Annotated in this window: 107 protein-coding genes and 4 tRNA genes (1 of these 111 running past the window's edge); 32 read left to right on the plus strand and 79 right to left on the minus strand. The window is 50.0% G+C overall.

What is annotated here, in order from left to right; all coding sequences use genetic code 11:
* From pheS to E4L36_RS12885, 6 genes are all read right to left on the minus strand, one after another.
* On the minus strand, positions 1–194 hold the start of the coding sequence (gene pheS / locus E4L36_RS12860; RefSeq protein ID WP_127692397.1) for a phenylalanine--tRNA ligase subunit alpha. 790 nt of this gene lie to the left of the window's left edge; 194 of the gene's 984 nt are visible here — the first part of the coding sequence; it begins with the start codon at positions 192–194; the stop codon falls past the left edge of the window.
* A 207-nt stretch (positions 195–401) separates the two neighbouring features.
* Positions 402–758, minus strand: a complete 357-nt coding sequence (gene rplT, locus E4L36_RS12865) for a 50S ribosomal protein L20 (RefSeq protein ID WP_136680941.1) — start codon at positions 756–758, stop codon at positions 402–404.
* A gap of 41 nt (positions 759–799) precedes the next feature.
* Positions 800–994 (minus strand): 50S ribosomal protein L35, encoded by a 195-nt coding sequence (gene rpmI / locus E4L36_RS12870; RefSeq protein ID WP_127692395.1) that lies wholly within the window; start codon positions 992–994, stop codon positions 800–802.
* 90 nt (positions 995–1,084) lie between these two features.
* The gene (gene infC, locus E4L36_RS12875) at positions 1,085–1,627 is read right to left on the minus strand and encodes a translation initiation factor IF-3 (RefSeq protein WP_240656911.1); all 543 of its coding nucleotides are present in this window, start codon (positions 1,625–1,627) and stop codon (positions 1,085–1,087) included.
* 18 nt (positions 1,628–1,645) lie between these two features.
* Entirely contained in the window at positions 1,646–3,562 is a 1,917-nt protein-coding gene (gene thrS / locus E4L36_RS12880) for a threonine--tRNA ligase (protein WP_136680942.1), read from the minus strand.
* A 162-nt stretch (positions 3,563–3,724) separates the two neighbouring features.
* Positions 3,725–4,420: an FCD domain-containing protein gene (locus tag E4L36_RS12885; RefSeq protein ID WP_136680943.1), complete on the minus strand. Its 696-nt coding sequence runs from the start codon at positions 4,418–4,420 to the stop codon at positions 3,725–3,727.
* Positions 4,421–4,557: 137 nt separating this feature from the next.
* On the opposite strand from E4L36_RS12885, the gene E4L36_RS12890 reads away from it, so the two are divergent.
* Genes E4L36_RS12890 through E4L36_RS12900 form a run of 3 tightly spaced genes read left to right on the plus strand, consistent with a single transcriptional unit; the run spans position 4,558 to position 7,438 of the window.
* On the plus strand, positions 4,558–5,346 hold the full coding sequence (locus E4L36_RS12890) for a (Fe-S)-binding protein (protein ID WP_136680944.1): 789 nt from the start codon (positions 4,558–4,560) through the stop codon (positions 5,344–5,346).
* A gap of 11 nt (positions 5,347–5,357) precedes the next feature.
* Complete coding sequence (locus E4L36_RS12895) at positions 5,358–6,761, plus strand: LutB/LldF family L-lactate oxidation iron-sulfur protein (RefSeq protein ID WP_136680945.1); 1,404 nt, start codon at positions 5,358–5,360, stop codon at positions 6,759–6,761.
* A gap of 5 nt (positions 6,762–6,766) precedes the next feature.
* Positions 6,767–7,438: a lactate utilization protein gene (locus tag E4L36_RS12900; RefSeq protein WP_136680946.1), complete on the plus strand. Its 672-nt coding sequence runs from the start codon at positions 6,767–6,769 to the stop codon at positions 7,436–7,438.
* Between the two features lie 66 nt (positions 7,439–7,504).
* Here E4L36_RS12900 and E4L36_RS12905 read toward each other — a convergent pair whose 3' ends face one another.
* Entirely contained in the window at positions 7,505–7,642 is a 138-nt protein-coding gene (locus E4L36_RS12905; protein ID WP_127692389.1) for an entericidin A/B family lipoprotein, read from the minus strand.
* 39 nt (positions 7,643–7,681) lie between these two features.
* Positions 7,682–7,915, minus strand: coding sequence for a DUF2789 domain-containing protein (locus tag E4L36_RS12910; RefSeq protein ID WP_136680947.1), 234 nt, complete (start codon positions 7,913–7,915; stop codon positions 7,682–7,684).
* A gap of 150 nt (positions 7,916–8,065) precedes the next feature.
* Here E4L36_RS12910 and E4L36_RS12915 point away from each other — a divergent pair, with 150 nt between their 5' ends.
* From E4L36_RS12915 to E4L36_RS12925, 4 genes are all read left to right on the plus strand, one after another.
* Positions 8,066–8,686 (plus strand): YigZ family protein, encoded by a 621-nt coding sequence (locus tag E4L36_RS12915; protein WP_136680948.1) that lies wholly within the window; start codon positions 8,066–8,068, stop codon positions 8,684–8,686.
* Between the two features lie 47 nt (positions 8,687–8,733).
* Entirely contained in the window at positions 8,734–8,907 is a 174-nt protein-coding gene (locus E4L36_RS17845) for a hypothetical protein (RefSeq protein ID WP_164846981.1), read from the plus strand.
* Positions 8,908–9,238: 331 nt separating this feature from the next.
* Complete coding sequence (locus E4L36_RS12920) at positions 9,239–9,523, plus strand: helix-turn-helix transcriptional regulator (RefSeq protein ID WP_240770723.1); 285 nt, start codon at positions 9,239–9,241, stop codon at positions 9,521–9,523.
* A gap of 105 nt (positions 9,524–9,628) precedes the next feature.
* Positions 9,629–10,510, plus strand: a complete 882-nt coding sequence (locus E4L36_RS12925; protein WP_136680949.1) for a DMT family transporter — start codon at positions 9,629–9,631, stop codon at positions 10,508–10,510.
* A gap of 10 nt (positions 10,511–10,520) precedes the next feature.
* Here the strand turns inward: E4L36_RS12925 and E4L36_RS12930 are convergent, their stop codons facing one another.
* The 6 genes from E4L36_RS12930 to E4L36_RS12955 form a co-directional block, all read right to left on the minus strand.
* A complete protein-coding gene (locus tag E4L36_RS12930; RefSeq protein ID WP_136680950.1) occupies positions 10,521–11,342 on the minus strand; it encodes a helix-turn-helix domain-containing protein in 822 nt (273 codons plus the stop codon).
* A 14-nt stretch (positions 11,343–11,356) separates the two neighbouring features.
* On the minus strand, positions 11,357–12,151 hold the full coding sequence (gene gloB / locus E4L36_RS12935) for a hydroxyacylglutathione hydrolase (RefSeq protein WP_136680951.1): 795 nt from the start codon (positions 12,149–12,151) through the stop codon (positions 11,357–11,359).
* A gap of 30 nt (positions 12,152–12,181) precedes the next feature.
* On the minus strand, positions 12,182–13,135 hold the full coding sequence (locus E4L36_RS12940) for a PDR/VanB family oxidoreductase (protein ID WP_136680952.1): 954 nt from the start codon (positions 13,133–13,135) through the stop codon (positions 12,182–12,184).
* Between the two features lie 100 nt (positions 13,136–13,235).
* Complete coding sequence (locus tag E4L36_RS12945; protein ID WP_127692378.1) at positions 13,236–13,622, minus strand: cupin domain-containing protein; 387 nt, start codon at positions 13,620–13,622, stop codon at positions 13,236–13,238.
* 49 nt (positions 13,623–13,671) lie between these two features.
* On the minus strand, positions 13,672–14,094 hold the full coding sequence (gene gloA / locus E4L36_RS12950; protein ID WP_136680953.1) for a lactoylglutathione lyase: 423 nt from the start codon (positions 14,092–14,094) through the stop codon (positions 13,672–13,674).
* Between the two features lie 106 nt (positions 14,095–14,200).
* Positions 14,201–15,325: an aromatic ring-hydroxylating dioxygenase subunit alpha gene (locus tag E4L36_RS12955; RefSeq protein WP_127692376.1), complete on the minus strand. Its 1,125-nt coding sequence runs from the start codon at positions 15,323–15,325 to the stop codon at positions 14,201–14,203.
* Positions 15,326–16,003: 678 nt separating this feature from the next.
* On the opposite strand from E4L36_RS12955, the gene E4L36_RS12960 reads away from it, so the two are divergent.
* Positions 16,004–17,623, plus strand: coding sequence for a BCCT family transporter (locus tag E4L36_RS12960; protein ID WP_206052582.1), 1,620 nt, complete (start codon positions 16,004–16,006; stop codon positions 17,621–17,623).
* Between the two features lie 236 nt (positions 17,624–17,859).
* On the opposite strand, the gene E4L36_RS12965 is transcribed toward E4L36_RS12960, so the two are convergent.
* Positions 17,860–18,717, minus strand: a complete 858-nt coding sequence (locus tag E4L36_RS12965; RefSeq protein WP_127692375.1) for a LysR family transcriptional regulator — start codon at positions 18,715–18,717, stop codon at positions 17,860–17,862.
* A 305-nt stretch (positions 18,718–19,022) separates the two neighbouring features.
* On the opposite strand from E4L36_RS12965, the gene E4L36_RS12970 reads away from it, so the two are divergent.
* The gene (locus E4L36_RS12970; protein WP_136680954.1) at positions 19,023–19,931 is read left to right on the plus strand and encodes a DMT family transporter; all 909 of its coding nucleotides are present in this window, start codon (positions 19,023–19,025) and stop codon (positions 19,929–19,931) included.
* A gap of 79 nt (positions 19,932–20,010) precedes the next feature.
* On the opposite strand, the gene gcvP is transcribed toward E4L36_RS12970, so the two are convergent.
* From gcvP to E4L36_RS12990, 4 genes are all read right to left on the minus strand, one after another.
* Positions 20,011–22,896, minus strand: a complete 2,886-nt coding sequence (gene gcvP / locus E4L36_RS12975) for an aminomethyl-transferring glycine dehydrogenase (protein WP_136680955.1) — start codon at positions 22,894–22,896, stop codon at positions 20,011–20,013.
* 14 nt (positions 22,897–22,910) lie between these two features.
* Positions 22,911–23,297 (minus strand): glycine cleavage system protein GcvH, encoded by a 387-nt coding sequence (gene gcvH, locus E4L36_RS12980; protein ID WP_127692372.1) that lies wholly within the window; start codon positions 23,295–23,297, stop codon positions 22,911–22,913.
* A gap of 80 nt (positions 23,298–23,377) precedes the next feature.
* On the minus strand, positions 23,378–24,679 hold the full coding sequence (gene glyA, locus E4L36_RS12985) for a serine hydroxymethyltransferase (RefSeq protein WP_127692371.1): 1,302 nt from the start codon (positions 24,677–24,679) through the stop codon (positions 23,378–23,380).
* Positions 24,680–24,700: 21 nt separating this feature from the next.
* Positions 24,701–26,086 (minus strand): L-serine ammonia-lyase, encoded by a 1,386-nt coding sequence (locus E4L36_RS12990; RefSeq protein ID WP_136680956.1) that lies wholly within the window; start codon positions 26,084–26,086, stop codon positions 24,701–24,703.
* 488 nt (positions 26,087–26,574) lie between these two features.
* On the opposite strand from E4L36_RS12990, the gene E4L36_RS12995 reads away from it, so the two are divergent.
* The 3 genes from E4L36_RS12995 to E4L36_RS13005 all read left to right on the plus strand — a co-directional run bounded on the left by E4L36_RS12995 (position 26,575) and on the right by E4L36_RS13005 (position 29,725).
* A complete protein-coding gene (locus E4L36_RS12995; protein ID WP_136680957.1) occupies positions 26,575–27,957 on the plus strand; it encodes a sodium:alanine symporter family protein in 1,383 nt (460 codons plus the stop codon).
* A 63-nt stretch (positions 27,958–28,020) separates the two neighbouring features.
* Positions 28,021–29,151: a glycine cleavage system aminomethyltransferase GcvT gene (gcvT, locus tag E4L36_RS13000; protein ID WP_136680958.1), complete on the plus strand. Its 1,131-nt coding sequence runs from the start codon at positions 28,021–28,023 to the stop codon at positions 29,149–29,151.
* A 19-nt stretch (positions 29,152–29,170) separates the two neighbouring features.
* Positions 29,171–29,725 (plus strand): hypothetical protein, encoded by a 555-nt coding sequence (locus E4L36_RS13005; RefSeq protein ID WP_136680959.1) that lies wholly within the window; start codon positions 29,171–29,173, stop codon positions 29,723–29,725.
* Positions 29,726–29,754: 29 nt separating this feature from the next.
* On the opposite strand, the gene E4L36_RS13010 is transcribed toward E4L36_RS13005, so the two are convergent.
* The 11 genes from E4L36_RS13010 to E4L36_RS13060 all read right to left on the minus strand — a co-directional run bounded on the left by E4L36_RS13010 (position 29,755) and on the right by E4L36_RS13060 (position 43,953).
* The gene (locus tag E4L36_RS13010; protein ID WP_136680960.1) at positions 29,755–32,136 is read right to left on the minus strand and encodes a DNA polymerase II; all 2,382 of its coding nucleotides are present in this window, start codon (positions 32,134–32,136) and stop codon (positions 29,755–29,757) included.
* A 14-nt stretch (positions 32,137–32,150) separates the two neighbouring features.
* On the minus strand, positions 32,151–33,149 hold the full coding sequence (mvaD, locus tag E4L36_RS13015; protein WP_346763629.1) for a diphosphomevalonate decarboxylase: 999 nt from the start codon (positions 33,147–33,149) through the stop codon (positions 32,151–32,153).
* Complete coding sequence (gene mvk, locus E4L36_RS13020) at positions 33,139–34,071, minus strand: mevalonate kinase (RefSeq protein WP_240770724.1); 933 nt, start codon at positions 34,069–34,071, stop codon at positions 33,139–33,141. The genes mvaD and mvk overlap by 11 nt, the downstream gene beginning before the upstream one ends.
* Positions 34,049–35,095: a GHMP kinase gene (locus tag E4L36_RS13025; protein WP_136680962.1), complete on the minus strand. Its 1,047-nt coding sequence runs from the start codon at positions 35,093–35,095 to the stop codon at positions 34,049–34,051. The genes mvk and E4L36_RS13025 overlap by 23 nt, the downstream gene beginning before the upstream one ends.
* A complete protein-coding gene (locus E4L36_RS13030; RefSeq protein ID WP_136680963.1) occupies positions 35,095–36,264 on the minus strand; it encodes a hydroxymethylglutaryl-CoA synthase in 1,170 nt (389 codons plus the stop codon). The genes E4L36_RS13025 and E4L36_RS13030 overlap by 1 nt, the downstream gene beginning before the upstream one ends.
* Positions 36,265–36,266: 2 nt before the next feature.
* Entirely contained in the window at positions 36,267–37,313 is a 1,047-nt protein-coding gene (gene fni / locus E4L36_RS13035) for a type 2 isopentenyl-diphosphate Delta-isomerase (protein ID WP_136680964.1), read from the minus strand.
* Positions 37,313–38,350: a hydroxymethylglutaryl-CoA reductase gene (locus E4L36_RS13040; protein ID WP_127692361.1), complete on the minus strand. Its 1,038-nt coding sequence runs from the start codon at positions 38,348–38,350 to the stop codon at positions 37,313–37,315. Before E4L36_RS13040 ends, fni begins: the two co-directional genes overlap by 1 nt.
* A gap of 118 nt (positions 38,351–38,468) precedes the next feature.
* Complete coding sequence (locus E4L36_RS13045) at positions 38,469–39,770, minus strand: TolC family outer membrane protein (RefSeq protein WP_240770725.1); 1,302 nt, start codon at positions 39,768–39,770, stop codon at positions 38,469–38,471.
* Between the two features lie 33 nt (positions 39,771–39,803).
* Positions 39,804–40,415, minus strand: a complete 612-nt coding sequence (locus E4L36_RS13050; RefSeq protein ID WP_136680966.1) for a response regulator transcription factor — start codon at positions 40,413–40,415, stop codon at positions 39,804–39,806.
* An 84-nt stretch (positions 40,416–40,499) separates the two neighbouring features.
* Positions 40,500–41,825, minus strand: coding sequence for an HlyD family type I secretion periplasmic adaptor subunit (locus E4L36_RS13055; protein WP_136680967.1), 1,326 nt, complete (start codon positions 41,823–41,825; stop codon positions 40,500–40,502).
* 7 nt (positions 41,826–41,832) lie between these two features.
* Positions 41,833–43,953, minus strand: coding sequence for a type I secretion system permease/ATPase (locus tag E4L36_RS13060; RefSeq protein ID WP_206064551.1), 2,121 nt, complete (start codon positions 43,951–43,953; stop codon positions 41,833–41,835).
* A 67-nt stretch (positions 43,954–44,020) separates the two neighbouring features.
* Between E4L36_RS13060 and E4L36_RS13065 the strand changes: the two genes are divergently transcribed.
* Complete coding sequence (locus E4L36_RS13065; protein ID WP_136680969.1) at positions 44,021–44,377, plus strand: hypothetical protein; 357 nt, start codon at positions 44,021–44,023, stop codon at positions 44,375–44,377.
* On the opposite strand, the gene E4L36_RS13070 is transcribed toward E4L36_RS13065, so the two are convergent.
* From E4L36_RS13070 to E4L36_RS13080, 3 genes are all read right to left on the minus strand, one after another.
* Positions 44,378–45,958 carry a tetratricopeptide repeat protein gene (locus E4L36_RS13070; protein WP_136680970.1) on the minus strand — a complete coding sequence of 527 codons (1,581 nt, stop codon included), beginning with the start codon at positions 45,956–45,958 and terminating at the stop codon, positions 44,378–44,380.
* Between the two features lie 108 nt (positions 45,959–46,066).
* The gene (locus tag E4L36_RS13075) at positions 46,067–47,293 is read right to left on the minus strand and encodes an argininosuccinate synthase (protein WP_127692355.1); all 1,227 of its coding nucleotides are present in this window, start codon (positions 47,291–47,293) and stop codon (positions 46,067–46,069) included.
* Between the two features lie 160 nt (positions 47,294–47,453).
* Positions 47,454–48,320, minus strand: coding sequence for an OmpA family protein (locus E4L36_RS13080; RefSeq protein ID WP_136680971.1), 867 nt, complete (start codon positions 48,318–48,320; stop codon positions 47,454–47,456).
* A gap of 163 nt (positions 48,321–48,483) precedes the next feature.
* On the opposite strand from E4L36_RS13080, the gene rnt reads away from it, so the two are divergent.
* Positions 48,484–49,113 (plus strand): ribonuclease T, encoded by a 630-nt coding sequence (gene rnt, locus E4L36_RS13085; RefSeq protein ID WP_127693121.1) that lies wholly within the window; start codon positions 48,484–48,486, stop codon positions 49,111–49,113.
* Positions 49,114–49,178: 65 nt separating this feature from the next.
* On the opposite strand, the gene E4L36_RS13090 is transcribed toward rnt, so the two are convergent.
* Complete coding sequence (locus tag E4L36_RS13090; protein WP_127692353.1) at positions 49,179–49,781, minus strand: peroxiredoxin C; 603 nt, start codon at positions 49,779–49,781, stop codon at positions 49,179–49,181.
* A 77-nt stretch (positions 49,782–49,858) separates the two neighbouring features.
* Positions 49,859–50,194 carry a Grx4 family monothiol glutaredoxin gene (gene grxD / locus E4L36_RS13095; RefSeq protein WP_127692352.1) on the minus strand — a complete coding sequence of 112 codons (336 nt, stop codon included), beginning with the start codon at positions 50,192–50,194 and terminating at the stop codon, positions 49,859–49,861.
* Between the two features lie 280 nt (positions 50,195–50,474).
* Here grxD and E4L36_RS13100 point away from each other — a divergent pair, with 280 nt between their 5' ends.
* The 3 genes from E4L36_RS13100 to E4L36_RS13110 all read left to right on the plus strand — a co-directional run bounded on the left by E4L36_RS13100 (position 50,475) and on the right by E4L36_RS13110 (position 53,631).
* Complete coding sequence (locus E4L36_RS13100) at positions 50,475–51,677, plus strand: aspartate aminotransferase family protein (RefSeq protein WP_127692351.1); 1,203 nt, start codon at positions 50,475–50,477, stop codon at positions 51,675–51,677.
* 48 nt (positions 51,678–51,725) lie between these two features.
* Entirely contained in the window at positions 51,726–52,628 is a 903-nt protein-coding gene (argF, locus tag E4L36_RS13105; RefSeq protein ID WP_127692350.1) for an ornithine carbamoyltransferase, read from the plus strand.
* Between the two features lie 88 nt (positions 52,629–52,716).
* Positions 52,717–53,631, plus strand: a complete 915-nt coding sequence (locus E4L36_RS13110) for a LysR family transcriptional regulator (RefSeq protein WP_127692349.1) — start codon at positions 52,717–52,719, stop codon at positions 53,629–53,631.
* Positions 53,632–53,644: 13 nt separating this feature from the next.
* Here the strand turns inward: E4L36_RS13110 and E4L36_RS13115 are convergent, their stop codons facing one another.
* Positions 53,645–54,034, minus strand: coding sequence for a carboxymuconolactone decarboxylase family protein (locus tag E4L36_RS13115; RefSeq protein ID WP_127692348.1), 390 nt, complete (start codon positions 54,032–54,034; stop codon positions 53,645–53,647).
* 123 nt (positions 54,035–54,157) lie between these two features.
* On the opposite strand from E4L36_RS13115, the gene E4L36_RS13120 reads away from it, so the two are divergent.
* Together E4L36_RS13120 and E4L36_RS13125 are read left to right on the plus strand one after the other, a co-directional pair.
* Positions 54,158–55,513, plus strand: a complete 1,356-nt coding sequence (locus E4L36_RS13120) for a 3-deoxy-7-phosphoheptulonate synthase class II (RefSeq protein WP_136680972.1) — start codon at positions 54,158–54,160, stop codon at positions 55,511–55,513.
* Positions 55,510–55,836, plus strand: coding sequence for a YqcC family protein (locus E4L36_RS13125; RefSeq protein WP_127692346.1), 327 nt, complete (start codon positions 55,510–55,512; stop codon positions 55,834–55,836). The genes E4L36_RS13120 and E4L36_RS13125 overlap by 4 nt, the downstream gene beginning before the upstream one ends.
* Before the next feature lie 55 nt (positions 55,837–55,891).
* Here the strand turns inward: E4L36_RS13125 and rarD are convergent, their stop codons facing one another.
* The 5 genes from rarD to E4L36_RS13150 form a co-directional block, all read right to left on the minus strand.
* Positions 55,892–56,827: an EamA family transporter RarD gene (gene rarD, locus E4L36_RS13130; protein ID WP_127692345.1), complete on the minus strand. Its 936-nt coding sequence runs from the start codon at positions 56,825–56,827 to the stop codon at positions 55,892–55,894.
* A 193-nt stretch (positions 56,828–57,020) separates the two neighbouring features.
* The gene (locus E4L36_RS13135; protein ID WP_136680973.1) at positions 57,021–57,419 is read right to left on the minus strand and encodes a CBS domain-containing protein; all 399 of its coding nucleotides are present in this window, start codon (positions 57,417–57,419) and stop codon (positions 57,021–57,023) included.
* Positions 57,416–57,766: a P-II family nitrogen regulator gene (locus tag E4L36_RS13140; RefSeq protein ID WP_127692343.1), complete on the minus strand. Its 351-nt coding sequence runs from the start codon at positions 57,764–57,766 to the stop codon at positions 57,416–57,418. Before E4L36_RS13140 ends, E4L36_RS13135 begins: the two co-directional genes overlap by 4 nt.
* Complete coding sequence (locus tag E4L36_RS13145; protein WP_136680974.1) at positions 57,756–58,580, minus strand: DUF1538 domain-containing protein; 825 nt, start codon at positions 58,578–58,580, stop codon at positions 57,756–57,758. Before E4L36_RS13145 ends, E4L36_RS13140 begins: the two co-directional genes overlap by 11 nt.
* Entirely contained in the window at positions 58,577–59,302 is a 726-nt protein-coding gene (locus E4L36_RS13150; RefSeq protein WP_127692341.1) for a DUF1538 domain-containing protein, read from the minus strand. Before E4L36_RS13150 ends, E4L36_RS13145 begins: the two co-directional genes overlap by 4 nt.
* 225 nt (positions 59,303–59,527) lie before the next feature.
* On the opposite strand from E4L36_RS13150, the gene E4L36_RS13155 reads away from it, so the two are divergent.
* The gene (locus E4L36_RS13155) at positions 59,528–60,571 is read left to right on the plus strand and encodes a DUF3549 family protein (RefSeq protein WP_136680975.1); all 1,044 of its coding nucleotides are present in this window, start codon (positions 59,528–59,530) and stop codon (positions 60,569–60,571) included.
* A gap of 56 nt (positions 60,572–60,627) precedes the next feature.
* On the opposite strand, the gene E4L36_RS13160 is transcribed toward E4L36_RS13155, so the two are convergent.
* From E4L36_RS13160 to purU, 4 genes are all read right to left on the minus strand, one after another.
* The gene (locus E4L36_RS13160) at positions 60,628–61,422 is read right to left on the minus strand and encodes a replication protein P (protein ID WP_240770726.1); all 795 of its coding nucleotides are present in this window, start codon (positions 61,420–61,422) and stop codon (positions 60,628–60,630) included.
* On the minus strand, positions 61,340–62,182 hold the full coding sequence (locus E4L36_RS13165) for a DnaT-like ssDNA-binding domain-containing protein (RefSeq protein WP_136680976.1): 843 nt from the start codon (positions 62,180–62,182) through the stop codon (positions 61,340–61,342). The genes E4L36_RS13160 and E4L36_RS13165 overlap by 83 nt, the downstream gene beginning before the upstream one ends.
* 56 nt (positions 62,183–62,238) lie before the next feature.
* Positions 62,239–62,646 carry a CBS domain-containing protein gene (locus tag E4L36_RS13170; RefSeq protein ID WP_136680977.1) on the minus strand — a complete coding sequence of 136 codons (408 nt, stop codon included), beginning with the start codon at positions 62,644–62,646 and terminating at the stop codon, positions 62,239–62,241.
* Positions 62,647–62,748: 102 nt separating this feature from the next.
* Positions 62,749–63,603, minus strand: coding sequence for a formyltetrahydrofolate deformylase (gene purU / locus E4L36_RS13175; protein ID WP_136680978.1), 855 nt, complete (start codon positions 63,601–63,603; stop codon positions 62,749–62,751).
* Positions 63,604–63,760: 157 nt separating this feature from the next.
* On the opposite strand from purU, the gene E4L36_RS13180 reads away from it, so the two are divergent.
* From E4L36_RS13180 to E4L36_RS13190, 3 genes are all read left to right on the plus strand, one after another.
* On the plus strand, positions 63,761–64,351 hold the full coding sequence (locus E4L36_RS13180) for an alpha-ketoglutarate-dependent dioxygenase AlkB (RefSeq protein ID WP_136680979.1): 591 nt from the start codon (positions 63,761–63,763) through the stop codon (positions 64,349–64,351).
* 10 nt (positions 64,352–64,361) lie between these two features.
* On the plus strand, positions 64,362–65,099 hold the full coding sequence (nfsA, locus tag E4L36_RS13185; RefSeq protein WP_127692334.1) for an oxygen-insensitive NADPH nitroreductase: 738 nt from the start codon (positions 64,362–64,364) through the stop codon (positions 65,097–65,099).
* 62 nt (positions 65,100–65,161) lie between these two features.
* Positions 65,162–67,813 carry an EAL domain-containing protein gene (locus E4L36_RS13190; RefSeq protein WP_136680980.1) on the plus strand — a complete coding sequence of 884 codons (2,652 nt, stop codon included), beginning with the start codon at positions 65,162–65,164 and terminating at the stop codon, positions 67,811–67,813.
* On the opposite strand, the gene E4L36_RS13195 is transcribed toward E4L36_RS13190, so the two are convergent.
* Entirely contained in the window at positions 67,808–68,254 is a 447-nt protein-coding gene (locus E4L36_RS13195) for a flavodoxin domain-containing protein (protein WP_136680981.1), read from the minus strand. The two genes, E4L36_RS13190 and E4L36_RS13195, sit on opposite strands and share 6 nt — an antisense overlap.
* Before the next feature lie 111 nt (positions 68,255–68,365).
* On the opposite strand from E4L36_RS13195, the gene E4L36_RS13200 reads away from it, so the two are divergent.
* From E4L36_RS13200 to E4L36_RS13210, 3 genes are all read left to right on the plus strand, one after another.
* Positions 68,366–68,680: a hypothetical protein gene (locus E4L36_RS13200; RefSeq protein WP_136680982.1), complete on the plus strand. Its 315-nt coding sequence runs from the start codon at positions 68,366–68,368 to the stop codon at positions 68,678–68,680.
* Positions 68,681–68,926: 246 nt separating this feature from the next.
* Positions 68,927–70,585: a FecR domain-containing protein gene (locus E4L36_RS13205; protein ID WP_136680983.1), complete on the plus strand. Its 1,659-nt coding sequence runs from the start codon at positions 68,927–68,929 to the stop codon at positions 70,583–70,585.
* 15 nt (positions 70,586–70,600) lie between these two features.
* A complete protein-coding gene (locus tag E4L36_RS13210) occupies positions 70,601–72,232 on the plus strand; it encodes a CHASE2 domain-containing protein (protein WP_136680984.1) in 1,632 nt (543 codons plus the stop codon).
* Positions 72,233–72,307: 75 nt separating this feature from the next.
* Here E4L36_RS13210 and E4L36_RS13215 read toward each other — a convergent pair whose 3' ends face one another.
* Together E4L36_RS13215 and E4L36_RS13220 are read right to left on the minus strand one after the other, a co-directional pair.
* A complete protein-coding gene (locus E4L36_RS13215; protein ID WP_127692328.1) occupies positions 72,308–73,816 on the minus strand; it encodes a fumarate hydratase in 1,509 nt (502 codons plus the stop codon).
* 154 nt (positions 73,817–73,970) lie between these two features.
* On the minus strand, positions 73,971–74,405 hold the full coding sequence (locus E4L36_RS13220) for a hypothetical protein (protein ID WP_136680985.1): 435 nt from the start codon (positions 74,403–74,405) through the stop codon (positions 73,971–73,973).
* A 155-nt stretch (positions 74,406–74,560) separates the two neighbouring features.
* On the opposite strand from E4L36_RS13220, the gene E4L36_RS13225 reads away from it, so the two are divergent.
* Complete coding sequence (locus E4L36_RS13225; RefSeq protein WP_136680986.1) at positions 74,561–74,896, plus strand: hypothetical protein; 336 nt, start codon at positions 74,561–74,563, stop codon at positions 74,894–74,896.
* Here E4L36_RS13225 and E4L36_RS13230 read toward each other — a convergent pair.
* The 17 genes from E4L36_RS13230 to E4L36_RS13310 form a co-directional block, all read right to left on the minus strand.
* The gene (locus tag E4L36_RS13230) at positions 74,867–75,718 is read right to left on the minus strand and encodes a prenyltransferase (protein ID WP_136680987.1); all 852 of its coding nucleotides are present in this window, start codon (positions 75,716–75,718) and stop codon (positions 74,867–74,869) included. The two genes, E4L36_RS13225 and E4L36_RS13230, sit on opposite strands and share 30 nt — an antisense overlap.
* A gap of 43 nt (positions 75,719–75,761) precedes the next feature.
* Entirely contained in the window at positions 75,762–77,108 is a 1,347-nt protein-coding gene (gene yegQ / locus E4L36_RS13235; protein ID WP_136680988.1) for a tRNA 5-hydroxyuridine modification protein YegQ, read from the minus strand.
* A gap of 28 nt (positions 77,109–77,136) precedes the next feature.
* Positions 77,137–77,697: an RNA 2',3'-cyclic phosphodiesterase gene (thpR, locus tag E4L36_RS13240; protein ID WP_136680989.1), complete on the minus strand. Its 561-nt coding sequence runs from the start codon at positions 77,695–77,697 to the stop codon at positions 77,137–77,139.
* 74 nt (positions 77,698–77,771) lie between these two features.
* Positions 77,772–78,383, minus strand: coding sequence for a glutathione S-transferase family protein (locus tag E4L36_RS13245; protein WP_136680990.1), 612 nt, complete (start codon positions 78,381–78,383; stop codon positions 77,772–77,774).
* A 12-nt stretch (positions 78,384–78,395) separates the two neighbouring features.
* Positions 78,396–79,424 carry a hypothetical protein gene (locus E4L36_RS13250; RefSeq protein ID WP_136680991.1) on the minus strand — a complete coding sequence of 343 codons (1,029 nt, stop codon included), beginning with the start codon at positions 79,422–79,424 and terminating at the stop codon, positions 78,396–78,398.
* A gap of 94 nt (positions 79,425–79,518) precedes the next feature.
* Positions 79,519–80,841: a Xaa-Pro dipeptidase gene (gene pepQ, locus E4L36_RS13255; RefSeq protein WP_136680992.1), complete on the minus strand. Its 1,323-nt coding sequence runs from the start codon at positions 80,839–80,841 to the stop codon at positions 79,519–79,521.
* Positions 80,842–80,859: 18 nt separating this feature from the next.
* Entirely contained in the window at positions 80,860–81,792 is a 933-nt protein-coding gene (locus E4L36_RS13260; RefSeq protein ID WP_136680993.1) for a LysR family transcriptional regulator, read from the minus strand.
* 36 nt (positions 81,793–81,828) lie between these two features.
* Positions 81,829–82,953, minus strand: coding sequence for a M14-type cytosolic carboxypeptidase (locus tag E4L36_RS13265; RefSeq protein WP_136680994.1), 1,125 nt, complete (start codon positions 82,951–82,953; stop codon positions 81,829–81,831).
* The gene (locus tag E4L36_RS13270) at positions 82,954–83,973 is read right to left on the minus strand and encodes an oligopeptide/dipeptide ABC transporter ATP-binding protein (protein ID WP_136680995.1); all 1,020 of its coding nucleotides are present in this window, start codon (positions 83,971–83,973) and stop codon (positions 82,954–82,956) included.
* Between the two features lie 2 nt (positions 83,974–83,975).
* On the minus strand, positions 83,976–84,968 hold the full coding sequence (locus E4L36_RS13275; protein WP_127692316.1) for an ABC transporter ATP-binding protein: 993 nt from the start codon (positions 84,966–84,968) through the stop codon (positions 83,976–83,978).
* A 6-nt stretch (positions 84,969–84,974) separates the two neighbouring features.
* Positions 84,975–85,904: an ABC transporter permease gene (locus E4L36_RS13280; RefSeq protein ID WP_136681022.1), complete on the minus strand. Its 930-nt coding sequence runs from the start codon at positions 85,902–85,904 to the stop codon at positions 84,975–84,977.
* A gap of 23 nt (positions 85,905–85,927) precedes the next feature.
* Positions 85,928–86,902: an ABC transporter permease gene (locus E4L36_RS13285; RefSeq protein ID WP_127692314.1), complete on the minus strand. Its 975-nt coding sequence runs from the start codon at positions 86,900–86,902 to the stop codon at positions 85,928–85,930.
* A gap of 171 nt (positions 86,903–87,073) precedes the next feature.
* Positions 87,074–88,627: an ABC transporter substrate-binding protein gene (locus E4L36_RS13290; RefSeq protein ID WP_136680996.1), complete on the minus strand. Its 1,554-nt coding sequence runs from the start codon at positions 88,625–88,627 to the stop codon at positions 87,074–87,076.
* A gap of 198 nt (positions 88,628–88,825) precedes the next feature.
* Positions 88,826–89,245, minus strand: a complete 420-nt coding sequence (locus E4L36_RS13295) for a GNAT family N-acetyltransferase (RefSeq protein WP_127692312.1) — start codon at positions 89,243–89,245, stop codon at positions 88,826–88,828.
* Positions 89,246–89,472: 227 nt separating this feature from the next.
* A complete protein-coding gene (gene groL, locus E4L36_RS13300) occupies positions 89,473–91,119 on the minus strand; it encodes a chaperonin GroEL (protein WP_127692311.1) in 1,647 nt (548 codons plus the stop codon).
* A 61-nt stretch (positions 91,120–91,180) separates the two neighbouring features.
* Positions 91,181–91,474: a co-chaperone GroES gene (locus E4L36_RS13305; RefSeq protein ID WP_127692310.1), complete on the minus strand. Its 294-nt coding sequence runs from the start codon at positions 91,472–91,474 to the stop codon at positions 91,181–91,183.
* Positions 91,475–91,612: 138 nt separating this feature from the next.
* Entirely contained in the window at positions 91,613–92,155 is a 543-nt protein-coding gene (locus tag E4L36_RS13310) for an FxsA family protein (protein WP_136680997.1), read from the minus strand.
* 291 nt (positions 92,156–92,446) lie between these two features.
* On the opposite strand from E4L36_RS13310, the gene E4L36_RS13315 reads away from it, so the two are divergent.
* From E4L36_RS13315 to ppa, 3 genes are all read left to right on the plus strand, one after another.
* Entirely contained in the window at positions 92,447–93,214 is a 768-nt protein-coding gene (locus E4L36_RS13315; RefSeq protein ID WP_127692308.1) for an SDR family oxidoreductase, read from the plus strand.
* Between the two features lie 184 nt (positions 93,215–93,398).
* Positions 93,399–94,388: a class 1 fructose-bisphosphatase gene (locus E4L36_RS13320; RefSeq protein ID WP_127692307.1), complete on the plus strand. Its 990-nt coding sequence runs from the start codon at positions 93,399–93,401 to the stop codon at positions 94,386–94,388.
* Positions 94,389–94,475: 87 nt separating this feature from the next.
* Entirely contained in the window at positions 94,476–95,009 is a 534-nt protein-coding gene (ppa, locus tag E4L36_RS13325; RefSeq protein ID WP_127692306.1) for an inorganic diphosphatase, read from the plus strand.
* Positions 95,010–95,804: 795 nt separating this feature from the next.
* On the opposite strand, the gene E4L36_RS13335 is transcribed toward ppa, so the two are convergent.
* Positions 95,805–97,685 carry a methyl-accepting chemotaxis protein gene (locus E4L36_RS13335; RefSeq protein ID WP_136680999.1) on the minus strand — a complete coding sequence of 627 codons (1,881 nt, stop codon included), beginning with the start codon at positions 97,683–97,685 and terminating at the stop codon, positions 95,805–95,807.
* 311 nt (positions 97,686–97,996) lie between these two features.
* Here E4L36_RS13335 and E4L36_RS13340 point away from each other — a divergent pair, with 311 nt between their 5' ends.
* Positions 97,997–98,554 carry a peptidylprolyl isomerase gene (locus E4L36_RS13340; protein ID WP_136681000.1) on the plus strand — a complete coding sequence of 186 codons (558 nt, stop codon included), beginning with the start codon at positions 97,997–97,999 and terminating at the stop codon, positions 98,552–98,554.
* Positions 98,555–98,563: 9 nt separating this feature from the next.
* Here the strand turns inward: E4L36_RS13340 and E4L36_RS13345 are convergent, their stop codons facing one another.
* Genes E4L36_RS13345 through E4L36_RS13365 form a run of 5 tightly spaced genes read right to left on the minus strand, consistent with a single transcriptional unit; the run spans position 98,564 to position 102,147 of the window.
* The gene (locus E4L36_RS13345; RefSeq protein WP_240770727.1) at positions 98,564–99,079 is read right to left on the minus strand and encodes a YiiD C-terminal domain-containing protein; all 516 of its coding nucleotides are present in this window, start codon (positions 99,077–99,079) and stop codon (positions 98,564–98,566) included.
* Positions 99,040–99,606, minus strand: coding sequence for a nitroreductase family protein (locus E4L36_RS13350; protein WP_136681002.1), 567 nt, complete (start codon positions 99,604–99,606; stop codon positions 99,040–99,042). Before E4L36_RS13350 ends, E4L36_RS13345 begins: the two co-directional genes overlap by 40 nt.
* Positions 99,607–99,614: 8 nt before the next feature.
* The gene (gene queF / locus E4L36_RS13355; protein WP_136681003.1) at positions 99,615–100,445 is read right to left on the minus strand and encodes an NADPH-dependent 7-cyano-7-deazaguanine reductase QueF; all 831 of its coding nucleotides are present in this window, start codon (positions 100,443–100,445) and stop codon (positions 99,615–99,617) included.
* Positions 100,445–101,218, minus strand: coding sequence for an ABC transporter permease (locus E4L36_RS13360; RefSeq protein WP_136681004.1), 774 nt, complete (start codon positions 101,216–101,218; stop codon positions 100,445–100,447). Before E4L36_RS13360 ends, queF begins: the two co-directional genes overlap by 1 nt.
* The gene (locus tag E4L36_RS13365) at positions 101,218–102,147 is read right to left on the minus strand and encodes an ABC transporter ATP-binding protein (protein WP_136681005.1); all 930 of its coding nucleotides are present in this window, start codon (positions 102,145–102,147) and stop codon (positions 101,218–101,220) included. Before E4L36_RS13365 ends, E4L36_RS13360 begins: the two co-directional genes overlap by 1 nt.
* A gap of 124 nt (positions 102,148–102,271) precedes the next feature.
* Between E4L36_RS13365 and E4L36_RS13370 the strand changes: the two genes are divergently transcribed.
* A complete protein-coding gene (locus E4L36_RS13370; protein WP_136681006.1) occupies positions 102,272–102,676 on the plus strand; it encodes a PA2817 family protein in 405 nt (134 codons plus the stop codon).
* A 34-nt stretch (positions 102,677–102,710) separates the two neighbouring features.
* Here E4L36_RS13370 and E4L36_RS13375 read toward each other — a convergent pair whose 3' ends face one another.
* The 8 genes from E4L36_RS13375 to E4L36_RS13410 form a co-directional block, all read right to left on the minus strand.
* Positions 102,711–104,720: a diguanylate cyclase gene (locus E4L36_RS13375; RefSeq protein ID WP_136681007.1), complete on the minus strand. Its 2,010-nt coding sequence runs from the start codon at positions 104,718–104,720 to the stop codon at positions 102,711–102,713.
* A 9-nt stretch (positions 104,721–104,729) separates the two neighbouring features.
* Complete coding sequence (locus tag E4L36_RS13380; protein WP_169051543.1) at positions 104,730–105,923, minus strand: porin; 1,194 nt, start codon at positions 105,921–105,923, stop codon at positions 104,730–104,732.
* Entirely contained in the window at positions 105,907–106,332 is a 426-nt protein-coding gene (locus E4L36_RS13385; protein ID WP_136681009.1) for a hypothetical protein, read from the minus strand. Before E4L36_RS13385 ends, E4L36_RS13380 begins: the two co-directional genes overlap by 17 nt.
* A gap of 90 nt (positions 106,333–106,422) precedes the next feature.
* Positions 106,423–106,498 (minus strand) — tRNA-Glu (locus tag E4L36_RS13390).
* A 10-nt stretch (positions 106,499–106,508) separates the two neighbouring features.
* Positions 106,509–106,584 (minus strand) — tRNA-Gly (locus E4L36_RS13395).
* Positions 106,585–106,601: 17 nt separating this feature from the next.
* Positions 106,602–106,677, minus strand: a tRNA-Glu gene (locus E4L36_RS13400).
* Positions 106,678–106,729: 52 nt separating this feature from the next.
* The gene (locus E4L36_RS13405; RefSeq protein WP_136681010.1) at positions 106,730–111,016 is read right to left on the minus strand and encodes a LamG domain-containing protein; all 4,287 of its coding nucleotides are present in this window, start codon (positions 111,014–111,016) and stop codon (positions 106,730–106,732) included.
* Between the two features lie 113 nt (positions 111,017–111,129).
* Positions 111,130–111,205, minus strand: a tRNA-Glu gene (locus E4L36_RS13410).
* Positions 111,206–111,249 lie beyond the last annotated feature (44 nt).

Genomic DNA, 111,249 nt, shown 5'->3' on the forward strand with positions numbered 1-111,249 from the left:
TGCTTCGCTTCATTAATCTTCGCACCCGCTTGCGGGCGTTCCTCTGGAGAAAGCGCTCCTAAACCTTTCAGTAACGCTGTTAAATGACCCTTTTTACCGAGGTAGTCTACGCGTACCTGATCGAGTTCCTGGACGGTGGTAGCTGCTGCAACCGCCTTCGCTGCCTCCTCCAGGAGACTTACCATATTTTCCATTTCCAACTCCACGTGATGGGGGAAAGACAAGATAAAAACATCTCGTGTTTAACTGATAACTTAGCTCAATTGACTGCCTTAAACGGGACAAACAACTCACCTAAGTCTCTACAAATTAGCTAACGACGAACGAAAAAATAGGGGAAGAGCTCACACCCTTCCCCTACTTCGACAATCTATGCTACCTCAATAAATGAGGTGGGTGCATTACGCCAGTGCAGCTTTAGCCTTCTCGACAACCGCCGCAAATGCAGCCTGCTCGTATACAGCTAGGTCAGCAAGAACCTTACGGTCGATTTCGATGTTAGCTTTTTTCAAGCCAGCGATGAAACGGCTGTAAGACAAACCGTTGATACGCGCAGCAGCGTTGATACGTGCGATCCACAGAGCGCGGAACTGACGCTTACGCTGACGACGGTCACGGTATGCATATTGACCAGCTTTGATAACAGCCTGTTTGGCAACTCGGAATACACGGCTACGAGCACCGTAGTAACCTTTTGCCTGCTTCAAGACTTTCTTATGACGACGACGCGCCTGAACACCACGTTTTACACGAGCCATTCTTTACCTTCCTATACTAAATTCTGTTAAAAAAATGCGACTTAAATGTAAGGCAGCATGCGACGGATCAGTGCTTTATCAGCAGCGTGAACCTGAAGCATTGGACGAAGCTGACGCTTACGCTTAGTGCTTTTCTTAGTCAGAATGTGGCTTTTGAAGGCTTGCTTGTGCTTGAAGCCATTAGCAGTTTTCTTGAAGCGCTTAGCCGCTCCACTGTTAGATTTAATCTTAGGCATTACAAATCTCCACGCATTCGTTAGTTTAGGTAACGGACAAACAAGAAACCCGCAGGTGCCAAGCAGCTACGGGTTAACTCGCTGATCACATTACTTTTTCTTCTTCGGAGCAATAACCATGATCATTTGACGACCTTCCATCTTTGGACGCTGCTCAACAGTTCCGATCTCGATCAGATCCTGCTCGATGCGTTGCATCAGTTGCATGCCCAAGTCTTGGTGAGCCATCTCACGACCGCGGTAACGAAGCGTTACCTTGGCTTTATCTCCTGCTTCAAGGAAACGTATCAGGTTGCGTAGTTTTACCTGATAATCCCCTTCATCCGTACCCGGACGGAATTTCATCTCTTTGATCTGAGTCTGATGCTGCTTCTTCTTAACTTCAGCCTGCTTCTTCTTCTGTTCGTACTGGAACTTACCATAGTCCATCAGCTTACAAACAATCGGATCAGAATCAGATATCTGGACCAGATCAAGTTCAGCCTCTTGGGCCATCCCAAGGGCCTCGTTAAGCGATACGATACCTACCTGCTCACCATCAGCACCGATTAGGCGTAGTTGTTGAGCTCTAATATTGTCGTTAATTGGCGCGCGATTCTCACGACGCGCGCCTCTTCTGTTATCGCGCTTAATGGTTATATCTCCCAATAATTATTCTTCGCGACTCTTGAGTTCCACGTCTTTTGATAGTAAATCAGTGAAAGCTTCGATTGGCATAGATCCTAGATCTTCACCGGAGCGGGTACGGACGGCAACACAGCCGTTTTCAACCTCTTTATCACCTACCACCAGAAGGTAAGGAACTTTCTGAAGAGTACGCTCGCGGATTTTAAAGCCGATCTTCTCGTTTCTCAAGTCCGAAGTCGCCCTAAACCCACAATTTTCCAATGTTTTTACTACATTATCGCAGTATTCAGCTTGTTTGTCGGTGATATTCATCACCACGGCTTGTACCGGCGCCAACCAAGTCGGTAATGCACCTGCAAAGTTCTCGATCAAAATACCGATAAAGCGCTCGAAAGATCCGAGGATCGCACGGTGCAACATAACCGGTGTTTCACGATCACCCTGTTCATTGATGAATTGCGCACCCAAGCGCCCAGGCATCGAGAAATCAACTTGAACGGTGCCGCACTGCCACACACGATCCAAGCAGTCTTTCAACGAAAACTCAATTTTCGGGCCGTAGAATGCACCTTCACCTGGTAGCTCTTCCCAATCCAGACCTGCAGAGTCTAGCGCATCCGCTAGTGCTTTCTCAGCTTTATCCCAGATCTCGTCTGAGCCAACACGCTGCTCTGGGCGTGTTGATAGCTTGTAGATCACCTCTTTAAAGCCGAAGTCTGCATACACTTCGTGGAGGAAGTCGATGAAAGAGGATACTTCACTCTGAATCGAGTTTTCAGCACAGAAGATGTGCGCATCGTCTTGCACGAATCCACGTACACGCATGATGCCGTGCAGGGCACCTGACGGTTCATTACGGTGGCAGCAACCAAACTCAGCTAAGCGCAATGGCAGATCACGATACGAACGCAAGCCTTGGTTAAATACCTGAACATGTCCTGGGCAGTTCATTGGCTTGATAGCGAAGTCACGGCTTTCAGAGTGTGTTGTGAACATCTCTTCGGAAAACTTATCCCAGTGACCGGACTTCTCCCAAAGGGTACGCTCAACAACCTGCGGAGTGCGGATCTCTTGATAACCATGCTGGCGCTGCTTAGCACGCATGTAACTCTCAATCTGCTGATACAGTGTCCAGCCGCTTGGGTGCCAGAACACCATTCCTGGTGCTTCTTCTTGCAAATGGAACAAGTTTAGCTGCTTACCAAGCTTACGGTGGTCACGCTTTTCCGCTTCTTCTAAGCGGTGTAGATACGCTTTAAGCTGCTTCTTATCACCCCACGCTGTGCCGTAAATACGTTGCAGCATCTCGTTATTGGAGTCACCACGCCAGTATGCACCCGCCACTTTCATCAATTTGAAGGCTTTCAGGTGGCCAGTTGATGGCACGTGTGGGCCACGGCATAAGTCGATAAAGTCGCCCTGCGAGTAGAAAGAAAGATCTTCTGAGTCAGGAACCGCCTGCAACAACTCAACCTTGTAGGTCTCACCCATCTCTTGGAACATCGCTGTCGCTTCATCACGGCTCATTAGAGAGCGCGATACCGGCAAGTTTTGCTTCGCCAGTTCAGCCATCTTTTTCTCGATCTTTTCAAGATCTTCGGGCGTGAATGGACGCTCGTAAGCGAAGTCGTAATAGAAGCCGTTTTCGATAACAGGACCAATAGTTACCTGTGCACCAGGGAACAACTCTTGCACCGCCATCGCCATCAAGTGAGCTGTCGAGTGGCGAATCACCTCTAAGCCATCTTCATCACGCGCGGTGATGATCGCAAGCTCAGCATCCTTATCAATTACGTAAGAGGTATCTACAGCAGCGCCGTCGACTTTACCAGCCAGAGCCGCTTTCGCGAGACCCGCACCGATATCAGCAGCGACATCAAAAACAGTAACAGGGTTAGCAAACTCACGTTTGCTACCATCAGGGAGTGTAATAACAGGCATGTTCAAATTCCTAAAATTTAGCGCGTCACATCTGACCCCTACCAAAGGCCCGATGTCTGCAATACGTTTAAAGTGACATTCGTACAAACCAAGTACTAAATGCTGGCGCGAAGTCTACCTGATTCGCTGCTATAAAACTATGAAACTTGCCTTACAGTGCCCCTATTCCGCTGTCTCCAGCAAGCGACGGGTGTAATGGATATGCTCGGTTGCAATCCGCTTTGCCTTATCGGCATCGCGCTGCATGAGGGCTTGATAAATCTGAAAATGCTGAGCGGCTATTCCATCCGGGTAACGGCCATAGCGCTTCAGTGTATGATCTAATACTCCGTAGATCGCGTTAAAATAGCGGCTGTAAAAGAGCTGGCTGAACGCTGTGATCAGCAGATGGTGGCTTGATTCAGCCACCAGCATATGGAACTTCAGATCGGCCTTAGCTTTTTCAAGTGTCGAAGCGCCGCGGCCACGACGCTGCATACGTTGGTACTCGTTCTCAATCGCCGTCATCTGTTGGTCCGTTGCGCGTAATGCACAGAAATACGCCGCTTCCCCTTCGATAAAAGCGCGCGCCTCTAGCACGGCAATTTGCCAAGGTAGGCTATCGATCTGCCCAACGGGTAGTTCAACACAGGGCGCCAGCAAATTAAGGCACTCGCTTCGTCCACCGGGCTTGGTCGCAATCATGCCCTCTAACTCAAGTTGCTGAACCACCTCACGCACAGTGGAGCGCGATAACTGCCGTTGCTCGGCTAACTGGCGCTGAGATGGCAAGCGCTCGCCCGGGATAAGCTCGCCCTGCGCCAATGCTTTAATAAGGTCATGATACAAAGCCCGTTTTTTCTGGCTCTCGTTACTCATTGCTCTCCCCGGCCTCTTGGTCAGACCAGTTTAGCGTTAAATATTTCTTTTGCGTAGTGCTTTACCTATTCTTGGTTCATAAAAAGAACAACGTACACACCGCTACTCAGACAAAGACAAGAAATCAGGTATCTCTCATGCAAACATCAGCCAAACGACATCAGGTGGGGCTTTTTGTCACCTGCTTAGTCGATATGTTTCGCCCTAGCATTGGATTTGCGACGATCAAACTGCTCGAAAGTGCGGGCTGCGACGTCAATGTACCGAGCACGCAAACCTGCTGCGGACAACCCGCTTTCAACTCGGGTGACAAAGCCACCTCTATCGATATTGCGAAGCAAACTATCGAGGCGTTCGATGGTTTTGAATACGTTGTAGGGCCCTCGGGTTCATGCATCAGTATGCTGCATCACTACCCTGAGCTGTTTGCAGAGAGTGACCCATGGCATGCACGCGCGACCGCTCTCAAAGGTCGCGCTTACGAGATTACATCGTTCCTAACCGACGTTCTGGACTTCGATGACATTCTTGCCAGTTACGAAGGTGTCGCAACCTATCACGATTCCTGTTCAGGCCTGCGCGAGCTAGGCGTTAAGCAACAGCCACGCACCTTATTGGCAAAAGTCGCGAATCTATCACTGAATGAGATGGAAGAGTCCGAGACCTGCTGCGGCTTCGGCGGCACGTTCTGCGTGAAATACCCTGATATCTCAAACCGTATGGTAGAAAACAAGTCTGCCAATATCGATGCTTCTGGCGCAAATACGCTGCTCGGTGGCGATCTTGGCTGTTTATTAAACATGGCAGGCAAGCTGAAACGCCAAGGCCATGCCATTGAGGTTCGCCATATTGTGGAAGTGCTAACGGGAATGACCGATGAGCCAGCTATTGGCGATGCAAACTACAACCTTGGCAAAACTGTTTAGAGGAGGTTGCTATGCAAATTGAAAGTCCAGCGTTCAAAGAGAACGCACGTATCGCACTGCATGATGTTGACCTGCAAAAAGCTCTTGGCAACCTCAAGGCAGGTTTCCCGACGAAGCGAGCCGCAGCTATCGAACGTATGCCCGAGTTCGACTCGCTCCGCGATGAAGCGATGCAGCTTAAAAACCATATTATTGAGAACCTAGATCTCTATCTCGAGCAGTTTGAAGAGAATGTCACCAAGCAAGGCGGACATGTTCATTGGGCGCGAACGTCAGATGATGCTTGCAAAACGATTCTTGATATCTGCCGCCAAGTTGGTGCCAAAACCGTCACTAAAGGCAAATCGATGGTATCGGAAGAGGTCAACCTCAACGAATACCTCGAAGCCAACGGCGTAACGCCAGTCGAAACAGACCTAGGTGAGTACATTCTGCAACTGCGTGGCGATCATCCAAGTCATATTATCGCACCAGCCATCCACCTGAACTTGGAAGACGTGACCGAGGCTTTTCATGAGCATCACGGCCGCCCACGTTCTAGCGACCCAGCTGTTCTCATGCAAGAAGCCCGCGAGATGCTACGTGAGAAGTTTGTTGCAGCGGACGTCGGCATCACCGGTGCCAATTTCTGCGTTGCCGAAACGGGGTCAACGATTATCGTGACTAACGAGGGTAACGGCGACCTGACCCAAACGCTCCCAAAAACTCATATTGTCATCACCTCGATCGAAAAAGTGGTCCCAACACTTGAGGATATGACGCTATTTCAGCGCCTGTTGGCGCGCTCCGCAACGGGCCAAGAGTTTACGGTTTACAACACACTCTCTACAGGCCCTCGTCGTGCCGATGATCAAGATGGTCCAGAAAACTTCCACGTTGTACTGGTTGATAATGGCCGCAGCGAAATGGTCGGTAGCGAGTTTCAAGATATGCTGCGCTGCATCCGTTGCTCCGCCTGTATGAACCACTGCCCGGTTTATGGATCTGTCGGTGGCCATAGCTATGGCTGGGTCTACCCAGGCCCAATGGGTTCAGTTTTAACGCCTAAAATGATTGGTATCGAAAAAGCAGGCCTACTGCCAAACGCCTCCACCTTTTGTGGTAAATGCGAGTCGGTTTGTCCTGTGCGCATCCCGCTACCTCAACTCATGCGCCATTGGCGTGAAGATGAGTTCAGCAAACACCTATCACCTAAGGCAGCGCGCTGGGGGCTTGGCGGTTGGGCGTTCTTCGCTAAGCGCCCTTCCCTGTACCGTTTACTGTCCAAGGGCGCAAACCGAGCACTGCGATTAATGGCAGGCAAGAAAGGGCGTGTGACTAAGCTGCCGCTTGCCGGCGGCTGGACAGACTGGCGTGACATGCCAGCACCAAGCGGCAAAACCTTTATGGAACAATACAAGCAACAGCAACGGTGATCACGATGAGTCGAGCAGAGATTTTTAGCAATATTCGCCGCGGCTTAGGGCGTGGCGAGGCCAGCGCAGCGCAGAAAGCCGCCGTAAAAGCGCGCCTTGATCAACACAAAGCCAACTTGATCCCGATGCGCGCTCAGCTGCCGCACCACGAGCAGGTAGCATTGTTTAAAGAGATGGCGCTTGAAGCCGCGGCCGAGATTATAGAGTTAACCGATATTCACGAGGTTCCGGCAGCCTGTGAGACATGGCTCGCTAACCGAGAGATCAACGAACTCATCGCAGCCTCTGACTCGCAGATTACTGCACTGGACTGGCAAAGCACATCACGTATCCAGCTAAACCACCGTGTTGGTAAGGTCGGCGATATTGCCAGCTTGACCACCAGCTTTGCGGGCATCGCTGAGACGGGTACGCTGATGCTTTACTCGCGCCAAGAGAGCCCCACCACACTGAACTTTCTACCCGATGTTCATATGGTGATTCTTCACGAAAAAGATATCGTCGGCCCCTACGAAGATGCGTGGCAGAAGCTGCGCAGCAGCACGGCGGGCACTATGCCACGTACTGTGAACATGATCACAGGACCATCGCGCAGCGCCGATATCGAACAGCGGTTGCAGATGGGAGCACATGGCCCTAAAGAGCTGGTTATCCTGCTTATTTCAGACAGCCAATAAAACAAAACCGCCCCTGACATCACTATCAGGGGCGGTCTCTTCGTACTGTAGCATCCGGCTACCGCACTAGCTGTTATCCTTCGCCGCCTTCTCAATCGCTTGACCGCCTTTGCGGATATCCTTACCCAAACCTTCTACGGTACTGCAGCCAGAAACAGCGACAACTAAAAGAAGCGCAACCACGGCGCTGATCTGCTTTTTCATTTAAAACCCTAATACTTTCAACTGACGTGAGTGCTTACTTTACTCACAGCGCAGCGAAGCATCAAGCTCGTCGACCAACTCTGACCAATCGCCGTCGCTCTCGCGACACTCGCGCAGAAACTGCACCTGAGCTTCACTCCAGAATGGCGCATCTTCTAAGCAGACATCATGATCAAGCTGATGGGAGCGGATGAAAGCCTCCACGGCAGCTGCATCTCCGTTAAGACCTAACTGCTGAAAAAGATGTGTGAAATCATGCTTTACTATGTCCATTCCCTTACCCTCGTCGTTATTTGGTTATTATAGTTACGGACGATGCCGTATTTACCTGCCTTTGCTCCATAAAGGCAACTCAAGCATTTACAGAATAAAGCCTATCCGCTCAAAATAGCAGCTTTATTACAAGCGATGGATACATGAGTTTTGCCTCAACTGACCTACCTCAAACCTCAAGCGCCAGCAGAGATCGTTCTAGAGATTAAAAAGAGCCGCTTTATCGCGGCAGCTATACCGATCAGCCATGAGAGCGAAGCGAAAGCCTTCCTCCAAAAATGGCGCGAATCGGACCCCGGCGCTAACCACCACTGCAGTGCGTTTATTAGCCAGCACCCCAGCGATCACCGCGGTTTCGGTTACAGTGACGATGGTGAGCCGAGCGGCACTGCCGGCAGACCGATGTACAACGTTTTACATGGCGCGAACATTGGCGGGATCTGCGTGATTGTGACTCGGTATTTTGGTGGGATTAAGCTGGGTACCGGCGGTTTAGTACGCGCATATTCGGCCAGCGTTAAAGAGCTACTACCTGAACTCACATTAGCCGAGGTGAAGCCAAAAGCGATGCTCAGTTTTAGCTATCCGTACTCGCTATCGAGTAATATAGAAAAGGTGCTACACAGTGCAAATGCCACGCTAATCGAAAGCCATTACGGTAGCGATGTAATGCAAGAGATTAGTATCGATGTAGACCAAGTAGAGCCGCTCAAAGCCCTGTTGATAGAAAGCTGCCACGGCCAACTCACCATTCATCAAGATGAGTCTTAAGTGCCAACGAGCTACAATAGAGGTGTGACCAACGTGGGGGATACAAGATGAGTAATGTTGTCGACTTCAATGATAAAAAGGCAGCGGCCAAACATCGTAAGAAAGAGCAAGGGCTCGATGAGATGCGCCAACGCTTTGAAACTGTGCTGCCTGATAAGAAAAACACACCCAAAGAGCGCCTGCTTGATATCTTTCGCAAAGGCAAACCTAAAAAGCGCTAACGCAACCTATTAAAGCGCTTTCCCGCCCCAACACATCGGGTGTTTCTCTGCATACCGGCACTTTTGGCATAAATTGGAGAATAGCATGGTTGAAAAGAGATATGGTTTTCGACTGTTTCCGGCCTTTGGATAGCAAGGTTCAATCGCTGCTTCCAAACACTGCCCGCAGAAGTAACTTCTCTATACGGCCGAGAGACTTCTATTTATGGGTTTAACGGTGTTGGGTGTTGAGATCGCTAACAGCGAATACATTGAGTGGTCCATGAAAGCCCCTCTCCACATTAGATCCAGTATCGTCTCCTGCTGAGAGACTTATTCGCAAACTCTCGACGTGCAGATCGATGACCGTCTTGATCAACCCATCATTGTCGAGGAGATGGCCGCTGCGTTGGGTTGTAGCAAATTTTACTTCCTCAGAGAGTTCAAGAAGCTCACCGGCCAAACCCCATATCAGCACCTACTCGAAAAACGTCTAGAACGCGCTCAAGCCATGCTCGCCCAAGGAGAGACGAACATCTTCACCACTGCGCTGGCGGTTGGCTTTAGTGATCAATCACATTTTACGCGGGCATTTAAAAAGCGTTTTGGCACCACTCCCGGTAAGCTCAACCGGTGACTTTCGGCATTAGCCAAGCTCATGTGAGATTACGAAACCTCATTGGCAAAGCGCAGGATTGCTCGGTAATTTCGCTTGAATGTGATTTCATCGAGATATCAGCCAATGAGTTCCTATCAAGACTACCTGAAAGGCGTCGCTTTGGTTTTGCTAGCCACGGTGTGTTTCTCTTTTCAGCCAATTTTTGGGCACCTCGCCCACAGTGATGATGTGAGTGTTGTCACACTGATCTGGCTGCGGTTTTTAATTAGCGCAGTGCTTTTGCACCTCTTTCTATTTCGCCAAACGACACCCTATTGGTATCGCCCTTTCATTATTGGCGTGTTGTTTTCGTTTGGCTCAATCTGCTACTTCTCTGCCTTACGCAGCTTATCGGTCGGGTTAACAACCCTGCTGTTTTTCCTCTTTCCGGTCTATATCTTCCTACTCTCGGTGCTGCTAAAGCATGAGTCGATCTCGTGGCTTAAGCTGCTTGCCGTCGGTATTGCAGCGATGGGCGTATGGACCAGTGTGGAAGTGGAAACGATAAGCTCATGGCCCGGTTTAATGATGGGGCTAGCGGCAGGTGCCAGCTACGGTATCTACATCATGCTGAGCAATCACTATCTTAAGCATAACTCCCCTTTTGATGCGCTGCGCTGGGTAACCACCGGTGCAGCTGCCAGCCTGTCTTGCATGATGCTCTGGACCGACGCCACCCTACCAAACAGCTGGTCTGGCGCAGGTGCCGCTGTAGGGCTGAGCTTAGTGTGCACCTTAATGTCGATGGTATTTCTACTCACCGGAACGCGTTTGATTCAGCGCTCCAGCGATGTCTCCGTCATCGCTTCCACCGAGATAGGGATGACGCTGTTCTTAGCCTGGTTGCTGCTCGATAGCCTGATCTCCAATAGTGAGTTAGTCGGTGCAGCCATGGTGTTTGCATCCGCTCTGCTCATTGTTGTGGCGAAAAAACAGGAGACATGCAAAGCGCTACAGGCATCGTAGCTGGTAGCGCTTAGTTTCCATTGGCAAGCCGATCTTTTTTCGGGGCAATCCCAAACTGGGATCGGTAGCAACGCGAGAAGTGCGCCAACGATGAAAAGCCACAACGCGTGGCCACTTGGGAGATGGATAAAGGGGTCGCTAGCATCAGATCCCGCGCAAGCAGCAGTCGCAGCTTAAGATAATAACGGCCCGGAGCCATAGCTGCGTGGCGATGGAAAATCCGTTCCAACTGGCGTAAAGAGATATGCACCGACGCTGCCAAGGCAGACACTTTGAGCGGCCTTTCTAGATTCTGACACATCACTACCACCACTCTCTGCAGCCTGCTTGCATCTCGATTCTCTGCATGGAAAGCCCGGTGATACAGCCCTAGTAAACGCAACGCTGGCAGGTGCTGCCCAAGCACACCACCATGGGAGGAGTCGCTTTGGCAATCGGAGTCTCTTTGGTAAGTATTGCAAAACCCTATATCGAGTTCTGCGGGCAACCCATTCGTCAGCCCTTCACCCAGTAGCTCTCTGACACAGCCTCGCGTTAGCTGCCGTATCAGCCAGTGTTGCCACTCAGCATCGCGATACTCAACGGCAACAGGGCCTGCACAAACAACAAGATTGTCTGGATCGTGGTGTTGATAATGCGTTGCGACAAGGCCGCTCACATCATTCGGTGTGGCATCGTCAACTGAGAGCAGCGCCCAGCGGTAGAGCGGTTGCTCGGCAAATGTATTCAGTTGATCTAAATAGAGGAGAGAGGCTTCCAGACAGCACAGGTTAAAGCCTGGAAGCACTAGGAATGAGAGCCAGCAGCAGCCGTCTTGATCGCGTTTTAGCACAGCAGGCTCTTCTATTAGAAGTTGTCTTTACGGCGACGAACCTCTGTAAATACAGTCTCGGAAGATTGGCCTGACATACCGATAGTCGCTTTAAAATGAGGTAAGTCTGCTCTTAAGAAGGGGTTGGTTTGCAACTCCAAACTGAGCAGCGTCGGCACCGTTGGTAGACCACGCTCACGCAGCAAGGCAACCTGCGCAACACGCGCTTGTAGCTCAGTATTATCTGGCTCAAGGCTGATCGCAAAACGGGCATTGGCCTGTGTGTACTCGTGACCGCAAAACACTTGGGTAGACGCTGGCAACGCCTTCAATGTTTGCATACTCTCCCACATCTGCTGTGCCGTACCCTCGAACAGCCGTCCACAGCCCATCGAGAAGAGCGTATCGCCGGTAAAAACTGCGGCTAAATCTGGGAAGTAGTACACCGTATGGCCCAACGTGTGGCCCGGTGTTGCCAATACTTGGCAGGCTAACTCCCCCAACAGAAGGCTCTCGTTGTGCTCAACGGTCCGCTCCATCAGCGGGATCTGACCTTGATTCGCTTTTGGGCCAATCACCTGACAACCATAACGCTCAACGAGCGCCTCGTGACCATCGATATGGTCCCAATGGTGGTGGGTGGTCAATATATAATCAAGTGACCAGCCGCGCTGCTCCAACTGCTGCTCAATGGCGCTAGCATCCGGCGTATCGATGACAATTGTCGTACCGGTTGCTGCGTCATTGACTAAATAGCAGTAGTTATCTTTTAAGCAGGCAACTTGCACTATCTGTGCGGAAGTTGACGCCGCAGTATCTGGACTCTGCATCTTAGTTTCCATCATTCGTGAAACACTGCTCTAAATATCGAGCTTTAAACGTGGGCTTACAGCACGCGAGCAACAAACCATGAGGACGCTCTGCTCTGCTTTTTCCGCCTCATTGAGAACGCTATCGCGGTGATCAGCCTCCCCTGATAGCAGGTCAACTTCGCAACTACCACATAGCCCCTCTTCACACATGGTTTCAACCGTAAAGCCTTCACCACGTAATACCTCCAGAATGGTTTGGTCTGGTGATACAGTTAACACTTTTCCTGAGCGTGCCAGCTCGATTTCAAATGAGGTGTTGTCACTGTTGTCCTGCTCAACCGCTGCAAAACGCTCAAAGTGAACAGTAAGGTTGGGGTGGGGCTCTGCCGCATCTAAGATTGCTTGCAACAAATGCTCAGACCCGCAGGTATATATTTCCGTGACTTCGCTCTGCTGCGCAAACAGCTCTGCTATATTCAGCCGCTCATCCACTGCATCGCTAAAGTAACAGTGCAACCGCTCACCAAATGTGTTGCGTAGCTGCTCGGCGAATGCCGCATGCTCGAGGGAGCGTGCCAGATAATAGAAGCTGAAGTTCTTACCAAGTGCTTGCAGCCTCTGGCCCATCAACATAATTGGGGTGATGCCAATGCCTCCAGCGATCAGTAGGTAATGGTCAGCACTTTCATCCAGTTCAAAATGGTTCCGCGGTGGGTTGATCTGTATCTCGCTGGCCGTATGGATATTAGCGTGAATCCACGATGAGCCACCTCGCCCCTGCTCCTCCAACTGCACTGCAATCTTGTACTCTTGCGTATTGGTTGGGTCTCCGCATAACGAATACTGCCGCGTGAGGCCATTGTCTGTTAACACATCAATGTGGGCGCCAGCACCGAATGCTGGAAGGGTCTCACCGTCTTCTCGAGCTAAGGTGTAGGCGCGAATATTTTTAGCGACTGTCTCAGCTGTGACAACGCGTACGGGTATGCTTTGGGATGCCATCACTGACCTCCTATGCGTATCAAAAAGGGGAACTAAAAAGAGAGGAGCGGCGCGCTACAGCCTGAATGCGGCCGCCCTAAGTGAGGTTATAAAACCCTAATTACATATCTTCTGGATCAATGCCCGGTACTTCGGTAATGCCCAGCTTTTGCTTCCAATCTACTGGGTAGACCGCATAGAAAATGATGCATTTTTCATCGCATTCGTACTTAACATCCATCCCTTTTGGCATGTAAAGCACATCACCTTCTGAACACTGATATGCAACACCATCTGCGATGAGACGGAAGTTACCCTCTTTAACAAACACGATCTCATCAACTTCCAAGTTCCAAGGCACTGAGATGTTGTTAAGAAAGTTAACACCACCGGCCATCGATTCGCTGACTTTGACGTTAACCCACGGCTTGATGAAGGTACCGCCCGGTTGTAGCTCTTGGTAACGGTGCTCGATATCGGAGAACTTAAATAATGTTGGAGTTGGCATAGTCTGGTTCCTTACTTTGTTAGATTTGTTGTTAGGTAGAACGGTTTTCTTAAGCTGGCTGGTTGATTGGCTCGTTTAGCTCGATGACATAGCCATCTGGATCTTCGATAAAGCCCAGCATGCGAGTGCCGTGGTTCATCTGCTTAGCAGGGCTGCGAATGGTGACACCTTCACTCTCAAGGAAGGCCATCGCATCAACCACACTCGCAACATTAAACGCTAGATGGCCGTATCCCTTGCCTTTGTCATAAGGCTCGGTCTGATCCCAGTTGTGCGTTAACTCAATGGTGGTGGTTTCGTTTTCTGGGCCGTAGCCGATGAAAACGTTAGTGAAACGACCTCCCGGATATTCGTTGTGGCGCAGTACTTTCATGCCCATCAGACGGGTATAGAAGTCGAGCGATTTATCCAGATCCACCACACGAATCATGGTGTGATCAAGACGGAATTTGATTGGATTCTCTGTAGACATAAGCTCACCCTTGTCAAAATAGTCTGTGAATCAGCCCTAACAGACACGTTAGGGCACGCCGGTGTAGACACCGGCTTGTTATCGTTTTTTGGCTTAGTTTGAGGCGTTACTCGCTGACCGCAGCAACTACCTGCTCTTGGAAGTTGCGCACACTATCTTCCCAATGCGGAGACAACACACCACCGCTCTGTGCCACAACCGACTTGCGCCCCTCTTGCAGACGGATACACATTTCGTGATCCTCTTTATGCACGTCCACCCATAACTGTTTGAGTTTTTCTGCACTCTCTGCATCAAGCTCGGTGCCATCAGTCATGTAGATGGCGCGGCGTTGCAGCGTTTTATTCGGGCCAAGTGGGATGTTTAGGTGCACTCCCATCTGGTCGGGGAAGTAGCGGCCGAAAACAAAGGTCGGGAACAGCGTTAAGTAGCGCGAACTCACTGCAAGCGTATCGCCACTGCCATCTCCCCCTTCATCAGTTTCATCCAGATCAACAGCGCTGCCTTGGCAATGGCCATCGTTAACCGTGTAATGGTCAACTAGCGGCTGATCTGTGGTGCTGGAGTGCACAAATTGCACGTGATAAGGCTCGATAAAGTTCTCCATAAGGAATTTCCAGTTGGTATCGATCACCCCTAGGTCAATCACCCCCACCAGCTTAGCCTGATCAAAGTCCAGCCCTTCAAGGCGGCTCTTTACCGGCTCAATGAAGGTTTCAAATGGCTGAGCATCGCCACTGACATTCACGAAGATCCAGTCGTACCAAACCGCACAGTTGACCTCTTTTAATCCATGCTCTTTGGGATCGAACCCTTCCGGCACAGATTGTGGATCCTCACCACCAAAATAAGGCGTCGTACGTAGCTCGCCGTCTAGGCCATATGCCCACGCGTGGTAGGGGCATTTCAGCATCCGGCCCACGTTCTGCGCTTTGTCCACCAGCTTCAGGCAGCGGTGACGACAGACATTGTGAAACGCTTTGATGGTGTTATCTCGGTTACGCACCAGCACAATCGGGTTATCGCCCACGTTAACGGGCATGGCATCGCCTGGCTTATCCATCTCATGGGCGAAACCAACCAGAACCCACGAGCTTGGAAACAGTTCGTTTTTCTCAGCTTCCCAAAACTGTTCCGAGGTATATGCAAATGGGGGCAGACCGCGTTTAACTGCACCTGACTCATTAAATGCGTCTAAGTTGCCGACTTTATCTGTAGCTATAAGGCTCATTATTTTTCTCCGAACCATTCGCGATAGCTCGTAAGGTTTGCTATCGCTTTACTTATTCTTGTTGGTGTTCGTCGCTTGCTGCTGCAGGCGTACTGTCAAATAACGATGTGTTCTTGTCGTACAACACCGTTTGCCGCAATGGCACGGCACGGAGTCGTAGTTGGCTGAGACGAAATCTAGCAATCGATAATGGCGCCCGACCAATTGAAAAATCACAAAGGTCATGAGCTGAGCTAATGAGGCACCGATCTACACAGCTCCTACATCACACAAAAAACCACATAAGCTATTGATTTTAAATAATTTAAAAGCCAATTCGATAACCTTAACCAAAGTTATGCACCGCAGAGCTTCTCATAACGCGTTATGACTAAACCCCGATAAAATAGACGCCATGAGTTTTCCTAATGACGGTTGCGGTTTTTGAATTAGGCGAACGTTTTACGAGCGGTTAACTTAAACGCTCTGGTCGGATCGTAGTTGGCTTACGTGATCAGATAGAGACATCAGTTAGCAGTCGCTAAGCGGTGATCAACGTCTCTTTTCTCGATTAATCCAAAAATAAAAAGAGCGGTAATCAGAGAGATGACGTCCAGATGCGCAATTGCGAACAGCTCCGCACGAAAGCTCAAGCGTTGACTCGCAACTGGACCTATCTCACCTGAACCGGGAGAGATCATGAATAACAATAAAACCAATATAGCCAAAGCCGGAATCTTCTCCGGTATAAACCCCGCGATGGGATTGTTGGCAAAAGGTATGGTGGTCGCCTTTTTGGTGTTCACTATTATCAATGTCGACTTTGCCGGGGGTATCTATGCTGACATCAAGAACTGGATACAAACCACGCTAAACTGGTATTACGTCAGTCTTGTTTGTGGATTTTTCTTCCTCTGTACATGGTTAACATTCGGACGGCTAGGTAACTTGCGCCTAGGTGCCGACGAAGAGAAACCGGAGTTTAGCTTCTTCTCTTGGTTTGCCATGCTATTTGGCGCCGGCATGGGGATCGCGATGCTATTTTGGAGTATCGCTGAGCCCATCTACCACTTCCAAGGCAACCCCTTTATCACCATGGCGGGTGTTGAGGCGAAGTCTGCGGAAGCCGCGCAGGTTGCTATGCGTATCTCCTTCTTCCACTGGGGTTTCCATGGATGGGCTATCTATGCGGTCGCTGGCTTGGCAATGGCTTACTTTGCTTTCCGTAAGGGTTTGCCGTTAACCATACGCTCTGCTCTCTACCCACTACTTGGCGATCGCATTTACGGACCAACGGGCCATGCGGTTGACCTACTAGGTGTCTTTGCAACCATCTTTGGTGTCGCGACATCGTTAGGTTTGGGCGTAGCTCAAATGAACGCGGGTCTTAACTACCTATTCGGCTTGGAGATCTCTGTCATCAACCAAGTTGTCCTGATCTTGGTGATCTCAGTTGCGGCAACTTTCTCGGCTGTTTCCGGCGTTGCTAAGGGGATTCGGATCCTCAGTGAACTCAATATCAAACTAACAACAGTACTGTTTGCTTTCTTCCTATTTGCAGGGCCAACCGTGTACCTGCTTGGTTTCTACGTTACCAGCGTGGGCGACTATCTATGGAATATGATTCCAATGGGCTTCTGGACCGACCCGAACCCAGAGAGCCAATGGCAAGGATGGTGGACAGTATTCTATTGGGGTTGGTATATCTCATGGGCACCGTTTGTGGGCATGTTTATCGCCCGTATTTCGCGCGGACGTACCGTGCGCGAATTCCTGCTTGGCGTTATCTTAGTGCCTTGTTTGGTGAGCTTCCTTTGGCTATCGCTCTTTGGTGGCACTGCGCTACATATGGAGCTCTACGGCAACGGTGGCATCGTCGATGCTGTTAACAACGACCTGACAACAGCGCTTTATGTCACCCTTGAAGCACTGAATGTTGAGTGGGCAACATGGGCAATGGCAGCGCTAGCCACTCTGATGATTCTGACGTGGTTTGTGACCTCGGCAGACTCAGGCACGCTCGTCATCTGTACGCTACTATCAATGGGTAATGAAAACCCACCAGCGCGTTTCCGTATCGTATGGGGCGTCGGTGTGGGTGCCGTTGCCGCTGTTCTGCTACTTGCGGGCGGCCTAAAAGCGTTACAAGCCGCTTCAATCGCCGCGGCACTCCCGTTCTCTATCGTTATGATTATGATGATTGTTGGCTTGCTAAGCTCGATGATCTCGAACCCGGAGTATCAGTCGGCTCCCGTCGCGGATACCGATAGCCAAGATGAAGAGGGCCCTGCTAACGCAGAGGTGTCTGCTACCAGTTAAGTAAGCCCCCCCTACAAAGAGGCGTTAACACGCCTCTTTTTTTATTTTTCCTCTCTCTTCACTGCACCGAAAAAACCCTGCGGTTTGCTGGCCCAGCGCCTCTCGAGAACCTACTTTGCCACTCCCTGTTACAGCCCTCAGCAGCGGTTTTGGAATCACGGTGTATAAACATAAACGCCCTGACACAAGCATCGCTACCTGCATCAAGGCGCTAGAAGGAAACTGTTAAAAGCGTGCTATACCTGCTCTTTTAACCAGCTTACGAAGGTGCGCACTTTACTGATGTTCATCCGGTCATCCGGCACGATCAGATAGTAGCTATAGCTGGGAAGATTATGCCGAAATGGGCAGACTAAACGCCCTTTACGAATATCCTCCGCCACCAACTCAGGGCAAACCAATGCAAAGCCCAGCTTTTCAATAGCCGCTTGCTGGCGCACATTGGTATCGCTGTAATACTCGTTGCGCAGTGGCTGCAATTCCGAGTGTCCAACCATGGTTAACCACTCACGCCAACTGGTGGCATCGGTCTCGTGGAGCAGCGCGAAACGTTCTAGCAGCGCAGGCGATTGGGTATCCTCGAGCCCCTCCAAAAGATCTGGATGGCAGGCTGGCGTTAAACGCCCCTCAACCAGCAGATGTGCATTGCTAGGCACTTGGCTAACGTGCAGCCACTCAATCGATAAGTGGATATCCGAGTCGCTAAAGTCAGCAGCACTATTGCTATGGTAGAAGCGAAAATCAAAGCCAAATTGCGTCCCGCTCAGGCGCGGCGATAACCACTTCATCGCAAAGTGTGGCCGTACGGAGATCCCGATTGGGCTGATAGCGGTCTTTGCTTTTACGCGTCCCACACCACGCCTGACTAGGCTCATCGCCTCGGAGAGGTCTTGATAAAGTATCTGCCCCTCTTCAGTCAAAGCGATCACAGGCCCCGAGCGATCAAGCAGCTTGATCGAAAAGAACTCTTCGAGATTTTTCACTTGATGGCTAATGGCAGATTGCGTGACGTTCAACTCTTCTGCCGCTTTGGTAAAGCTGCAATTCCTTGTTACAGCCTCAAACACTAATAGTGACTTAAAAGGTAACAACATATGTATCACCCCGGTTCATTGTCGTTGGGTACCTCAAGAGAGGTGCTTGTTATTATTTTCCCGCGTATTGGTTGAAGCAGCGCCGCACCAACACATCTATGAGCTCAACTAATATCACAGCTTGTACTGGTTGAATACGGCATTTTTCTAAATCTAATTAAAATCGACACAATTCTCTTGCGAACGCCGCATTACGTCGCTTTTAGGCAAGTTTAGCCCGCCTAATGACCCATGAGATATTTGATTCGTGGCGCGAATTGCGCATCGTTACACTGGCCCTTTCTTCACGAATCAGGGTGACAAACATGCACGAAAAAAATATAAAAAGTGACCTGATACTCTTAGTAGTAGCAGCAGTATGGGGCGCATCGTTGGTCGCTCAAAGTATGGGCTTAGAGTATCTCGGGCCACTGGGTTTCAATGCAGGGCGTTTTCTCTTGGGGGCACTCACACTGCTGCCGTTACTGTTGCTAAGCCGCCGCATGCTGAGCATTTTTGATCGACCGCTGCTCTTAGCAAGCGGGGCGGCTGGCTTTATCCTCTTTATGGGCGCATCACTGCAACAAGCGGGTTTGCAGTATACGACGGCCGGAAACGCCGGCTTTATCACCAGCATGTATATTGTGTTGGTCCCTATTTTCGGGCTGGCATTTGCGCAAAAGACCGGCAAAAACACTTGGATTGGTGCCGCATTTGCCGCAATTGGACTGTACCTTTTGAGCGTAGGCGATAGATTCACCATCAACCCAGGCGATGCACTAGTGTTGGTCGGTGCTGCGTTTTGGGCAGGTCATGTTATTCTGATCGCAAAAATAGCTAAGCAGTTTGATAACCTAACACTCTCCCTTATGCAGTTTCTTTTCTGTGGTCTCCTGTCGCTGGCAGGCGCACTGCTATTTGAGAGCGATGAACTCGCCATCACCAATATGATTGCCGCATGGCAACCACTATTGTTTGCGGGTGTGCTCACGGTGGGTATCGGCCATACACTTCAGGTTATTGGGCAAAAATCAGCACCAGCATCGCATGCTGCAATTATCATGAGCCTTGAGGCTGTGTTCGCAGCCGCTGGTGGCTGGTTATGGTTGAATGAGCAGCTGAGTTCACGAGAACTGCTTGGCTGCTTGTTGATGTTAACGGGGGTTGTCGTATCGCAGCTTTCATTCTCTTGGCTAGGTGCCCGACGTACTGCATCCAAAGCGCAGCAGCTTTGATACCGTTTCTTTAGTGCCGACATAAACAAAAAAGCCGCTCAATGAGCGGCTTTTTAAATTGCTGGTTAACAACCAAACATTAGTCTTCTTGGTAGGCTTCGATGCCAGGGCAAGAGCAGATGAAGTTACGGTCACCGTACACGTTATCTACGCGGTTTACGGTTGGCCAGAACTTGCTATCACGCGTTGCTGCCGTTGGGAATACCGCTTCCTCTACAGAGTAAGGGCGATCCCATGCATTGGTGATATCTGCCAGCGTATGCGGCGCATTGAACAGCGGGTTGTTGTCCGCTGGCCATTCGCCATTCTGCACACGTTCTACCTCAGCGCGGATCTTAACCATCGCTTCGATAAAGCGATCCAGCTCAACTTTTGACTCAGACTCAGTCGGCTCAATCATCAACGTGCCTGCCACTGGGAACGACATTGTCGGCGCGTGGAAACCGTAGTCCATCAGACGCTTAGCAATATCTTCTTCTGTAACGCCAGACGCTTCTTTCAGTGGACGAATATCAACGATACATTCGTGAGCCACTTTGTTGTTACGGCCGCGATACAGAATCGGGTAGTGCGCGCTGAGTTTTTCAGTCAGGTAGTTAGCACCCAAGATCGCATTCTGCGTCGATGCTTTCAGGCCAGACTTACCTAACATGCGGTTGTACATCCACGTGATCGGCAAGATAGAGGCAGAACCGAAAGGCGCTGCAGCAACTGCACCATTCTCTGGGTTCAAGCCATCAACTGGGCTAACCTTGTGGCTTGCCAAGAATGGCGCCAAGTGGCTTTTAACACCGATTGGACCCATACCAGGACCACCGCCACCGTGTGGGATAGCGAACGTTTTGTGCAAGTTAAGGTGCGATACGTCAGAACCGATTAAGCCCGGCTTAGAGATACCAACCTGCGCGTTCATGTTGGCGCCGTCCATGTAGACTTGGCCACCGAACTTATGGATCACTTCGCAGATCTCAACGATATCTTCTTCGTAGACACCGTGAGTCGACGGATACGTGATCATCAAGCAAGACAGGTTCTCAGCGTGCTGCTCAGCTTTCTCGGCCAGATCAGCCAGATCTACATTACCTTGCTCATCACACTTGGTAACGATGATCTTCATATCCATCATCGCAGCCGACGCTGGGTTAGTACCGTGCGCTGATGAAGGGATCAAGCAAACATCACGGTGACCTTCACCGATTGACTCTTGGTACTTACGAATAGCCAACAGGCCTGCGTACTCACCAGAAGCACCTGAGTTAGGTTGCAGTGATACCTTATCGTAGCCTGTAATCTCTACCAGTTGCTCTTCAAGCTCTTCCAGCATCTGGTGGTAGCCTGCTACCTGATCCGCAGGTGCGAATGGGTGCATGTTGGCAAACTCAGGCCATGTTACTGGGATCATCTCTGCTGTCGCGTTCAGCTTCATCGTACATGAACCCAGTGGGATCATGCCGTGTGCTAAAGAGTAATCTTTGTTCTCTAGCTTCTTCATGTAGCGAAGCATGTCAGTTTCAGAGTGATAGCTGTTGAATACTGGGTGCGACAAGATGGCGTCATCACGGCGCACATCAGCAGATAAGCCAGTGGCTGCGCCTGCAGTAATAGCTGCATCGAGTGCTTGCAGATCAACACCGTGATCATCACCTAGGAAGACTGCGAACAGTTGTTCCACGTCCGCCGCTTGCGTCGTTTCATCCAACGCAACGCCTAGGCGGTTGTCGCCCACTTTACGCAGGTTGCAACCGGCATCCAACGCGCGCTGATAGATCGCTTCTTGGTCTGCGCCAACGTTAACCGTGATGGTGTCAAAGTAAGTGTCGTTAGAGCTTAAGCCCTTAGACGCCAAACCTTGAGCCAGAATCGCCGTGAGACGGTGAACACGTTCAGCGATCGTTTTCAGACCTTCTGGGCCGTGATAAACCGCATAGAAGCTCGACATGTTGGCTAGCAACGCTTGCGCTGTACAGATGTTTGACGTGGCTTTATCACGGCGGATATGTTGCTCACGTGTTTGCATCGCCATACGCAGAGCTTGGTTACCGCGAACATCTTTGGAAACACCGATAATACGGCCAGGCACCGAGCGCTTCAGTTTATCGCTTGATGCGAAGAATGCCGCGTGTGGACCACCAAAGCCCATCGGTACACCGAAGCGCTGTGCGGAGCCAAGCACAACATCAGCGCCCAATGAACCTGGTGATTTCATTAGCACCAACGCCAGTGGGTCAGTCGCTACAGACACCATCGCTTTCTGCGCTTTGGCTTGGTCGATGATCGCTTTGATATCAGAGATATCACCGAATGTGCCTGGGTACTGCAGCTGAACACCGAATACGTCGTGCTGATCAAGCTCAGCAACAGGCGCAACGATGATTTCAAAACCGAAGTACTCGGCGCGTGTTTTGATGACGTCAATGGTTTGCGGGTGTACATCATCTGCGATAAAGAAGCTGTTGCTCTTCTTACGATTAGAGCGCTTACACAGCGTCATCGCTTCGGCAGCAGCCGTTGCTTCATCTAGAAGAGAAGCGTTCGCCAGATCCATACCCGTCAGGTCCATCACAACCTGCTGGAAGTTTAGCAACGCTTCCAAACGTCCCTGAGCGATCTCAGGTTGGTAAGGCGTATACGCCGTGTACCAGCCTGGGTTTTCCATCACGTTGCGCAAAATTACGTTAGGGACCAGCGTGTTGTGGTAGCCCATGCCGATGTAAGACTTGTTTACGACGTTTTTAGCCGCTTTCTCTTTCAGCTCTGCTAATGCGTTAACTTCTGTTACCGAATCAGCCATCTGCAATGCGTCATCCAAACGGATCGATGCAGGTACTGTGTCTTCGATTAGCGCTTCAAGAGAGCTCGCACCCAGCTCGTCCAACATAGCTTGTTGGTCTTCCGGCTGAATACCGATATGACGACGCGTAAAGTCGTGCGTTTGTTCCAGTTCACTCAGAGTACGTTTTTCCACGTTGGTGTTACCCCTTATTCTGCTACGTTGGCCTCGTACGCTGCTGCATCCAGCAGGTCTTCCAGTTCAGCTGCATCGCTAACTTTCAGCTTTGCAATCCAACCATCTTCGAAAGCGGATTCGTTGATTGTTTCTGGCGCATCTTCTAGTGCTTCATTCACCGCGATCACTTCACCGCTCAATGGTGAGTAGATATCGGATGCAGCTTTTACAGACTCAACCAAAGAGAACTCTTCGCCTTTCTCTACTGCACGGCCAACTTCAGGCAGTTCAACGAAAACCACATCACCCAACAACTCTTGTGCGTGCTCAGTGATACCAACGGTTACAGTGCCGTCACCGTTGTCCAGAACCCACTCGTGAGATGCTGCATATTTTAAGTTTGCTGGAACGTTGCTCATTGTTCTTTCCTACCCTTTATGATTCGTAAGGTGTGTGGGCAATGACTACCCACACCTGTGAATATGTTTATTGTCTAAAATTAGCGATACAGTGGGAAGCGCTTACAAAGGCTCTCAACTTCCGCTTTAACGCGTGCTTCTACTTCCGCGTTACCTTCTGGTTGCTCCACTAGCCCATCAAGCACGTCATTGATCAGGTTACCGATCAAGCGGAACTCCTCTTCGCCAAAGCCACGCGTAGTGCCCGCGGGTGTACCCAGACGAATACCCGATGTCACCATGGGTTTCTCCGGATCAAATGGAATACCGTTTTTATTGCAGGTAATACCCGCGCGCTCAAGAGCGTCTTCTACTTGGTTGCCTTTTAGGCCTTTCGGGCGCAGATCAACCAGCATCAGGTGCGTATCAGTACCGCCAGTCACGATGGCACAACCGCGCTGCACCATCACCTCAGCCAACGCCTGAGCGTTTTTAACCACCTGCTTGATGTAATCAGTAAAGTTGGGTTGCAGCGCTTCGCCAAACGCAACCGCTTTACCCGCGATCACGTGCATTAGCGGGCCGCCTTGCAAGCCAGGGAACACTGCAGAGTTAAACTTCTTCCCCAGATCCAGATCGTTACTCAGGATCATACCGCCACGTGGACCACGCAGAGTTTTGTGAGTAGTCGTCGTCACTACATGAGCGTGTGGGAATGGACTCGCATGAACGCCAGTAGCCACAAGACCTGCAATATGCGCCATATCTACCATCAAGTACGCGCCCACTTTATCGGCTATCGCGCGAAATTTGGCGAAGTCTATCTCACGTGGGATCGCAGAGCCACCCGCAATGATCAACTTTGGCTTACACTCAAGGGCAATCGCTTCTACCGCGTCGTAATCGATCTGATGATTTTCTTCAGACACGCCGTACTGTACAGCGTTGAACCACTTACCCGATTGCGCTGGACGCGCACCGTGTGTCAGGTGGCCGCCTGCATCTAAAGACATCCCTAAGATCGTGTCGCCCGGTTGCAGCAGTGCCATGAACACAGCACCGTTCGCCTGTGCACCTGAATGTGGCTGAACATTGATGTACTCGCAGCCAAACAGCTGCTTCGCACGTTCGATCGCCAGTGTTTCTACTTTATCAACATGCTCGCAACCACCGTAGTAACGACGGCCAGAGTAACCCTCTGCATATTTGTTAGTTAGAACCGTGCCCTGTGCCTGCATCACCGCTTTAGAAACAATGTTCTCAGATGCAATAAGCTCGATTTGGCTATCCTGGCGCTCAAACTCTTCTGTAATGGCATCTTGAACCGCGCTGTCACGCTGATCCAACGATTGGGTAAAAAAGTCCGCGTAAATAGAATCGCTATACTGATCACTCATACTCATTTCTTATTCTCTTTTGATTGATTAGCAGGCAACGACATTGACGGCTAATCCGCCTGTTGACGTCTCTTTGTATTTGTCTTGCATGTCCAAACCGGTTTGGTGCATGGTCTCGATCACACTATCGAGCGACACATGGTGCTCTCCGCTACCGCGCAGTGATAGGCGCGCAGCGTTGATCGCTTTCACCGCTCCCATCGTGTTACGTTCGATACACGGCACTTGCACCAAGCCGCCAATGGGGTCACATGTCAGCCCTAAGTTATGCTCCATACCGATCTCGGCGGCGTTCTCGATCTGCAGATTTGAACCGCCCAACACCGCACACAAGGCACCCGCTGCCATCGAACATGCAACGCCAATTTCGCCCTGACAGCCCACTTCTGCTGCCGAGATAGACGCGTTCTTTTTGTACAACATGCCAATAGCCGCCGCCGTCGCTAGGAAGGTCTTGATACCTTGCTCGCTACTGTTTGGAATAAAGCGCACGTAGTAAGCAAGCACGGCAGGGATAACACCAGCGGCACCGTTTGTCGGTGCAGTGACCACGCGGCCACCTGCTGCGTTCTCTTCATTCACCGCCATTGCATATAAGTTGATCCAATCCATCACGGTGAGCTGATCTTTCAGGCCAGCCTCTGGCTTATCCACCAGCTCTTTACGGAGATCATGGGCACGGCGCTTAATCTTCAGCCCGCCCGGCAGTAGACCGGTTTGCTGACAGCCACGCTCGATGCAGCCGTTCATCACATCCCAAATGCGCAGGATGCCATCATGAATCTCCTGTTCGCTGTGCCATGCGCGCTCGTTGCGCATCACCACATCAGCAATCGTGATGCCATCTTGCTCAGCAAATTCGAGCAGCTCTACACCGTTTTCGAACGGGTATTGCAGTTGAACGGTCGGTGCAGCACCGGGTTTGCCTTGGTCATCCGCTTCAGCATCGCTCAACACAAAGCCGCCACCTACTGAGTAGTAGATAGAGTCAAGCAAGATGACGCCGGCCGCATCGTATGCTTGGAAGCGCATACCATTAGGATGCTTTGGCAACAGTGCGCCAAAGTGGAAAGGAAGGTGTTCGTCTTTAATAAAGGGGATACGCTTACGACGGCCAAGCCACAGCTCGCCCGATGTTTCGATCTCTTCTATATAGGAGGCAACTTTATCTGGATCCACCAAATCTGGTTTCTCACCCAACAAGCCAACCATCGTTGCAACATCAGTTGCGTGGCCGTGGCCTGTCATCGCGAGCGAGCCATACAGGCCCACTTTTACAGTCGCTACCTGTTCAAACAGCGCTTTTTGATCGAGCTCTTCTAGGAAACGGTTAGATGCCACCATGGGGCCTACCGTGTGGGAAGATGATGGACCAATGCCTATCTTAAATAGGTCAAAAATACTTAACGCCATAGCGCCATCTCCAATCTTATTATTATGGCTTTTGCCTTCTTACTCGCTAAACAGCAAGACAAAAACGTCTCTCTAGCCGGATTAGGGTCGCGTTACGATTAGCATGTTCGCGGTGAGGGACACCCTCCCCTCCCCGTATGAGCCGGTCTTAACCTCTTAACATTGGAACTTAGACTATCAACAAGGTTTCACAAAATCAAAGAAAATTTCCTATAGGAAACATGGTTATTTTTTAACCAACCCTATCTTCCTGATTATGCAACTGTTTTAGCGATAGCTGCTGCGCCTGCACAATACAGCCTCGGTTCTCTTATCCACCAGAGCACCGCTCTTTTTTCTCAAAAGTGTTGAAACAAGTTAATTGATCATATAATTTGTTTCGCATTGGAAACTTATTCTACTTGATTACAAGCAGAGTAAACATACCAATAGTTAGATCTGCTGATCCATCAGCAAACAATAAAAATAAATACGAGAGGTTCACAATAATGGAAACGCTTTCCGCAATTATCGGCGAGATCAATGGGATCGTATGGGGCCCCATGATGCTCGTCTTAATTCTCGGTGTTGGTCTGTTCTTGATGCTCGGACTACGCCTAATGCCTATCCTCAAGCTTGGTAAAGGCTTTCAACTGCTATTTGAAGGTCGTAAATCTAAGCAAGGTGAGGAGAACGAAGGTGAAATCTCACCTTTCCAAGCCCTGATGACGGCCCTATCAGCAACGGTAGGTACGGGTAACATCGCAGGTGTTGCTACTGCCGTATTCCTAGGTGGCCCTGGTGCCCTTTTCTGGATGTGGTGTACAGCGCTCGTTGGTATGGCGACTAAGTTCTCCGAGGCTGTCCTCGCAGTGAAGTACCGCGAAGTTGATGAGCATGGCAACCACGTCGGTGGTCCTATGTACTACATCAAAAACGGTCTAGGCTCGAAGTGGACGTGGCTGGGTACAGCATTCGCAATCTTTGGTGCTGTTGCGGCATTCGGTATCGGTAACACAGTACAGTCAAACTCTGTCGCTGATGTACTGCAAGCTAACTTCGGTCTAAACGTTTGGGTGACAGGCGGTATTCTGACCGTGCTGGTAGGTGCGGTATTGATCGGTGGTATCAAGCGTATTGGTAACGTAGCCGGTGCTTTAGTACCTTTGATGGCTATCGCATACCTCAGCGCTGGTATTGTGGTACTGGCTATCAATGCTGACGCGATCCCAGCAGCACTGGATCTGGTTTTTACTCACGCATTCACACCTACAGCGGCTGAAGGTGGCTTCGCAGGTGCGGCTGTTTGGGCTGCTATCCGTTTCGGTGTAGCACGTGGTGTTTTCTCAAACGAAGCGGGTCTGGGTTCTGCGCCAATTGCTCACGCAGCGGCACAAACCAAAGATCCTGTTCGTCAGGGCCTTGTAGCGATGCTGGGTACGTTCATCGATACCATCATCATCTGTTCTATTACAGGTCTCGTTATCATCACATCAGGTGAATGGACATCGGGTGTTTCAGGTGCTGCACTGACATCTGCAGCCTTTGCAGAAGCGCTCCCAGGTGTGGGTAACTACCTAGTAGCGATTGCTCTCGCAATCTTTGCTTTCACAACAATTATTGGTTGGTCTTTCTATGGTGAGCGCTGCATCGAGTTCCTATTCGGTGTGAAGGCGATCATCCCTTACCGTATTCTTTGGATCGCTGCCGTACCGGTGGGTGCAGGTGTCAGCCTAGACTTCATCTGGTTGGTTGCGGACACGCTAAACGCGATGATGGCCCTTCCAAACTTGATCGCACTGGCACTTTTGAGCCCAGTTGTTTTCAAACTTACACGTGAGTACTTCAACCGCCAAGAGTCTGCACCTGAGCAGGCAACGCAAGAGAAGTAACTGACATCTATATGATCGGGGCGCTTGCGCCCCACCTTATCAACAAAACGTTGGAGAGAATAAATGGCTGAGAATCAAACAGAAAATTTGTTGAAAACCCCTCTGTTTGACCTGCATGTCGAGCTTGGCGCAAAAATGGTGCCATTCGCTGGCTACGAAATGCCGGTCCAGTACCCACTGGGCGTTAAAAAAGAGCACCTTCAAACACGAGATCAAGCTGGCCTCTTTGACGTTTCCCACATGGGTCAGATCAAGCTAACCGGTGCCAATGCTACCGCTGCGCTTGAGAAACTGGTCCCTGTTGACATCATCGACCTGCCTGCAGGCAAACAGCGTTACGCTCTGTTCACTAACGAACAAGGCGGCATCATGGACGACCTTATGGTCACTAACTACGGCGACTGGATCTATGTTGTCGTGAACGCGGCTTGCAAAGAGCAGGATATCGCTCACATGCGCGCTAACTTAGGTGACGATGTTGCTCTTGAGGTATTGGATGATCGCGCACTGGTTGCCATTCAAGGCCCTACTGCCGCAGCAGCGGTGGCTCGCATTCAACCTGCGGTTAGCGACATGGTGTTCATGGATTCTCGCATTATGGAGATCGATGGCGTTGAGTGCTTCGTATCCCGCTCAGGTTACACCGGCGAAGACGGTTTCGAAATCTCTATCCCAGCGGACCAAGCTGAGCGCCTGTGTCGCTTGTTCTTGGAACAACCAGAAATCGAGGCAATTGGCCTTGGCGCGCGTGACTCTTTACGTTTGGAATCAGGCCTTTGCTTATACGGCCACGACCTTAACCAAACAACGACACCGATCGAAGGTTCACTGATCTGGGCGATCTCAAAAGTACGCCGTGCAGACGGTGAGCGCGCAGGTGGTTTCCCTGGCGCTGAAAAGATTCTTGAGCAGATCGCAGAGAAAAACTGGGAGACCAAGCGTGTTGGCTTAGTGAGCTCTGGTAAAGCACCGGTCCGTGAAGGAACGGAACTAGTAGACGCTGACGGTAACAACATCGGTACCGTTACCAGCGGTACATTGGGCCCAAGCGCAGGCGTGCCTGTAGCCATGGGTTATGTCACTAAAGAGTTTGCTGCGCTAGACAGCGAAGTGTTTGCAGTGGTGCGTGGTAAGCAAGTACCGATGACGGTTTCTCGTATGCCATTCGTTGAGCAGCGCTACTATCGCGGTTAATTAGCGAGGAGAGTGAAGAATGCAAGAGAATGTAACCTCAAATACGGCCGACCCTATCGTCCATCTCGCTATCGGCAGTCGAGTTGATCAAAACAATCGTGTCCAACACATTGCGGTCAACGAGCATCCCTTTATCGGTGATCTACAGCTCGACTCTGAACCTGACAATCATGCTCTCTTGATTGCAGTTGGCGAAATGATGGGAGTCAAACGCCCACTAAGTGCTCGGCGCATTACCTGTTTGGGCAGACTGGCCATTTTATGGCTCGATAACGGCCGTTGGTTGGCGCTTCGTGCGCCTGGGGTGCAAGCTTCACTCTCCGAGCTCTTTTCTGAAATCTTTGGCGATAACATCGAAGTTTCAGAGATAGGCGAGGATATCAGCGTAACACTGAACGGTTTAGCGCAATCGCACCTGCTAGAGGCGGAACATACGATCACCTTTGGTCAGTTCAGCAGCGAGCTATCATTGGATCAGCCGATTCTGGTTCACCCCATCGAGTCAGAGGAGTACAACGTACTCGTGCGCCGCGCCTGCGCAGATTACCTGTCACGCTGGTTAGCACCCGCCTAGCCGCTTTACTGTCACCTAGTGCCTGTGCACTAGGTGAACAGATCCCGCTGTAGCGCTATTAGATCGCTAAACTGCTTACCTTCAAATACTAAGATCGTATCAACCACCGGCGTTAGCTGCTTCTCTAAGTAATGCTCATAATCGATAGCAGACACGCGATTTTCTATCGGCTCTGGGCCATTCACAGTCATCACGTAACTCACATGCGATCCAGTCCGATACGGAGATTCACGGCCTTGCGCCTGCCAATATTGCTGTGCCTTGATAGCCGCTTGTACATGAGGCGGCCTAACTTTGTCATAGTCGGCCACCGGCTGGCGTAACCTGCGTCGGTAGATCAGCAGCTCATCGAGCTTTCCCGCCCGTAACTGCGCAACGGTGTCTTTCAGCCGATCAACATAAGAATCACCACGGAACACGGCTTCGTACAACCAGTTCTGTACATCACGCGCTAGCAAGGTCCAGTCGGAGCGAACATTTTCGAGGCCCTTGAACACCATCACTTGCCGCCCGTCGTCATGCTGTTGTAGCCCCGCATAACGCTTTTTCGTCCCCTTCTCAGAGTGGCGCATTCGCGGCATCAGAAAGCGTACAAAGTGCGTCTCGTACTCTAGCTCTAGATGGCTCTCAACCGCAAAGCGTTGCGCGACCTCTTCACGCCACCAGCGATTAAGGTGCAGTGATAGGTCGCGCCCCTTTTGTGCTGCGCTCTCGCTATCAACATCATCGCCTACATGGACAAAAACAGAGTCGGTATCGCCGTAGATAACGTTATAGCCGAACGTTGCTTCAATCTCAGCCCGCGTTTGCTGCAGCACTTGGTGACCACGCAGGGTAATCGAGCCGGATAAACGTTGATCAAAGAAGCGGCAAACGTTAGAACCTAAAACCCCATAAAAAGAGTTCATGATGATCTTGATTGCCGTGGATAACGACTGGTTCCCTTTGCGTTTGGCCTCATCACGCGCAGCCCATAGCTCGGTAATGATCTGCGGTAAGATCGCACCTTGCTTGCGAAAAATAGCACCATTAAAACCGGGGATAAGCTCATCTTCTGATAGCTCGCCGCTCAGTGCATCGGCCATTCCCGCCGGATCTACGCAGAAAGTTTGGATAATACTCGGGTATAGGCTTTTAAAATCGAGCACCAACACATGACTGTAGAGCCCCGGTTGCGAATCCATCACATATCCACCCGGAGAGTCGAGTCCGTGTGCACCCGATGCATATTGCGGGGCCACATAGCCATAGCGGTGCAGCCGCGGTAGGTATTGGAAATCAAATGCAGCCGCTGATCCGCCGACTTTATCCAGTGCAAGCCCCGTTAAACGAGCACGCTCAATCAGATAATCCATCAGTTTCGTGTGCGCAAAAATATCGCTAACTAAGCGGCAATCTTCAAGGTTATAGCGTGCCAGTGCAGGTTTGTCTTCGCGGAAAAGCCGCTGAATTTCGGCGCCACGATCATTGGGCTGATGAATCAGTTTGCCACGCTGGAACAGCTGCTGGGCAACAAACTCGAGAGCGTAGCTTTCAAAGTGATAGGTTGCGCCTTTGAGAGTATCGATGCCATCGATCACCAAACGCCCATCCAGTCTGACATACCACTTCCCCTGCTCAGACTGGTGCACCTGCAAAGGGTTGTGCTTACGGCCTAGCGTTAAGGGCACCTGTAGCGCCTGCGCGCGTGCAGCTAACACCCGAAAATCAAAACCTATGACATTCCAACCAATAAAGATATCAGGATCCCACGCTTGCACTTCACGCACCAGCGCACGCAACAATGCCCTCTCATCGGCAACGTATTGTACAAGGCCATTTGGCAACACCTCTTCAGCTTGGCGCTGCCCTCGCGGACCTGCGTCACGCATCAGCACCTTCGCTATGCCGTGTTCACCAGCGCTGTGTAAGCCGATGGAGTGGATCACATCGCCACGCATACTGGTTTCTATGTCAATCGATAACACGCGCAGCGCAGGTGTGACCTCTGCGGGGCGCAATAATACTCCCTCCGGCCCTTTCAATACGGCCACCCCACCGAAAATAAAGCGCTCCATCAAGTATCTATCGACAGGGCGAATATCCTCCTCCAACAAAGCAATACCTTGCTGTTTCAGCTGCTGGATGATCTGCCGCTGCAACCGTAGCGAACCACTATAAAGCGCCACGACATCCTGATGATCTAGCGTTTTCAAGGAGAGGGGTTTTAGTTCCCAGCTTGCACTGGGGATATCGGCAAGACTGTGCTGGGCACGCTCAACGTCCTCCCGATGAAGAAAAAAGACAGCACGTTGTTCAGCAATATCGATCTTCTCGACACGCGGCCCAAGTTTTACCCAAAACGAAAACAGGATACCCCGTGGTGTATCCTGTTGTTGTCTTGAGATGATAAAACCGTCATGTGCTTGCATAGCGTCTCGGTGTTTTAAGGCGCTGCACTGAAGGGGTTCACCACCTCGATTTCGCCAAATGCTGTTAGCACATCGGCTTCGTATTCGGCTTCGAAGAGCAGTTTCAGGTTTGGCCCTGCATCCATCGTGAAGTAGATAGGCACCCCCTGCTCACGCAACTGCCACACCTTTTGCATCGCAGCGAGCGAGTCTGGCTGCCAATAGACCAGCGGTGGCCATGAGGCGATCATCGTCGCGTGCATTGACAGCGCGTTGTGCTCAGCGGTTTCACCGAGCAGCTGAAAGTCTTTATCGGAGATAGCGTTATGCAACCTGCTGATATCGCGCGCAGCTTGCGCCGGCCAAGCTTGATAGAGGCTGGCGGTCTCAAGCGTCCGGGTCATACCACTGCGCGAATCGACTTTCTTTTCGCCCGTCGCCACTTTTACCAACCCTATGCGCAATGTATCCCAGCGTGCTGCCAAGGGACGAGCAAAGCTATCCATGCCATCCTCTTGCTGTCCCATCTCCCACTCAACAAACCCCTGAAATAGCGAACGCGATGCACTACCGCTCCCCATGCGCGCAAAAGCGGAGAGCACATCATCCGACAAATCGAGCGCGAAAAACTGATTAATCGCCAAGCTCAGCGCGGCAAATCCTGAAGCAGATGATGCTAAACCGGCGGCCGTAGGGATATTGTTGCGTGTATCAACTTTTAATGGCATCGCTTGATCACGGCGAAACAGATCAATGAACGCTATTACTTTACGTGCAAAGGGCGTGTCATCCGTAAGCCGTTCACCGTTCAGCCAAACTTGATCAACATCGGCAAGGCTGAGGGTCGTTTGTGTCCCCAGATGCCCCAAAGAGATGGATAAACTTGAATTGACCGGCAAGTTAAGCTCTTTTTCGCGCTTACCCCAGTATTTACAGAGTGCGATGTTGCTCGGTGCAAAACAAGTAACCGGCTCCGACGACGCTGTTAGCAGGCTCGGTAGGTATCGTTCAACGACATCAGCTTTAGTTAACACGTACGGTTCCTTTAGCACTAATGTTGACGGGAATAGACTCAAATGGCACATCTAGGTGGCTATCTTGGCCCAGCGCAATAACACAATCACCCAAGCCCGATCCCGAGATCTTCGCGCCATTAATCAAAGGGGACGAGCGCAACTGATAAACAAGCTGCGCGAGGTTTGCATCGGTAACACCCAAGGCATCCATCAAGCCTTGATAGATATTCATCAGCCGCCCTAATGCTGGCCAGTCTTGCTGCTTGATGGCCGCTTCAGCCTCACAGCAGGTCTTATCCATCAACTGATAGATCTGCTCATACAAAGCAGGATGCTGCTCACTACGCTGCGCTACCACAGTTAACACCTCTGGCGTCGTGGTCTTGTAGCCAACATAAAATAGCGAAATCGGCGGTAAGCCCGGTAGCGGACATACCTCACGAGGCTCCACCGTGTAAGCGATCAAACCGCCATAGATACTGGCGGCCAAGTCAGTACCCGAGCCACGCCCCTGCACCTTGTGCACAACGGCTAATGCTGCAGTAAAAATGGCCTCTGGCGTATCAGGCTGACCGGAGTAAATCGCCAGTGCTTTCACAACTGCCGCTGTGACGGCAGCCGAGGATCCAAGACCGACCGTGTGCGAAAACCCGGCTGTAATCTTAAGCGCAAACCCTGATGGTAATGCAGGCTGAAAATGCGCTATCGCAGCCAAAACAAAACGAATACGCTGATCATCATGCAAAGCGTTAAGCGAGCCGAAATATTCAGCTAAAGCGGAGTCAATGATCACCTGATCATCGTCCAGAGGGGTTAAATCGACACGTATATACTTATCGACCGCACATGCGATGGCACGATGGCCAAAAAGCACTGCGTGCTCGCCCATCACCATGATGCTGCCGGGGGCAGACACACTAATCGTTGAGGTATCGAGCACCAAGTCTATCCTCCTCTAAGGGGCCCCATGAATACTGAGGGAACGGCGCCAAAGCCGACGCAATATCACCCTCTGGCATATAAGCAATCACCAAGCCGCCAAAGCTCCCACGGTGAGCACCCGCGCCACTAATCTTAGCTGCACCACCGGCGGCTTCCAGCGCTTCAATAAGGGCAACTGCACTATCAGGGACGACTTGAATGTGTTTCAGGAGCTGGTGATTCTCTTTTACAAGCTCCAGTACGCTGTGGTGATGGCTTATCTCATCAGCCAGCGCAGCAGTAACCCTAGAAAACTGATCCCACAGAGCATGATCGGTCGCGAAGTGCTGCCTAACAAACTGCACACACTCTCCCGTAGACACCGACGGCTGACCGGTAAAGATCCAGTACCAGCCCGGCCCGATATTCGTATCTAGCCGTTTTACACGCTCCTGTTGAACTTGCACCATGCCACCATAAGTGACAGCCGCCGCATCAATTGCACTGCCTTTGCCGTGTTGCAAACGCTCACAAAAACGCACGAGCTCAAAACGCTGCTCCGCACTTAAGGGCTTATCTAGGAGGTTTTCAAAAAGAACGAGAGTGGCAGCAATAGCGGATGCAGATGATCCCATACCCGCACCGAGCGGCAGCTCTGATTCGCTGGATAAGCGGCCCGGCACTGGCAGGTAACTACTACGCGAGTGCCTTCCAGGAACAACCGGTAGATGGTGCACCAGTGCTGATAGCGTATACATCAGCAGGTCATCCGGTTGCGAAAGAATCTTTTGTATCGGTAGATCGCCCTGCACAAAGGCATCAAAGCGGGTGTCTAGCTTGCTCTTCAACGCACTCAGCGCATGTAATGGGTAGTGAAAGCCAGAAGAGATACCCGAGAACAAAGTACTAATTGAATTGCTCTCGGTTATCGGGGAAAAACTTACGTAGGTATGTTTACGTATCGCAATCGCAATCGCCTGTGCACCATAGACAACGGCGTGCTCCCCACTGAGAATCACTTTTCCTGGAGCACAGGCTTTCATTAGGCAACAACGTATTCGCGTTTATGATTGTCGATCTTCGCTAAACGGAATCGACCTGTTGTCGCCTCGGGTATTTCAACGCACTCACCCTCTTGTGGGTCGGGTGCTGCATAAAGCTTGAGATATTGGTCGTAATCGACCTCCTCGCGCGCGTCCAACATCGCGAGGTGGGCATCTTTAAAGAGGTGCTGTTGATATCCAGCTACAACCTGACCGGCAAAGAACTCTGCCACACAGCCGGATCCATAACTAAACAACCCAATTCGCTGATCAGCCATATCTTGCGCGCTATTTTCAAGCAACGAGGCTAGGCCAATGTACATGGATGCGGTATAGCTATTACCTATCGTTTTGTTGTAACGCAGGGTATCAGCAATCTGCGCCTCTAACTGCTCTGCAGATAGCTCACTTTTGTTGACCTTAGCAAGGTGCTGATGCGCTTTCTGCGCCATACGGCTGAAGGGTAAGTGGTAGCAAAAGTGGGAGAAATCGGCGAATGTCAAAGAGCTCACCGACGTATAATTTTCCCACGCTTTTTTGAGGGCACGCAGATATATCTTGGTCGAGTACTTACCATCCACTAACGCAGTCTTGCGGTAGTTAGGGCGCCAGAAATCCATCACATCTTCCGTGTAGTTACCCACCTCAGGATCTATAGAGAGAACGCGTGGATTGGCCGTCACAAGCATTGCCACAGCACCGCAGCCTTGGGTTGCTTCACCCGGCGTATTTAGCTCATAACGTGCAATATCAGAGGCGATCACTAGCACCTTTTTTTCAGGCTGACGTGCAACGAGTGCACACGCCATCTGCAGAGCCGCCGTGGCGCTATAACATGCCTGCTTAAGCTCAACGGCACGGCAGTTATCAGAAAGCCCTAGTAAGCGGTGAACATAGACCGCTGCAGCTTTCGACTGATCAATACCGGTCTCGGTCGCAAACATTAACGTACTGATCTCTTGTGCCACGTCCCCTTGCACCAGCGGGTATGCTGCATTCGCAGCCATCGTTACCACATCCTCATCATGCGCGGCCATACCCATTTTCTCCTGACCGATACCCTGATAATACTTATCCGGATCGGTGTCTTGGACTTGGGCCAACGTTCTTAGATCGAAGAAGAAGTTCGATGTATAAAAGCTAATTTGATCAATACCAACAGATGACATACTTAGATATGTTCCCCAGACGCCTTCAGAATTAACGATTCATTTCCAAAAAGCGTTGCCACATCGGGCATTCCTAACAAAAACATCGCTGTCGTAAACTCTCGACGGAAACGCTCGATAACAGCGACTACAGCGTCCGCGGAATCCATCGCGGGCGCTAAAAATGGTGCTGCAACCCCGCAAAGAGAAGCGCCCATAATAACAGATTTCGCCATATCAATCCCATCTCTTATACCGCCACTTGCAACAAAGCTGGCTTGAGATCGATAGGGCTTTGCTATCTGCAAAGCCAGCGGAGTAGGGATACCCCAGTCTTGGAAAACCAGACCAAGATCTTCACCTTTATCACCTCTACGGTGATGCTCAATCCGGCTCCAAGAGGTACCGCCTGTACCGGCCAGGTCGAAAAAACTCACCCCGGCGCGCAAACCGGCTTCGATATCAGGAGCAGATAAACCCGAACCAACCTCTTTTAGCAGCACAGGCACACTCAAAGAGCCGGCAACCTCTGTGATCAGGGTTTCCAGATTTGAGAAGTCGGTATCACCTTCTGGCTGAACGGCTTCCTGTAACGGATTAAGGTGCAGGTACAACCCATCACCGCCCAAAAGATCAACAGCCGCTTGGCATTGCTCCAATGAGAACCCGTAATTCAATTGCACCGCACCAACGTTTCCGATCAACAGAGCATCCGGTGCATACTCGCGCAGGTCAAAACTATCTCTTGCTGCCTCATCGGTAAACATCACCCGTTGCGAACCAACAGCCATCGCAACACCTGTACGTTGAGCCGCTTTTGCTAAGTTACGGTTGATTGTCCGAATTAGTTCATGATCGCCACCGGTCATGGAAGAGATCAATAACGGAAAGCTCAAACGCTTGCCGAGAAACGTGCAGCCAGTATCAACCTGATCAAACGCTAAGTTAGGTAACGCTCGATGCGTCAAGCGAATACGATCAAAATGGCGTGCGTCACGCTCGATAGCAGGATCAATATCAAATGCTCGGATATGTTCCAGCTTACGATCATTTGTCGTGTCAGAAGACATTAACGCTCCAGCTTAAGATGCGCTTCCATCAGCTCACCCGGATTTGTTTGGGCTGCCATCAATGATAGCTCTCCGCACAAAACGGTTGCCGCACAAATGGCCGCTAAACGACGAGCGTTATCACCCGGCTCGCGGTCTGCTCGGCATCCTAACTTCTCGAGGTTCTCGGTTACGAAATCGATACCTTTGCCATTGCCGACACTGCCGACGATCAAGTTCGGTAAGGTACACGAGAAATAGAGGTCGCCATCACGAACTTCAGCGTGAACAACACCTTGCGAGCCCTCTATGATATTCGCCGCATCCTGACCTGTAGCTAAATAAAATGCGAGCAACATATTAGCGTAGTGCGCGTTTGCACTGCGCAAACCGCCCGCAATCATGGTTCCGATCAGGTTTTTCTTGATATTAAGATCCACGACTTTTTCTGGCGTCGTGTGCAGACGGCGCTCGCATAGCTCACGTGGAATCGTAATTTCAGCCACGACATATTTTCCGCGACCCAGAATACCATTGACGGCCGTGGCTTTTTTGTCAGAGCAGTAGTTACCCGAGATAGAGGAGTAACGCAGTTGTGGATACTCAGATAAGATCCATGGAATCAGCTTATCCGCTGCATTGGTCACCATGTTGTGCCCAGATGCATCACCTGTCGTAAACTCTAAGCGCAGGTAGATCAGGTTAGCCACAACTTGACTGTTAATTTCAATCAAGTTAGCAAACCGGCTAGACGTAGCCACCACATCATTTAGATCTGCCCGACGCGCCTTAATCGACTCAACGGCCAGCATCGCAGCTGTCGCGTCGTCCGCCTCAAGCAGAATCGAGCGCGTCATACGCTCATCCAGTACCGTTGTACGAATACCCGCTTCAGTAAGCGCAGAGATACGAGCGCCGCGCCCCACAGAGGGCCACAAAGGCGTTTCATAAGTGGCGAGGGGAACAGATAGTTTCTCTTCCAAAACCGGACCCGATATCTTAACAGGGCCGACCCAACGCATCGGAATAGGTGCTTCTAAAATTTTATGTGATTTCATATCATCCAAAAATAGAAAGGGCCGCCTAGCAGCAGCCCTTCTTGTGACTATAGGCCCGCGAATTTTATATTGCGCAGCCTTTAAATTGCAAACGAGACCTTTTGGTCACTGCGGCATTTTACATCGCGTCAGCGATCTTCACGCCCATAACATCAAGTATTTCACCCATACCGTTAAGCAGTCGATACTGAGCGATCAGGTAGTCATACTTGCCACTAATAAACGCGTTTTTCGCAGCGAAGACTTCGTTTTCCGTATCCAATAAGTCCAGCAACGAACGCTGACCGATATTGAACTGCTTCTCGTAAGAGGTACGTGTCGCCGCGCTAGACTCAACGTGTTGCTCCAAAAACGGCAACTGCTTACCTAAAATTTCGTATGCGTTCCAAGATAGCTCGACAGCTTCAACCGTCTGACGATGAGCATTGCTCTGGATCTCAACGGCTTGATCGATCTCCTGCAACGTCTGCTGGATACGTGCTTTATCACTACCACCATTGAACAGGTTATAGCGCATCCGCACCATCGCTGTTAGATCTTCGTTATGACCGTCTACACCATCAATATCATGGTTCCAAGTGCGATCAACCTCAAAGGTTACCGTTGGGAACATTGCACTCTTGGCCGCACGATACTGCGCTTGCGCTTCTTCGATATCACGCTGCGCGACACGCAGCGTCGGATGATTGTCTAAGGCAACCTTTACCGCCTCTTCTGAAGAGCCAGGCAGCCCCGAAATATTTTCTGGCGCTTCTGGCGATGCCGGCGGCATCGAACCCGCAACTTTCAGATAAGTCGCTTTTGCATCCTGAAGATTGTTTTCAGCAGCCAGCAAATTCACCTCAGATAGCGCTAAACGGCCTTGCGCCTGATCAACTGCAGATCTAGCTCCTAAGCCTGATTCAGAGCGACGACGTATCTGATCAAACACTTTGACATGGCTGTAGTAAGATTCATTCGCTTGTTTGTAAAGCTCTTCGCGCTTCAGCACTTCTAGGTAGGCTCGCGCAATCTCGAGCGCTTTCTCTTCAGCGACTTCCTTGACGCGGTAATTCAAGGCGTTTGTCTTTGCCGTAAAACGCGCTACTTCGCTTTTTGTGCGGGAGCCATCAAACAACATTTGACGAATGCTCAACGCCGCTTCACGACGCGTTGTATCAGCGTCACCATCTCCACGGCTATCGGTCGTTGGGTTACGAGTCCACTCGTAACCGATACCCGCCGCGATATCAACGGAAGGTAAATAACCGCCTTTAGCTTGTGCAATCTCTTGCTCAGCAGCTTGCTTTGCATAAAGCGCCGCCTTAACTTCTGGGTGAGCAATAACGGCCTCAGCGACAACTTCAGCCAGAGAACCGGCGCTCACCTGTTGCGCTGCAGCTACCGTAATAGCGAGTGCTAACAATTTGCGTTTCAACATCACTGACATCCCCTTCAGTGCAGACAGGCCGACTTAAACTGCCTGCTTATTAAGCTTCAAGATAAGAGTTAAACGATCTTTCGTTTCTGTTTTTTTTAAGATCGAAGTGACATGTGACTTCACTGTCCGTTCTGTTATGTTCAGCTCTCTCGCAATTTCCTTATTGGAGCATCCAACCAGCAGCAAGTCTAATACACCAGACTCACGCTCAGTTAGCTGATAGTTTTCTTGCGGTGGCTCCACTTCATCAATACCACCACCTTGTTGCTGCAGAAACTGCTTGAGCAGCTTTTGCGTTAGCGCGGGGCCAGCCCAAATATCATTTCGTGCAACGACCGCCAAAACTTCTGCAAAAACGGAAGCGGTCGGATATGCATTCAAGTAGCCACGAAAGCCCTGCCCCAACAAGGATAACCCTTCGCGGTCATTAGGTACATCAGATAACGCTATCCACTTCAAAGCCGGTAAGCGCTGACACAATCCATCAATTTCCGCAGGGGCTACCGAAGAGATGTGAACCAAGCCAATCGCTTCGGTCAGTTCAGCAAGCTCAAGTTTTTTTGAAACCTCAGCTCCCACACTCTCGGCAAAACGGCACCAACGGGCCTCTACTTCATTGTTGTGCACAAGAAAAAATAACTTCATCGCTTACCTTATGCGCCGGGTTAACTTGCTCGTCCCTGTTCTCGCTTGCCCAGCTCAAGCCGACAGACGCTATACAACTGTTGATTAACGTTCCGTTAATGCTGCACTTCTGGCCTTCAATATAGGCTTCAGTAGATAGTCTAGTACGGTTTTTTCACCGGTAAGAATATCAACACTCACGGTCATCCCCGTCATTAGCGGTAACTGCTTCGACTTGCCATCAACGTAAGGTTTTTCAGCCTCTAATCTAACAATATAGTGCGGCTCACCCTCCTCGTCTAACACGGTACTTGGCGAGACAAACACCACGCGCGCGTCGACGCCGCCATAGATGCTAAAGTCATAGGCAGACACTTTAACAACCGCTGGCAACCCGACGGTGACGTTCGCTATGTCTGACGGTTTAAGCTCAGCTTCAATGAGTAAGCGATCTTCCCAAGGAACGATATTCAAGAGCTCATCCCCAGGCTGTACCACGCCCTCTATTGTATTAACCAACAGCTGCTTTACCGTACCTTTGACCGGCGCTTTCACTTCCGTACGGGTGATCCTATCTTGCATACCACCCAGCGCCTCCTGAAGGCGCGCTATCTCGGATGTGGTTTCATTTAGCTCTTGGCGAGCCAAACTCTCGAAACGGAAGGTCGCCTCATCCAGCTTCTTTTGCGTCTCTGCAATCGTTGACTCGATACGCGGCATACTGAGACGAATGTCGCGCAACTCACCCGACAAGTCATTGACCTGACGGCGCAACCGCAGATATTCAACCTCCGATATCACCCCCTCTTTGAACAGCGGTTCGGTGATCTTTAACTCTTTACGCAGCAAACTGTAGCTACCCGATAGCTGCGAACGCTTTGACTTAGCTTGGCGCAGCTCCTGCTTCTTTTGCTCGACTTGTTGATCTAATACGTCAAGATTGGCACGCAGCTCGCTTTTTCTAGCTCTGTATAGTGTTTTCTCCTGATCGAGAATCGAACGATACTCTGCAGGAAAATCATCAGGCGCCGCAAACTCATTGCCCTCTGCTTCAGCTGTTAAACGCGCAGCTTTTGCTACCAGCTCAAACTCTCGCACCTTGTTCTCATTAAACGAGCTGGCAAACCGGGTAGCATCGATCCGTAGCAAGACCTGCCCTTTTTCCACTAAGTCGCCCTCCGCGACCAAGATGTCGGAGATGATCCCGCCTTCTAGATTCTGCACCACTTGCAATTGGCGCGAAGGGACCACTTCACCCGGCCCGCGACTGATCTCATCCAACGGTGCGTTCGCAGCCCATGCTATCGCGATTGCGACAAATAGCACCATCACCCAAAGAAGTAATCGCGCCGCGGCGGGAGTTTGTTCCAGCATCGCCTCGCTCACGCTCGACATATACTTTAAATCCGCTTTATCCACCTGCTTATCCATACCGCTCTCACTTCTTAATATGTAAGCGCCCTTGCTTCAGTGCGTCTAGCACCGCAGCCTTTGGACCATCTGCAACAACATTGCCTGCATCTATAACGATAATGCGATCCACCAGCGAAAGTAGTGACATTTTATGCGTCACCAGAACTAGCGTTTTATCTTTCGCATAATTCGCAAACTGAGCGCGTAAAAACTCTTCAGATGAGTTATCCATTGAGTTAGTTGGCTCATCTAAGATGAGGATATTCGGTGAATGGATCAGCGCCCGAGCGATCGCAATCGCCTGTTTTTGTCCGCCAGAAAGTGCACTTCCGCGCTCGCCAACCGGCATATCAAAACCGCGCGGGTGGCGATTTACAAAATGATCAACACCTGCCAACTCGGCGGCACGCAGCAATACATCATCACTAACCTCCGCAGCCCCCATAACGATATTTTCACGCACAGAGCCATCAAACAGCATAATATCTTGCGGTACATAACCGATGCTGCGCCGCAGATCCACAGGATCGATCTGGTTAATATCGATACCGTCTAAGCGAATACTTCCCTCTGTCGGCCGATAAAGCCCCAGCATCAGCTTCTCGATGGTCGTTTTACCCGACCCGATGCGGCCTATCAGTGCCACTTTCTCACCGGCATTAATGTTGAAGCTCACTTTCTCTAGCGAAACATTATCAGCACCGGGGTAAGCAAACTGAACATTACGAAAAGCGATATTGCCATCCAGTGTGAGGCGGTGAACATACTGCTGGTCGCTTTCACGCTCACTCGGCAGCTGCATGATTTGATCAAGCGCCTCAAGCGCCGTGCGAGATTGATGATAGCTAGCAATCAAGCTTGCTACTTGGGCCATCGGCTGCAGAACTCGCCCAGATAGAATGACACATGCTATCAATGCGCCCATCGATAGCTCCCGCTCTGCGATCAAGTAGACGCCCGTAATCACCAGCGCCACTGAAGATACTTGAGTCACCCAACCGGCAAACGAGGTCACCGATGTTGAGATCATCTTCGCCTGCATACTCCACTTTGCGATGTAGCCAACCGCCTGCTCCCACTGGAGCTGTAAAGTTGACGACGCGCGCTGCGTCTTGACGGTCTCCATCGCGGTTAAAGCTTCAACCAAAATCGCATTCTTTTTCGCTGAAGAGGTGAAAGTACGCTCAATAGCCGCGCGCAAGCGCCCCTTAACCACAAGAGAATAGATAATGATCAACGGCACCCCGACAAGCGGCACAAACACAAGCGGCCCTCCGATCATCCAGATCACCAAGAGGAACAGCACGGCGAAGGGAATATCAATCAGAACGCTATTCGTCGAGGAACTCAGGAATGTCTTGATCGCATCAAATTCTCGCAAGTTATTCGCAAATGCGCCAACAGAGCGCGGCATCGCGCCATACTGCAGCGACATGACCTTCTCAAACAGTAATGATGAGAGCAAGATATCCGTTTTCTTACCGGCGAGTTCAATAAAGTGAGCTCGCAGCATTTTCAGGCCAAAATCAAAAAGAAACACAATGAACACCCCAATGGCGAGTACCCAGAGCGTCTCGATTGCGGCGTTTGGCACCACTCGGTCGTAGACGTTCATCACGAAGAGTGGGTTAGCAAGAACAAAAAGGTTAATTAAAAACGAGGCGATCAAAACATCACGATAGATTCCCGCCGAACGCCGTATTGTGCCCCAGAACCAGTGTCCCTCCTGCTGATCTAGCACTTTGGAAACACGCTCAGTGAAACGATACTCCAGACGAACAAAAATAGCGAAGCCTGTGTAAGCCCGCTCTAGCTCTTCAATCGCCAGTCGATGAGCACCACCACTCTCGGGTTGATAGACCGTCGCTTCACCGCTTGTTAGGTCGAGTTCTTGCAGTACACAAGCGTTGTCACCTTCGAGTAGCAGCACAGCAGGCAAGGTCAATGGCGAGACCTTTTGTAGAGGACGTTGGGTAATACGTGAAGAAAACCCCGCGCGCTTGGCGGCACGAATGAATAGTTTTGGAGTGAGTGCACCGTTTTCAAGCGGCAAACCATCGCGTAAAACATCACCCGTCATTGGGCGGTGGTTCTGATGGGTTAAGTGCACAAGGCACCCTAATAGCGGATCTTGTACTTCTTCCATTTTCTTGACCAAATCCTAATAGAGCCTAACATACTAGCATCCGTTGTTACCGAGGAGAGCGCTTCAGATGCTTTACGCTATACGCAATGACGAGGGCCGCATTACAGGCCTTACAGAAACAGCCCAAGATGGCGCCGAACCTATTGCACTAAAAAGTCCCGAGGTGCTGGACTTCCTCTCTGGCGGTAATGATGATTTCCAACCGGATGACTACTTAAATAAGTCAGATAATTCCGTTTCGCGTATTTTAGAAGATCTTATCGACCTACTTATCACCAAAGACGTGATTATGTTCACTGAGTTACCTGATGTAGCTCAGCAAAAACTACTCAATCGTAAATTGGCACGCCGTATTCTTAATGATGATGACGCCCCCGAGATTGAGCCAACGTCAATACTCTCAGACGACTCACCTGTGATCTAATTATTCAGTATTATCGGCAGCGTGGCGCACACCTGAATAGGCTTGATAAAGCTTTTGATACCGCTCGCGCTGTTTATCCGAGCATAGGGCAAAGCTCGTTTTAGCCATTTGATGTAAACACTCAACCGAATCCGGTTCGGAGAAGATCGCGCTATCGTGCTTACCACGGTCAATTAGCAACTGAACGGCATCTAGCCGGGCACGCACACTTGCTTCAGGTTGCTTGGCCGCTGAGACCATATTATTAAGCGCCACTTCGTACTTACCCTCTGAATAGGCGGCGCGTCCCTCGTTATGGTATTTCGCCCAGCTCACCTCTTGGGCTTTGCGGGCTAGAAACTTGCGATAGTTCAGCATTTTCGGCTCATGCTCAGTGCCGGACACGCGATCTAATAGTGGTTCGATCCAGAACCACTGTGCCTCAATGGTCATCCGTTCAAACGCATCCACCGCCAGCTGTAACTCTGATGCAACCAGCGCACTATTCCCGGCCTGCTCACGAAAATCAGCCAACACCAGGTGAGAGCGAAATTGCACCTCAACTGCCTCATCAAAGTCACGGACAGTGGCCTCCATGGTACGAATCACTTCAAGCTCTAACACATCTGAGAGCGGCTTACCTTCGTTCGCTGCCAACGTCGACACAACAAACGCACACGAATCATCTGGGTTTTGATAGATCGAGTGGCGGCCATACTCCATTGCCTTACGAAACGCCTCCACAGAGATCACCCACTCACTATTCCATGCAGCGAGATTGCCTAATTCAGAGTGCAATTGAGGCACGGTAGGCTGGAGCATAACGGCCTTACGCATCAGACTTACCGCTTGACCCGCATCACCGCCCATCCACAAACTACGTGCCAACCAAGAGAATGCTTCAACTGAAATATGCTGCTGATCAATGACACCTTGCAACACCTCTGTCGCCGCTGCATGATCACCGAGCCGATAGAGCGCGATACCAAAACCCACCTGCGCCCAGACCACTTTTCTCACCGCAGACAGCGCTGCAAATAGATCACATGCTTCACGGTACTGGCCGGACTCAAGTAAACAAACACCCAGTAAACGCTCTAGATACACTTTGAGCGCAGGATAGGTCTCAATCAGATTGTGACAATGGCTAACCGCCTCTTCCCAACGCCCTTCATCCATCGCCTGATCGAGCCTTGCTGTGGCTTTCTTAACCCGTAACAACTTATCAAGTGTCGCGGCAATTTTTGAACGGCTAAACGGCTTTGAGATATAAGCATTGGGTGCAGTTTCAAGTGATCCCACCAAGATATCCGCCTCGCGGGCATCAACAACGAGCACGAACAACGTACCGAACAAGCGCAAACGTTCAGCATGAGACTCTTGCAACACCTGAAGACCGTTTTTCTCGTCTTTGCCCAGGTCATAGCAAGCTAGAACAACATCGAAAGACTGCTCCCGAAGCGCCGACATGGCCATGTTAACCGACGAGGCAACCTCTACTGTTTGAAAACCCAGCTGCAACAGGATCTCCCGCAGCGCGGCTAGCTCCTCCAGCCGGTAGTCAACGATCAGCGCACTCTTTCTGGCAGATTGATTCGACATATGCTTTTTCTTAGTTACAGCAGTCTCTTACAAATCAGACTATTAGATATTTGGAGTTTATACAAAAAAACCCGCACTAGGCGGGTTTTTCTTTACTTAGATCAAGACTTAATCTTCTAGCAAGTCGCGGCCTTTACTAGCAGCGATACGCATACGCAAGGCATTCAGTTTAATGAAGCCTGCTGCATCTTTCTGATCATAAGAACCCGCATCATCTTCAAATGTTGCGATGCTCTCATCAAACAAGCTATCCGCAGAACGGCGTCCCACTACATCAACAGAACCTTTGTACAGCTTAACGCGCACCTCACCATTCACATTGCGCTGCGAGTAATCGATCAGTTGTTGCATCATTTTACGCTCTTCTGACCACCAGAAGCCGTTATAAATGACTTTGGCATAACGCGGCATCAGCTCATCTTTCAAGTGGGCAGCTTCGCGATCCAGCGTGATCGACTCGATAGCACGATGCGCTTTCAACATGATCGTACCACCCGGTGTTTCGTAGCAGCCACGAGACTTCATACCAACAAAGCGGTTTTCAACAATATCAAGACGGCCAACACCGTTTGCACCGCCCACTTTATTCAGGTACTCAAGAACCGTTGCAGGGCTCATCGCTTCGCCGTTAATAGCAACGATGTCACCCTTCTCGTAAGTTAGCTCAAGGTAAGTCGCTTCATCTGGTGCTTGCTCAGGAGAAACTGACCAACGCCACATATCCTCTTCAGCTTCTGCCCATGGATCTTCCAAAATGCCACCCTCGTAAGAGATGTGCAGCAAGTTCGCATCCATAGAGTAAGGCGACTTCTTCTTGTTCTTCGCGAAGTCCACTTCGATATTGTGGTCTTCACAGTATTGCATCAGTTTTTCACGGGAGTTGAGGTCCCATTCACGCCATGGCGCAATCACGTGAACACCCGGCATCAAAGCGTAAGCGCCAAGTTCGAAACGTACTTGGTCGTTACCTTTACCTGTTGCACCGTGAGAAATAGCATCAGCGCCTGTCTCTTGAGCAATCTCAACTAAACGCTTAGCGATCAGTGGACGCGCAATCGAGGTACCCAGCAGGTATTCACCTTCGTAGATTGTGTTAGCGCGGAACATTGGGAAAACGAAATCACGCACAAACTCTTCGCGCAGATCTTCGATGTAGATCTCTTTAACACCTAGTGCTTCGGCTTTTGCACGCGCCGGCTCAACCTCTTCACCCTGACCCAAGTCAGCAGTAAAGGTTACAACTTCAGCGTTGTATTCATCTTGTAACCAACGAACGATTACCGATGTGTCCAAGCCGCCGGAATAGGCCAATACGACCTTCTTGATTTCGGACATTCTCAAGCTCCAACTTGCGATAACAGCGCGGCTGCACAATCAGTGCAACCAACAGTTTAAAAAATAAGCGCGAAATTATAACAGAATCGACGTAAAAAACAGAGACTCTGTTATAGGTTTAGATTATGCATAGTCAAACAATAGTGGCAGGGCCGCCAAGCTAATCACGCTCCAGACGCACAGTTACACGGCGATTACGTGCTCGATTAGCTTTTGAATTGTTCGCCACAACCGGATAGCGCTCGCCATGGTAACGCGTGGTGAGCATATCTTCGTCAATACCTTGCGTCACGAGGTAACGCGTTACCTCTTCGGCCCGCTGTTTAGACAGATCACGGTTCAACAAACGGCGCCCTGCATTATCTGAATGGCCATCAACATAGATACTGGTCACTTGCTTGTCTGTCTTCACATACTGCGCAATGGTATCAAGACGCTCCTTCGTAGCATCAGACAAGCGCCATTGCGCTGGCGGGAATAGCACTGCAGTACGGGCTACCTGCCGGTAGTTAACCGGTAGTAGGTTATCAACACATGTGATGTAGTCTTTATATGTTCGCTGGAAATTTGCAGACGAGAGCGCAACACGCACATCTTGACCCGTACCGAGCCAGTTCAACATCGTAAAGGTTGGCGACATCCCCTTATACAGAGACGCTAGCATCTGGCTCGCGTAATCAGGTTTGGCTAGAATTTTTCCCGACTGAGCATCCACATCAACTTGGCCAATGACAGCAGGTGCTGTACCCGGCTGCCATGGCGATGCCTCTGCAACCAGTTTTACCCGCCCCTTGTACGCTCCTTTGTGGGTTGGTGAAAGTTCAAAATAAGCACGCTCTCCAGCCTCATGAACAAAAGAGGCTAAGCCAAAGGAGGGCACCACTTGGCGCAACCGACAAAAAAACGGCGACGATTCAAGATCCCATTGAGACTGCTCAATGCTGGCACGAAACGTCACCGCATTCGTATATTGTGCAGCGAGACTCAGAACCAGCACATGGCATACCATTAAAACCCTTATACCCATTCAGATTTAGCCTTCATTCCCTATCTAATGCTTAACCAAGACATTCGGCAGCGAGATGTTTGTTTATACTGGAAGATGACTGTTAGAATGTCGCTTATAAGCACTTATTTCAAGCGGTCATTACTAAGGATTCCCTTTGAGCAATCATCAAATTTCTCAGCTCATGGCTGAGCGCTTCCGCGGTTACTTACCAGTCGTTATTGACGTCGAAACAGCGGGTTTTAATGCACGCACCGATGCCCTTCTCGAAATTGCTGCCGTCACATTGACGATGGATGAAGAGGGATACTTGATGATCGACGAAAGCTTTGAAGCCGAGGTAATGCCTTTTGAAGGCGCTAACTTGGAAGCATCTGCACTCGACTTTACGGGCATTGATCCCTACTCCCCCGACCGCAATGCAATGATCGAAAAAGAGGCGCTTGAGCTGATATTCAAGCCCATTCGCCGCGCGGTAAAGTCCCATGGTTGTAAGCGCGCTATTTTAGTAGGTCACAACGCATCCTTCGATCAGGGTTTTGTTAACGCTGCGGTTGAACGCTGCGACATCAAACGCAATCCGTTCCACCCTTTTTCAAGCTTCGACACCGCTACTTTAGCAGGGCTTGCTTACGGCCAAACGGTCTTAGCGAAAGCGTGCGAAGTGGCAGGCATTCCATTTGACGGCAAAAAAGCGCACTCAGCGCTATATGACACAGAGAAAACCGCCGAATTGTTCTGTGGAATTGTGAATCGCTGGAAAGATCTAGGCGGCTGGGACATGGTACTCGCTCTGCACGACCAAGAGGGTTAACAGCCTTGTTTTGCAGGTACAAAAAAGCCGCGTATAAGCGCGGCTTTTTTATGAGCAAGACGAAATTACAGGTTGTCTGCTTCTTCAGATAGGTACTTAGCAACACCTTCAGGGGATGCAACCATACCTTTGTCACCTTCCTGCCAGCCAGCTGGGCACACTTCACCGTGTTCTTGGTGGAATGCTAGAGCATCAACCATACGCAGCATTTCGTCAACGTTACGGCCTAATGGCAGATCGTTAACAACTTGGTGGCGAACCAGACCGTCTTCGTCGATCAAGAAAGAGCCACGGAATGCAACACCGCCTTCAGACTCAACATCGTAGCCTTGGCAGATTGCGTGTGTCATATCAGCAACCAGCGTGTACTTAACTGGACCGATACCGCCTGCGTCTACAGGCGTGTTACGCCATGCATTGTGAGAGAAGTGAGAATCGATAGAAACACCGATAACTTCTACGTTGCGCTTTTTGAACTCTTCGATACGGTGATCGAAAGCCAATAGCTCAGAAGGACATACAAACGTGAAGTCCAGTGGGTAGAAGAATACAACCGCCTTTTTCCCTTTAATTGCTTCAGACAGTGTGAACGTGTCAACGATTTCGCCGTTCGCCAATACTGCTGGTGCTGTAAAATCAGGAGCCTGTTTACCAACTAGAACGCCCATTTATCTTCTCCGATATCTTCCGTTGTTTTAAGTAGCGTGTCGCCTAAATATTAAACGACACAAAGATCAAATTTGTATTACGCGTCGTCTGCATCTTGCGGCGCAGCAGCTTTTACCATCTGCTCCAGCTCGCCCGTCTCTGCTAACTCACAGATGATGTCGCAGCCACCAACCAATTCACCTTTAATCCAAAGCTGAGGAAACGTTGGCCAGTTTGCGTACTTTGGTAGCTCAGCGCGGATATCCTGATTCTCAAGAATATTCACAAATGCGAAGCGCTCACCACAGTTCATCAACGCTTGTACAGCACGTGAAGAGAAGCCGCACTGCGGAAAACGCGGTGTGCCCTTCATATAAAGAAGGATCTCGTTGTTATCGATTTGTTCTTTAATAGTGTCAACTACGCTGCTCATCTATCTACCTTCTTGTCTCGCTGCTTCACCTAAAAGTTAATGCTGTGGACTCTAACACATAACCAAGTAAATTACTCGGGTACATTTAAAAATCCACGGCAAGAATTAGGCGCATCAAAAAATGTTCTACAACTTTTTATGGTGTTTACCTCATCATATTTCAAGGCCATCATTCATAGGCGGTGCGGAAAGTTGCGAAACCGCATAGCTCACAATAGAATGCTAATACTAGGATGGCAGCTCAAGCTGCCTTTTTGCGTTGTAGGGAGTAAGAAAAAAGATGTCTCAACAGCCACTTATGAACACATACAACCGCCTCTCCGTTAGTTTTGAACGAGGCGAAGGGTCGTGGTTATACGATACCAACGGCAACAAATATCTAGATGCTTTGTCTGGTATCGCAGTGTGCGGCTTGGGGCATGCTCACCCAGCAGTAACGCAAGCCATCTCAGAGCAAGCGGGTAAACTGGTCCATACTTCAAACCTTTACTCGATCCCGTTGCAAGAGCAACTCGGCGCCCGTTTAACGGAACTCTCCGGCTTAGATAAGGTATTTTTTGCCAACTCCGGTGCCGAAGCTAACGAAGCAGCTATCAAAATCGCACGCAAGTTTGGCCATGCCAAAGGCGTCGAGAATCCAGCAATTATCGTTATGGAAGGAGCCTTCCACGGCCGCACCATGGCAACGCTGAGTGCCACAGGCAACAGAGCCGCTCAAGCGGGCTTCGAACCTCTCGTGGCGGGATTTATCCGCGCCCCATTTAACGATGTCGAAGCCGTTAAATCGATTGCTGCAAACAACAAGAATGTTGTGGCGATCTTCGTTGAGCCAATTCAGGGTGAGAGCGGTATCCAGATCCCAGACGCTAACTATCTAGCAGATCTGCGCGATATCTGCGATGAGCAAGACTGGCTTCTAATGCTGGACGAAGTACAAACAGGTAATGGCCGCACCGGGCGTTACTTTGCTTATCAACACACAGTTGTTGTACCAGATGTGGTCACTACAGCCAAAGGCTTGGGTAACGGCTTCCCGATTGGCGCTTGCATCGCCAAAGGCCGCGCAGCAGAAACTTTTGCGCCCGGCTCCCACGGTTCCACATTTGGCGGCACACCGCTGGCTTGTGCAGCCGCATTAGCTGTGACGGAAACGATCGAGAAAGAGAACCTTTGCGCCCGCGCAGAAGCACTCGGTCAACACCTACTAGAAGGTTTCAAAGACCAGCTTGAGGGCATGGATTACATCAAAGAGATTCGTGGCAAAGGCTTAATGCTTGCTATCGAGTTAACTGAGGCAGGCACCGAGCTTGCTGTCCTCGCAAAAGTGAAAGGCATTTTGCTTAACGTGACCGGCGGTGGCCGAGTCATTCGTTTGCTACCACCTTTGACCATGACGGATACAGAAGCCGACCTTCTGATCAATACGCTAACCAAGCTGATAAAGATTTACGCAGCTGACGAGCGTTCTAAACCTAGAAAATAGCACACCATGCTACACGGAGCCGCCCGTCCGGGCGGCGTAGATAGGATTATGAAAACTAGACATTTTTTGACACTCCAGGATTTAACACCTGAAGAGTTTAGGCAGATTATTTCTCGCGCTAGCGAGCTCAAAAAGATGCAACACGAAGGTACGCCTCACAAACTGCTCGAAGGCAAAGTGATGGCGATGATCTTTGAAAAGTCATCCACTCGTACTCGGGTTTCATTTGAAGCAGGTATGGCGCAGCTTGGCGGCCACGCTATGTTTTTGTCCTCAAATGATACTCAGCTAGGCCGCGGCGAGCCGATTGAAGATTCAGCGCGTGTTATCTCAAGCATGGTCGACATCATCATGATCCGTACGTTCGGGCACGATATCGTCGAGAAGTTTGCAGAATACTCAAAAGTACCTGTTATCAACGCTCTCACAGATGAGTATCACCCCTGCCAATTACTGGCTGACATGCAGACCTTTTTTGAGCATCGTGGCGATATCCAAGGGAAAACTGTGACGTGGATTGGCGATGGCAATAACATGTGTAACTCGTATATTAACGCTGCCGCGCTACTGGACTTCACCCTCAACGTGGCATGCCCACAAGGCTATGAGCCAGACAGCGAGTTACTTGCTAAGCACCAAGGCCGTGTCAACGTGATGCGCGACCCCAAAGATGCCGTAGCGGGTTCGCACTTAGTGGTGACCGATGTATTCGCATCGATGGGCCAAGAAGATGAGCAAGAAGCACGTTTGAAGCTCTTTGCCGACTACCAAGTCAACCCTGCACTGATGAGCCTAGCGGACAAAGACGCCTTGTTTATGCACTGTCTGCCAGCCCACCGTGGTGAGGAGATCAGTGAAGAGATGCTAGATACTGAGTGGTCTGTTGTGTTTGATGAAGCGGAGAATCGCCTACATGCACAAAAGGCACTGATGGAGTTTCTGGCGAGCTAAGCTTGCTAAAAAGACTCGCGAAGAACCGCCTTTTCCGTCTACACTGAGAATTAACTCAGACGTAGGCGGACAGGTTTAGGATAGAGGCATGATTGAACTCAGACACCTTAAAACGCTCGCTGCTCTCAGGGATGCAGGCAGTTTGGTTGAAGCTGCAGACAGGGTACACCTGACTCAGTCAGCCCTCTCTCATCAGATCAAGGACTTGGAAGACCGGTTAAATTGTTCACTGTTTATCCGTAAAACCAAACCTATTTGCTTTACCTCAGCGGGCCAACGCTTGCTGACACTAGCAGATGAAGTACTGCCCATGATCCGCAACACCGAGCGTGATATCGCAAGATTAGCGGGCGGTGAGGCTGGGCGTCTGAATATCAGCATTGATTGCCACAGCTGCTTCGACTGGCTAATGCCGACCATTGATCACTTTCGCCAGAACTGGCCTGAAGTGGAGATGGACCTGGCCAGCGGATTCACCTTTCAACCGCTGCCAGCCCTCGCGCGCGGCGACCTCGACTTAGTCATAACCTCCGATCCAGAGAAGCGCACCGGCATCGCTTACATACCGTTATTTAGTTACGAGTCTCTGTTGGCAGTGGGCAAACGTCACCCTTTAGCCACGAAACGCTATATCCAGCCTCAAGACCTAGCAGAAGAGACGGTTATCACCTATCCCGTTGAACAGAATCGTCTTGATCTCTTTACGCGCTTTTTAGATCCTGCAGCGGTGGAACCGGAGTCCATTCGCACCGCAGAGCTGACACTGATGATCCTTCAGTTGGTCGCCAGTGGCCGTGGTGTGGCGGCGCTACCAAACTGGGCACTACATGAGTTCTTGCAACGGGATTACGTTACTGCCAAACCGCTAGGCGAGAAAGGCGTATGGTGTACGCTCTATGCCGCCATTCGCGAAGACCAGCGTAACGCTGAATTTATGGTCGACTTCTTAAGCACTGCGAAAGAGGTCTCATTCAGTACGCTCGCTGGCATTAAATCAGCGTAGAAATCAGGGCGCGCTAGGCGCCTTGATCTGCCTCCCACGCTTCAATCACCTCTTTCGCCGCACGAAACGCCTCTTGAGCCGCTGGCGCACCACAGTATACAAAAGAGTGTAATAGTACTTCTTGAATCTCTTGCGGCGTGCAGCCGTTACGCAACGCGCCACGCACATGGCCCTTTAGTTCGGCTGGCGCTTTGAGCGCTGCTAACATTGCTATCGTCACCAAGCTACGCGTACTGCGTGGCAACCCATCACGCTGCCACGTTGATCCCCATGCATGCTCATTTATCCAAGATTGCACAGGCTCTGTGAGTGGTGTTGTTTGCTCCATGGCGCGGCTAACAAACTCCTCACCCATGACTTCTGTGCGAACACGAAGGCCGTTTTCATAATCTTGCTGTGACATAGTCCCTCTCTTATCAACGAGTACATAAAAACAACGGTGCTTTTCCATTAACAGCTCTTGTTTATCAGTACCGATTCCTTACACTGGTCTCTCATTTAAACCTAAAGACGTAAGATGAGCACCATGACAACCTGGACACCAAGCAGCTGGAGAAGCAAACCCATTGTACAACAACCGGCCTATACCGATCTTGAAAAGGTTCGTGCGGTTGAACAGGAGATGGCTGCACTGCCTCCATTGGTGTTTGCAGGCGAGATTCGTTCTTTACATGACAAACTAGCTCAGGTTTCTCAGGGCGAGGCGTTTTTGCTGCAAGGCGGTGACTGCGCTGAGACGTTTAGCGAGTTTAACGCCAACAAAATCCGCGACACCTTTAAGGTTCTTCTGCAGATGGCCATCGTTATGACCTTCGCTGGCCAAAGCCCCGTGGTGAAAGTCGGCCGCATGGCGGGCCAATTCGCGAAGCCACGCTCATCAGATACTGAAACCAAAGACGGTATTGCGCTGCCAAGCTACCGCGGTGATATCATTAACGACATCGCGTTCACCGCGGATGCCCGCACTCCAGATCCAGAGCGCCTGCTCAAGGCTTACCATCAAGCGGCGTCGACACTCAACCTACTGCGCGCTTTTGCACAAGGTGGTTTCGCGGATCTGCATCAGGTGCATCGCTGGAACCTTGGCTTTGTTGAGAAAAGCCCACTGGGCGAAAAGTACCAGCACCTATCTGATCAAATCAGCCAAACGCTTGAGTTTATGAAAGCATGCGGTATTTCATCGGATAATACGCCGCAAATTTCAGAAACCACGTTATATACCTCTCACGAAGCCCTGCTGCTTGGCTATGAAGAAGCATTGACACGCCAAGACAGCATTTCAAATGACTGGTATGACTGCTCTGCTCACATGCTGTGGATTGGTGACCGTACTCGCCAACCCGACCATGCACACGTTGAGTTCCTGCGGGGTGTGAAAAACCCTATCGGTATCAAAGTGGGCCCAACAACTCGCCCAGAAGACCTTATTCAATTGCTTGATACCCTAAATCCAAACAACTTGCCGGGCCGCATCACACTCATCGTACGTATGGGCGCTCAGAAAATTGCCGACCACTTCCCTGCTCTACTGCGCGCAGTTCAAGCAGAGGGGCGCAACGTTGTGTGGAGTTCAGACCCGATGCACGGCAACACCATCACAGCGTCGAGTGGCTATAAAACACGTAGCGTCGAAGCGATCTTGGCTGAGATTCGTGCTTTCTTTGAGATTCATCGGGCTGAGGGTACCCACGCCGGTGGCGTACACCTAGAGATGACCGGCCACAACGTAACCGAGTGCATTGGTGGTGCATTTAAGATCACCGAAGAGGGGCTAGCGGACCAGTACGACACATTCTGCGATCCACGCCTAAACGGTGAACAAGCGCTTGAGCTTGCATTCCTGATCGCTGAAACGATGAAAGCTGCAAAAGGTAAAGCATGAGTCACCACGACCAACTAAGCGGCGTACTCAGCCAAATAAAAGCGGAGATGCAGGCTAAGAAGCTGTGGCAAGCGACTCCGCCATCTGCTGAAGCGATGGCTAGCCAGCAACCTTTCTGCGTAGACACGTTGACGTTTTGTGAGTGGGTGCAGTGGATTATGCTACCGCGCTTTGAACAGATGCTCGCCGCAGGTATGCCATTACCGAGCAACAGCGATATCTACTCAATGGCAGAAGAGGCACTTAAGCTTGAACCGGTTGAAACCAGCCGTTTGGCGAAACTTTTTTTAGATCTCGATAACTGTCTACGCACGCCCCACTAAACCGTATCAACTCAAAAGGCCGCGTTAAATATGCGGCCTTTTTTATTCTGGCAACTCAAGCAGCACCGCTGCTTGCTGGCTCATCAAGTGTAATGCGGCTTGCCCGTCGCGCCAGCTTTGCCCGACGAATCGCATCGTAGCTAAACACCACAAAGCCGATCCATACCAAAACAAAGGTTGTGAGCCGCTCCTGATCGATAACCTCACCAAATACGAAGACAGCCAACATAAAGTAAAGTGTGGGCTCGATATACTGTAAGATGGCAATCGTCGAGAGGTTCTTCAGCCGGGCAACGCCAAAGGCAAACAATCCGAGCGGCAGTATCGTCATCGGAGCCGTTAACATCAGTAAAATCTGTGTATCAAGCTCGCTCTGCTCCCAATGCGTCTGACCGGCGTTGCCGATAAGATAGAACACCGCAAACGGCACCATGAGCAAGGACTCAGCCGCAAGCCCATTAAGTGTATCGATACGGACCTGTTTTTTGATGATGCCATAACCACCAAAAGCCACTGCGATACCGACCGTTAACCAAGGGAAGCTCGCAAGGTTCAAACAGGCGTAGAGAAAGCCACCTGCACAGAACAATAAAGCCACTAGCTGCAGCCGTGTTAGTGTTTCTTTCAGGTAGAAAACACCCACTAAGATACTCACCAGCGGGGTAAGAAAAAACGCCAAGCTCACCATCAAAACTTGGCCATTAGTGGCACCCCATGTGTTCAAATACCAACTGGTCGATATACAGGCAGTCGATACAAACAGCCATGCGAAGGAGCGTGGCTCCATTAGCAGCCGAAAAACACGCAGCGGTGTTGATGTTATCCACAGCAGCAGCGCCATCAGCGGTACCGACCACAACACGCGAAATGCGAAGATCTCCATCGCATCAACGCCTTTCAAATGCTGGTAGAACAGTGGGATCAAGCCCCAAACAACATAAGCGCACGTTGTCCAAGCCAATCCACCTTGGAGAAGATGAGATAGATTCATGAGCGAAAACTAGGAAAATGGTCGTAGTTAAAACAGGAACGCGCATTATCCCGATCGCTTCGAGCAGGTCAATTCAGTTTATCTAAAATAGATATAAGAACAGATTATATTGTCGAATGAGGTGATTTCACCGAAGAGGTCAAAGAGGGAGGAATTGGCAGGCGAGTACGCTTACCCACCTGCCAGAGGAGTATTACTGTAAGCCCGCTAGTACAATCTCATTGTAGCTAACAACACCCACCACTTGGCCCTGCTCGATAACCGGCGCAGTCGATAAGCCGAAGTTATCAAACAGACGCGCGCAGTAGCGCACATCCATGCGCGGCTCGACGCTGATCACCGGTTTCGCCATCACTTCATACACGTTCACACGCCCTGGTGAACGGTCTTTAGCGAGCACCTCTTTCGCAATATCAGATAGCAAAACTAAACCAAACTCGTCATCCGCATCTCGTTTTTTCACGATTAACAAAGAGGCCTTCTCCTCTTTGAAGATACGCAACGCATCTTTTACCGACATCAGCCCGTCAACCATGGCGTAGTCTTGCATCATGACATCCGCAACGCGCACCAGATTACGCTCTGTACTCATATTTCGTCCTCCACAAAGGCCGTCAGTTTCTCTATTTGATGCCCAACACCTACCGCATCTTCGACATCGATCTGTATTGCCACGCCTTGCCCCGGTTCTTCATCAAACTTAGCTGCGGCGCTAATCGTCTCGAGGATCTTGCGGCTTAAATGCTCCTCAACAATAAATAGCAGTACATCACGCTGCGTCTCTAGCGAAAGACCAAAAAACGTCTTGGCTCGATTAACACCCTCACCGCGGGCATTATTGATTATCGTCGCCCCTGTCGCACCCGCGTCTCGTGCCGCCTTCATGACAAGATCTGTCTTGCTATCCTCTACAAATACAACCAGTAGCTTAAAGTGCATTATTCACTCCCTCGTTTTCAGCCAACACGCGTTTCTGTTTCTCGCGGGCAGCTAAGTATTCTGTAATCTGCGCGTATCCCATCACCGATATCATGGGGAATAAGCTTGCAAAGGCGATAAGGCCAAAACCGTCAATTAACGCACTGCGCCCCGGTACTGTTTCCGCTAGGCCAAGGCCTAACGCAGCCACTAATGGAACGGTAACTGTGGAGGTGGTCACGCCACCTGAGTCATATGCCAACGGCACGATGAGCTTAGGCGCAAACGTAGTTTGGATCACCACAACGATATAGCCGGCGATAATGAACCAATGGATGGGGTACCCCGTCACAATGCGCCATGTTCCTAATGCGATGCCGACAGCCACACCCAGTGCCACGGCTAATCGCAGCCCCCAGACACCGATCGCACCACCGGATACTTCATTTGCCTTAATCGCCACCGCAATTAACGAAGGCTCTGCAATGGTCGTACTCGCACCAATCGCAAAGGCGAATAAAAAGACCCAGTAATAATCGCTCCAATGCAGTGCAGTAGATTGATCTAAACTCCCGGACCACTCACGAATGAACTCTGGATTGGTCAACTGCTCAGCCATCAAGCGCCCTATCGGAAATAGTGCTTTTTCAAGCCCAAGTAGAAAGAGCGTTAGGCCTATCAACACATAAGCAAAACCAATTAGGACTTTGCTAAACCTTGGAATCTGTCGGCGAATAACAAGCAGCTGGAAACCAAAGATGATCACAACAATCGGCAAAACATCCTGAATCGTAGCGAAGAAGACGCTAAAAAAGTCACTCAGTAGCTGGTTCATGAAATCACCATTCCATAGCCCATCACAAAGATCATCGGCGTCAGTGACGCGAATGCTATCAGCCCAAATCCATCCACCATGGGGTTACGCCCTTTAATAGAGGAAGCCAGCCCGACACCCAGCGCAGTTACCAAGGGCACAGTAATCGTTGAGGTTGTAACACCGCCTGAGTCATATGCAATACCGATAATTTCGCGTGGCGCTAACGTCGTCATCAATACCACTAACACGTAACCACCAATAATCATGTACTGGATCGACCAACCTTTGAGAATCCGTAATACACCTAGCACGATGGCTAAGCCTACAGAAACGGCTACGGTTAGCCGCAGACCCGTCGCATAATCCGCTTGCGCCTGCTCGGTGGTTTCAATCATGCCGCCCTGCGCCGCGATACGTGCAGCTTCAGCAGCTACGGCGATGAGCGCAGGCTCTGCTACGGTCGTGCCAAAGCCCAGAGCAAACGCAAATGTCAGCAACCAAAAGACGCTCCCTTTGCGCGCAAAAGCCTGCGCCATGGATTCTCCAATGGGAAACAGCCCGAGTTCTAGGCCATAGATGAAAAAGGTTAACCCGAGTGTGACACAAGCAAGGCCTACAATAAGATTGGCGAAGTCGGGAATAGGTTGTTGCAGGACCGCAATCTGAAAGAAACCGATCACCACAACAATAGGAGCCAAGTCACGTAAGCTACCTAAAAGTGAGTGAAAAAGCGCTATCATTCGTCTCCGTTGAAATATATCTAAGCAATTGATTCTTCGATAAGTTTAGTTCACATTGCAACGATACACTCAGCTTCGTGCTGCTAGTTCACATCGGCTTGATCCAAATCACATTCCACCTGTCATGTTTTTGCAATAAACCCGACTCAAGAAGCACTGAAGCAACCTACTAATACTGGTAAACTTAGCGTCTTTGTCTGGTTTAACTTTCTTGCTGAGGTATCGATGACGCAACTTTCCAGTATCAGTGAACTGCTCCAACAAAGTGGTGCTCAATTTCGAATCTTTGATATGGGACGACGTATCAGCAAGCTGACCACTGACCAGTTCGATAAGTTCGAGCAAGGCCTTATCCCCTACCCAACACCCTATTTACACCATGCTTGGCTCGCACTCATGTTGTGGAACCCAAAGCATAAGCAGCAAAATGTGGTTTGGTTTCTGAAGTTCCCACTGGATGAGCAGGGCTTTCTTGTACAAGCGGTACGTGATGATTTCTTGGGTCGTTTAATGCAGAACATCCAGCAAATGCTGGATAACAACGCGATCTCCGAAGCTAACGATGCACTCAAGGACAACCCCTTCTCCTTCACGCCCGATCAAGAGAAGATGGCGATGTTTCATGCCGTCGCCGCACACATTACACAGCAGCCTGCGAGCCAGTTTTTAGCGGGTGCAAAAGCGTATTTCAGTGGTGATTTAGGCTGGGATCAGTGGTCAGGCGTGGGTTACCAAGGCATTGCTGATCTGGTCGCTGACCTAGAATCACAGCAGCACTATCTGCTTAACGCAATACCAAACATACCTAGCGAACCTTTGGTTGCGCTAGCCACCTGTTTGGAGCACTCCAAGCCTGACCATAAGATCGCTGAAGCGCTGCTCGCCCGGCTTAAAAAAGCAATCGCTGAACCCGAGCAAGCGAGCTTAGTCGCGGCGCTACTCAGGGGTCTATCCAACACTCATAGCGATACGCTGCGCTCTGAAGCCCTGCAGCTGACTTTAAACTCCCAATATCAAGGAAGTGCAGAGGTGATGGCCGCTATCGCAACACGCTGCAACGAGTCACTACAGCACCCCGAACTACTACATCTATATCTTGAGCGGCTCGCCGTTTCGGAAGCAGGACAAGCAGGATTTTCACGCATTCTCGCTGACCTGATGTTTATTCCGGTCATGCGTATTTTGGTACTGCAACAGTTCCGTAATGAAAACCGCAGCGAAGCACTTAGCAAGGCGGTTGGCGCCATGTTCGGAAAGAAATTCAGCTAACACGACTTAAAAGCAAAAAGGCACCGTGTCACGGTGCCTTTTTTACGCTTACCACTCTAATCGGGCAGCTTAACACTTAACCCTAACTCGTCTGCCTTTTGCTGTGATTTATGACGGTAATTTGCCCGCGATCTTGAGCCCTCGGGCTTCGTGAGATAGTAAAGCAGCGACGCCGCTACCTCTTGCGAGATATTGTTGCTATCACCAAATGCTTTAACAACATCACATACCGTTAGCTCGCGCTTATCTTCTAACGCACGCGCGGAAGGTTTTTCAAGCGGCTCACCACTGTGAAAACGGCGCTTAACCATGTCGTAATGGTAACGGAATACCGGAAACACCTCGCGCTCTTCCTGCGTACGCAATCGAAACCACTCGGTTTCTTTGCCGGCATGGTAGACCACAGGGTGCGACCAGTTCGCTGTCGTGGGCTGGCCCGCATATCGGCACGCCTCAACATAGGCGTCCCAAACCGTTGGCACACCATCGCCGCCATCCAACTGGTCGATAATGGCCAGAAATTCTGAGATCGACGGCATCCATGCCAAGGTTTCTTTACAGCGGTCAACCGCAGCAACGAGCTGCGCTTCGCTAAACCCTGATAACGAGAGGGCCCATTCTCGTTTGGCTATCCGAATCTCATCTTCTGTTTCAAAGCAGCTCTTAAACTTGTGGCCGTAGATCGCCATAAACCTTGCGAAGATCATATTGACCATCGCCTTGGTTTCAACACCAATTTGGCGCCCCGAGCCAGATGGCTGGCCTGAGTTACCAGTCGGTGTCTTTGATATCCATGATGGCTGCTGTAACCCGTTTGCGTTTCTCGCGAGTATCTCTGCGGGGGTTTTCATGCTTATTACCTGAATATCCTGAGTTATCTTTTTGCTGCTCACGAGCATCACGGCTCTGCTTCTGAACCCACTCGCGCTTCACCCATGCTAAGAACTTCTGATCCCAGTTGCTCTCGCGCCGGTCTTTATCGATATAGTAAAGGGTGAACTCATCGATACAACCTTCAACAAACTCTGCAGGAATTTGGTGACGAGGTAACATCGAAAAAAACATCTCCGATGGCCGCCAATTTAGCTCCATCTTATGTAGCTGCTGGTTACGCTCCTCGTGGCGATCAAAGAGCTGCTGTAACTCGTCCTTTTGTCGATTCCAACCAAGGCTGCCACCAAATGCTGGCGCGGGCCCCCGTTCACGCATATTGTTCCGGGAAGGCAAGGGCCTAGGCGGTGGTGGCGGGAGCACATCCACAACAGGAAGTGTATCAAGCGCTTCACGAGGAGGTTCGTTGGGCTCAGCAGGGGGAGCTGACTCAGAAAAATCCGCCAGCGTCACCGAACCATTACTGTGCAATGTAATGCTCAAAGCGCGCTTATCAACCAACAGCGCGACCAACTCGTGAACACGCTGAGGCTCCCAGTAAGCAGTGAGCTGCTGCCACTGAGTGGCGGGTAAAACCTGTACACGAGCGCCTAAGCGGTCTGAGCGCTTAGTACTCAGCGCCTCGTAGCAAAGACTGAACAGTAAAGCCCCTTCAACACCTAATAATTGAATATGCGAGGGGTAGAGCAAGTGGGGCTTTTCTGGAATAACTATCGACATACACCTACCAAAAGGCCATTAACAACAGCGGCCTCTCCCTAGCTGCTGCCTAAGCATCAGATATGTTGAGCAAACTCTTCAACAGCACGCAGCACATCGCGACGGCTGATCTGCCCAACTAACTTACCATCATTAATCACCGGCATCCTGCGACGGCCTTTATCAATGAATAGTTTTGCGACTTCAACGATATTGGCATCATGCGCCACCGTTTCAACGTCAGTTGTCATACAATCTTTAACCTGACCACCAACCTCTTCTTCATGATAGGTGAGCGTCAGAATAGCACGCAGGCAGTCAACTTCAGACAGCAAGCCAACCAGCACGCCGTGCTGATCGGTTACCGGCGCTCCTGAGATACGATGCTCCAGCAACAGATTGATCGCTTCAAAGAGATCTGTTTCTGGGCGAAAAGTTACCAGACCTGTCGCCATATAATCTTGAACTTTTACGGACTTAAGCATGAATACTCTCCATCTTAGCGGGTGGAGTGATCACACTACGATGCGATCAGTAGCCCCACCTTTTCCATATTAGATCAATATTATTTTCGCTGATACCGGATCTTAGTTAAAGACCACTGTTTTATTGCCGTGCACGAGAATACGGTCTTCTAGGTGCCAACGCAGACCACGTGACAACACATTTTTCTCGACATCACGGCCAAGGCGAACCATCTCTTCGGGGAGATCACGGTGGCTAATACGAATCACATCCTGATCGATAATCGGCCCGGCATCGAGATCTTCCGTCACATAGTGGCAGGTTGCTCCGATAAGCTTCACGCCCCGCTCATGCGCCTGATGGTAAGGCTTGGCGCCCGCAAAAGACGGCAAGAAGCTATGGTGGATGTTAATCACACGGCGTGCATAAGCTTCACATACATCTGCAGGTAAAATCTGCATGTAACGAGCCAATACGATCACATCCGCTTGATAGTTCTCGATCAACTCACTGACTTTATCAAAATGCGGTTGCTTATTCTCTTTGTCCACCGGAACATGGTGGTAAGGAATGTCATGCCACTCCACCATTTTGCGCAGGTCATCATGGTTAGAGATGACACATACGATCTCACAATCGAGTTCTTTGTCGTGATAGCGGTGCAAAAGATCCGCCAAACAATGGGATTCTTTACTCGCCATCAGAACAACGCGGCGCGGTTGCGCTGAGTCTGAGATATGCCAGTCCATGTTAAATGACTGCGCTATCGGATCGAACGCTTCGCGCAGGGCATCGATATCAAACGGTAACGATGCTGCGCCAATTTCCACACGCATGAAAAACCAACCTGTCGTTGGATCAGAGTGCTGGTTGGCATCCTTAATTGAGCCGCCGTGACTGGAAATAAAGTTACTAACCATTGCGACAATACCCACACGATCCGGGCACGATAACACCAGTCGAAAGCGACGTTCCATTTTCTTATCCACTCTTAGTCAAACTTGGACGTTTTGCTATGCGATCAGCAAAACTCAAAGCGCAACATCATAACAGCAAAAACCCTTATAACACAGGCTTTAAGCGTCGCGGCCATCAGTGACACAACCTTCCGAAGCCGCATGATATGATGGCAATATGGAAAAACCTGAACTGATCTGCGGCCCTGACCTTTCGCTCTATTTATGGCGTGACTTTTTAAACGCTGATGAGCAACAGAATCTCTTACATAGCTTACGCCACGACATTGAGTGGCGTATTGATAAGATCAACCTGTTTGGCAAAGAGCACTTTATTCCCAGACGCCAAGCCTTCATTGGCGACCATGGTCTTAGCTATCGCTACTCAAAGCTAACGCTCAATGCTGCCGCATGGCCGCCCCCTCTAGATAGGCTGCGTAATACCGTCAGTCGGCGATGCGACACACCTTTCAACTGTGCACTGCTCAATCACTATCGCGATGGCCAAGATAAGATGGGATGGCACAGTGATGACGAGCCCGAACTCGGCCAAAACCCTGTGATTGCATCAATCAGCCTCGGCGAGGCTCGGCGCTTTGTTTTACGCCACAAAACGATGAAGGACTGCGAAAAAGTGGACCTAACCCTGACCAGCGGTTCACTGCTATTGATGGCAGGAACAACGCAGCACTTTTGGCAACACTCTGTTCCCGCCTCAAAAAGAGTGCACCAAGAGCGCTACAATTTAACATTTCGCTATATTCGATAAAGGAATTGCAATGAACGCTACCATCGACCTACTCAATGCTCACCGTTCTATTCGCGCTTTTACTGATCAACCGATCGAAACATCCGACCTGCACACGCTCATCCAGGCAGGCCAAGCAGCCGCGACATCGAGCTTTATCCAGGCGTGTACGGTTATCAATGTCACTGATGCTGAGAAACGCCAAGCATTAGCACAGTTCGCCGGTAACCAAGCTTATGTGGCTGCAGCTCCTGTATTTTTGGTGTTCTGCGCGGATATGAAGCGCCATCAACTGGCTTGTCAGATGCATGATGCTCCGATGCAAAGCGGCTTTACCGAGCAGTTCATCACCGCCACAACAGACTGTGCACTCTTCGCACAAAACGTTATCGTCGCTGCCGAATCGCTTGAGATGGGCGGTGTTTACATCGGCGGCCTGCGCAACAATATCGCTGCGGTCAGTGAGCTATTGGAGCTTCCTGAGCTAGTTTATCCGGTATTTGGTATGTGCTTGGGTTACCCCGATCAAAACCCAGAGGTTAAGCCTCGTCTCCCCCTCCCTGTCGTGCTCAAAACAGACCGTTACACCGATACTGACGATCAAGCTCACTTAGCTGAGTATGACGAGGTGATTCGGGAGTACTACAAAACCCGAACCGGTGGCCAAAAAGATATGAGTTGGACTGAGCAAATCTCAGGCATGCTTGTAAAAGAGGCTCGCCCGCATATGCTGCCGTTCCTGAAAGAGAAGGGGTATCTTCTTAAGTAGCCTTTGCTCGGCCATAAAATGTCTATACTCTAACTCAGTAACCACAAATTTTATGGGACAACATGGAAGTAACCGAGGATCAGGTACCATCATGGCTACCGGAACCGTCGCGCAGTAGCGATAGTCAACCCAATGTGCAGGAGCTCAATAGGCTCCTGCAATTGCAGCGCGACCAATTGGGAAATATCACCCAAAACCTGCCCATAAAAACGATACTTCACAGTATCTGTCAGGATATCGAAGCATTGATCGCTGGGAGCTACTGTTATGTGATGCTGCTACACCCAGTTACAGGCCAACTGAACCTGAAGTGTGCGCCGAGCATAGACAGCTCACATCGAGAGCTTTTTCGAAGAGTCGTACCGGGGCCTAAGTCGCGAGCTTGTGGCACCGCCGTCTTCGCCGATCAACCAGTGTTTTGTTCGCACCTTAGAACGGATCCTAGATGGAAAGACTCATTAGCTATTGCTGATACTCTGGCCGTCGAATCCGCTTGGGCTTACCCACTACATGATGCGAATCAGCACCCCTCTGGCGCGATTGGTATTCTCTTTGAGACGTCAAAACAACCGTCACCGATAGAAGCGCGTACGCTAGAAACAGCCGCATATCTGTGCAGCATCGCACTGAACCAGCATATTAGCTCCCGAGATCTGAAAGCATCAGAACAACGCTTTTCTCATGTTGCGGCATCGATACCAGGAGTTGTCCTGCAAGCGGAGTTTACCCCCAAAGGTTTGCCCTACTTCTCGTTTGTTAGTTCGGGAATAGAGGCGTTATGCGGCGTGACCTCAGATGAAGCCTACCGCAACTTTAATAGTGTCTGGAAACGTGTTCCCCACGAGGATCAGCAGCGTATCTTTAAGCACTTGGAGAACCCAGCATCTGCACCTTGGTCTGTGGAGTGCCGTGTTACCGATGGGAATGATCAACTTAAATGGGTCCATCTTGCTGCAACACCTGAGTGGCGCCAAGACGGTAAATTACACTCCCTCAATTGCATTCTGCTAGATATCTCTAGAGAGAAAGAAGCACATGCTCAGCTCGAACTTGCTGGGATCGCCTTCCAGTCGACAACTGAGGGGATCGTGGTTACAGACCATCTATGTCAAATCGTGGATGCCAATCGCGCCTTTTGCGAAATGACAGGCTACAGCCGTGCCGAGTTATTAAGAGAAACGCCGCACCTGCTAAGCAGTAACACCGCCTCAAAGCAGCAAATCGATGCTATCTTCGAGCACGCACGCAGCGTCGGCCATTGGCAGGGAGAGGTCTGGCATCGCCGCAAAAGTGGCGCTAGCTACCCCCAGTGGATGAACATCAACGCAGTCTATAATGCGCAACAAGCAGTGACTCATTTTGTTATTGTTGCGGCGGATGTAACAGATATCAAAGAATCGGAGGCGAAACTCCGGCACCTCACACACCATGACGCGTTAACCGACCTCCCTAACCGCAAGCTCTTTAAAAAGCTCGTCGATCACGTTATTGATACGGCATCTGATGCGCAACACTGCGCTGTGCTAATGATCGATCTCGACCGCTTTAAACATGTCAACGAGACAATGGGCCACCAAGAGGGCGACCAACTGCTGATCCAAGTCGCGAGGCGGCTGCAAGAAACTCTCGATGAAACAGCCATTCTCGCCCGCATTGGCGGCGATGAGTTTGCGATATTTGTAGAGCAGTGTGCTCACTTCGGTGCCGCCGAAAAGATCGCAATGCAAGTCGTTGATGCAATGGAGTGTACGTTTGAGCTTGGCGGACGTAGCTTCTTTACCACGGCAAGCCTCGGTATATCCCTCTTCCCCGAGCATGGTTTTGATAGCGAAACACTGATAAAGAATGCCGATACCGCTCTGCATCAGGCCAAATCCGGGGGGCGTAACAAATACGCATGCTACCAACCAGAGCAAACTGAGCGCATAGAGCAATGGGTTCGGCTAGAACCTGCGCTGCGTAACGCGCTTGAGAGTGAACAGTTCGAGGTGTACTACCAGCCGCAAATCGATGCGTTAACCGGCAAAATATCAGGCGCTGAAGCGCTATTACGCTGGAATCACCCCACAGAAGGACTGATCTCTCCGGGCCAGTTTATTCCTATCCTAGAGGAGATAGGACTCATGACACGCGTGGGAAACTGGGTGCTCGAGCAAGCCGTTAAGCAGGCTCTTGTATGGCGTCAGTCAGGATTTCCTAACTTCCGTATCGCGGTTAATATCGCGGGGCCTCAAATCTTGAGCGGCGGGTTGGTAGAGCTCGTCGAGAGACTCCTAAAAGATTCACACCTAACCCGTGACCTTCTCGAATTAGAGATTGTCGAGACCATGGTGATGCAACATGCTAACGCAGCCCAGCCCGTTCTGCAGAGGCTCCGTGAACTTGGCGTGCGGATAGCTCTTGATGACTTTGGCACTGGTTACTCCTCACTAAGCTACCTGAAAATGCTGCCTGTGCAAAAGGTCAAAATTGATCAGTCTCTCGTTAGAGATATACCCGAAGACCCAAACGATGAAGCAATTGCTCGCGCAGTCATCGCACTGAGTCACAGCCTCAACCTCAGTGTATGTGCTGAAGGGGTTGAGACCTATGAGCAACAAGCGTTTTTACGCCGGGAAAACTGCGATCAGTTACAAGGCTATTTAATCAGCCGCCCTATGTCAGTGGCTCAAATGAATCTTTGGCTACAGCAGCAAATCAGCATCGCGTTATAGCGTATCGAGCAGGCTATTAACCCAAGGGATGATGAGCTCTTCTGGATCAGAGACCTCGGTGGCGTCGATCACCAAACGTTCAATGGCCGGCTTCATCTGCATGTCATGGAGTAACTCCTCAAGTTGTAGCGGAGCTTCGATAAAGGTCTCATACGAGCTATCTCCAAATGCAACCATCGCATAGCGCTGCCCTTCGCACTGGGGCAGCGTATCTTTCAGCTCGCAAAACAGAGGCATTAAGTTGCTGGGTATTTCACCCATGCCGATCGTGGCACACGTAACCACCAAGCAATCAACGGCTGAACCGGCTACCGACTCGGCAGTTGGGCTATGCAAACACTTAGCATCATGCCCAAGCGCGGTAAGCTCGTCGCAAATATCTAAAGCAGCCGTTTTCGCACTGCCATACGTTGACCCGTAAATCACTGTAAAAGTGGCCATTTCATTCTTCCTCAATAACTGAGTTGCCGTTATAGCAAGAGAGGCTTAGTTGCGAAACCCTTGATGCAATCTAAACTGAAGCTAGTGCTGGATTAACATAGGATCAGACTTATGGCACATACACCTCTCGCAAAACTGCTCGAGCAATGGGAAGAACAAGCGGCCACTAAAGAGGATCAACAAGCGTTAACATGTACCATTAATACCGCCGATCATATTCGCTTGAAGGCGCTCGCAAGCACCTACAACTTATCTCTCGATGAAGTTGTTACCGCTCTGCTCCACACCTCACTCAACGAAATAGAACAACAAATGCCTTATGTGCCTGGCCCCCATGTTATTAGAGTGGAAGATGGAGAGAATATTTATGAGGATATTGGCCCAATGCCGCGCTACTTAGCCGCGCAAAAGTCACTCAACAAATAATAAACCGTATCCTTTTAGGAACAAACAAACATTAAATCGAGCTCACTGGAGCTTACCCCTTAAGCAAATTAAAACATTCGTTTAAATTTGCTTAAGGAACACTACCCGTGGCCGTAAAGCCTACTAACTTAGACATCGCCAAAGCCGCCTTTAAATAGCGTAGCTACCCGAGTTCTGGCTGTCGCAATAATGCGTAATTACCGCTAGAATAATCCAAATTTGTTTTGTAACGGACGCAAAAACACTATGAGTTCTTTTTTTAGGACAGTTAACCGCAAAGCCCTCTCCTACTCACTCACTACCGCTCTTTTAGCAGCAATGAGCACCCCGCTCCACGCAGAGCAGGAGTTTTGGGAGTACGAGATGCAACCTGGCGATAACGTCTGGAAGATTGCTCATGAAATGCTAACGGATTGGCGCGCTTGGAAAGAGATCACGCAGCTAAACAATGTAAGTAACGACCGTTTAATGGCAGCTGGTACAACACTGCGCATTCCACGCTCTTTAGTGAAAACGCGCAACGCAGAAGTCGACTTACTCACCGTTTCCGGTGAGGTCCAGATCCAGCGCAATGGAAGTAGCACGCGTGAAGCTCTAACGGATTCACTCACACTGGCCGAGGGCGATCGCCTATTGACGAGTGCAAACTCCAGTGCACTCATTGAGTTTGAGGACAAGTCCAAAGTTTTGCTGACGCCAGATAGCGAGCTGGTGATCAAGCGTTCCTCCGTTATTGGCGCGCAACGCAAAGTTATCGATATCAATGTTGAGCTGGAAGAGGGCGAAGCAGAGATTCGAGCAAACCCGAACAAAACAGATAACTCTCGTTTTATTATCGAAACACCATCCGCTTTCGCTACCACGCGAGGTACCGTGTATCGAGTGCGTGCCGACGGTGACGAAACCGCAGCCGAGGTTACCCAAGGAAAGATCGAAGTCGGTAACGCCGTTGGTTCGCGTTATATTCCTCAGTCGTATGGTGTGATCACCCAGAAAGATACACCGATTCAACCGCCGAAAAAGCTTCTCGACGCGCCTCAACTACCTGCGCTGGGTACGGTTCGTTATCTGCCTGCAAAGCTGCAGTGGGACAAAATCAACGGAGCTGTTGCTTACCGTTCGCAAGTATCTGAGGGCGAAACGTTTGACAGCCTAGTACTGGACTCTATTGGGCCTGCAAACAAGGCTAACCTGCCTGTCGCGCTAGCAGACGGCGTATACTGGCTGCGCGTAAGGGGCGCAGACTCCGAAGGGTTGCAGGGCAACGAGAGCATCGCACAATTTACTATTGATGCTCGCCCATTTCCGCCAGTGATCCAAAAACCTCGCACTAAGGATAAGCTTTATTCTGGCCCAGTAGATTTTGTCTGGACGGAGCCTGAAGATGCTGACAGCTATCGCTTCGAGTTAGCAGCCGATGAAGCCTTTACAAAGATCGTTACAACCACGACGGTGTCTGATACTTCACTGACACTTGAGCAAGTTCAAGAAGGCAATTACTTCTGGCGCGTTACCAGCATTACAGATGAGGGTAAAGTAGGCCCGGCCGGTTACAGCACAGCGATCAATGTAAAGCCTGTACCAAAAACACCCGAGCTAGCAGAGCCATCGATTGGCGAAGATCAGATCAGCTTAGCTTGGCAACCAGATCCAAATACGCAGTATTTCCAGTTGCAAATAGCCTCTGACAAAGCGTTTGAAAATATCATTGTTGATACACGCTCTGACAGTGCTGATGCCGAGATACAGAAGCCAGAACCTGGTAACTATTACATGCGTGTTCGTGGCTTTGACAATGACAATTATGCGGGCGCTTGGACAAGCCCACAAAAGATTGATGTCCCTATCGAAAACTTCTTACCAATGATTCTGTGGGGAATCTTCTCTGTAGCCATCTTCCTCTAGGATGTACCTATACGCATGGATTTGTTGCGACATAAAGATATAGGATTCTTACTCTGTTTAGCGGTGGTTCTATTGGTGGCGTTCAGCCCCATAGGACACCGCTTAGACAACACACTGTTTGATCTATGGCCATTTGAGCAAGCCGAAAGTAACAGCGACATCATCGTCGTTGAAATCGATAATAAGAGCCTCTCAGCGCTCGGGCGCTGGCCTTGGGAGCGGCACCTTCACGCTGAAATGATCCTTCTACTCGACCAAGCCGAAGCCAACCAAATCGGCTACAACGTCGCTTTTGTAGAGCCGGATACATCGCCTAATTCTGAAGACCACCTGCTTCTTACCGCCATACGGAATAGCGGAAATGTCGTTCTCCCCGTCTTTGCCGAGGACGGCAAGACGATCATGCCATTTCGTAATAATACTGTTCCGGAAGGCGCGAGGCTTGGGCATGTGGATGTTGAGGTCGATAGCGATGGCTATGTGCGGCGGGCGTTTTTATATGCTGGCATCGATAAAGCACGCTGGCCTAGCTTCGGTTTAGCAACCGCAGGGAACTTGGAAACACTTGGGCAAGAGGGCCGCCTGCCAGGGACACGTTCACCTGAGGCTCATATGGGCACCAAGCGTAAATGGACGCGTGATCGCGAGGTATTAATGCCCGCCTTTACCGGCCCTATCGGTATTCAGCGTTATAGCTTTATTGACGTATTAGAGTCACATATTGATCATGAGCTCTTTCGGGGTAAAGATATCTTTGTTGGTATTCAGGCCACAGGACTAGAGCCCAAGTTTTTAACGCCCGGTACGCAATACCCTGAAATGTACTCTGGCACTAGCTTAGCGGCTGGGCTACATATGTCGTTAAAATCCCAGCACATTCTGACGCCAATTTTACCCATTTGGGGTCTTACTTATGCACTGGTGATCTTAATATTAGGCTATGCCGCGGTGTTTCTAACAGGCTATCCGCTACTGATCCGCGCCCCGATTGTCCTTACGTTAATCGGTACACTTAGCATCCCAGCATTCGCTATTCACTTTGGCTACTGGCTCCCAACAGGCCCTGCGGCGGCCGCAATCATAGCGATGGCAACTCTTTACTTCTTAAAAACACTGTTCTTCAACGATACCCGCAAACGTAGCGACGCGATCACAGACCTATCGAACGCGAAGATGTTTAAGGAAACATTAGAGATTGAATGGGAGCAGTGCCTAACCAAGCGCATTCCCGTATCAGTGATTCTTATTGAAGTTGATTACTTTAAACGCTTTGTCGATACATTTGGCCAAGAACGTGGCAACTGGGTATTGGCACGCATTGGTCCAATTTTGCAATCACACAAACGCAAGACGCGCGATTTAGTAGCACGTTACGAACATGAAAAATTTGCCGTACTGCTGCCGATCACACCTAATAATGTGGCACTCTCGATTGCTGAAAAGATGCGCGCTGAGGTAGAGCAACTCGACATTGAGCATAGCGGCTCAGAAAGCTCAGACGTGATTACACTGAGTATCGGTGTTGCCACCAGTACCCGGACGATGGAAAGCAAAGAGGATCTTATCGAGCAAGCAAAGGCGGCTCTCGCACACGCCAAACAATCAGGCGGAAACAATGTCGTGCAAGCAGAACCCGAAACTGCCTAAACTGCTATTGCTAACATATAGCATCGAACAGCTATAAAAAAAGCGGCATAAGCCGCTTTTTTTAGGGGGGTGTGATTAGAGCTTCGTAGCAATAATCTCTTTCCACTTAGCCGGGCCTGTTGTGTGTACAGACTCACCATTCGTGTCGACTGCCACGGTTACCGGCATATCTTTCACTTCAAACTCGTAGATCGCTTCCATACCCAGTTCAGGGAACGCCAACACCTCGGCGTTCGTGATTGCTTTAGATACCAGGTATGCAGCGCCACCCACAGCCATTAGGTAAACTGCCTTGTTGTCACGAATCGCATCGATCGCAATCGGACCACGCTCAGACTTACCAATCATTCCCATCAAGCCAGTGCTCTCGATCACTTGACGAGTGAACTTATCCATACGCGTGGCGGTAGTAGGTCCTGCTGGGCCTACAACTTCATCGCCAACCGGATCAACAGGTCCGACGTAGTAGATAAAGCGGCCTTTGAGATCAACCGGTAACTCTTCACCGTTGTTTAGCATCTCAACCATCTTCTTGTGAGCTGCATCACGACCAGTCAGCATTTTACCGTTGAGCAATACTGTTTCGCCCGGCTGCCAGCTCTCAATCTCTTCTTGCGTCACGGTGTTTAGGTCAACACGGCGTGTTGTTTCGCCCACTTCAAACGTCACTTCTGGCCATTCATCTAGGCTTGGTGGCGTCAATACCGCTGGGCCAGAGCCGTTAAGCGTAAAGTGAGCGTGACGAGTTGCCGCACAGTTTGGAATCATGCAGATTGGCAAAGATGCCGCGTGCGTTGGGTAATCCTTAATCTTAATATCAAGAACTGTCGTCAGGCCACCTAGGCCTTGTGCGCCAATACCTAGCTCATTGACCGCATCCATGATCTCTAAACGCAGCTCTTCCACACGGTTCTGTGGGCCGCGTTCACGCAACTCATGAATATCGATAGGGTCCATCAAGGACTCTTTAGCCATGACAGCCGCTTTCTCGGCTGTACCGCCGATACCAATACCCAACATGCCAGGCGGACACCAACCCGCACCCATTGTTGGTACAGTCTTCTTGACCCACTCAACAATGCTATCTGAAGGATTCAGCATCACCATCTTCGACTTGTTCTCTGAGCCGCCACCTTTGGCTGCTACATGTACCTCAACTTCGTCACCCTCTACGATTTCGTAATGGATAACCGCTGGTGTGTTGTCTTTGGTATTTTGGCGCTTACCTGCAGGATCAGCCAAGATAGAAGCACGCAGAACGTTATCTGGGTGTGTGTATGCTTGTCGCACGCCTTCGTTGATCATATCAGCAACGCTCATCGTTGCATCAGACCACTGGACGTTCATGCCCACTTTGATGAATACCGTCACAATACCGGTATCTTGGCAGATTGGACGGTGTCCTTCGGCACACATGCGAGAATTAATAAGAATTTGTGCCATCGCATCTTTGGCAGCAGGGTTCTCTTCTCTTAGGTACGCTTCGTGAACACCTTTCACGAAGTCGATCGGGTGGTAGTAAGAAATAAACTGCAACGCATCAGCAACACTGCTGATCAGGTCGTCTTGGCGAATTACGCTCATTCGAGGCTCCACGGTTCTCTGTCGTTTCTTGTCTGACAAATCTACCGAGGATTATACAACAAATGCACCCACAGTTCGGCACTGCAATAGCAGCAATAGTCCTAAAGTCGATGCTGATAGACCGTAAATAAGCGCATTGATATCGGCTGCGATATCACTCAAGATTCACGATCGTCGAGCGAATAGCGGCACGTGTTTTGTCAATAGAGGCCACGATTTCATTGACCGCTTGCGTATCAACAGACATCTGCTGCCAACGCTGTGTCCAAGTGCTGTGTAGGAGCGCAGCTTGGCTCTCAACTTGGGGTCCAATCAGCATGCTGAGCTCTTGGACTAAACCCACTTTCACCCAGCCAACACGAGGATTGCCGCGTACAGTATCAGCATCGTAATGGGCGGCATAAACCAGCTGCTCAAGCTCAGCAAGCTCCTTAACAACTTCAAACGCAGCGGTACGGATCGTGTTGTTTTGCTCAGATATCTCCATCCGCCACACGTTGTAAGAGAAGCCAATCAAAGCAAAGATCACACTGAAGATTGCCGTTGCTTGATACGCTGACATACGTCGTTCCAAACTCGCTTGCGCCATGAATGCTCCCCTCTATCGATACGCCCTCTTTATGATAGTCGCCAAAAAGCGCTATTCACCATGTTTCTTTTGGCGAAAGTGCGTTCACTTAGATACATTTTTCTCTAAATTAGCTATGGTTAAGTTAGTACCCAAGTATAACTGTAGGTAACGCAATGAAATTCATTACGCTACGTATCGTTGTCAATCAGGTAGTATTTGAGTTCAGCGCAAACGCTCCACGCGCGCCCAAAGATGCAGTCACCCAAGAGTTAACCACTCTGCTCGATGACGTACGCCAAAGTCAAAAGCTGGTTTCTGACCCCCATCTCGCTATGATGCAGCGCTTCTATGTTGAGTTCTGTGAACGATCATTAGCAGCATTGCACAATGATAAGCCACTCCAGTCGATTGCATTCGACATTCCACCAGTGATTACCGAACATAGCCTGAAGATGCCGCTACGCTGCACGGTACTCGAATCACCCAAGACCGAGTGCAAGCAGGTATAAAGTGCCGAAGCCGAGTAGCAAACGACCACACAGTGGCGGTAGCTTCTCTCTCGGCTTATCGAGTTGTGCTTGCACTAGCGGCCACACAAAAGGCACACTCAGGAGCGTTACAGCCAGCAGTGGTAGCCCAAAAATCACGCTACTTAGCAGCGTTAAGAGATAGCACAAGGCCACCATGACAAGGAATAAGCGCCTACCAAAAGCGAAGCCCCAGCGTACCGTGAGCGTCGCAATCTGATCGGCCCGATCTGCTTCATAATCACGCAGCTCGTTGCTAAGCAACAGCGCTGCCACTAGGCAACTGACCGGCAAGCTCATTATGACCACCCGCCACTCAAATAAGCCGGTAAGCGCGGTATAACTACCGCTGACCATCAGGACACCCATCAACCAAAAAACAAGAACGACGCCCAGCCCCTTCGCTTTATAGTTAATTGGCTGGAGCGTGTAGCCAAGCGCACCAACAAGGCCAGCAATACAGAGCAGCAAAAACGGGAAGCCCACCAAAGCGGTGAAGTAAACACCCACCCCTGCTGCTGCAAAAAAGCAGCCTAAGCCAGCCACAAAGTTTCGCCGAATACGGCGACGCCTGACGACATCTAAGCCTGTCAGCGAGAGATCCGCATAGTCATTGATAAGGTTGACGCCCGCCTGCAATAAGAGCCCGCCAAACAAGATAAGCACGCCATGCTCCACCACAACGCGGCTCTGTTGCGCCGCAAGAACCCAGCCTAGCCCACATGTTAACAGGGCAACAACAAATGAAAACGGACGCAATGAAGCGAGAAAACTGTAATCCTTACCCATCTTTATTTGATCCATTAAAAAAGGTGCCTAAGCACCTTTTTATCTGTAATACACAGCTTTAGCGCTGTGGAGCATTCGGTAGATCGCGCATGAGCAGACCATAGGTCATATCGGCATCAACATCGATTGGAATCTGCATAACATGGCCTGAACCCGGTGCTACATCAGCATCCTCGCCTTTCTTGTTGACCATGTTTTGCAGTTGAAACTTGCGATTGCCAGCCGGCGTCATCAGCTCCAGCGTATCACCCACAGCAAAACGGTTTTTCACGTCAACATGCATGACGCCTGCACTGCGATCGTACTCGAGTACTTCGCCCACAAACTGCTGATGCACGCCAACAGAGTTACCTGTCTCGTAGTTCTGGTACTCATCATGCACGTGGCGGCGATAAAAGCCTTCCGTGTAACCACGGCTGGCCAAATTCTCGAGTTCATCCATCAAGGACATATCAAATGGACGACCAGCAACCGCATCGTCGATCGCTTTACGATATGTCTGTGCAGTACGCGCAACATAGTAATGCGACTTAGTACGCCCCTCGATCTTGAGTGAATCAACGCCCATCGCAGCGAGACGGTGTACGTGCTGAATCGCGCGCAAGTCCTTTGAGTTCATGATGTACGTACCGTGCTCATCTTCAAAAGCAGGCATGTATTCACCAGGGCGAGTTTCCTCTTGCAGCAAGAAGATCTTGTCGGTTGGTTCGCCAACACCTAGATCTGGTGCCGCAGCTTGCGGGTCAAAGCTCTGTACCGGAATAATATCGCCAGATTCACTCTGTGTTGCTTCGTGCGCATCATACTTCCAACGGCACGTGTTGGTGCAAGTACCCTGATTCGGATCACGCTTGTTAATGTAACCGGAGAGCAAGCAGCGGCCAGAATAAGCGATACACAGCGCGCCATGCACAAACACCTCAATTTCCATCTCTGGGCAACGTTGGCGGATCTCTTCCACTTCATCCAGTGAAAGCTCACGGGATAAAATCACTCGCTCAATACCAGCTTGGTGCCAGAACTTCACCGCCGCCCAGTTCATCGTATTGGCTTGTACCGACAGATGAATTGGCACATCAGGAAAGTGTTCTTTAACCAACATGACGAGCCCAGGATCGGACATAATCAGCGCATCAGGCCCCATCGCGATAACCGGTTTAAGATCATCAATGTAGGTTTTGAGCTTGCTATTGTGCGGCAAGATGTTGCTAGCAAGGAAAAACTTTTTACCTTGCTGGTGTGCAATATCAATCCCTTCTGCCAGGTTGTCCATGTTGAAATCGTTGTTACGCACACGCAAGCTATAACGGGGTTGCCCGGCGTATACAGCATCGGCACCGTATGCAAAAGCGTATTTCATATTTTTAAGCGTCCCGGCAGGGGACAAAAGTTCTGGACTTAACATATGCACTGGAATCTCGGAGATGGGTTAATCATGCAAGGTCTTGCAATTCGACTTCGAACAGAGGTGTATATACTGAGCCATGCTCGCCGCGTTTGCTCTGAAACAGAACAACTGAATCAGCCAAACTGAAGAGATCCAGCTCTGGCCAGCAGCACGGGTGCTCAAAGCGGTTATCGGCAGGCATGCGTCCTAACGTTATATGGGGTTTAAAGTCCCCTGCATCAGGTTTAATGCCCACCCGCTCAACCATATCAGCAACGTGCTGTTGCAAAGCAACCAGCTCTTCATTAGCCGATGGGAGCGCAGCAATCAGCGCAAGCTCAGGGTTTACTTGGTAGTAACGAATACGGTCCAAATGCACTTGCAAGGAGAATTCATCACTCAGTGCCCGCTTAGCCTCATCCTCTAGCTGGTCTACTTGCTCGAGCGTTGTGTCGCCTAAGAAGCACAGCGTTAAGTGGTAAGCATCAGAGTCGACCCAGTCGACCTCTAGCTGCCGATCATGTCCACACATACCATCGGCACAGTCCGCTAGCTGCCTAACAACCTTGTCGTTTAGACGCAGCGCAAAAAAAGTTCGAATCCTCATGGGCTCCGGGCATATACCTTCTTCATTCGAAACGAGCTATTTTGCCTACCAAGGCAGCGTAGCGCAAATATTTATCAACGACGCATACGTGCAGTCACACGTTTGTTCTCTTCACTTGAAAGCATCATGCGTAACCAGCGTTCAACCGCAGGGAATGCGGAGTAATCAAACTTCGCCAGTTTCGGCCAACTGAGGACTAAAGCACCATGAATATCTGCAAAGGTTTTCTCGCCACATAAGTAGTCTTGCTCAGCCAAACGCTGCTCCAACACAGGCAGAAAGCGCGTTAATTGCTCTGCTGTCTTTGCCAATGCGCTCTGATCAGGAGTGTCACCGGCATACTTAACCTGTAACAACATATCCAGCGCAGGCACTTCCAACTGATTACTAATAAAGAGCGTCCACTGCCAGATACTTGCCTCGCCCGCTGGCGTATCAGCCCACAGCTTGCCATTGCCGTACTGGCGCACCAAGTAATAGAGAATCGCCTGCGTTTCAAAGATAACCACATCGCCATCCACCAGTGTTGGCACTTTTCCTGTTGGATTAAGCGCCAAGTAGTCAGCGGTTTGCGTTTGCGGGCTGCGTGGCAACATCTCTTCCACCTCATACTCGAGGCCAAGGGTCTCTAACACAACCATTACCGCTGCCCCTCGGGACAATGCACTTCCATATAGCTTGATCATTATGGCTACCTATTAATTACCGATACGGGCTTGTAAGTTGTTAATGCGTTTTTTGATCGCCAACAGTTCACGATTCACATTGCGGCGGCTAGCATCAATCGCATTAATATCGTTTTCTAGTGCCTTAACACGTTTGACTACCGAGCTATTGTTGGTGGCACGAGGCTGCTTTTGTAACTGCGCAAGCTTAGCGTCTTGTTGCTTTAGGCCAGTGCGTAGATCAACGAAATCATCTGCGACCGACTCTTCTACCACGGCAATATGCGTACGCAGTGCAGCAAGAGCGTTCTGGATATCAGTAAGTTGCTGCTGTTGTTTGGCGTGCTTAGCACCAGCTTGCTTGGCAGCAGCTTCTTGACCTGTTTGTAAGGAAACCACGGTACTTTCCGCGGTTTTCAACTGCCCTTCTAGGGCCGTTAAAGCCGCCTGCAAAGCCTGTACCTGAGTGAGCTGCTGACTTAAGTCGCCTTGTGCTTTGCTTAGCTGCTCAAGTGTACCCGCCTGCCTCTGACCCGCTTTTGTGGCCTGCGTGATCGCCTCATTCGCTTTAACAATGGCACTGCTGTTACTGGCTATCTGCTTTTTCACTTGCGCAAGATCTGCGTTAACCGATTGATTAACCGCTTCCCATAACTTCGCCGTCTCGGTATCTAGTTTTGCTTGTTGCGCAGCTTGGAGACTTTCTAGCGTTTGTAGCTGAGCAACCACACTCGGGGTGTCTTCAGCTGCATTGTCAGGATCTACGCTCAACAGGGTTTCCAGTGCAGCAATGCGTTGCTTTGCTTGATCGAGCTCCGTTTGCAACACAAACTCGCGTAGCTCACTTTTCTGCTGCGCGTCAAACACCAAATAACCCAACCCACTGCACGCTGCGGTAAGTAAAATTAAGACAAGCGACGTAAACCAACCGCCACGACTTGCCTCAGAAGCGGCAGGAGCAGCAGGCTTGCCACGATGGGCAGCATCAGGAGTAGCGACAGATGAAGGCTCTTTGGCGGGGCCTAAGTTGGGCACATTTAAGTGAGGGTCATGCTGGCTCATGGTTTTGTCCATCGGAAAACTCAGAGCAAAAAAGTAGCAGCTTTATTAGCGCAACAAAAGGCCTTTGCTTGACCTCTTGCTGCACCGAGGCTCACTAGCGAAGCGCAGAAGCTGCGAACGCATCGCGTGTATAGTTCTCCGCGCCGTTGGCTTTGACACAGATGTTGTCTTCAATACGAATACCACCCCAAGGCAACAGGTGCTCAACAAGCGACCAATTCACATGTTGATGCAGCGCCGTATCCTTGAGCGGAGCAAGTAAACTCGGAATAAAGTAAAGGCCCGGCTCAATCGTGACCACCATGCCCTCTTCTAACGTGCGAGTTAGGCGCAGGAAGGGGTGCGCTTCTGGCGGCTCCACGATGGCACCGCGTGCATCATGCTGCCAACCACCAATATCGTGGACCTGAATACCCAGCAAATGACCAAGGCCATGCGGAAAAAAGGTCCGTGTTAACGCTAAACGCTCAGCTTCGTTTTGCAACTCGGTTGTAATCACCCCAGATAACAGCAGGATATCAAACAGTTTGGCGTGCATCTGTTCGTGTAACGCCACAAACGATGTACCCACCTTTGCACTGGCAACAATCTCTAGCTGCGCACGGTCCAGCTCCTCGATTAAGGCGGCAAAGGCTTGATCCCCTTGCGAGGTGGTACGGGTAATGTCTGCCACATATCCCCAGTGCGTTGCGCCTGCGTCCACCAGCATTGACCGGTGATTTCCCGGCAGGGCTGTCTCTTTGTGTTGATAGTGCAGCACAGCCGCGTGTTCATTGAGGCCGATAATATTGTTGTAAGGCAGTGCCATCTCGAGCTGCTGCGTGGCGCCCAAGTACATTTGGTGAATTTCGAACTCGGATAAGCCCTGCGAGAAGCCAAGCTGTGCGGCTTGATGCCCTAGCGCAGCAATCCGATTCGCCTCACGAATACACCCCTGTTCAAATTCCGACTTCGTAGCACGATCATGGTGAATTGCGGCTAACAGATCTGCAGCATTAACGGAGACATTCGACGGCAAAGCATCAAGATGATTACCACTAATCAGCGCAGTGCGACCCATGCTAGGCAATTGATTAAGCAATACGTTCGCATCGGCAAACAGCGTAATGTCGTAGTGCTCGCACCAAAAGGCATCAGGTTGCGAAGGTGTCACATGCCAAAAGTCATCCGGTGAGTAGATAAATAGCTTGGGCTTGCCTTCTTTGGTTATCCGTACCCAGCTCTTGGGATGATCTGTTAAGAAAGGCATCCACTGCACAAAGTGCGGATTCGCTTTAAATGCCGGCGCATAGTCATCAAGAAAGTGGTTCTCTGTATGGCCTGAGTAGACGAGTAAGCTATCAAACTCAAACTGCTCCAATATGCGGCGCGTACGCTGCAACATGTTGGTCAGGTGGCTATCAAATAGAGACAACATAATTCTACCTTTTATACATTAATCAGTTTGAGGCGCTTGCTCAGCGGCAAGCTTATGCCAGAACGGCTCAAGTGAGGCATGATGGTTACTTCGCAGGCGATACAAACGCACCTGCAGTGGAATATTCCAGTGTTCATCGCCCGCCGCAGCTAAGCGGCGATAGTTGAGGCTCTCCTCGGCCAAGCGCTTCGGTACCCAGCCGACACCAAAGCCCTCTTTAATCATCGCTTTTACACTCACCGATGCCATATTTTCGTTAATCGTCGTTAGATGCGGCGTATCAGGTGTGTTTTGTAACTTATGTTCAATCAGGGGTCTTAAGAACGAGCTTTGGTGGTAGTTGATATAGGGAAGTGGATCACGTTTGCTACCCGGTAGCTGAAAAATAGCATCACCGGCCTCGTTGGTAGCCGATATGGGGATCAACTCTTCATCGCATACGACGATATGCTCAAACTCATCGCTCTCCAAATCCTCGATCACGTCAATCAAGGGATGCCAATAGCAGAGTACCAAATCGCACTTCCCTTGCTGCAGGGCGTTCACAAAATCGCTCGCACCCCAAGCGGTGGAGGTTAGATCAAGATCGATATCAACCCCATGGCGCTCTGAAGCAGGCATAAGCCAGTTGCGATAGAAGAGCAAGTACAGTGTTTGCGTTGTAGCAAAGCGCAGCCGACTCTCTTGAGCCTCTCGTATCTCGCGGCAGCGCGCTTTCGTGTCTTGGGCAATACTCGACATCTGCCGCGCGCCTAGCAGGAAAATTTCTCCGGCTGGAGTGAGCGTCAGAGGCAATGTATTACGATCAATAAGGGTAACTCCCATCTCCTCTTCAAGGAGTTTGATGCGCCGGCTCAACGTCGGCTGAGTGACGTTTCGCTCCTCCGCAGCACGCGAAAAATGCCGTGTCTGCGCCAGCGCGATAAAGTCATCTAACCAACGAAGTTCCATGCTCCCCCCGATCTAAGCCAAACTAAGTGACTTTTTCTAAGCACACTGCAACCATTCATAGATAGGGTGCAGTATAGATGCTCCAAGCGTAATGGAGCGCTGAGGAGACCAACCATATACCGGATCAGGTTTTAGATCGTAGTCTTTGAATGGCATCTCTAATGTCATCGCTGGGCAGCGGAAGTGTCCCCCAACCCAGAACGAGGCTATCGTCATCATCTCTGGACCAAACTTGCCCACTTCATAGCCACGCTCCATCTGGAAGTCAGGATTTGCACGCATCAGGTCAAGCCGGAACTGGGTTTCCTGACGCAAGATAGCATCATCGACCGGCGCTCCTTCTTGGCCAGCAATAAAGTTCACCGGTAGTGCTTCATCGCCGTGCAGATCAAGGAACAGACTCACGCCCACCTGCTGCATTTTCTGACGCACATAATAGACCTCAGGACTGCGCTCCAGCGTAGGGGTTTGCCACTCACGATTCAAGTTTGCACCGCAAGCGTTGGTGCGTAGGTGTCCACGCACTCCGCCATCAGGGTTCATGTTCGGTACAACCCAGAAGGTTGCGTGCTCAAGCAGCGCTTTGCTCAACGCGTCGTTACCATCAAGCAACCGCTCCAGCAGCCCTTCAGCACACCACTGAGCCATGGTTTCACCGGGGTGCTGGCGTGCTGTGACCCAAATATTCGCTTTTTCAGGGGCACCATCACCCACCTGTAACAGCGTAAGATCGCGCCCATCTAGCGTCGCGCCTAGATCATGCTCAACCACCAGCGGTGATAGCGCACAGCGCGCTATCAGGTCTAGGTGCCGTTCATAACTGTAGGGCGCAAAGTAAGCATAATAAACGCTCTGTTGCTCAGGGGTGTGTTGAATGACTAACTCACCATCTATGTAGTCAGTGGGCACACGAAACCAGCTTTTACGATCATACGACGCGACAGCACGATAGTCGGGCCAGCCGTCAACATACGCCGCTTCATTGGCATTGAGTAGCCGAATCTTCAGTGGCTCATTTTGCGCACCTTGTAGGCGGAAATAAAACCACTGAAAAAACGCTGACTCATTGTCCAAACGAATCTTCAGCTGGATATCTGCTGGGTTATCCACCGCAACCGTTTCGATGTTACCCGCATCGAATTGGCTTGAGATTCTGATCATTTAGATACGCCCCTCTTCAACCCCGTGGCATGCCACTTGAGAACCATCGGCCAACGGAATCAACGCGGGAATCTCTTGCTTGCAGCGCTCATTCGCATGAGGGCAGCGGCCATGGAATACACAACCTGATGGCAGGTTAACGGGTGTAGGCACCTCGCCTTGTAGGCGAATAAAATCAGGACGATCATCTTCTAAACGGGGGATCGCCGAAAGCAGCGCGCGGGTATACGGATGGCGCGGTTCAGCAAATAGGTTTTTCGTGCTCGCCAGCTCACATAATGTACCCAAGTACATTACCGCAACGCGCGTACCAAAGTGCTCAACAACCGCTAAATCATGGGTAATAAAGAGGTAGGTGAGATTGCGGCTCTCTTGCGCATCCATCATCAAGTTGAGTACCTGAGCCTGAATCGATACATCCAAAGCCGAAATAGGCTCATCAGCAACGATAAACTCAGGATCCACGGCCAACGCACGCGCAATACTGATCCGTTGACGCTGACCGCCAGAAAACTCATGCGGGTAACGCTCCCCCCACGAGGGGTCAACCCCGACCGAGTGCATCACTTCATGAATCTTATCGCGCAGCTCAACCGCAGAGAGCGATGGATTATGGAACTGCACCGGTTCGCGCAGGGTTTCCATAATCGTCATTCGCGGGTTTAATGATGCGTACGGGTTCTGGAAGATCATCTGCATCTTCTTACGATAGGGCAACAGCGCTTTGTCATCGAGATTATCGATACGCTCACCACGGTACGACACTTCACCTGCTGAAGGCTTCAATAGCCCCATCACGGTGCGAGCCACGGTGGATTTACCACACCCCGACTCACCTACAACACACAGCGCCTCACCCTGCATAACATCCAGGCTAACACCATTGATCGCGTGAACATGCTCTTGCTCACGCACAAGCTTGCCGCCACGGAACTTGATCTGATCGAGAAAATCCCCCGAGATCGAAAATCGCTTATACAGGTCTCGGATTTGAACAAGCGAGTTATTTGTATCTGTCATCACTACACCTCGTCTCCCATCGCTTGCTCACGCTTCATTTCTGCCACCATATGGCACGCTACACGGCAGTTACCCGACACTGTGGAGTCAGGCAGATTATGGCGGCAGATCTCCATAACGTATTCACAACGTGGATTAAACGCACAACCTGTCGGAATACGTTGCAGCGGCGGCATAGCCCCCTTGATTTGGTTCAGCTTCTGCCCTGCTTGCGCCATTTGCGGCAGTGCATTCATCAAGCCTTGGGTATATGGGTGCTGAGGATCATTGATGATCTCTTTCGTTGGACCCCGCTCAATCACACGGCCAGCGTACATAACCATCATATTTTGCGTGACTTCAGACACCACGCCCAGATCGTGAGTAATCAGGATCAGCGCAACGTTGTTCTGCTCACACAGGTTTAACATGAGATCCATAATTTCAGCTTGGATCGTTACATCAAGCGCTGTTGTTGGCTCATCAGCAATAATGACATCGGGATCAAGTAACAAACCGATCGCAATAACAATACGCTGACGCATACCGCCCGAAAGCTCGTGTGGGTATTGATCTAAACGCGTTTCTGGCGAGGGAATTTGGACCTGCTGTAGTTTTTGGAGCGCAATTTTACGCGCATCCGATTCCCGCATTTTACGGTGAGCCAACAAACACTCGACCATCTGCTGCCCAATCGTGAGCACTGGGTTGAGTGTCATCATCGGGTCTTGGAAGATCATCGAGATACGGTTACCGCGAATTTCACGCAGCTGATGCGGCTTCAGATCAGCTAGGTTTTGGCCTTCAAAGTTCACCGCCCCCTTACTGATATAACCGGGACGAGAGATCAGGTTCAGAATAGAGAACCCCAGTACCGATTTACCTGCACCGGATTCACCCACAATACCAAGGCGCTCGCCGCGCTCCAGCGAAAAGTTGATCTCCCGAAGCGCCTTCACTGCACCAGAACGCAGGCCAAAGCACACCTCAAGGTCTTTTACTTCTAACAAAGCCATGTGCTCTTACCCCTTGTACAGTTTCGGATTCAATACATCACGCATCCAGTCGCCTAGCAGGTTCATCACCAACACTAGAACCACCAGCACGACGCCAGGAATGACCGTGATCCACCAAGAACCGGAGAAGATATACTCAAATCCGCTCGAGATCAGCGAACCCAGCGAAGGTTGCGATACGGGCATCCCCAAACCAAGGAACGAGAGTGACGCTTCAGAGATAATGGCGTTCGCTACCTGCACCGTCGAAATAACCAAAATAGGCGACAGCGTGTTCGGCAAAATATGGCGAAACATAATACGCAAGCGGCCAAACCCCATAACACGGGCAGCATCGACATACTCTTTCTTTTTCTCCGCCAACACCGATGCACGGATCGTACGCGCGTACTGAGGCCATTCAGCAATACCAATCACGAGTATCAGCATGATCATGGCCAGATCCTGATAAAGCTCAGTGCCGAACGTAGCCTGAAAAACTGCCAAAACAATAATGGCTACCATCATCGTGGAGAAAGAGAGCTGTATATCTGCAAAGCGCATCAACAAGCTATCGACACGGCCACCAACATAACCTGCGGTTAAGCCGATCACTATCCCCAAGAAGGCCTGCAACAACACAGCACAAATGCCAATTGTTAACGAGACCCGCGTGCCGTAAAGGATCGTCGATAACATATCGCGGCCCTGAGCATCTGTTCCTAGATAGAAGCGCTCATCCCCTTCCTCTTCCCAACTGGGTGGAATCTCAGAGTCTAAGATATCCACTTGGGACAGATCATAAGGGTCGTACGGGGACAGTAGCGGTGCACCTAACGCTAAAATGACGTACGTGATGAAGATCAGGAAGCTCAACTGCGCAACGCGATCTATTTTAAAGCTATGAAAAAAGTGGGAATCCTTAAACCGTTGCCAAGCTGACGGCTGAGGATCCATTTGGAAGCTTGTATCACTCACGATTATCGTCCTGCCAGCTTAACGGTTGGGTTTACAAGACCGTAGATCAGGTCTACCAAAGTGTTGGTGACAACAAAGATCGCACCCACCACGATCAAATACGCGACAATCAGCGGCGTATCAACGCGGTTAACAGCCTCCAAGAACAGGAAACCCATCCCCGGCCACTGGAACACAGTCTCGGTAAGAATGGTGTAGGCCACCATGGTGCCAATCTGGACACCGCCCACAGTAATCACGGGAAGCATGGTGTTTTTTAGGGCATGCAGAAAGTAGATGCGACGTGGCGAGATACCTTTCGCCCATGCAAACTTCACATACTCCGATTGCAAAACCTCCATCATCTCCGCTCGAATCAAGCGGATAAACAGCGGTAGCATGATGGATGCCAAGGTAAAGCACGGCAAGATGAGGTGCTCTAAGCCATCTTGAGTGAAGAAGCCGCTCTCCCAAAAACCAAGAATCTCAACGGTTTCACCACGGCCGTAAGATGGCATCCAGCCCAACTCAATTGAAAAGAGGTAAATTAGTCCAATCGCCGTCAAGAACACGGGGATCGAAATGCCCACGATACTAAAGCCCATAACAGCTTTTGAGAAAACACTTTGCGGCTTGATAGCGGAATAAACGCCCAAGGGTACCGAGAAAAGAACGATGATAAAGGTTGCACCGATCACCAGCTCTAACGTTGCTGGAAACTTATTGAGAATCACCTCCAGTGCTGGTTCTTTAAAAAAGTAAGACTCGCCAAGATCGCCTTGCAGAGCATTCTTCGCGAAGCGCACATATTGAACCAAAAACGGGTCATTTAACCCCATCTCATCGCGTAATGCCTGACGCTCCTCTTCAGACACCGCTTGTCCTACCAGCTCACGTAATGGATCACCGAGGTTATCCTGAATAGAGAAGCTGATAAGACTAATTACAAACATCACGACAACGGCCTGGAAGAACCGTTTAATAAAAAACGCAATCATGATAATCAGCCTTGGTTGGCAGTTTATGGCTAAACGCCGATTTGGAAGACTTGGCCGATAACGCTCGCACCCGCCATCACCCTCGTTTCTTTCTTATATTTTTGCGCCCGAAAACAAAAAGAGCCCGGCCAGTTCTTAGTCAACCGCCCAGGCTCCCTCCGGACTTAACGCTTACTCTTCGACTACCAAGTCTCCGAGGTAAGGGAAGTTCATCACATTCACAACTGGGTCGATATTCACCCCTTTACGTGCACCCCAGCTCAAGTTCTGCCAGTGCAATGGGATAAAGCCCGCTTCGTCGTAAACGATCTTTTCCATCTCTTGCATGATCTTCGTACGCTTCTCAACATCAGTTGTTGCGTTCGCTTCAGCAATCATGCTGTCAATTTTCTTATTACAGTAGTTACCGCTGTTGTACTGCCCCCAACCGGTATCCTTGTTAGGACACGCCGACAGGAACTCGAAGAAGTTGTTGGTATCTTCAGTATCTGAGTGCCAACCGATCATCATCATGTCAGCAGCACGCTTGTCGAACTCAGGCCAGTACTGAGCCTTCGGCATCGTTTTCAGATCGACTTTAATGTTGATCTTAGACAGCATCGACGCAACGGCTTGTGCAATTTTGGCGTCGTTCACGTAACGGTTGTTTGGTGCCATCATCGTGATGTTGAAGCCGTTCTCGTAGCCCGCTTCTTTCATCAACTGCTTCGCTTTTTTCAGATCATAACGTGGCGTCAACGCTGGGTTATGGCCCAAGTAGCCTTTTGGCGAGAACTGAGCGCCCGGCGTTGCAAAGCCTTTCATGATCTTCTTAACGATACCCTCTTGGTTGATTGCGTATGCAATCGCCAAGCGTACTTTTGGATCTTTAAACGCCTCAACACGTTCTTGATTCATCTGGAACGTGATAATACGCGTGCCGCCTAGCGTCACAAGATCAACTTTATCGCTGCCCTTTAAACGCTTGTGATCAGTCGGAGGTACCGGTGCGATGAAATCAACATCACCTGAAAGTAACGCAGCAACACGTGTTGGCGCTTCTTTTATTGGCGTTAGTACGATCTTATCAACGTTGCCAGGAGACGCTGCATCCCAGTAGTCCGCAGTACGTTGGAACTCAACTTTTACGCCTTGCTGGCGCGAAGATACCGTGAATGGCCCGGTACCTGAGATATTGCGTGATGCGAAAGAGTCGCCGTGTTTAACCAACAGATCTTTCGGCTTACCGTTGGCATCTTCACCAGCGAAGAACTGGCTATCCATCGGGAAAAGGTAAGTCATGTTGTTAAGAACCAGAGGGAATGGCTCTTTCGTCACCATATCGATGGTGTGATCATCAACAACCTTGAGTTCTTTGAAAGGTGCAAAAATCCCCTTGAAGTCAGGTGAGTCTTGCAAACGCTTAAAGGTGAACGCAACGTCTTTAGCAGTAAAGTCGTTACCGCTGTGGAATTTTACGCCCTTGCGCAAGTGGAAACGCATAGTGTTGTCATCAACACGCTCCCATTTTTCAGCCAAGCGCGGCTCAAAACCTAAGTTACGATCCCAACGCAGCAGTGGATCGTGCGTAAGATGGGAAAGCTGTAACGTACCACCAGACAGCTGCTCATATGGATCAAGAGAGACAGGGTCTGCATCGTATGCCATTTTCAACGTTGCAGCCTGTGCACTTGCAATGCTCAATGCCAGAGCAGCACCCGCCAAGATAGATGCGGTCTTTTTCATCACGGTATCCCTTTTTGATTATTGTGTTAGGGTTCTCAAGTAACAGAAAAAGACTACCGGATCGTCACAATCGCACCAATCGAAATTGTAAGTAGCACTATGCGAGATTTAAATAGGAGATAAAACGCTTACAAAACAAAACGTTGGAAGTGCATAGAAAGCGGTACTAAATTACCGCCCTCTAACATTGACTAAAAATCAACCAAGAAAAACACATTGGCGCTTCTCTTCAGCGAGCCCCAGCGCTTGATAAAAAGCATGAGTTTCCGGACGCTCAACATTGCTACGCACCCGCAAACCAAAGCCGGATTCATTCGCCCAGTCACGCACATGCTCCACAAGCTTCGTGCCGACACCTTGGCGACGAACTGAATCATCCACCACGATACCGCCAATCTCTATAAAGGGATCAGAAGCGACCCGCAGTGAAATAAAGCCATGGATCCAGCCCTTTACTTCATCATCTTGCTCAAAGACCCAAACATGATTAGTGTTGCTGGCGTTCAGCACTTTGAGTAGCCGCTCACGTGCATGCTCCTCAGAAGCCACCTCATAACCTAACGTAGCGCCTAAACGGTTAATGCCTTCGAAGTCGTTGATGGTTGCCATTCTGATCATATCCCTGCCCCTTTATTGATTTCACGCTGTGTATCAATTAGTTAGGTTTCATAAGTGAACTATAGTTCAAACAAAAAGAGACTGCGTAAATAGCACGATTAGAACGCTGCAATGCTAATGATTCACGAAAACGCCTCTTGGGAATCAATAAACAAAAAGGCCCGTAAAGCTAAGCTTTACGGGCCTTCAGAAACAACATGTGTTTCAGTGGAACAGCTACATGATGATTACATCATGCCGCCCATACCACCCATGCCGCCCATGCCGCCCATATCAGGCATTGCAGGACCGCCTTCTTGCGGCTTATCAGCAACCATTGCTTCAGTTGTGATCATCAGACCTGCAACAGACGCAGCGGCTTGTAGCGCTGAACGCGTTACTTTAGCTGGATCAAGGATACCCATCTCCATCATGTCGCCATAAGTCTCATTACCAGCGTTGTAGCCGAATGCGCCTTCGCCGTCGCGTACTTTAGAAACCACAACAGAACCTTCGCCACCAGCATTGGATACGATTTGACGCATTGGTGCTTCCATTGCGCGGCAAGCCAGTTCGATACCGACTGTTTGGTCGTGGTTGTCACCTTCCAAACCTTCAACTTTCGCCAGAGCACGGATCAGAGCAACACCACCGCCAGGTACAACACCTTCCTCTACTGCAGCGCGTGTCGCGTGCAGTGCGTCTTCAACGCGTGCTTTCTTCTCTTTCATTTCGACTTCAGTGGCTGCACCAACTTTGATAACCGCAACACCACCTGCCAGTTTAGCTACACGCTCTTGTAGCTTCTCGCGGTCGTAGTCAGAAGAAGTTTCTTCGATCTGCGCACGGATCTGTGCAACACGGCCGTTGATTGCGTCAGCTGCACCAATACCATCAACAATAGTTGTGTTCTCTTTCGTGATCGTTACACGCTTAGCTTGACCCAACTGCTCCAGAGACGCTGTCTCTAGGTTCAAGCCAACCTCTTCAGAGATCACCGTTCCGCCTGTCAAGATAGCGATATCTTCTAGCATCGCTTTACGACGATCACCAAAACCAGGTGCTTTAACAGCAGCCACTTTAACGATGCCGCGCATGTTGTTCACAACCAACGTTGCCAGCGCTTCGCCTTCAACGTCTTCTGCGATGATCAACAATGGACGAGATGCTTTTGCCACTTGCTCTAGGATTGGCAGTAGATCGCGGATGTTAGAGATCTTTTTATCAACCAACAGAATGAATGGCTGTTCAACTTCAGCAGACATGTTGTCTTGGTTGTTTACGAAGTATGGTGATAGGTAACCACGATCGAACTGCATACCTTCAACAACAGATAGTTCGTTCTCAAGGCCCGAACCTTCTTCTACCGTGATAACACCTTCTTTACCTACTTTTTCCATCGCTTCAGCGATGATTTGACCCACAACTTCGTCAGAGTTAGCAGAGATCGTACCAACCTGAGCAATAGCTTTAGAGTCTGCACATGGAACCGCCATACCACGCAGTTGCTCAACAACAGCAGCTGTCGCTTTGTCGATACCACGCTTAAGATCCATTGGGTTCATACCCGCTGCAACAGACTTAAGGCCTTCGTTTACAATCGCTTGCGCCAAAACTGTTGCTGTTGTTGTACCGTCACCAGCTACATCGTTTGCCTGAGATGCGACTTCTTTGACCATCTGCGCGCCCATGTTCTCGAACTTGTCTTCTAGTTCGATCTCTTTCGCTACAGATACGCCATCCTTTGTTACAGTAGGAGCACCAAATGCTTTATCTAAAACAACGTTACGGCCTTTAGGACCTAGTGTTGTTTTTACTGCGTTAGCAAGAATGTTTACACCTTCCAGCATGCGCTGGCGAGCATCATCTCCAAAACGTACGTCTTTAGCAGCCATGATTTCTTATCCTTTACCTTAAAAATTCGTTAACTTGAGGATGTCTAAGTCGTGCGCTGGATTAAGCTTCCAGAACGCCATAAATTTCGCTTTCGCTCATGATCAATAGTTCTTCACCGTCGATTTTAACAACGTTAGAACCTGCATACTGACCAAATAGAACTGTATCGCCGACTTTAACTGTAAGTGGCTGTAGATCACCGTTGTTTGAAATACGGCCTTCACCGACAGCAACGACTTCACCTTGATTCGGCTTTTCCGCAGCAGAACCTGGCAGAACGATACCACCTGCAGTTTTAGTTTCTTCTTCACTGCGGCGGACAACGACTCGGTCGTGAAGTGGACGAATTTTCATCTGATCTCTCTCCTGATGGTTTGATCAAAAAGTGATATTAACTATTTGATTAAGTCAAAGACCGTAACCATCTGGTTACCGGTTCTTCGATTAATGTGGGCGGGGTTTATGAATTCAATAGCCCCACTTAAAAAAAATCTATTTTTTTTCGTCATCGCGGGTAAAGTCACCCTCGAACACATCACCTGCACGCGGGCTATCTTGATCATTGTGAAAAGGTGAACGATCCGAACGCGTTTGATGCTCAAAATTAGAGTCATGCGATTGAGGTTGAGCGCCAAAAGGGTCAGGGCCTGAGTGCTGTGAAAAACCCGTTTGGTTCATCGTCACCACTTTTGCTCGCGACATTACGCCACGCACAAACGCTTGACGGGTAAATGGGATTAGACAGCAAAATCCAATTGCGTCTGTTACAAAACCGGGCGTTACTAGCAACGCACCACCAACCGCTAATACGAGCCCTTCTATCATCTCCTGCCCTGGCATCTCACCGCTTTGCATCCGCTGCTGTGCCCGCGCTAACGTCGAAATCCCTTGGTAGCGCAACATATTGACGCCGATAAAAGCAGAAAGCAGCACCAGCGCCACGGTATACCAAGCACCAATCGCTTCACCCACGTTGATCAATATGGTGATCTCGATAATCGGGACGACAATAAAAAGAAGAAACAAAAACGGCATGGCAATCCACCTCTACAAGGTATTAGCACGCCGCTGCACAAATGATCGCCCATATCCGCGTGGCTTGCTAATAGAGTTCTATACACAGCGACATCTAGAAACGCATAGAGCCACCGCCTTATATCCTATTCTTTGGGGCGAATTAACTCATTACAACCTTAACCGTCAGAGAGCCTACCTTAGTCGTGTCTTAAAAATATCATTGGACAGGTAACGCCTAGCTAATATATGTTTGCTGCACTGCAACATGCTGCGCCGCAGCATTTTTTGAACGAAATAAGGTAAAGAGAGATGAAGCTAAATAATAAAGTCATCGTCATTACTGGTGGCGGCCGCGGCCTTGGTCGCTCTATGGCACTAGAACTGGCAAGCCAAGGTGCACAGCTAGCACTCGCAGATCTAAACGCAGAAGACTTAGACGAAACAATCAACTTGTGTGCGGAAAAGGGCGTTGTCGCGCGCGGCTACGTTGCCAATGTTGCTGACGAAGCGAGCGTAGAGAAGCTGTTCGATGATGTGATCAATGACTTCGGCGAGCTCCACGGCCTAGTGAATAACGCAGGTATTACACGTGATGGTTTGTTCGTAAAAGTGGACCGTGAGACCGGCAAAGTGACGAAGAAGATGTCACTGGAGCAGTGGAATCTTGTGATGGACGTTAACCTAACTGGCTCGTTCTTATGTGGGCGCGAAGCTGCGATTCGCATGATCGATGGCGGAACACAGGGTTGCATCATCAACATATCTTCAGTTTCACGCTCAGGTAACATGGGGCAAACGAACTACACTGCAACCAAAGCGGGCGTTCAGGCTATGGCTGTGACTTGGTCTAAAGAGCTAGCTCGCTATGGCATTCGCGCAGCATCTATTGCACCGGGTTATATCGGTACTGAAATGGTTATGAGCATGAAGCCAGAAGCGTTGGATAAAATTGCTGCCGGTATTCCAGCGAAGCGCCTTGGTACTCCTGAAGAGATCGCGCGCACTGTGACCTTCATTTTTGAAAACGACTATATCAATGGTCGCTGCATTGAAGTGGATGGTGCTCTGCGCATCTAACGGCTTAATCCCCCTCAGAGGTCTCTGCGTAGGCCTCTTTCGCTTTTCAGCGCGAATTCAGCGTCACTTATCGATAGTAGCGGTTTCGATCAGGTGAGTTTTTACACGCAAAGCATGATTTTCAGCGCCCTTTCACGTAAAATTTCGTCTGAATTTATCCACAAACTCAAAGGTATCAACTCCAATGCAACTGCTTAGCCAGTTTCTACGTCGTAACGAAACCGACGAACAACTGTCCGACCTAATCGCTACTCTAATGGTCGCCTGTAAAGAGATCGCACTTAAGCTTCGCCAAGGTGCACTTGCAGGGATTCATGGCTCAACTGACAACACAAATGTTCAGGGCGAGACCCAGAAGAAGTTGGACGTAATCTCCAACGAGATTTTAAAAACTGTGCTGCTAAACCACTCTTTGGTTGCCGGTGTTGCATCAGAAGAAGAGAGTAATCCGGTTCCGGGTAATAAAGATGGCCGCTTCTTGGTTATCTTCGACCCACTGGATGGCTCCTCAAATATCGATATCAATGTATCTGTTGGTACGATCTTCTCTATTTTAGAAGCACCTGCTGGGGAAGATTTTGCGAATGAAGCGGCATACCTGCAAAGTGGCCGTAAGCAGTTAGCATCTGGCTATGTATTGTATGGTCCATCCGCGACTCTCGTGCTGACAACAGGCCATGGCGTTAACATGTTTACGCTATCTCATACAGGTGACTTCCTATTAAGCCGTGAAAACGTCTTGATCCCTGAAGAGACAAAAGAGTTTGCTATCAACATGTCTAACCGTCGCTTCTGGGAACCTGCGATGCGTAACTACGTTGATGACCTGCTCGAAGGTGCTGAAGGCCCACGTGGCAAAAACTTCAATATGCGTTGGGTCGCTTCCATGGTAGCCGAGGTTCACCGCGTTCTCACTCGTGGCGGTATCTTTACCTACCCATGGGACGAGCGCGCTCCCAAGAAGCCCGGTAAACTGCGCCTAATGTACGAAGGCAACCCAATGAGTATGCTGGTTGAGCAAGCAGGCGGCCTGGCAACAAACTGCTACCGCGACATTATGGATGTTGAGCCAGACGATATTCACGAGCGTGTTTCTGTCGCGCTTGGCTCCAAGAAAGAGGTTGAGGCGCTGATGAGCTACCACACAGGCGAAGAGCCTACTCAGGTAGACTAATAGCGTATAGTCGTATTCATTGCACTGGATACGACTTCTATAATCGAACAATCTATTCCCTTATATTTCAGCATAGGAAGAAAACGCATGAGCTTTGCAAAAGTGCCTGCAGGTAAAGACCTACCAAACGACATCTACGTAATCATCGAGATTCCAGCAGAGAGCTCGCCGGTTAAGTACGAGATCGAAAAAGAGGAAGATGCACTTTTCGTTGACCGTTTCATGGCAGCGCCAATGTTCTATCCTGCAAACTATGGCTACATCAACAACACGCTTGCTGATGATGGCGACGCGGTAGACGTGCTCGTACTGACACCTTACCCAGTTGTGCCAGGCTCTGTTATTCGTTGCCGTCCTGTTGGCGTTCTCAACATGACTGATGAAGCGGGTGTCGATGCGAAACTGGTTGCTGTACCACACGACAAGCTGACTAAGATTTACAAAGACGTTCATGACGTAACAGATCTGCCAGAGCTGACTCTTGCACGTATTAAGCATTTCTTCGAAAACTACAAAGGTTTGGAAGAAGGTAAGTGGGTTAAGGTTGAAAACTGGGAAGGCGCTGAAGCCGCTAAAGCTGTTATCGAAGCGGGTGCAAAAGCGTACGAAGCCGCTAAGTAAACATGCCTTTTCTAAAAAAGCCTCCTCAAAAGGAGGCTTTTTTATTGCCTGCTATACTCTCACGCATTACAAATTACTGCGGCTAAGCGTGAATCATCCGCCATGGGCACAAGAAAAAAACCCTTCTAATAACACAGCGTCCTAAAAAAGGCCCAAATACGCGCCTTATTAGAAAGCACTCAGCAATACAATATAGGGCTCTGCTTTAGATCCAAACTACTTTGCGCTTCTTCTGACTTTTGCTGATACGTTACATCTTTACGTATCATTTCTGAATCACCACCACCGTATCGACACGGTAGCCTTTAACCCAAAAGTGACTGCCCAAAACGCTGTATTTTTAACTGAGGAAGTCTATCGAATAACTGGATAGCAGATCGGCTTTTCAGGACGCCTACAAGCTTTGAAACACTTAATTTCACTGGTATCAGAACCATTAAATACACACGACCTTCCTGCACATTTAATGCAACTACCTCACAACCCTACTGCTCATAAAAGGGCAAGATCGGACCATAAGCCGCCCGCTCCATATCGCCCTTCAAAGCCAGTGCCTATATTTAGGCGTCCACACTATATGATACCGACAATGCAAAAAAACACGTGATGCCCTTTTGAATCAGCTCATGCACTTGCTTTTTATTCCAGAGAGCACTCAACAAAGATTGCCCATGGGTAAGAGGCTCTTATAGCAGGCATAGCCGACCATAGATGACCACACCCTCTGGGCGCAGTTTTCATTGAACAGTAAAAAGCCACTCGTAATATAGAGTGGCTTTTCTATGAACGACTTCGCTAGACTTTGAACTTACCTAGAATACGATCCTGTTCTGACGTCTGCTCAACCATGCTGTTACACAGCATCGCTTGATCCTGAGCACTTTCTGACACCAGTTGACTGATATCTCGAATATTAGACGTATTGCGGTTGATCTCATCTGAGGTTGCACTTTGCTCTTCAGCGGCAGTCGCTATCTGGATTGTCATCTCACTGATATGGCGAATCCCGTTACGGATATTCTCGAGCGATTGATTCGCATTTTGCGCAATGCTACACGCTTCATTAGCTACGTCTCGGCCACGGCTGATGGTCTCTTCAGCTTTCGTTACACCGCCTTGCAACTGTCCGATCATCTTTTGAATCTCTTCCGTTGACTGCTGCGTCCGTGATGCAAGCGCGCGCACCTCATCCGCCACAACCGCGAAGCCTCGGCCTGCATCACCCGCGCGCGCAGCTTCAATAGCAGCGTTGAGCGCAAGCAAGTTCGTCTGCTCTGCAATACCGGTGATAACCGTCAAGATAGATTCAATGTTATTGCTGTAGCTCGCAAGTTCGCTGACCGTTAAGACAGCGCCATCCATATTTCCGACCAATGATTCCATCGCGCTTGTTGTTTTGCTGACGACATCCGCCCCTTCCATCGCAGCATCATCCGCACTTTGAGCAGCAGACGCTGTCTGTTGAGCGCTACTAGCTACTTCCGTCGCCGTTGCAGACATTTCATGCATGGCTGCGGCTAGTTGGTCAAGTTCGTTAAGCTGCTCACTTAATTGATTTGAAGAACTGTTGGCGGCGTGGGCTGTCTGATCGGTGCTGTTCCGTATCTTGTGGGACGCATCTTTGACATCGAGAATCACTTTTTGTAAGAAATCTAAAAACTCATTGAACTCACCGGACAGGGCACCAAACTCATCCTTTGACTCTACAGAAAGGCGATGAGTCAAATCACCATCCCCGGAGTTGAGTTCTCGGATAGACTGGCGAAGCGATAACATCGGCTGAAGCAGTTTTGTAGACACAACATAGAGCGCTAACGACGACAAGATAATACAGATTATTGTTCCGATAACGGCACTCGTACCAAATCTTAAAGCAGGCGCCATTACAGTTGCTTTATCAAGTACCGCAGCAACATACCAACTGTGCCCTGGTAGCCGCTCCAATGGTTCAAATAAAACGAATACATCCTTTCCAGCAACAGAAGCTGTATGTAGGTCTTTCGAAAACTCGAGCGGTTCTCCATCTAGGAAGTCAGTTATGTTTTTACCGTTATAGGCCACATCAGGGTGAGAGATAACTTGCCCGTTACCGTCTAACAATAGCGCATAACCTGCACCATCGAAGCTCATTGTGTTTAGCGCTTCAGCAACTGTGGCTAAGCTTAAGTCTCCCCCAAACGCACCTTGGAAACGGCCTTTATCCTGCAGTTTCGCAACGGCAGAGATCAATATTTCACCGGTTGCAGCATCGGCATAGGGCTCAGTGAGCACTGCTTGGTCATGGTCGCGTGCATGTGGATACCAAGGACGTTTACGCGCATCCCAATTAGCAGGGTTCCAAGTTGGGTCGTTCGTGATACGAGCCCCATCTTTCTCCAAGCCACCAAATATCAAAATGAACTCTTCTTTCAATAAAGGCGTATCAAAAGCTTGCTGAATACTCTGCTCGGAAAAATCAGCATCGACAGTTTCAGCCATCATATTGATCAGAGCCAGCTTGCCGTTCAACCAGTTGGTGATCTGATGAGAAAGCACCACCATACTCTCTTGGGTACTGCTCTCGGCGGCATCAACCAATGAATTTTTTACTGACTGGTACTGAATCCAAGAAAAAAGACTAAATACCAATACCACGACAGTGGAGGCCACCAAGGCCAGTTTGTGAGAGACTTTCATCACCACCTCATCTTTGTATGACGTAACATAGACTGTCCCTGTCGGAGTAAAACAGAGCACTGTTACCCTGCGAGTGAAAAACACTTAGCGCTGTTCTCAGTTTAGCTGCGATTAATTCGCTGATAACTTCACTCAGCCAGCACATTCGACTTAAGTGCTGATATCGATCAATGCACCTAAACCTTTAGTTTAATAAGTAAAGCCTAACTTCGTGAGATTGCGAGTTTTTTTTCCAATGGTGAGGTACTTTCAAAAAGCGCCTTTTTAGCCCATTATTGCAGTCTCTTTTTCGGTACTAAGGTGTTCCTAAAATGTTAAGATTCTTCGCTAAACTCGCAGCTATCTTCTGCATAACCACCCATCTATACGCAGCTAACCCGCAAGTCGAAATGACGACCAATAAGGGGACGATTGTTTTAGAGTTATTTGCTGAGGAAGCGCCTATCACAGTCGACAATTTCTTGCGCTACGTCGACGATAACTTCTATGCAGGCACAACCTTCCACCGGATTATTGATGGCTTTATGATTCAGGGCGGCGGCTTTACTGAAGACTTCAGCCGCAAAGAGACACTCGCGCCTATCCAGAATGAGTCAGCCAACGGCGTTGGCAACGACCGTGGTACGATTTCAATGGCTCGTACACGCAACCCACACAGCGCCACCAGCCAGTTCTTCATCAACCTTGTCGATAACTTCAACCTCAATGCAGCGGGTAACCGCGCAGGCTATGCAGTGTTTGGTAAGGTGGTGTCAGGCATGGAGGTTGTAGATAACATCGCAAAAGTAGAGACCGGTGCGAAAGGCGGCCACCGTAACGTGCCGAATACACCCGTGGTTATTCAAAGCGTGAAACGCTTAGCGAACTAAATACTGCCTTTATTGTGGGGCACTGCGGGCAATTGCCACGTAGTTGCCCCGCATCTCCAATGTGGTCTCACCTTCGCAGATAATCTGGATAGTAAGGGCCAACCTAGCACGGCCTTTTTCGCTCAGGCGCTGCAAAAATTGATCGACACTCGGCTGCTCAGGCACCGCGACCTGTGAAGCAAACGCCGCTTTCACAGGTGCCAGATAGCTCATATTGCAATCACGAATCATCACATCACAGTCGTAATCATGATCTCTCAGTAACAGCGTTGTTAAACACCAGCCAGAGATCGTTGCTAACGTCGCTAGCGAACCACCAAATCCTGTTCCCTTATCGTTGATATTAGGCTCAAGCGCGGCAGGAATTGTGAGCACCCTCCCATCATAAGATAGCGCCCCTAGCCCCATATGATTAAGAAGTGGAATTTGCGTTTTCAGCCAAATTAGAAACTGTTCCGTGTCTTGTTGCGTTGCCATAAACCCCTCTATACCTTTGGCTGCCATTGGGTAACGTTCTCGGTCCATTGCGCTGCAGGAACACTTTTTTGAGCCATTGGCGTACCAATGTAGATAAAGCCAATCAGCTTCTCATGGCTCGCCAATCCCAGTGCGTCCATCACGTGCTGATTGAAAGCAAGGTCGCCGGTACGCCACATCGCACCTAATCCTTGAGCATACGCTGCTTGAACAACCGCCTGTGCGGCGCAACCGGCCGTAATAACCTGCTCAATTTCTGGGACCTTTGGATGAACATGCAAAGTAGCAACTGCAACAATGATCATTGGCGCACGATGGGGCATACGCCGCATCTTGGCTGCTTTCTCATCACTCAGACCGCCATCACAAACAGCGGCGCTAGCAGCGACGAAAACCTCCCCAAGTGCATCCAAATCATCGCCAGTAATCTCAATGAAACGCCAAGGCCGCAAACAGGCATGATCAGGCGCACGCAACGCAGCTCGATACATAATATCGAGCTGCTCCGGCGTTGGCGCAGGTGCTTGTAGAGCGGGTGTTGAAGTACGGTTGTGAAGCAGTGTCAGAGCATCCATAGCCTATCCTATTGTCTGCCTAAACGGCGATTATGAGGCGCACTTTCCAAATGGCTACTGCGGAATGGATTGATATCCAAACCACCACGGCGCAAGTAGCGCGCATAAACCGATAGCTCTTCAGGTTCACAGCGCTCCCAAATATCCATAAAGATATTTTCTACGCATTGCTCGTGAAAGTCGCCGTGCTCGCGATAAGAGATTACATACTGTAAAAGCCCTTCGCGGGAGATGGGCTTACCTTTATAGGCCACCACAATTGATGCCCAATCAGGCTGCCCTGTCACTGGGCAGTTAGACTTAAGCAGATGGCTATACAACGTTTCCTCAACCGGCTGATCAGCGGTGTTTTTTAATAAACTTGCGTCCGGAGCATAGTGCTCCACTTCAATATCCAACTCATCGATACAGACACCTTCAAGCGGCTTAATCTCTTCAAGCGCATCAGGGTGCTGTAAAAAAACCGCCACTGGTGCGCCTGCAGCAGTTGACAGATCTCGCGTCATCGCATCGATCACCAACTGCTCTGTTTCGAACCGGCTTAGGTTGAATGAGTTGAGGTAGAGCTTAAAAGACTTCGACTCAATGATATTCTGTGACGATGCAGGAATATGGAATCGCGCTACCCGCACAACCGGTTTTCCCTTGGTATTCAACCAAGAGACCTCATAGCCATTCCAAATATCTTCACCTTTGATCGGTAATACACCGCGCTCTATACCACGAGTTTGCCAGTTCAACTGACGCGCAATGGGGAAAAGCAATGAGGCATCGTATTCATTAACGTATGCCGTATCGCTACCTAATGGTGAAGCCTCTAGGGTTTGTTCTTCATTCATTAATGTCTAATACCTTTACCAGCACTCAACAGATTAAGTGCGACCGTAAACAGAATGATATTGAAAAGCACTATCATACCAAATGCGACACCAATATTGATGTCACTCACCCCTAAAATCCCGTATCTGAATGCGTTGACCATGTAGAGAATCGGGTTCAACTGGGATACACCCTGCCAAAATTCGGGGAGTAGCTGGATCGAGTAAAACACACCGCCCAAGTAGGTCAGTGGCGTGAGAATAAAGGTCGGGATAATGGAGATGTCATCGAATGAGTTGGCAAACATCGCATTAATAAATCCACCCAGCGAAAACAGCGTTGAAGTCAGTACGACGACCGCAACCATCACCGCGAGGTTATGGACCTGCAATGACGTAAAGAACAACGATAGCAGGGTTACGATCACACCTACTGCCAGTCCACGAGAGACCCCACCGACAACATAGCCAGATAAGATCACCCAGTTCGGCGTGGGCGACACTAGCAACTCTTCGATGTTGCGCTGAAACTTCGTGCTGTAAAACGACGAAACGACATTGCCATAAGAGTTAGTAATGACAGACATCATGATCAACCCTGGCACGATAAACTCCATGTAATCGAAGCCGCCCATCTCACCGATTCGGCTACCAATCAAATTGCCGAAGATGATGAAATACAGCGTCATCGTAATAGCTGGCGGCAGCAACGTTTGCGCCCAAATACGCGTAAAGCGGCGCACCTCTTTGATGACAATAGTTAAAAACGAGACCCAAAGCTCTTGCGCTTTCATTAAGACGCCGCCTCCAAGTTTTTCTCTACCATGTTCACAAACAACTCCTCTAGACGGTTGGCCTTGTTGCGCATACTCACTACCTCAATCTGCTGTGTTTGTAGCTGCGCAAATAACGAGGTTAACCCTTGAGACTTCTCCACCTCAACGATCAAAGTGTGCGCATCCTCTAGACGCGCTTTGTACCCTGAAAGTACCGGGAGCTCTGAAATATCTTGCGCAAGATCGAGAATAAACGTCTCGCTATTGAGCTCCTGAAGTAGCGCTTTAATCGAGGTATCCTTTACAATCTGCCCCTTATCGATGATAGCGATATTTCGGCACAGGCTTTCCGCCTCTTCCAAGTAATGGGTGGTCAAAATGATGGTCGTGCCAGCAGCATTTATCTCCTGCAAAAATGCCCACATCGAGCGGCGTAGCTCGATGTCGACCCCTGCCGTGGGCTCGTCTAAGATCAGCAACTTCGGCTCATGTACCAGTGCACGCGCTATCATTAAACGTCTTTTCATACCACCTGATAACATACGCGCCGCGTCGTTGCGCTTATCCCAAAGACCCAGCTTTCTTAAATAGCGCTCTGCACGCTCTGCAGCGACAGAAGATGGGATGCCATAGTAGCCCGCTTGAGTCGTGACAATATCAATCACCTTCTCAAACATATTGAAGTTGAACTCTTGCGGCACGACACCCAACGAGCGCTTAGCTGCAGCGGCATCTGTATCCAAGTCGTGGCCAAACACCGAAACTCGGCCATCAGTTTTGTTAACAAGTGAAGACACGATACCCAACGTCGTTGATTTACCTGCTCCGTTTGGACCAAGTAACGCGAAGAAGTCGCCTTGCTCCACGCTGAATTCGATCCCTTTAAGGGCTTCAAATTGATTGTCATAGACTTTACGCAAACCCGATACCACGAGCGCTTTGGTCATAGCGAAATCCTACTTAAGCTTTAGTTTGTAGAGAGTTGATGAGGATGAGAGAGATTATTTCAACCGTTGAGCTAGTCTATCAGGTAATATGTACGCCTTTAGACTAGCAACAGAGTTATTCCAGATGGGAAACAGTTACCTTCAGTTTCATATCGAGCTACTCAAGCAGACACACAACCAACTGCTTACCTACCCGCCGTTCAAAGATGCAGAGAACTCTGACGATGAGGCATTTTTGGACGCCCTCGTCACCGTTATAACGCTGACCGAGAACCAAGAGGCCGATTATCTATCACATGGCCAAGATCTTTTAACACAGTGGATACGCCGCTATCCCGATACGGCCCCACTTATTCCGCGCGACCTTTTTTGGTTTTACGGCGGAGACTGCCTGCACTTTATGCCTGACGAAGAGATCAACCTGTTTCAGCAGCTAGACGAAGCGCGCTGGGAAGCTGAGCAAACGAACGAACCCTACGACTACGCTCCGATGCGTGCACGTATTCTAGGTCTGACAGCACTCCATTAAATGCTAGCTGGGTACTAGTGCACATAACCGCCGACTAACGATAAAAGCGATATTGATTAGTACCCTCGCGTTGCGCGAGATGCAAAGCGTCTTCAGCGCAATCTAACAAGTTCGCCACGTCTCCACCGTGGTTTGGCCAGATACTTATCCCGACTGATATGGACGCCACTTGCTCCTCCCCGTTGACATAGAAAGGAGCGCTAAAGGACATCATCACTTTTTCACAAACCCGTTCAACCTGAGAAGCGTCTTGAAACCCTTTCATCAATACAACAAATTGATTTTCCGTAATACGAGCCAACACATCATTCCCGCGTAAGCTAGCAGATATACGCTCAACCACCGCCCCGACTAAATCATCATGCTCGCGAATTCCAAGAATAAGCCGCTTACCAAACGGGTCCCGAACCTCGCAGTAGAGCAACGCTAAAAGGCGCTGATGCTTTTCACAGTCTTTAAGCATCTCGGGCAAGGCATCGAGTAACTTTTGACGGTTTTCACTGGCAGCAAGCGGGTCATGGTATTCGAGCCATGACAACCGCTCTTCAGAACGTTTCTGATCTGTGATATCAACGCCCATCGATAACACAACAGCGCCTTGATCAGACCAACCATCCATATAGGAGTGAATCCACGACATATGGCATAACCGGCCATCGCTATCGATAAACTGGCTCTGGGAGCGGATCAAGTTAGCTTGTCCCAAGTAGAGCTGGTTAACGCTATCCACAATACCGTCAGGGTCATCACATACATGAAACAAATCAAAAAAGCTCAAACCGCTTGATAACGATAACCCTTGCTGCTCAAGCATACTGCTACCTAGGTCATTGACAGAGTGAACGCGGCCGCCCGGCCCATGCGTTACAATGATGCTGGCAGAGCTGTTAAGGAGCCCATCCACAACATGCCTTTCCAATCGCAAAGCACTCGCCATCTGGTCGTACTGCTCACTGACCTTCCGTTCATCGATCAAATACTTCTTAAGTTGCCCAAAGACACCGAGGCTAGCGCTGTAAAGTGCCTCTAGCTCTCCCACCGCTGCCACATCATAACTAGGCTCAGCATCCAAGCGCGCGCTGCGTCGAATAAAGTCTTGAAAGTCCTCCAAACGGGACGCTAAGCGGCCCACAAGCAGCGCCGCTACTGTAGAAACAATCGCAAAGCTCATCACCAGTATCCATAACAGCTGATCCGTACGCTGAGCTAGGCGCAATTGTGAATCGGTCATATCTGAGATAGTCACCCATAACGCCCCCAGAGAATCACCGGCGTCTAACTTAGAGAAGATAACCTCGTTAATACGCCCAAACGCTTCGATCTGATACGGGTGGTTACGCTCTACCTGCGACTCACGCGATAGCAATAACTTAATTACCTGAGAGTTTTGGCTACGCTGCGTTAAGATCGGGAAATCGAGCTGTTGGCCGTTGAGCTCGTTATCTTCACGCTCTCCTGTTGGCGGGGCGACACCAATATCAGTGCCTGTCGAAGTTTTGTACGCCAAAATCATGTCTTGAATATTCAAGCCAATCACCAGCACAGAGCGCACCTGCCCATCACTAAGCAGCGGAATAGCTAAGTATCGAGAGCATGTTTTACTACAGTGCAACTGGCTGACTGGACGCTCATTTTCAAATGCTCGATTCACCATGACAGGATAACGCGCATCTGCAGCGCCCCAACTTTCAGTTAAGTTGAGGGTTTTATCAAACAAAGCCGCGCTGTCTAGTAGACCCTGAAACTCAAACTGCTGAAAGCTAGCATCCATCACAGCCGACACAGCCGACACAGCAGATATATCCTGCCCTTGAGCCGTGGATACTAATGACAGGGTTTGTGCGATATCCAGCAGCTTATGATAGGAGTTAGACAGTGCACCGTTGAGAGCACGCTGATTCAGCTCTCGCAGCTGCTGCTGACTGCTGTCCAACTGCAGTTCGTACTCGTTTGATAGCCAGACGTAGATCGCTATATGGGATATCAGCAATAAAACCAGTACAGGTATTAACGTCGTCCGATAGACGCTTTTTGCGAGCCACATAGTATCCCCTTAGAAACGGTAAGCGACCTGAAGCAGATACAGAGACCAATCCTCTTTTGTTTGGCTCGCGTCAGGATTTTCACGTTTAGGCAGCCATGCTGTACCGTTGATGCGATGCACCTCTGCGCGAATACTCAAATGATCAGACATCTGCCAGCCCACCCCAACGGTGAAATCTTTCGCCCATTGGGAATGTCGTGGCAAACCAAATACGGCTGGATACTCTGAGCCATTCCGATCATTGCGGTTGTAGTAAAACTCGTCATACCGCAAGAGCAGATCCCACTGTTCAGCAAACCGGTAAACCCACTGGATGTAATATGATTCAGAGTCGGTGTCTGGGTTCGCGGCAAAGATTCCACCCAAGTCAGACCAGTCGACGCGTTGGCGAGCGTACTCAGCTGTTAGCGACCAACGCTCCGTATTGTACTCAGCGCCTAACGTTGCCAACTTGATATCCAGCTCGCCATCCATGAGGCCCAGCTCCTGAGCCGCACCTGGGCGATAATCCAGCGTAATGTGGCCCAAGGTAGACGTTAAACGCCAGCGGTCCCGCATATCAGAGAAGTCGAGCTTTGAAACAACGCCCAGCGCGCGCGAGAAATGCCCAGATAACCCGGCCCCCAGATAGATATACTCTACGTTGTCATCTTTCTCAGGCTGACCAATCAAAAGACTGTAATCTAAACGATGTTCCTCAAATGGAACCGACACATATCCCATCACGCCATCGGCTGACAGCATGAGATCACGAGCCTGATCGAAATAAATAGATTGTGGCAACACAATTGACGGACGGGTAAAAGGAATGTCCCGCGTGTCATTGTAAAAGCCATAAGGGATCTTTAAACGGCCGACTCTCGCACCCGCTGAGATGCACTCACAGCTATCAAAACGAAAGTCCGCCAATAGATAATCAATTCGCGGGGAACCATCACTCAACGATCCTGACCGACGCGACATAACCTGACCAGAAACATGCAGTCGTGAACTCGGCCGCCATGTGCCGTAAACCGCCATTTCACGCAGCGCCGAGCTGATATCGTCATCATTGCCTCCGGCGAATGTGTTGTCTTCGGTCGTGGTCACAAGGCCTTGTGAAATAAAGCCACCCCAATAAAAATCGGTTGCTGTATCAGCCCAAACAGACATTGAGCCGAACAAACCTGCAGCGAGCAAGCTGCCTTTACTTAACTTCGACAATCTCAACCCCTTTGAGTATCGGTTTACTGGCTTCGTCAACATAACCGATGGCTCCTTCCACTTTTTGAACCTGATTGATCATTTCAGTGATAGATACCACCTCTATCGGTGGATAACCCGTTCCACTGAACGCAGCGCGGTCCCAAACCATTCTTAATTGGTAGGGAAACATCTCTAAATCTTTTTTCACAAAGGACTTGTGAACAGCGTGCTTATCCGACAAAACAAAAACTCGCATTGGCTTTTGGTCAGGCCAACGCGTTGTTCGCATCGTAAATATTGAACGGAGATAGTTTGCTGAAAACAGCGTTGTATCTGTCCCGGGGTGAACAATAACGATCTCTGCTCTGCTGTGTGATGACAACAACAGCAAGCAGATAAAAAAGAAAGTTTTAAAACTTTGCGCCACTACATTCCCTCGCAATGAAATCCATCTTAGCGCTGTGCGCTTGACGTGAGGATATTATAAAAGAGAAGGTACTGATAAGAATAGCAGAAATGGCGTCCCATAGGGGGTTCGAACCCCTGTTACCGCCGTGAAAGGGCGGTGTCCTAGACCACTAGACGAATGGGACGTACATATTTTGGAGCGGGAAACGAGACTCGAACTCGCGACCCCAACCTTGGCAAGGTTGTGCTCTACCAACTGAGCTATTCCCGCACATTCTTGAAGAGTAATGGCGTCCCATAGGGGGTTCGAACCCCTGTTACCGCCGTGAAAGGGCGGTGTCCTAGACCACTAGACGAATGGGACATCTAATCAAGAAGCGCGCATTTTATAGCTATCAGAATCTTCCGTCAACAAATTAAAACTGTTTTTGATAGATCACACGGTCATGACTACGGTAGCGACCGAATATCGCCTCGGCAGAAACCTCCGTATCGTCAGCTCCATCACCATCCCAGTCAAACTGCAAGTAGGCGGCACCGGAAAGATCCACATCAATCGCCACCGTACCTACTTGGCCAGCGCCCGGCGCGGTTAAACTTGCTCCTGCATCACCATCGATAACTTTAAAATCACTGGCTGCATGGACAAAGGAGATCGACGTCAGCCCTCCCCCGACTAAACCACCCGCAACATCACGCAAAGAAACTTCACTATTTAGCCACTGCGAGCAACTATCCAGTGTATTAGTGACAAACGCAGAACCATCGTAATACTGTGTTAGCCATGACAGCGGCAGCGCTGCCGTCTCAGGCCCGTATGCATTCGCTAAGTAGAGACGGCCATAGCGCACTTCAGGGCCAGCAATATGATCGACCCACTCATAAGACAGGCATGACGAATCAACAACACTGTCACCATCCGTATCGACCCGGTAGCACACGCCATCGGTATCGGTAAGGTCTGCTTCATCAAACTCAAGCCCAACCAGCATATCGAACGGAGCTTCTAAACCATTTTTCACGTAAGTCACTGTGTCATCCGCTAGGCTAAGCACCCCTTGGCCGTTAAAGCTCTGATTCGTGCCATTCCAGCTAGGAGTACCCAAACTCGGCACCAGCGAAGCCAGAGAACTCGTTTGATTAGAATACGTACGGCCTACTGCATCTTCAGCAAGCTTCCAATCCGCACCGCTATAGTTATTCACCACCTGCCCATTTGCTCCATGCGCTGTCACAGTAAGCTCTGGATGTACCGAGAAACCAATCTCGCGATTCTGATAAGCAAACTGGTCAGCTGAACAATGCCCCTCCCAACGCGGGCCGGAAAGCGCTGCATTTTGAGCTAAGGAGAAATAGCTCGGAATAAAACGCCCCACACTCTCTTCGCTCTCAGCGATGCTATAACCCATATAATCGGTATCACGCGCCAAAACGAATAGAGCTCCCACCTCCGAGTAGGTCACATCGCTGCGCATCATTACGCCACCGGAAAAGAGCGATGAGATATTACGCCACTGCTTATCATCAGATACCGTAACAGACGATCCCACAACCCAAGCACCACCCGTTGCGCCTTCAGCCTTGGTGGGTGTTTGCATATAGACACCAAGGTCAGCATTTGAAGGCTCGTAATTCGGCGTAACCATCCCGTTGCTGCATTGCGCTGTAACAGATAGCGTAAACGGAGCAGACGCAACATGTGTCGCGCTCGCACCGAGCAATGAAGTATTACTCGAGTCCATTGCCGAGATGGCTAGCTTGGTGGGGTAAGCAATAAACGTATCGCTGCCAGAGATCGTCTTGCCGCCCAATACAACACTAATATCAAGCTGAACCTCCCCAGCGTCAGCATAGCTGGCAGAGAATGTCGCTTCGCCACTTGAATTAAAGATTGCCGGCACCGTTTGAGGTACAGCACTAATGGCATAACTTGAACCTTGTGAGTTCAATAGCACTGAGCGGCCTCCACTCGCCGGCGAGATATAGCTCGATGTAACTGATAGATTGCGCTGCCCTACTACCGCAGCTTCACACACCCGCTGGTTATCCGTCGCTCTCACGATTGACACGGTGAAGTTTGGTGTGACTTCGCACGACTGCATATCAGGCACATCAAACAAAAGACCGACGTCCGAAACCACCAAATCGCGATCTTCAGACCCGCCGTCACGTCGGTCTGTAACCACACCGTCAGTCACATCGAAATTGATTATTTCAGAGGAGCCAACCAGATCTGGATAACGGAACGATAACGTTACCGACGACTCGCCATTGTTAGGAAAACGATACGCTGCTCTACCTCCCGATAAAGCCGTAAGCACTCCACTCCCCTGAACAATTCCGTCCCACGAGCCTTTGCCCGAGGACGTACTAATCGTGATGGTTCGGTCCTCAGCATCCTCAGCACCGCTTTGGTCGTTTCGAGCCGTAATGGTGACCTGCTCCGTCAAGCAGCTCACCAAACTCCCGCTATGGCTGATAGAGTAATGATCGATCGTTACCGGAGCCGTGCAATTGCAGCTGCGCGCGGTACCATCATAATTGCGCTCAGCAAGTTCATTGGTATAGATCTGTTCAACCTCTTGGGGTAGCAAGTCCACATCAAACAGCTTTACCTCATCAATATCGCCCGGGAAGAAGCGATCACTCAACCCATGATCTTGGCCAATTTGTAATGGGTTGCTATTCGTAATTAACTCACCTTCAAAGGTACTAGTCGCCACCGCGTTTCCATCGAGGTAAATAACCTGCTTACCATCCATGTAAGTAATGGCAATGTGGTGCCACTGATTTAAGTTAACACGCGCAGAGGAGGTCAGGGTTCTTACCGCCCCGGTACTATCATTCCACCACCAGTAAACACTGCCATTAGAAGTGATGTGGTACTCGTAGTTGGTGTCTTTTGAGACAATCGAGCTAAGCGATGACGGCAGGCGCTCCAATCGAATCCAAGAGGTGAGCGAAAGGCGCTCAGTTGGGCTCACCAAACTATTGCTGGGTAAGCGAATATAGTCATCGAGGCTATCAAAGCGGGCCAGCCCGCAAACTTTACCGTCGATCGTCGAAAGCACGCCGTTTTCAGCATATGCATCCAGCCCATTCGGGCCAGAATCCACAACATCTCGGCCATCACTCCAGTTGCAGCTATCGAAGCGATAATCAAAGACGGGAACGGGTATTTCACAGCGTCTTTCTGAACCGTCATAGTTCTTTTTCGCTAACTGATTGTTGTATATCTCGCGTACTTGAGACGCACCAAGCTCCTTATTGAAGAGCAAGGGCTCATCGATATACCCATCCCAATCTTGTCCCGAATCGAAACCGCCTTGCAGTGTGTCTTGCTCTTGCCCGAGTATCACACCGCCTGGCGAAAAGTTAAGCGCTCCCGCATCAAGCCCGTAGCGACAGCCCTGCAAAACACCATCAATGTACAGGCAGTTTTTTGAGCCATTGCGAGTATAAACGAAGTGATGCCACTGATTATCCGCGATATCCGGTGTCGTAATCAGATTTTGCTGTGAAAACGAGTTGCGCTTTATTAATGGCTCAAAGCGCTGGCTATTCCAAAAGAACAGTAGTAACTCGTTATTGAACTGTGGGCCAAAGCCAGAGAACAACGCCTGCGTTTGATTACGCTGGGAGGTTTTACCCCATACGGAAAAGGACATTTCCGTAAGCCCCTGAAACGCTTGATAATCAAGCGAGATAAAATCATCTAACGCAGTGGGAGTGAAATCAGCAGCTCGGCATACCGCTCCTTCCTCGACAGTTGGCATCGCCTTACTCGCCTGACCGTGATAGCTGTTACCGCTATAGTCTGTTATCTCATCTGCAACCCCCGCCCATTGCGACTCATCCAGATGCCAGTCGCCTATCGGTTCAGGTAGGTCACCGCTCGGAGGTCCTCCAGCACAGGCACGCGTTGAGCCATCCCAGTTGAGCTGATTTAACTGGTTGGTGTAGATAGACTGCACTTCGCCATCATTCAGCGTGCTGCGAAAGATCAACAACTCATCGAGTAGACCATCCCAGTCTTGCGACGATGTAAAGCGCCCTCCTAACGAATCTTGCTCCTGCGCAATATACAGCCCACCATCAGAAATACGGGGCGCTCCGCCATCTGATCGACTACAGGTTTGTCGAACACCATCCAAATAGAAGCAGTTATTGTTGCCCGATCTTGTCCACACAAAATGGTGCCATTGGTCATCATTGATCGGTGCGATATTCGCCGATAAAAAGTTACGCTGAGCGTAAAAAAGATTAACTCGTCGAGGATTGCTGAAAAACAGCAAAACACTATTATCCCAAGCTCGCCTATTATCGCGATATGCGCCGGAAAGAATAGTTTGAGACTGCGTTGCAGAGGTCGGTAGTTTACCCCAAACAGAAATAGAGAAGTTATTCTCTCGATCGAGAACATCAGCATCTAAAATAACGCCATCGGTTGTTGAGTTCTCGGAGAAGTCAGCGGCGCCACACACAACACCTTCGCTTGAATTGACTATCGGCTTTGTTGCTCGCCCGTCGAAGCCATTCCCGCTTGAGTCGATAACCTCGCCCGCAACGCCAGACCACTGAGCTTCATCAAAGTACCAAGCGGCCTGCAGCGTCGTCTGGCCATAGCTCACGCCCGATAGGCTTAGCGACAAAAGCAATAGTGCAAAGCGAACATTCGCAGCAAAAGAGAGAACAAACTTCATAAAAGAAACCAGCAAAACTTAACAACCCGTACAGTGTAGTGGCTTATCAAATTTTTTGCGTATTAGTGGCTAAAAAACTAGCAAATACAAAGAGAAGGAATAGAGAGAAGAGATGGCGTCCCATAGGGGGTTCGAACCCCTGTTACCGCCGTGAAAGGGCGGTGTCCTAGACCACTAGACGAATGGGACGTATAAATTTTGGAGCGGGAAACGAGACTCGAACTCGCGACCCC

Origin of the sequence: Neptunomonas sp. XY-337, assembly GCF_004959845.1 — a bacterium.
Lineage (GTDB): Bacteria > Pseudomonadota > Gammaproteobacteria > Pseudomonadales > Balneatricaceae > Neptunomonas > Neptunomonas marina.

Bases quoted from the DNA above. Each gene is read 5' to 3' on its own strand.
- rplT (WP_136680941.1), bottom strand. From the start codon at position 758: ATGGCTCGTGTAAAACGTGGTGTTCAGGCGCGTCGTCGTCATAAGAAA.
- rpmI (WP_127692395.1), bottom strand. From the start codon at position 994: ATGCCTAAGATTAAATCTAACAGTGGAGCGGCTAAGCGCTTCAAGAAA.
- thrS (WP_136680942.1), bottom strand. From the start codon at position 3,562: ATGCCTGTTATTACACTCCCTGATGGTAGCAAACGTGAGTTTGCTAAC.
- E4L36_RS12885 (WP_136680943.1), bottom strand. From the start codon at position 4,420: ATGAGTAACGAGAGCCAGAAAAAACGGGCTTTGTATCATGACCTTATT.
- E4L36_RS12890 (WP_136680944.1), top strand. From the start codon at position 4,558: ATGCAAACATCAGCCAAACGACATCAGGTGGGGCTTTTTGTCACCTGC.
- E4L36_RS12895 (WP_136680945.1), top strand. From the start codon at position 5,358: ATGCAAATTGAAAGTCCAGCGTTCAAAGAGAACGCACGTATCGCACTG.
- E4L36_RS12900 (WP_136680946.1), top strand. From the start codon at position 6,767: ATGAGTCGAGCAGAGATTTTTAGCAATATTCGCCGCGGCTTAGGGCGT.
- E4L36_RS12905 (WP_127692389.1), bottom strand. From the start codon at position 7,642: ATGAAAAAGCAGATCAGCGCCGTGGTTGCGCTTCTTTTAGTTGTCGCT.
- E4L36_RS12910 (WP_136680947.1), bottom strand. From the start codon at position 7,915: ATGGACATAGTAAAGCATGATTTCACACATCTTTTTCAGCAGTTAGGT.
- E4L36_RS17845 (WP_164846981.1), top strand. From the start codon at position 8,734: ATGAGTAATGTTGTCGACTTCAATGATAAAAAGGCAGCGGCCAAACAT.
- E4L36_RS12925 (WP_136680949.1), top strand. From the start codon at position 9,629: ATGAGTTCCTATCAAGACTACCTGAAAGGCGTCGCTTTGGTTTTGCTA.
- gloB (WP_136680951.1), bottom strand. From the start codon at position 12,151: ATGCAGAGTCCAGATACTGCGGCGTCAACTTCCGCACAGATAGTGCAA.
- E4L36_RS12940 (WP_136680952.1), bottom strand. From the start codon at position 13,135: ATGGCATCCCAAAGCATACCCGTACGCGTTGTCACAGCTGAGACAGTC.
- E4L36_RS12945 (WP_127692378.1), bottom strand. From the start codon at position 13,622: ATGCCAACTCCAACATTATTTAAGTTCTCCGATATCGAGCACCGTTAC.
- gloA (WP_136680953.1), bottom strand. From the start codon at position 14,094: ATGTCTACAGAGAATCCAATCAAATTCCGTCTTGATCACACCATGATT.
- E4L36_RS12955 (WP_127692376.1), bottom strand. From the start codon at position 15,325: ATGAGCCTTATAGCTACAGATAAAGTCGGCAACTTAGACGCATTTAAT.
- E4L36_RS12960 (WP_206052582.1), top strand. From the start codon at position 16,004: ATGAATAACAATAAAACCAATATAGCCAAAGCCGGAATCTTCTCCGGT.
- E4L36_RS12965 (WP_127692375.1), bottom strand. From the start codon at position 18,717: ATGTTGTTACCTTTTAAGTCACTATTAGTGTTTGAGGCTGTAACAAGG.
- E4L36_RS12970 (WP_136680954.1), top strand. From the start codon at position 19,023: ATGCACGAAAAAAATATAAAAAGTGACCTGATACTCTTAGTAGTAGCA.
- gcvH (WP_127692372.1), bottom strand. From the start codon at position 23,297: ATGAGCAACGTTCCAGCAAACTTAAAATATGCAGCATCTCACGAGTGG.
- glyA (WP_127692371.1), bottom strand. From the start codon at position 24,679: ATGAGTATGAGTGATCAGTATAGCGATTCTATTTACGCGGACTTTTTT.
- E4L36_RS12990 (WP_136680956.1), bottom strand. From the start codon at position 26,086: ATGGCGTTAAGTATTTTTGACCTATTTAAGATAGGCATTGGTCCATCA.
- E4L36_RS12995 (WP_136680957.1), top strand. From the start codon at position 26,575: ATGGAAACGCTTTCCGCAATTATCGGCGAGATCAATGGGATCGTATGG.
- gcvT (WP_136680958.1), top strand. From the start codon at position 28,021: ATGGCTGAGAATCAAACAGAAAATTTGTTGAAAACCCCTCTGTTTGAC.
- E4L36_RS13005 (WP_136680959.1), top strand. From the start codon at position 29,171: ATGCAAGAGAATGTAACCTCAAATACGGCCGACCCTATCGTCCATCTC.
- E4L36_RS13010 (WP_136680960.1), bottom strand. From the start codon at position 32,136: ATGCAAGCACATGACGGTTTTATCATCTCAAGACAACAACAGGATACA.
- E4L36_RS13025 (WP_136680962.1), bottom strand. From the start codon at position 35,095: ATGAAAGCCTGTGCTCCAGGAAAAGTGATTCTCAGTGGGGAGCACGCC.
- E4L36_RS13030 (WP_136680963.1), bottom strand. From the start codon at position 36,264: ATGTCATCTGTTGGTATTGATCAAATTAGCTTTTATACATCGAACTTC.
- fni (WP_136680964.1), bottom strand. From the start codon at position 37,313: ATGTCTTCTGACACGACAAATGATCGTAAGCTGGAACATATCCGAGCA.
- E4L36_RS13040 (WP_127692361.1), bottom strand. From the start codon at position 38,350: ATGAAATCACATAAAATTTTAGAAGCACCTATTCCGATGCGTTGGGTC.
- E4L36_RS13045 (WP_240770725.1), bottom strand. From the start codon at position 39,770: ATGTTGAAACGCAAATTGTTAGCACTCGCTATTACGGTAGCTGCAGCG.
- E4L36_RS13050 (WP_136680966.1), bottom strand. From the start codon at position 40,415: ATGAAGTTATTTTTTCTTGTGCACAACAATGAAGTAGAGGCCCGTTGG.
- E4L36_RS13055 (WP_136680967.1), bottom strand. From the start codon at position 41,825: ATGGATAAGCAGGTGGATAAAGCGGATTTAAAGTATATGTCGAGCGTG.
- E4L36_RS13060 (WP_206064551.1), bottom strand. From the start codon at position 43,953: ATGGAAGAAGTACAAGATCCGCTATTAGGGTGCCTTGTGCACTTAACC.
- E4L36_RS13065 (WP_136680969.1), top strand. From the start codon at position 44,021: ATGCTTTACGCTATACGCAATGACGAGGGCCGCATTACAGGCCTTACA.
- E4L36_RS13070 (WP_136680970.1), bottom strand. From the start codon at position 45,958: ATGTCGAATCAATCTGCCAGAAAGAGTGCGCTGATCGTTGACTACCGG.
- E4L36_RS13075 (WP_127692355.1), bottom strand. From the start codon at position 47,293: ATGTCCGAAATCAAGAAGGTCGTATTGGCCTATTCCGGCGGCTTGGAC.
- E4L36_RS13080 (WP_136680971.1), bottom strand. From the start codon at position 48,320: ATGGGTATAAGGGTTTTAATGGTATGCCATGTGCTGGTTCTGAGTCTC.
- rnt (WP_127693121.1), top strand. From the start codon at position 48,484: ATGGCTGAGCGCTTCCGCGGTTACTTACCAGTCGTTATTGACGTCGAA.
- E4L36_RS13090 (WP_127692353.1), bottom strand. From the start codon at position 49,781: ATGGGCGTTCTAGTTGGTAAACAGGCTCCTGATTTTACAGCACCAGCA.
- grxD (WP_127692352.1), bottom strand. From the start codon at position 50,194: ATGAGCAGCGTAGTTGACACTATTAAAGAACAAATCGATAACAACGAG.
- E4L36_RS13100 (WP_127692351.1), top strand. From the start codon at position 50,475: ATGTCTCAACAGCCACTTATGAACACATACAACCGCCTCTCCGTTAGT.
- argF (WP_127692350.1), top strand. From the start codon at position 51,726: ATGAAAACTAGACATTTTTTGACACTCCAGGATTTAACACCTGAAGAG.
- E4L36_RS13110 (WP_127692349.1), top strand. From the start codon at position 52,717: ATGATTGAACTCAGACACCTTAAAACGCTCGCTGCTCTCAGGGATGCA.
- E4L36_RS13115 (WP_127692348.1), bottom strand. From the start codon at position 54,034: ATGTCACAGCAAGATTATGAAAACGGCCTTCGTGTTCGCACAGAAGTC.
- E4L36_RS13120 (WP_136680972.1), top strand. From the start codon at position 54,158: ATGACAACCTGGACACCAAGCAGCTGGAGAAGCAAACCCATTGTACAA.
- E4L36_RS13125 (WP_127692346.1), top strand. From the start codon at position 55,510: ATGAGTCACCACGACCAACTAAGCGGCGTACTCAGCCAAATAAAAGCG.
- rarD (WP_127692345.1), bottom strand. From the start codon at position 56,827: ATGAATCTATCTCATCTTCTCCAAGGTGGATTGGCTTGGACAACGTGC.
- E4L36_RS13135 (WP_136680973.1), bottom strand. From the start codon at position 57,419: ATGAGTACAGAGCGTAATCTGGTGCGCGTTGCGGATGTCATGATGCAA.
- E4L36_RS13140 (WP_127692343.1), bottom strand. From the start codon at position 57,766: ATGCACTTTAAGCTACTGGTTGTATTTGTAGAGGATAGCAAGACAGAT.
- E4L36_RS13145 (WP_136680974.1), bottom strand. From the start codon at position 58,580: ATGAACCAGCTACTGAGTGACTTTTTTAGCGTCTTCTTCGCTACGATT.
- E4L36_RS13150 (WP_127692341.1), bottom strand. From the start codon at position 59,302: ATGATAGCGCTTTTTCACTCACTTTTAGGTAGCTTACGTGACTTGGCT.
- E4L36_RS13155 (WP_136680975.1), top strand. From the start codon at position 59,528: ATGACGCAACTTTCCAGTATCAGTGAACTGCTCCAACAAAGTGGTGCT.
- E4L36_RS13160 (WP_240770726.1), bottom strand. From the start codon at position 61,422: ATGAAAACCCCCGCAGAGATACTCGCGAGAAACGCAAACGGGTTACAG.
- E4L36_RS13165 (WP_136680976.1), bottom strand. From the start codon at position 62,182: ATGTCGATAGTTATTCCAGAAAAGCCCCACTTGCTCTACCCCTCGCAT.
- E4L36_RS13170 (WP_136680977.1), bottom strand. From the start codon at position 62,646: ATGCTTAAGTCCGTAAAAGTTCAAGATTATATGGCGACAGGTCTGGTA.
- purU (WP_136680978.1), bottom strand. From the start codon at position 63,603: ATGGAACGTCGCTTTCGACTGGTGTTATCGTGCCCGGATCGTGTGGGT.
- E4L36_RS13180 (WP_136680979.1), top strand. From the start codon at position 63,761: ATGGAAAAACCTGAACTGATCTGCGGCCCTGACCTTTCGCTCTATTTA.
- nfsA (WP_127692334.1), top strand. From the start codon at position 64,362: ATGAACGCTACCATCGACCTACTCAATGCTCACCGTTCTATTCGCGCT.
- E4L36_RS13190 (WP_136680980.1), top strand. From the start codon at position 65,162: ATGGAAGTAACCGAGGATCAGGTACCATCATGGCTACCGGAACCGTCG.
- E4L36_RS13195 (WP_136680981.1), bottom strand. From the start codon at position 68,254: ATGGCCACTTTTACAGTGATTTACGGGTCAACGTATGGCAGTGCGAAA.
- E4L36_RS13200 (WP_136680982.1), top strand. From the start codon at position 68,366: ATGGCACATACACCTCTCGCAAAACTGCTCGAGCAATGGGAAGAACAA.
- E4L36_RS13205 (WP_136680983.1), top strand. From the start codon at position 68,927: ATGAGTTCTTTTTTTAGGACAGTTAACCGCAAAGCCCTCTCCTACTCA.
- E4L36_RS13210 (WP_136680984.1), top strand. From the start codon at position 70,601: ATGGATTTGTTGCGACATAAAGATATAGGATTCTTACTCTGTTTAGCG.
- E4L36_RS13215 (WP_127692328.1), bottom strand. From the start codon at position 73,816: ATGAGCGTAATTCGCCAAGACGACCTGATCAGCAGTGTTGCTGATGCG.
- E4L36_RS13220 (WP_136680985.1), bottom strand. From the start codon at position 74,405: ATGGCGCAAGCGAGTTTGGAACGACGTATGTCAGCGTATCAAGCAACG.
- E4L36_RS13225 (WP_136680986.1), top strand. From the start codon at position 74,561: ATGAAATTCATTACGCTACGTATCGTTGTCAATCAGGTAGTATTTGAG.
- E4L36_RS13230 (WP_136680987.1), bottom strand. From the start codon at position 75,718: ATGGATCAAATAAAGATGGGTAAGGATTACAGTTTTCTCGCTTCATTG.
- yegQ (WP_136680988.1), bottom strand. From the start codon at position 77,108: ATGTTAAGTCCAGAACTTTTGTCCCCTGCCGGGACGCTTAAAAATATG.
- thpR (WP_136680989.1), bottom strand. From the start codon at position 77,697: ATGAGGATTCGAACTTTTTTTGCGCTGCGTCTAAACGACAAGGTTGTT.
- E4L36_RS13245 (WP_136680990.1), bottom strand. From the start codon at position 78,383: ATGATCAAGCTATATGGAAGTGCATTGTCCCGAGGGGCAGCGGTAATG.
- E4L36_RS13250 (WP_136680991.1), bottom strand. From the start codon at position 79,424: ATGAGCCAGCATGACCCTCACTTAAATGTGCCCAACTTAGGCCCCGCC.
- pepQ (WP_136680992.1), bottom strand. From the start codon at position 80,841: ATGTTGTCTCTATTTGATAGCCACCTGACCAACATGTTGCAGCGTACG.
- E4L36_RS13260 (WP_136680993.1), bottom strand. From the start codon at position 81,792: ATGGAACTTCGTTGGTTAGATGACTTTATCGCGCTGGCGCAGACACGG.
- E4L36_RS13265 (WP_136680994.1), bottom strand. From the start codon at position 82,953: ATGATCAGAATCTCAAGCCAATTCGATGCGGGTAACATCGAAACGGTT.
- E4L36_RS13270 (WP_136680995.1), bottom strand. From the start codon at position 83,973: ATGACAGATACAAATAACTCGCTTGTTCAAATCCGAGACCTGTATAAG.
- E4L36_RS13275 (WP_127692316.1), bottom strand. From the start codon at position 84,968: ATGGCTTTGTTAGAAGTAAAAGACCTTGAGGTGTGCTTTGGCCTGCGT.
- E4L36_RS13280 (WP_136681022.1), bottom strand. From the start codon at position 85,904: ATGGATCCTCAGCCGTCAGCTTGGCAACGGTTTAAGGATTCCCACTTT.
- E4L36_RS13285 (WP_127692314.1), bottom strand. From the start codon at position 86,902: ATGATTGCGTTTTTTATTAAACGGTTCTTCCAGGCCGTTGTCGTGATG.
- E4L36_RS13290 (WP_136680996.1), bottom strand. From the start codon at position 88,627: ATGAAAAAGACCGCATCTATCTTGGCGGGTGCTGCTCTGGCATTGAGC.
- E4L36_RS13295 (WP_127692312.1), bottom strand. From the start codon at position 89,245: ATGATCAGAATGGCAACCATCAACGACTTCGAAGGCATTAACCGTTTA.
- groL (WP_127692311.1), bottom strand. From the start codon at position 91,119: ATGGCTGCTAAAGACGTACGTTTTGGAGATGATGCTCGCCAGCGCATG.
- E4L36_RS13305 (WP_127692310.1), bottom strand. From the start codon at position 91,474: ATGAAAATTCGTCCACTTCACGACCGAGTCGTTGTCCGCCGCAGTGAA.
- E4L36_RS13310 (WP_136680997.1), bottom strand. From the start codon at position 92,155: ATGCCGTTTTTGTTTCTTCTTTTTATTGTCGTCCCGATTATCGAGATC.
- E4L36_RS13315 (WP_127692308.1), top strand. From the start codon at position 92,447: ATGAAGCTAAATAATAAAGTCATCGTCATTACTGGTGGCGGCCGCGGC.
- E4L36_RS13320 (WP_127692307.1), top strand. From the start codon at position 93,399: ATGCAACTGCTTAGCCAGTTTCTACGTCGTAACGAAACCGACGAACAA.
- ppa (WP_127692306.1), top strand. From the start codon at position 94,476: ATGAGCTTTGCAAAAGTGCCTGCAGGTAAAGACCTACCAAACGACATC.
- E4L36_RS13335 (WP_136680999.1), bottom strand. From the start codon at position 97,685: ATGAAAGTCTCTCACAAACTGGCCTTGGTGGCCTCCACTGTCGTGGTA.
- E4L36_RS13340 (WP_136681000.1), top strand. From the start codon at position 97,997: ATGTTAAGATTCTTCGCTAAACTCGCAGCTATCTTCTGCATAACCACC.
- E4L36_RS13345 (WP_240770727.1), bottom strand. From the start codon at position 99,079: ATGGACCGAGAACGTTACCCAATGGCAGCCAAAGGTATAGAGGGGTTT.
- E4L36_RS13350 (WP_136681002.1), bottom strand. From the start codon at position 99,606: ATGGATGCTCTGACACTGCTTCACAACCGTACTTCAACACCCGCTCTA.
- queF (WP_136681003.1), bottom strand. From the start codon at position 100,445: ATGAATGAAGAACAAACCCTAGAGGCTTCACCATTAGGTAGCGATACG.
- E4L36_RS13360 (WP_136681004.1), bottom strand. From the start codon at position 101,218: ATGAAAGCGCAAGAGCTTTGGGTCTCGTTTTTAACTATTGTCATCAAA.
- E4L36_RS13365 (WP_136681005.1), bottom strand. From the start codon at position 102,147: ATGACCAAAGCGCTCGTGGTATCGGGTTTGCGTAAAGTCTATGACAAT.
- E4L36_RS13370 (WP_136681006.1), top strand. From the start codon at position 102,272: ATGGGAAACAGTTACCTTCAGTTTCATATCGAGCTACTCAAGCAGACA.
- E4L36_RS13375 (WP_136681007.1), bottom strand. From the start codon at position 104,720: ATGTGGCTCGCAAAAAGCGTCTATCGGACGACGTTAATACCTGTACTG.
- E4L36_RS13405 (WP_136681010.1), bottom strand. From the start codon at position 111,016: ATGAAGTTTGTTCTCTCTTTTGCTGCGAATGTTCGCTTTGCACTATTG.